Raw genomic sequence first — 115343 nt, 5'->3', positions numbered from 1 at the left:
GTCGTGTTCATCCGGTGGCGTTGTTCGGGCGTGCCGCCGCCGCCGTGGAGCGCCGCCTGTACGGGCAGGCGCGGGCCAGAGGCGTGGTCCACGTAGGACTGTGTGTCGGCTCCGCTGCGGCCTTCGGTATCGCGGCCGAGCGGCTGACCCGGCGGAGCCCGTCGGCGCGTGTGGTCGTCACCGCGGTGGCGACCTGGGCGGTGCTCGGTGGTACGACGCTGGGGCGTGAGGGCGCGTTCATGGCGAACGCTCTGGAATCAGGTGATGTCGCCGCCGCTCGTGCGCGGTTGCCGCACCTGTGCGGACGTGACCCGTCCGCGCTTTCCGAGGGTGAGCTTGCCAGGGCGACCGTGGAGTCGATCGCGGAGAACACGTCGGATGCCGTGGTGGCCCCGCTGGTCTGGGGCGCGGTGGCGGGTGTGCCGGGCCTGCTGGCCTACCGGGCGGTTAACACGCTGGACGCGATGGTCGGCCACCGTTCGGAGCGGTATGAAGTGTTCGGCTGGGCCGCCGCGCGGCTGGACGATGTGGCGAACTACCTCCCGGCCCGGCTCACCGGGGTGCTGGCCTGCGCGCTCGCCCCGCTGGTCGGTGGCTCGTCCCGCAATGCGGCGGCCGTACTCCGCAGGGACGGGCATCGGCACCCGAGCCCCAACTCCGGTCGGTGCGAGGCGGCGTTCGCGGGGGCGCTGGGGGTGCGGCTCGGGGGCCGCAATGACTACGGCGGGCGGGTGGAACACCGTCCCGAACTCGGTGACGGCCCTCGGCCAAGGGGGGGCGACATTTCCAGATCTGTACGGCTGGCGCGAGCGGTGAACCTGTCCGCAGCGGCCCTGGCAGCCGCCTCGGCCTGGGCCCTGGGCTTACCCCTGGGCTTACCGCGCCACCGCAAGGACCGACTGAGAGTCCCCTAGAGCATTTCGACAACCGACCCCGAGCCACCCGCCGTACAGCGGCGCCGACACCGCCGTACCACCTCTCGCCGTTTCGGCGCCGGTCAAGATGGCCAAGGTGGCGGGGAGGAGTGGCGTGAGCGATGGGAGGGCGCGTATCGGGCTTGGCCGGGGTTGGGTGGAGAACCAGGCTGGTGGGGGAGATGGTGGTGCGAGCGGAGCGCAACGTTAACGATGGGAGGGCGCGTATCGGGCTTGGCCGGGGTTGGGTGGAGAACCAGGCTGGTGGGGGAGATGGTGGTGCGAGCGGAGCGCAACGTTGGCTGAGAGCCCGTCGTAATTGCCGGATCAAGTCGGTGTTCATCGGCGGCGCCCTGGATGCCTCCACCACCTGGATGCCTCCACCACCTGGATGCCTCCACCACCTGGCTGACCGACGCGATCGACGCCTACCCCGTCACTCTGCCCGGACTCGCCTCCTCTCACCTCCTCGACGGTTGCGGCCACTGGATCCAGCAAGAACGCGCCCATGAGGTCGACCAGCTCCTGACCGGCCGGCTCGCATCCCTGCCGACCTGAGTCACACCGCTACCTTTGTCAAAGGCTACTTTCCTGATCGATAGTGCCTCTACAGCAGCCTCGTCCAGCACCGGCTGTTCCAATCACAGCCGCGACGGATCAGGGGCCGGCCGGGAGCTCAGGGGTCGGTGATCATTGGGGGCGACGACACTCATCTGCGTCGGTTTGAGTCGGTTTCGCCGGACTATGTCTAGGGTGTCCTTGTGCCTGCCACGCTGAATGCTACGAAGACGCGCTCCGCGCTGCGCACGTCGGCGCGCATCTCCCTGGAGATGCTGCTCGTTGTGCTGATGACCGCGGTGACCGTTTGGATCCTGGGCCGGATGTGGTCCGTCATCTGGCCGCTCGTGATCGCCCTGCTCCTCACCACGCTGACCTGGCCCGTGACCCGCTTCCTGCGCCGGTACGGCTGGCATCCCGCCCTGGCCGCCTCGGCCGTGACCGTCCTGTTCCTGCTGGTCGCGGCCGGCACCGTGGTGCTGATCGCCGTCCCGGTGGCTTCCCAGTCCGGCGAGCTGTCCACCGGCGTGGGCAACGGCATCAAGCAGTTGCGCGACTGGGCTGCCGGGCCACCGCTGAACTTCGGCGAGGACCAGGTCAGCAGTGCGCTCGACAGCGCGGTCACCCGCATCCAGGCCAGCGTCGGCAGCATCGTCACCGCCACCCTCACCGGGGTGGGCACCGTGGTCAACGGCCTGGTCACCACTGTCCTGGCGCTCTTCCTCATGTTCTTCTTCCTCAAGGACGGCCCACGGTTCCTGCCCTGGCTGACCCGCCAGCTACCCGGCCGCCTCGCCACCGACGTGCCGACCGTGGCCGCACGCAGCTGGGACACCCTCGGCTCATTCGTACGCTCCCAGGCCTTCGTGGGCCTGCTCGACGCCGTCTTCATCGGTATCGGGCTGTGGATCGTTGGCGTACCGCTGGTTCTTCCCCTGGCGGTCCTGACCTTCGTCTCGGCGTTCATCCCCATCATCGGAGCGCTGTTCGCCGGTTTTGTCGCGGTCCTCATCGCGCTGGTGTCCAACGGGTGGACGGACGCGCTGATCGTGCTCGCCATCATCGTCGCCGTGCAGCAGCTCGAGGGAAACGTGTTCCAGCCCATGGTGCAGAGCCGTGGTCTCGGCCTGCACGCGGCGGTGATCCTGCTGGCGGTGACGCTGGGCGGGAGCCTGGCGGGCATCGTGGGCAGCCTGCTGGCCGTACCGGTCGCCGCTCTGATCGCCGTGGTGTGGAACTACCTCCGCGAACAGCTCAGCGACCCGCCCGGAGATCCGGATACGGACAAGGACCCGCCCCAAAAGCCGGAAACCGACAGGGACCCGCCCCACGAGCCGGAGACCGACACGCTCGAAACCGGCAAGCCGGAATCCGGTGTGGCCGTCCCCGCGCACAAGCCCACCTGACTCACTGGCCGAACGACGGCGAACGGGCGCCGCGGAGAAGGAGTGGGGCGTATATCGGGGGGTTCGGGGGTCTGGCATCTTGGGGGGGTGGTTAAGGGGACGCTTTTGGTGGCGGGTACTACTTCGGATGCGGGGAAGAGCGTGGTCACGGCAGGTATCTGCCGCTGGCTCGCTCGCCGGGGGGTGCGCGTGGCGCCGTTCAAGGCGCAGAACATGTCGCTCAATTCGTTCGTGACCGCCGACGGAGCCGAGATCGGACGGGCACAGGCCGCGCAGGCGCAGGCAGCGGGCCTGGAGCCGACGGCCGACATGAACCCGATCCTGCTCAAGCCGGGCAGTGACCGGCGTAGCCAGGTCGTCGTGCTCGGCAGGCCGCTCGCCGACGTGGACGCGATGGAGTACGGCGCTTACAAGGACCAGTTGAGAAGGGTCGCCCTGGAGTCGCTGAATCGGCTCCGGTCCTCCTACGACGTGGTCGTCTGCGAAGGGGCCGGCAGTCCTACGGAGATCAATCTCCGTAAGGGGGACATCGCCAACATGGGGCTGGCCCGTGCCGCCGGTATCCCGGTGATCGTCGTAGGGGATATCGACCGGGGCGGGGTGTTCGCCTCCCTGTACGGCACGCTGGCCCTGCTCGACGCAGAGGATCAGGCGCTCATCAGCGGGTTTCTGATCAACAAGTTCCGTGGCGCGCCTGAGTTGCTAGAGCCCGGCCTCGACATGCTGAGGAAGCTCACCGGCCGATCCGTGTACGGCGTACTGCCTTGGCTCGACGGCCTGTGGATGGATCTGGAGGACTCGCTCGCCTTGGACAACAGGCGCGGCACGGGCCCCTCCGACGAGCCGGTGGTGAGTGGCGGGTCTGTGGTGAGTGGCGGGTCTGCGGTGAGTGGTGGGTCTGTGGTGAGTGGTGGCCCGGCCAGGTTGAGTGGTGGGTCTGTGGTGAGTGGTGGCCCGGCCGGGTTGAGTGGTGGGCGGTCTGTGGTGAGTGGTGGTGTGGGTGCTGCGGCGGAGGGGGGGTTGCGGGTTGTGGTGGTGCGGTATCCGAGGATTTCCAACTTCACCGATGTGGACGCTCTCGTGGCCGAGCCCGGTGTCGTGGTGCGGTTCGTCAGCTCGCCCGGCGAGGTCGCGGAGATCCATGAGGCCGACCTGGTGGTCCTTCCCGGGTCCCGTGCCACGGTCACCGACCTCGAATGGCTCCGCCGCACCGGACTGGCCGATGCGCTGCTCGAACGCCGGGGTCCCATCCTCGGGATCTGCGGCGGCTACCAGATGCTCGCGCGCTCGATCAGGGACGACGTGGAGTCCGGCGCCGGGTTGGTGCACGGACTCGGGCTGCTGCCGGCGAGTGTCGAGTTCGCTCCGGAGAAGACCCTCGCGCGGCCGGTCGGCGAGGCGTACGGCTGCCGCGTCGCCGCGTACGAGATCCATCATGGGATCGTGACCGTCACCGGCGGAGACGGCGAGGCGGGGCCGTTCCTCGACGGCTGCCGGGCGGGCGCGGTGTGGGGCACCACGTGGCACGGGGCGCTGGAGAACGACGACTTCCGCCGCGCCTTCCTCTCCGACGTCGCCGCGACGGCGGGCAGGCGATTCGTCCCCGCGTCCGGCGTGTCGTTCGCGGCGCTGAGGGAACGGCACCTGGACGCGCTCGGCGACCTGATCGAGCAGTATGTGGATACTGACGCGCTGCTCTCGCTCATCGAGAAGGGCGCGCCGGCGGGCCTGCCCGTGGCCCCTCCTGGAGGAATACGATGAGTCTCACCCTGGTGTACGACGGCGACTGCGGCTTCTGCCGGCGATGTGTCGACTTCGGGCATGACCATCTTCCCGTGATGCCGAAGGTGAGCCGCTGGCAGGATCTGGACCTCGAAGCGCATGGCCTGACCCTCGACGAGGTGACCACGTCGATCCAGCTCATGGGCCCGAACGGCCTTCGCGCCTCGGGTGCCCGTGCGGTAGCGGTGATGCTCGCCGTGCAACCTGGACTCTGGTGGCGTACGGCCGGCCGGGTCATGCTCGTGCCGCCGGTGAGCTCGGCGGCCGAGGCGGTCTACCGCCTCATCGCCCGCAACCGTCACCGCCTCCCCGGCGGCACCGGCACCTGCTCCGTCAACGGTTAGAGAGCGTCTGCCACCCGCACGCGCGCCCCGGCAGCACCGGCACCTGCCCCGTCAACGGCCAAAAGCGTCTGCACGCCCCCGCCTTGGTGCCCCAAGGTGATCGCTTCCGTGTCTAAGAGCGGGGTGCAAGGCGGCGCCGGTCGGAAGCGGGGTTGACGGTGAGGATGGCGGTGCCGAGGGGGGTGAGGGTGTGTATCACCGAGTTGCCCAGGCGGGCCGTGGTGATCAGGCCCGCTTCGCGCAGTGCGGTGGCGTGCTGGCTGGCCGTAGGTGGGGAGACGCCGATGCGCCGGGCGAGTTCTCCTGTCGTGCAGCCGTGCTCGATCGCGCGCAGGCAGGCCGCCCGGCTGCTGCCGAGGAGGTTGGCCAGTGTTCTCGATCCGTTCGCGGTGGCGCAGTCGCCCCACCAGTCCGGTGTGCGGGCCACCGGAAAGACCAGGACAGGAGGCAGTCGCGGGTCGATCAAGGTGATCGGGTAACGCCAGCAGAACGCCGAGGGCACCATCAGCAGACCTCGCCCGTTCAGATGGATCTCGTGCCGGAGGGGATAGTCGATCTCGAGCACCGGCGAGTTCCACCTCATGGCCGGACCCAGGTTGGACAGCAGTTTCTCACTTCCGTGATCGAGGAGAGGGCGCGTGTGCACGGCCCGCTCGGCGTCGACGAGGGCCTGCATCCGCGGCCAGTAGGGCGCGATCACGGCGTGATGGTAGTTGCGCAGGGCCTCGCCGAGTTCGGTCATGATCTCGGGCTGTCCGTCCGCCAGCGCACGTCCCCATGACGGCCTGCCCGGCAGCATGGCCACCTCCTGGCGCAGACGATGGCGCGGTGTGGCCAGGACCGCGTCGATGCCCGCCTCGAAGCCCTGGGATGCCTGCGGCGGCGTCAGGAAGTCGGGGAAGTCCCCCCGCGGCGGCGCCAGGTAGCGCAGCAACCGCAACTGCCCAGAAGGCAGCCTGGTCAACTCCGATCTCGCCCGCGCGCGCCACGGGCCGAACACGACCCGGCCCACCTCGCCGCCCAGCAGCGTGAGGCTCAGCACTATCTCCCATAAAGGGTCGGGCCTGCTTGCGAACCTAATCCGGGAAAGGTCGTCACTGGTGAAGTGAAGTAGCAGCATAACGCGCCCCCGTCGGTCTGCTGCCACCTGTTTCTACCGTGAGTCATGCCTTCTGTCCAGCCTTTTTAGGCGACGAACGAAAGATCTCGCGACGCATCGACATGTTCCGCGATCCTGTAAGCACGACCGGGGGATGGACGTGATCGTATATACACGTCCGACGGGGAGGGGAAACGGCAAGGTCCGTACTCGGGTGGAGCGCGTCCGGCGTCGATGAAATAGCCCGGACCGCTGCGCCCCGATAATCCATGGATTATCGGGGACCTGTGCGGCGCAGTAGCCATCATTGGCACTTTGAGCTGCGCGGAAGCCGATTTCAGCTCCGTTTTCGTTCTGGCTCGTATCGCGAGAAAGCGCCGCCGCGCTCTGTATCCGTCCGTGCGGGACGGTAACCGCTTCGTTCTCTGCCTTAGAAGGGAAAGTCAATGAAGAACAAGCTCCGGTCTCTCAGACGAGCGACTCTGGCGGCGGCCGCAGCTGCGACTCTCGTCGCGATCGCCGCATCCCCCGCAAGCGCTTACACCTCAGACGATCTCTACTTGTTCAGGACGGCGGACGACTGCTTATGGGGGCAGTCCATGGTCGACCACGGGTCCAAGGGCGTCAATTCCAAGGTGTACAACCTGTCCTTGACTTGGTCGTGGTTACCGCCGATGTACTGTTCCTGGCTCTACGACCGCCCGGCCGGATGGCTGGCGACGGACATACAACACTTCAGGTGGAACGGGAGCAGCTGGGCTCTCTGCAGGGACAGCGGTTGGTTGTACAACAGATCCCAGTCGGCCTCCAATTCCTGGAGCTGGGAGCTCGGCCTCGCCTGCGGCAACGGGTGGCACGGGACGAACGGCGGCGTGTACGTGAAGAAGGACGGTCAGTGGAAGGGCGGCTGGGTCTGGTCGGGCGCGGAGTACGTGATCTACAACACCATCGCCGGAACCCGGTCCAGCGCCACCGAGCCGGCGCCGCCTCCTCCTGCCTGGATCAATGCCGACGGAACCACCGACGCCACGAAGCTTCCTGAAAAGGTGGACGTGGTGGGAACGGACGGTATGCCCACCGGCGTCACCGTGAACCTCAAGGAACTGGTGACCGCGCCGGCGTTGGACTCTGGCAACACCCCGACGGACCCTGCGGGAGTGGTGCGCAAGTACAGCACGACGACCGACGAGAACGGACAGACGCACGGGGTGGAGGACGTGACGCTGACCGACGCCTATCGGGGGCGCATCGATCCACGTCCGTGACTCCGCTGATCTCGGTGCCGGTTACAACCACCGCGTAGCCGGCGGAAGCGTCGCCCTCGGACCCATGGAAACGCCGTGGGTTCGAGGGCGTGCGTCGCCGGAACGTTGCCGGATCCTGGAAACGAAGATGCGCGTAACTGTCGAGGTGCGCTCCTATCGTGGACGCCCGCCCTCACACCAAGATGCGATGCATGACAGCAGTGGTGGAGACCGAGGGACTGACCAAGTTCTACGGTAAGCGCCGGGGGCTCGAGGATCTGACCTTCGAGATCCAGCCCGGTGAGGTGTTCGGGTATCTCGGCCCGAACGGTTCCGGCAAGACGACCACGATCCGGCTCCTGCTGGACGTGCTGCGCCCGACGCGCGGCACCGCCCGCGTGCTGGGTACCGACCCCCGCGACGCGGCCGTGCGCGGCCGGATCGGCTACCTGCCCGGCGAGCTCGCCCTCGAAGGCCGGGAGAAGGCGAGCGAGTACCTGCAGTTCCTGGCCGACGTCCGGGGCGGTGTGGCCAAAGGCAGGATCGAGGTGCTGGCGGACCGGCTGGAGGCCGACCTGTCCGTCCGGATGGGCCAGCTCTCCAAGGGCAACAAGCAGAAGGTCGGCCTGATCCAGGCGTTCATGCACGAGCCCGAGTTCCTGATCCTGGACGAGCCGACCAGCGGGCTGGACCCGCTCGTGCAGCAGGAGTTCCTGGCGATGGTGCGCGAGGTCCGTACGGCGGGACGCACCGTGCTGATGTCGTCCCACGTCCTCGCGGAGGTCGAGCACGTCTCCGACCGGGTGGGCATCGTCCGGAGCGGACGGCTGGTCGCCGTGGAGGACGTCTCGGCGCTCCGCGAGAAGGCCGTGCGCCGGGTGGAGTTCCACTTCGACGCTCCCGTCCCCGAGGACGCGTTCCGTGACCTGCCGGGGGTGCGCGACCTGAAGGTGGAGGGCGCCAGCGTGGCCTGTACGATCGACGGCCGTCCCGACGCGCTCGTCAAGGCGGCGGCGCGGTTCACGGTGGTCCACATGGTCAGCGCGGAGCCCGACCTCGAGGAGATCTTCCTTACCTACTACAGCGAGGAGGTGCACCATGCCCACGTTGGTGCGTAAGACCCTGCGCGACTACCGTCGCGTGCTCATCGGCTGGACGATCGGCATCTGCGCCTTCGCCGGGCTGTACACCTCCTTCTTCTCCCAGATGCGTGCGAACCCGGACTTGTACAGCCAGGCGGCCATGAACAAGTACCCGGACAGCGTCAGGCGCCTGCTGGGCGGCCTGGAACACATCACCAGCGGCGCCGGGTTCCTCCAGGCGATCATCTACCAGGTCTTCGTGCCGCTGCTCTTCATCATGTGCGCGGTGATCCTGGGCAACAAGGCCATCGCGGCTCCCGAGGAGTCGGGCACGCTGGAGCTGACCCTCACGCTGCCGGTGGAGCGCAAGCGGCTGGTGCTGGAGAGGTTCGCGGCGCTCGCGCTGGGGCTGCTCGGTGTCGCGGTGGTGTCGCTCATCGTGATCGTCGGCATAGGGTCGGCGGTTGATCTCGGGGTGCCGTTCGACAAGGTCCTCGCGGCGCACACGGGGCTGTATCTGCTGGTCCTGATCTTCGGGACGCTCTCGCTGGCCGTGGGGGCGGCGACCGGCCGCAAGGGCCTCGCCATGTCGGTCGCCGGGACGTACGCGGTGGCCGGGTACGTGGTCAACGCGCTGGCCGCCGACGTGGAGGTCATGCGCTGGCTCAGCTGGCTCTCGCCGTTCCACTACTACAGCGAGGGAAGCCCGTTGTTCAACGGGTTCCCGGTCGGCGACCACCTTGTGCTGCTCGGGGCGTCGGCCGTGCTGCTCCTGACCGCCATGCTCTCCTTCGACCGGCGTGATGTAGGAGTGTGATGGACGTTCTCGCTCACGTGAGCGAGGTCACCGGGGTGCCCGCCGACCTGCTCGGCGGGTATCTCTCGGTACTCACCGCCGCCTCCTCCACGGGCCGGTTACCGGACCGGGACGCGATCGAGTCCCTGCGCGTCCTCGGGACGGGTGCCGCCGAGCGGGGTGTGCCGATGCGCTCGCTCACCGACGCGTGCCTTCTCGCCTGCGAGCTGACCGCCCGGACCGCCGACGCTCCGGTCCTCGGCGCGGTACGGCGGGCGGTCGCGGCCTACTACGAGGGGTACGAGCAGGCCCAGTTACGGGCGATCCGGGAGGAGGACGACGCCCGGCGGGAGTTCATCGACGATCTCCTGCAAGGACGGGCGGAGCGGCTGGCCGAGCGTGCCGAGCATTTCGGGCTGCGGCTGGCCGAGGCGTACGTGGTGGCCGTGGCCAGGGACGTCAAGCCGATCGGAGATGGGGACCCGCTCATCCGCCGGATCGAACAGGCCCTGATCGCCCGGTTCGGCTCGCACAACATCCTCATCGCGGCGCGCGACGGCCTGCTGGTGTGCGTCGCGCCCGGCAGCCTGACCGCGGCGACCGGAGAGTTCACCCATCATGTGCGCGGCGGCCTCGACGCCGGCTGGCGGGTGGGCATCGGACGCCCTCATCGGGGTCCGGGCGGCGTGGTGACCTCCTTTCGCGAGGCGAGCGACGCGATCGGCCTCGGCGACAGGCTCGGCCTGCGGCCGCAGGTACTCAAGGCCGCCGACCTGCTGGTGTTCCCGGTCCTGCTGCGCGACCGCGAGGCCATCGAGGATCTCGTGCAGACCGTGCTCGACCCGCTGCTGAACGCGCGCGGCGGCCCCCAGCCGCTGATGGAGACCCTGGACGCCGTGTTCGGCGCCCAGGGCAACCAGACCGCGGCCGCCCGCACGCTCGGCATCAGCACCCGGGCGGTCACCTACCGCTTGGAGCGGATCCGCCGGCTCACCGGATTCTCGCCCGACGACCCGACCCAGCGCTTCACGCTGGAGACGGCCGTGCTCGGGGCCCGGCTGCTCGGCTGGCCGGTCGACAGGGACGGTTGACGCCCTGCTCATCCGGAGGCGGGGCCATTCGAACGGCAAGCCAGGTTTACCCGATTGATAAGTCCTGTCCTGAAAAGGGAAGTGTGGCCTACCATACGGAGCGTGATCACACCCCTTCGACTTGTCCTCAGGTCAATCGGGACCGTTCTGGGATTAGGTGGTGTGGCCTGCTGCCTGACCATGCTGTTCCTGGGGTCCCGCCTGGTCATGAGCATCGGCGGGAGCTGCGGCTCCGGAGGCCCGTACGTGGCGGCCACGCCGTGTCCGGATGGTCTTGGGTGGATCATGCCGGTCTCGATCATCGGTGGCATGATCGCCGTCGGCGTCTACGCCGTCAGCCTGCTCCCGGTGGGGCCTCGGCTGATCCTGCTGGCGTGGCCCGCGCTGTTCCTCAGCCTCGGATGGGACTTCCTGGAAGCCGCGCTCGACGGCTCCGGCGTCGAGTGGGCCTTCATGGTCTGCGCCGTGATCTTCGCGCTCATGGGCGGCGCGCCGCTGCTCTTCCTGTTCAACCGTGCCACGTTGCGGGCGGTCTTCTGGGGTCCGGCGCCGAAGGTCGTACCGCCGCCGGTCACGCCCAGGGGGAGCGTGCGGTGGACCACCTCGATCGTCCTGCCGGGCGACGACGACCCGCCGCAGGACGCGACCGGCGGCCAGGCGCGCCAGGCGGTGCCGCTGCCGCGGTTCGTCGACCTCGGGCCGGGCGGCGTCCCGGCCGACGCCGGGACCGGTGACCTGGTCGGCCAGCTCGAACGGCTCTCCGCGCTCCACCGGACCGGCAGGCTCGACGACGCCGAGTACGCCGCGGCCAAGGCCCGCCTGCTGAACGGGTCACGCTGACCCTCTGGACCAGGCCCGATGAAGGGAGCACGATGAAGAACGAGACGGCGTTGCGTGCCTGGGCGATCGCGCTACACGTGATCGCGATCGCCGGAGGCATCTATCTGGGAATCCTGATCTTCGATCTCGCGACGACGTCAGGCTGATCAGGGCGACCTGGCCGGCCAGGCGGCCTAGGGGATCAGCAGGAGCTTGCCCGTCGTACGGCGGCCTTCGAGGTCGTCATGTGCCTTCCTGGCGTCGGCCAGCGGATAGCGGTTGGAGATGTGCACCTTGAGGGCGCCGGACGCGACCCAGCCGAGGACGTCGTTCGCCCGGGCGAGCAACTCCTCACGCGTGACGATGTAGTCGCCGAGCTTGGGCCGCGTCAGGCTCAGCGAACCGCCCTGGTTCAGCCGCTGCGGGTCGAACGGCGCCACCGGCCCGCTCGCCGCCCCGTACAGGGCCAGGTGGCCGCGCAGCCGCAGCGAATCGAGGCTCCCGTCGAAGGTGGCCGCGCCCACGCCGTCGTAGACGACGTGCACGCCCTGACCCCCGGTGCGCTCGCGTACCGCCTCGGCGAAGCCCTCGTAGCGGAGCACGTCGTCCGCCCCGGCCTCCCGCGCCAGCTTCTCCTTCTCCTCCGTCGAGACCGTGCCGATGACCCGGCCCCCGAGGCGCTTGACGATCTGGGTGAGGAGCAGCCCCATGCCGCCCGCCGCCGCGTGCACGAGCACGTCGTCCCCGGCCTTGACGGCGTAGGTGGAGTGGGTGAGGTAGTGGGCGGTGAGGCCCTGGAGCAGCACGGCCGCCGCCAGATCGAAGGACAGGTCGTCCGGGAGCGGGATGGCCCTGGCCGCGGGGATGATCGCCTTCTCGGCGTATCCGCCGAGCACCCCGACCCAGCCCACCCGGTCGCCCACGGCGAGGTCCGTCACGCCGGAGCCCACGGCGGAGACGGTGCCCGCGCCTTCCGATCCCACGACGAACGGGGTCTTGAGCGGGTAACGGCCCTCGCGGTGGTAGACGTCGGTGTAGTTCACCCCGGCCGCCGCGACGTCCACCAGCACCTCATCGGGCCCGGGCACCGGATCGGGCACCTCGGTGTACTCGAGTGCGGAAGATCCACCGGGGCTGGAGACGACGATGGCATGCATGACGTTGGGCTCCTTCACGATCAGACGGTCCCTTGCTGGTGCCAACCCTTGGCCGCTCACTCCTTGTTCCCTCAGACGCGGGATGCCTCGATGATTGAGTCATCCAGGTTGATCGTGAGAGATGGGAGCTGGCTAGGGATGACTGCGACGACCATCGCCACTCGGGGGCGGACGCTGGCCTTTCCCGATGGATTCATCTGGGGGGCCGCGACGGCCGCCTACCAGATCGAGGGCGCGGCGTCGGAGGACGGCCGTGGTCCGTCGATCTGGGACACCTTCTCCCGGACACCCGGCACGACCGTGGGCGGCCACACGGGTGAGACGGCCTGTGACCACTACCACCGGTACCCGGCCGACGTCAGCCTGATGGAAGAGCTCGGCCTGGAGGCCTACCGGTTCTCGGTGGCGTGGCCACGGGTCCAGCCGAGCGGCTCGGGCGCCGTCAACGCCGCCGGCCTGGACTTCTACGAGCGGCTGGTCGACGAGCTGCTGGAGGCCGGCATCTCGCCGTACGTGACGCTCTACCACTGGGACCTTCCCCAGGCCCTGGAGGACGCCGGCGGCTGGACCAACCGGGACACGGCTTACCGGTTCGCCGACTTCTCGCGGATCGTGTACGACCGGCTGGGCGATCGTGTCGCGACGTGGATGACCGTCAACGAACCCTGGGTGTCGGCCTTCCTCGGTTACGGCATGGGCGTGCACGCGCCGGGCCGTACCTCCTCGGCCGAGGCCTTCCGCGCCGCCCACCACCTGCTCCTCGCCCATGGGCTGAGCGTGCGGTCCCTGCGCGACGCGGGCGCCCGCGAGATCGCCCTCACGCTGAACCTCGTCCCCGTTCTGACGCCCGGTCAGCTCAACGACCCCTCCCTCGTGCTCTCCGCGCAGGACGCCGAGGCGGTCGACCGGGTCGACTGCCTGGTCAACCGGCAGTTCCTCGACCCCGCCCTGCGTGGCACCTATCCCGACCAGGTGCTGAACATCGTGGAGCGCATCGCCGGTCTCGGCCACATCCACGACGGCGACCTGAAGGCGATCAACCAGCCGATCGAGCTGCTCGGGATCAACTACTACACGCCCTGTGTCGTACGATCCGGGCCCGGCGAGCCGGCCAACCCCGCCTACCCCGGCACCGAGGACATCGAGTTCACCGGCGCCTACGCTCCGACGACCGCCACGGGCTGGCCGATCGTCCCGACGGGGCTCTCGGAGCTTCTCGTACGGCTCGCGCGGGACTATCCCGAGGTCGGCCTGCTGGTCACCGAGAACGGCGCCGCGTTCGACGACGTGGTGTCGGACGACCGCGTGCACGACGCCGACCGCACCGCCTTCCTGGAGGGCCATCTGCGCGCCGCGCACGCCGCCATCGAGGCCGGAGCCGATCTCCGCGGCTACCTGGTCTGGTCGCTGCTGGACAACTTCGAGTGGGCGGAGGGGTACACCAAGCGCTTCGGCATCGTGCACGTCGACTTCGACACCCAGCGGCGGCTGCTCAAGGACAGCGCGCGCTGGTACCGCGAGGTGATCCAGCGCAACGGGTTGTGGCGGGAACGGACCAGGCGTCCCACTCTGGAGGAGGTCGCGGCCCGGGCCGGCGTGTCGAGGTCCACCGTCTCCCGCGTGATCAACGGCCAGGCGACCGTCAGCGACGAGTTCCGGGCGACGGTCCTGCATGCCGTCGACGAGCTCGGCTACGTGCCCAACTCGGCGGCCCGCAGCCTGGTGACCCAGCGCACGGACAGTATCGGGCTGGTCGTCCTCGGCGGCCCCGCCGCGACGGCCCGCGTCGCGGCTTCGGCCGGATCCCAGTCCGGACCGGCGAGCGCCCTCCAGGCTGGACCGGCGAGCGATCTCCACGCTGGAGCGGTGAGTGCTCTCCACGTCGGAGCGGGGAGCGACGACCCGCTGTTCTCGGCCGTCGTACGGTCGGCCGTCCACGCGCTGGAGGAGGACGGCAAGCAGGTCACGCTGATGCTCGCGGGATCCCCGCGCAGCCGTCGCCGGGTCGAGCAGTATGTCGCGGCCGGGCACGTGGACGGGGTCATGGTCGTCTCGACGCGTGGCGCCGACCCCCTGCTGAGCGCGCTGGCTCGCACGGGAATCCCCATCGTGTCGCTGGGCCGGCCGGCGGCTTCCATGGCCCTGCCGTACGTCGACAGCGACAACGTCGGCGGGGCGGTGGCGGCGATGACCCATCTGATCGAGCGCGGACGGCGGAGGATCGCCATGATCTGCGGGCCACTCGACAGCGTCGCCGCGCAGGACCGGCTCGGGGGATACCGGGACACCATCCGCGAGAGCGGGCACCGGTCGATCCTCACGGTCGGCGAGTTCACCCGCTCGTCGGGCGCGGAGGCGATGCGCCAGCTGCTCCTGGACGACCCGGCGCTGGACGCGGTCTTCGCGGCCGACGACCTGATGGCGATCGGCGCGCTCAGCGTGCTGCACGAGAGCGGGCGCCGCGTCCCCGACGACGTCGCGGTCGTCGGCTTCGACGACATCGAAGCCGCCTCCTACACCATCCCCCCGCTCACCACGGTCCGCGGCCTCAGAGAGGACCAGGCGCTGGCGGCGGTACGCCTCCTCCTCCGCCAGATCGACGGCGGCCCGATGTCCTCGACGATCCTCCCCACGGAGCTGATCATCCGCGAATCCACCTAGCCATGGTCCTCGCCTTCGGCGGGGCTGTTGTTTCATAGGGAGCGTGCCCGGGCCGCGCTATCCAGGCGGCGTGCCCGGGCATGGTCCTCGCCTTCGGCTCGGGCTGTGTTTCCCAGGGGGCCTGGCCGGCCCCCTTCGACCCCCAGGCGCTTCGCCCATCCCTCAGGCGTTCGCCCTTGGAATCATTTCTCTCGGGTGCCCACCTGGAACGATTACGTCAGACGTATTCACCCGGAGCCATGGTGGCCGGTCGTCCGTGCTCCATGTCTACATACGCACCTCGTACGGGGAGAGGGTTTGGGCGGGCATCAAACGGGTGCCCCGCTCAAATGGGTGCCGGGTGGGTAGAAGGACAGGCCCGCAGCTTGATCAGGCTTAAGGCAGGCGGTCGCTGGCTCCTAGAGTGATCTGGCGATGTCCCGCTCGAACCAGAAGACTTTGCCGGGGCAACGTGGCTCGATGCCCCATCTAGTGCTCATCGCGTCGATCAGGAACAGGCCTCGGCCATGTTCTTCGAGTAGGCGCTCTGGTAGCTGCTTGCCGACTAGTACTACTTCGACGGGTATGGCGAGCACCGGTGGACGCCTGTCGCAGTCCGTCACTTCGATACGGAGAAACGTCTCGGTTCTTGACACGCGTACGGCTAACGTCGCGCCATGCACGGCATGGGTGAGGGCATTGGTCAACGCCTCGCTGAGGCAGAGGATCAGATCGTCGATGACGTCGTCGGGACCCCACTTGTCCATCAGCTCACGAACGGCGTCACGTGCCTCGCCCACGGCTTCCGGGTGTGCCGGGATATCGAGGCGGACGCTCTGCTGCTCAGCCATGATCGCCGTATCGGTGGCTTGATACGGCCTGCTGAGCTGGGTGGTGAGGAGAACTCGCTCTCACCCATGCCTTGTGAGATGCCGTACTTGGCAACGCATCCACAGTCGCTCCTCCGCGTTCCCGATCAGGCTGTGATCGAAATCGATGACATTAAGTGTGTGACTGACAACACTGGGTGTTGCTGGCATGTCATTCTGCAATGCCAAAAGGGGGTGGCAAGACAGATTGCTGGGTTGGCACTCCAGGCGTTGTGGTGCGATGCGGTATGGGGCTGACTCTTCGTTCTGGAGGATGTCCCAAGGTGAAGGGAGATGCTGTGAGGGAGAATCCGACAATCCTGCGGATAAGACTTGGCGCTGAACTGCGGGAGTTGCGCGACCGTCTGGGCTTGAGTCTCGATGCGGCGAGCAAGGCGCTTACGGCGGGTGATCACGACATCTCAGTTTCGAAGCTGAGCAGGTTGGAGAACGGGAAGGGCGCTATCCGGCTCCATGACATCCGTTGCCTGCTCGACCTGTACAAGGTCGGGAGTGACGCACAGCGGGACCTGCTCCTGCGGATGGCCCGTGAGGCCAAAGCCGCCGCTCCTGCGGCTTGGTGGACGGACTATGAGTCGGTCCTGCCGTCTGGCCTGTCTACCTATGTCGGTCTGGAAGCCGGCGCCGGACGCCTGCTGACCTTCACTTTGACGCTCATCGAAGGGCTGCTTCAGACAGAGGACTATGCCCGTGCCCTCATTCAGGCGTGGTTGCCCACAGATCCGCCGGAGACCATCGAGCGACTGGTTCAGCTACGCATGCAGCGCCAAAACGTGTTGATCACGGATCCCAAGCTTGAACTCATCACCGTCATGGATGAGGCGGCACTGCGACGGCCGATCGGTGGCGGTACGACCATGCGATCACAGCTTCATCATGTGCTGGATGTGTGCGAGAAACTGCCCAACGTGTCGGTACAGGTCATTCCCCTCAGTAAGGGGGCGTACGGCCCGCAACATGGCATGTTCACCTTGATCGAGCCGCGAGACCCGGCGGACAAATCCGTAGCGTATGTGGACTCTATGGGCGGAAACTTGTACATGCAGCGACCGGATCAGATCTCGCGATTCAGGACGATGTTCGGCCGTCTGCAAGCCATGGCACTCGACCCCCACGAGTCCCTAAACGTCATTCGGACCGCCGCCGAGGAGACGCGACCATGAGTGCTCCGAAACCCGCTGAGCTTCAATGGTTCAAGGCCCGAGCCAGCACGTCGGGAAATGGGTGTGTGGAGATCGCGCATCTGGCCGATGGCGGCGTCGCCGTGCGGCATAGCCGCAAGCCCGATGCAGAAGTCATCCGATACACCGCCTTCGAGTGGGACTGCTTTCTCGATGGGGTGAGGAACGGGGAGTTCGATCGCCCCGGTACTTCGAGAGTCTGACGTGCGCCTTCGCGGCGAGACGGGCTGGGTGGGCATCAAACGGGTGCCCCGCTCAAATGGGTGCCGGGTGGGTAGAAATCAGGCTATTGCCGGACGGTTATGTATGCGCGTGTCCGTCGTCCACGAGTACGTCAGTGGGCTTCGACGGCTCTGCTGCACCGTCCCCCGCCCACCACGGTCTGCGGCCTCAGAGAGGACCAGGCACGGGCTTGGCCGGGCCCCCATAGGTAAGGGGGTCGGCTGGCATGCTGGACGGGTGGGGTGTGGGGAGTTGGGCTTGCGGGTCGAGGCCGGGTTGTGGTTGTTTCTGGCGGCGCGACATCGGCGCGATGAAGTGTGGCTTTCGTACGACGGGACCTCGTCGCTGGGGCATGTGGTGGAGTCGGCCGGTGTGCCGCTGACGGAGGTGGGGTCGCTGGTGGTCAGCGGTCCGGAGGCGGGGTCGCTGGTGGTCGGCGGTTCGGAGGCGGGGTCGCTGGTCGTCGGCGGTCGGGAGGTGACGCCGTCGTACCGGCCGCAGGCGGGGGAGGTCGTGCGCGTCCTCGGGGTGCGGCGTCCGCAGCCGGTGCCGGTCCAGCGATTCCTCCTGGACGTGCACCTGGGGACGCTCGCTCGGCGGCTACGGCTCGTCGGGGTCGACACCGCCTACGAGAACGATCTGGACGACGACACTCTGATCGTCCGTGCGAACGACCAGCGGCGCGTGCTGCTCACCAAGGACCGCGGGCTGCTCCGCCGCAGGAGCCTGTGGCTGGGGGCCCATGTACGGGGGCTGCGGCCCGAGGAGCAGTTCGGCGACGTGCTGGAGCGTTTCGCGCCGTCGCTCGCGCCGTGGACGAGGTGCGTGGCGTGTAACGGCGTCCTGGCTCCGGTCTCCAAGGAGGATGTCGAGTCCGCGCTACGGCCGGGCACGCGGCGCAGTTATGACGCCTTCGCCCGGTGTCCCGCCTGTGGCCGGGTCTACTGGCATGGCGCGCACGGAGCCCGCCTGGATGCGGTCGTGCAGGAGGCGCGGCGTATCGTCTCCGCCGCCACGCCTCGGAAATAGGGGCCTAAGTCGGCCGGGAGCCTCACGACCGCTACCGCGACGCCGTACCGGCACGCCGCAAGACGTCGCCGCCGTGTCCTTCCTCGCCTCCGCCGACGCCAGAGGCAGATGATCGGAGAGAGCGACAGGACTTGTCGTTGGCATTAAAACCGACAAAAAGGATTAGGGGCTTAAAAGTTCACTGTATCGCCGCATTGCCCTGCCAGCCCCCTAGTAACCCTAAACAAGGCACCTAAGCCTCCTTGATCTGCAATCATGACTATTTGTAGCTTTGTCATGTCGAAAGGGATAAAAATGCGGCGTGACGCTCTGTAGGGCTATGTTCGTCTGGCAGGCGTGACGCGGACTCCCACGCGGAAAGCACGCCACTTGCGACCTCGGGCATATAAGGATTGAGCGCCGGTGAGCGAGAAGTTGGGACGGACCGGGGGCGGGTCCGCGGAGGATGCGTCGAAGGGCGAGCCTGCGGAGCCGGTCACGGAGGACACCCCTAAGGACGACCGTCCGGCGACGTTCCGCGAGGTGTTCGGCGTCGCGGAGTACCGCGCGCTGTTCAGCGCGGCCGTCCTGTCGTGGGTCGGTGACTACTTCGCCAAGGTCGCGGTGACCTTCCTGGTCTTCCGCGACACCGGCTCGGTGCTGCTGTCGGCCCTCGGCTTCGCCATCAGCTACCTGCCCTGGGTGGCCGGCGGTCCGGTGCTCGCCGCGCTGGCCGAGCGGTACCCGTACCGGCGAGTGATGATCCTCTGTGATCTGGCCCGGATGGTCCTGATCGGGTTGATGGCCCTTCCCGCGATGCCGCTGCCGGTCCTGCTCCTGCTGCTGCTCGGCGCGTCGCTGCTCACGCCCCCGTTCCAGGCGGCTCGGTCGGCGATGGTCGCCCAGCTCCTGACGGGGGACCGGTACGTCGTCGGTCTGTCGTTCCAGAACATGGCGGGCCAGGCCGCGCAGGTGGCCGGGTACGCCTTGGGCGGTGTGATCACCGCCATCGACCCGCGTACGGCCCTGCTCATCAACGCCGCCGCCTTCGGTGCGTCGGCCCTGCTGCTCTGGCGGGGCGTACGGCCGCGGCCGCTTCCGGTGGGCGAGGTCCAGCGGCGGTCGCTGCTCCGGGAGACCGCCGACGGGCTGACGTTCGTGTTCGGGCACCGGGTGATGCGGCCCACCGCCATCGTCGTGTTCAGCGTGGTGGCGATCGTGATCGTCCCCGAGGGGCTGGCCGCCGCCTGGGCGCCCGAGTTCGGCGGCGGGTCACAGATCACCGGTCTGCTGATGGCGGCACTCCCGATCGGCAGCGTCATCGGCGCCATCGTGACGCGGTTGACCGGTCCGGAACGTCGGCTGAAGCTGGTGAAACCGCTCCTGCTCGCCGGTCCGTTGTGCCTGGTGCCGGCCCTGTTCGCGCCGCCGTTCGCGGTGGTGTTCGTCCTGGTGCTGCTCGCGGCGGGGGCCGTCAACACGGTGCTCGTCCCGCTGAACGGCCTGTTCGTCCAGATGCTCCCCAACGCCTTCCGCGCCAGGGCCTTCGGCATCATGCAAGGGGGGATACAGCTCACGCACGCGGGAGCGGTGCTGGCCGCGGGCGCGTTCGCCGAGAGGTTCCCCGTGCCCATCGTGGTCGGCACGTGGGCGCTGTGCGGCCTGGGCATCATGGCGGTCGCCGTGACGAGGTGGCCGGGACGCGAGGTCGTCAGGGAGGAGATCGCGCGCGCGACCGAGCTCAACCGCGCCGGCTCCACGGTCCCGGCGACGCCCTAGCCATGGCGCTCGACCGTGCTTCCTGCGGCGTCGTAGCCGTGGCGCTCGACCACGGTTCCGCGGCGTCGTACGCCGTGGCGCTCAGCGGGTGGCGGACGGAGGGCCCTGGACGGAGAAGTCGTCGAAGGACGTCTTGAGCGAGGCCCCGGACTTCTCGGGCACGCGCGCGAGGAAGCCCACGTCGCCGTTGGGCAGGCTGGACGGGGTGCCGGAGTTGTCGAGGTACGTCTGCACCTGCTCACCGTTCACCCACATGGTGAGCTGCACGCCCTCGGAGCTCTCGCCGCACTCCGCCTGCAGCTTGACCGGCTTGGTCTTCTCCAGGCCCTTGACCGGCGCGGGAGCGGTGAGGTTGCCCCCGGCGCCCTTGGTGACGCGCCGGATGCGCGCCGCGCCGTCGGCCGTGAGCAGGAACTCGTACCGGCTCTCCCTGGACTCCTGGTCGGCCCGGCAGAACAGCCCATACTCACCCGAGCCCTTGGACTCCCTGACGGCCACGTCCACGGTGAGAAGCAGGCGCTTGGGCGTCGTCGGGGTCGGGGTCGCGGACGGGTCAGGGGTGGCCGGCTGCTGCGCGACGAAGGGGATGGGGGCCTTCTCGATCCGCTCGGATCCGTCGTCGTTCACGTCTATGCCGTAGAACCCACTGGGCGCGTACCCGTACGTGCCGTACTGCTGGCCGGTGTACTCGCTACCGCCCCAGCCGGTGCCGCTCTCGTTGAAGTCGTCGCGGTAGAGGTAGTTCAGGTCCGTCGGCGGCCCGGAAGGCGCCAGCAGGGCACGGGCGCCGAGCACCGCCGCCACGATCACTCCGGCGACGCCGAGCCCGATGAGGCGCTTGCGCCGGGCCACCAGGTTCGCCGGTCCACCCCCGCGCTGGTCGGGCACGGGGCCGTGCTGGTGCTGCGCCCCGGCCTGAGCGGGCATGGTCGGCGGCACGCCCTGGTAGGCCGGAGCCTGCCCCGTGACGGTCGGTGGCGCGCCCTGGTGGGTCGGTGCCTGCCCGGGAACGGTGGGTGGCGCGCCGTGGCCGGTGGGTGCCTGGCCGGGAACGGTAGGGGCCGGGCCATGGGCGGTCGGAGCCGGACCCTGGAGGGTCGGGGCCTGTCCCTGGTAGGTCGGCACCTGGCCGGGAACGGTCGGTGTCAGGCCCTGGAAGGCCGGAGACCGCTGCCAGGCCTGGACGACGGAGTGCTCGGCCCGTTCGGGAGTGGTGCGGCCGACCATCTCGTCGAGGATCTGCTGGGCCGAGGGCCTGCGGCCCGGGTCCTTCTCCAGCGTCCTGGTCACCAGCCCGCGGAGCGAGGGTTCCATGCCCTCCAGCGAGGGTTCGGTGTTGAGCACCTGGTAGACGATCGAGGGAAGCGCCTCACCGCCGAAGGGGGCGCGCCCGCTGGCCGCGAAGGCGACCAGGCAACCCCAAGAGAACACGTCACAGGCCGGTGAGACGGGGGCGCCGCGCAGCACCTCGGGCGCCATGTACCGGGGCGTGCCCATGAGCTCGCCGGTGCCGGTGATCCCGCTGAGCGTGTCCAGCGCCCGGGCGATCCCGAAGTCGATGACGCGGGGGCCGACCGAGGAGAGCAGCACGTTGGACGGTTTGAGGTCGCGGTGGACGATGCCCGCGCTGTGGATCGCGGTGAGCGCGGTGGCGACGCCGACGGCGAGCGCGTCCAGGCTGGAGCCGCGCAGCGGCCCGGTGGCCTGGACGGCCTCGTACAGGTTGGGGCCCTCGACGAACTCGGTGACCACGTACAGCAGGTCACCGTCGAGGTCGGCGTCCAGGACCGCCGCCGTGCAGAAGCGGCGGACCCGGCGAGCGGACTCGGCCTCGCGGCGGAAGCGGACCCGGAACTGCTCGTGCTGGCTGTACTCCGCGTTGATCACCTTGACGGCGACCCGCTGCCCGGTGTCGTCCTGACCGAGATAGACCGTGCCCATCCCGCCACGGCCCAGCCGGCCCAGCAACCGGTAACGACCGATCTGAGATGGTTCGCTCGGACTTAGGTTGTTCACCACGCTGCCTTACCGCTATGCATCTGTTCGCGAGTGTCACCTTATCCAGATCGGCCAGGGCGGAGCCGCGATCGCCGCCATGGCCGGTGACATCGTTCAGTCGCCCGCCAGAACGACCTCCGCGGGAGCCGCCGCCCGTGCGGCCACCAGAACCGGCCGCTCGACCAGCCGCACGCCGGCCCGGTCGCCCGGTGCGAGCCGTACGGCGTCGTGTCCGGGCAGGTCGGCGAGGACTTCCGTGCCGTCGCCGAGGCGCAGCCGCAGCCGTACGGACGCTCCGCGGAACGACGAGGTGATGACGACCGCCTCCCCGTCCTCGGCCGGAGTGACCAGCACGGTCTCGGGACGGACCAGCACGTCGACGTCGGCGGAGCCGGGCTTCGGGCCGTGCACGGGCAGCCGCTGGCCGACGACCTCGACCTCGTCCCCGCTGAGCACGCCGGGCAGGTGGTTCATCGTCCCGACGAACTCGGCCACGAACGGCGTCGCCGGCCTGTCGTAGACCTCGGCGGGGGCCCCGGACTGCTCCAGCCGCCCGTCCTTCAGCACCGCGACATGGTCGGCGATCGACAGCGCCTCCTCCTGGTCGTGGGTCACGAAGATCGTGGTGATGCCCAGCGACAGCTGCAGCCGCCGGATCTCCTCACGCAGCGCGACCCGGACCTTGGCGTCGAGCGCGGACAGCGGCTCGTCGAGCAGCAGGACCCGTGGCTCCAGTGCCAGCGCGCGGGCCAGCGCGACCCGCTGCTGCTGCCCGCCGGAGAGTTGGTGCGGGTAGCGGTCGCCCTGGGACGGCAGGCCGACCAGGTCCAGCAACTCGGCGGCACGGGCGTGCCGCTTGGCGGCGGGAACCTTGCGCACCCGCATCCCGAACGCCACGTTGTCGCGGGCGTTGAGGTTGGGGAAGAGGCTGTAGGACTGGAAGACCATCCCTGCGTCGCGGCGGTTGGCCGGAACGCGGGTGATGTCCTCCTCGTCGACCAGCACCGCTCCCGCGTCCGGGCTCTCGAAGCCCGCCACGCAGCGCAGCGCGGTCGTCTTGCCGCAGCCCGACGGGCCGAGCAGGGCGATGAGCTCGCCCGGCTCGACGGTCAGGTCCAGGCCGTCGAGGGCGACGGTGGTGCCGAAGGTACGGCGAAGCCCCCGGAACTCCACCCGAGCCCCGTTCACGAACCACTCCTTTGCCTGGTGCCGGCGGTGGAAAGGACAAGCAGCAACAGCCAGGTGAGCAGCAGGCTGAAGATCGATACGGCGACCGACAGGGCGGCGTTCGCACCGGAGATCGTGACGATCCACACGGAGAACGGCTGGAAGCCGAGCAGTCGCGCGACGGTGTACTCCCCGAGCACGAGCGCCAGGGTGAGGAAGGACGCGCTCGCCAGGCCGGACTTCAGGTTGGGGATGACGACCCGGAACATCACGTGCGGCCACGAGGCCCCGCAGTTCCTCGCGGCCTCCACCAGCGTGCGGACGTCCATCGCGCCCAGCCCGGAGTCCAGCGCCCGGTAGACGAACGGCAGGGCCAGCACGACGTCCGCGATGACCAGCACCACGGGAAACGCCGGGTTCTGGATGGCGATGATCGTCTGGTAGAACGGCGTGGTGGCGAGGTAGTCGGGCCCCCAGCGCAGCACCGTGCTGATCCCGGCCACGAAGGTGATGGGCGGGACCACCAGCGGCAGCGTGCACACCACCTCCATCACCGGTCGAAGCCGCGGCGCGCTGAGCCGTACGGCCAGCATCGCCGGGAGCGTGAGGGCCAGCACCACGACGATCGTCGCGACGGCCAGCCCCAGCGAGAGCAGCAGGCTCTGGACGAAGCCCTCGGCGGAGAAGATCTCGCCGTAGGCGTCGAGCGTGAAGCCCTCGGCCGGATCGTTGACGGTGAACACGAACGACGCCAGCAACGGCGTGATGAAGTACAGCGCGGCCACGACCAGCACCACGCCGCGCCAGACCCGTACCCGTCTTGGACGGCCGGCGGGTGCGGCGGGCGCGCTGACATCGGGGAGCACCGTGGGCGTCAGCGCGGCCATGACACGCTCCTCCGTGAGTTCACCGCGGGGGTCAGCGCAACCATCGGGCACTCCTGCGCTGGAGGGGAAGGTAGACCGCCATGACCAGGCCGGCCACCACGACCATGTCGAAGCTGAGCGCCAGCGCCACGTTCTCGTGGCCGATCAGCACGTTGCCGGTGAGGGCGTCGGCGATCTGGAGGGTGACCAGCGGGACCACCGTGCCGACCATGGCGGCCGCGGTCGCGTAGGCCGCGAAGGCGCCGCCGAACAGCAGCACCACCCCGCCGAGCAGGCTGGGAGTGAGCACCGGGATTCCGACGTACCGCCAGAACTGCCAGGCGCTCGCGCCGTTGTTCTGCGCCGCCTCGCGCCACTGCGGCCGCAGGCCGTCGAGGGCGGGGACGACGACCAGGACCATCAGCGGGACCGAGAAGTAGAGGTACACCAGGGCGAGGCCCCAGAAGCTGTAGAGGCTCCAGCCGTGGTCACCGAGGCCGAGACGGGTGGTCAGCACGCCGGAGTTGCCGAGCGTGGCGATCCAGGCGAAGGCGAGCGGGACGCCGCCGAAGTTGGCGAGCACGCCCGAGGCGGTCAGCACGGCCTCGCGCAGCGCGCGGAACCTGGACGTGACGACGGCCTGGGCGAGGAAGGTGCCGATGACGGCTCCCACCACCGCGACGAACGCGGACAGCTTCACGCTGCCGAGCAGGGCGGTGAGGTAGGCCCCCTGGAGGGATTCGGTGAGGTTCGCGGTGCTCGGCGAGCCGTTCGAGGTGAACGCCCCGCCGAGCAGCGCGACCGCCGGGATTCCGAAGGCGAGGCCCACGAACAGCAGCAGCGGGAGCGCCGCGGTCCAGCCTTTCGAGCGGGTGCGGCCCCCGCCTCCCCGCACCTGGTTCTTCAGGGGGAGGCCGGCGGGAGCCGTGGAGTGGGTTTCGGCCATGTCGGGTGTCGGTCAGCCGGAGACCGCGGCGCCCCAGCCGGTGGCCAGGACTTCCTTGGCCTTGGTGACCTGGGCGTCGGTGGGGAACTCGGGAGTCCCCTCGACCTTGGGCAGCTTCTCGACCAGGGCCGCGTCGGCCGTGCCGTCGGTCTGCATGGCGGGCAGCAGGACCGCGCGGGCGTACCCCTTCAGGTAGAGGTTCTGGCCCTCGGGGCTGTAGAGGAACTCCTGCCACAGCCGCGCGGCGGCCGGGTGCGGGGCGTCCTTGTTGATCGCCTGGGCGTAGTACTGCGCGTACTTGCCGTCCGAGGGGACGGTGACCTTCCAGTCGACGCCCTTGGCGGCGAACTGCTCGGTGTACCCGGCGTTGAGGTAGTCCCAGTCGATGCTGATCGGCGTCTCGCCGTTCTGCACGGTCGCGGGGGTGGACTCGACCGGGTTGAAGTTGCCGGCGGCCTTGAGCTTCTTGAAGAACTCCAGGCCGGGCTGGATGTCGTCGAAGGAGCCGCCGTTGGCCAGCGAGGCGGCGTACACGCCGGCGAACGCGGAGCCCGCCTTGGTGGGGTTGCCGTTCAGCGCGACCTTGCCCTTGTACTCGGGCTTCAGCAGGTCGGCGAAGGTCTGCGGGCACTCCTTGATGCGCTTGGCGTCACAGCCGATGGAGACGTAGCCGCCGTAGTCGTTGTACCAGGCGCCGTTCGCGTCCTTCTGACCCTCGGGGATCTTGTCCCAGGTCTGGACCTTGTACGGGGCGAACAGGCCCTCCTGCGCGCCGCTGAGCGCGAAGGCGGTGCCGAGGTCGAGCACGTCGGGAGCGCGGTCCTGGCCCTTGCGGGTCTTGACGGCGTTGATCTCGTCGGCGCTGGATCCGTCGGGGTTCTCGCTGTTGACCTTGATGCCGTACTTGGCGGTGAAGGCCGCGATGATCTCGCCGTAGTTCGCCCAGTCCGGGGGCAGGGCGATGACGTTGAGCCGGCCTTCCTTCTTGGCCGCCTCGACGAGCTTGTCGAGGCCGCCGAGGTCGGCGGCCGAGGCCGCGGTCTTGGCGGCGCTTGCGGTGGAGGAACCGCCCTGGGAGGTGGTCGTGGGTGCGGCACCACACGCCGCGCCCAGGGAAGTAGCAACGGTAAGGGCGGCGGCGAAGCCGACGATACGCGTTCGGGGTGAATGCACGCTTTGCTCCCACTTTCGGAGGTGTGAGATGAAGCTATGCCAAGTCGGACAACAACTCGCATCTACTCCGCTGCGTTCCGGTGTAGTTATGTGAACAAACGGTGATCGAAGGTGGTCCTTCCCGGAAGTACCCCTGGTGAGCGGCCGTTCCTCCGGCTCGCGGGTGGCGGCACGCGCAGGCTGTGGGGATTTGCCCTTCGGGCTCTGAGAACATATGTTCGAGGTAGCACCACCCGTCTTCCCCCGGGTGCTCACAAGTTCCAGAGGCCCAGGGAGAAGAAGCGCCTTGAGCAGAATCTATGGCGATCCCATCGAGGTGTGGACGCGAGATGGCGAGCCCGCCCGTTTCGTCTGGCGTGACCGGCTCTATGTCGTCCACCGGGTCCTCGATCACTGGGTGACCTCCCGCGAGTGGTGGAAGATCTCGGAGAACGACCCGGGCGAACGCCGGTTCTGGCGGGTCGAGGCGAGTCCCGCCAAGGAGATCGGCACCTACGAGCTGCGGTTCGACACCGCCAGCGGCGGCTGGCTGATGCTCAGGGCGTGGGACTGATGTTCCCTCACCTGCACGTCGCCTCCGCCTACTCCCTGCGGTACGGCTCGGCCTTCCCCGGGGAGCTGGTGCAGCGCGCGGCCGAGCACGAGATGGACATCCTCGCGCTGACCGACCGCGACGGTATGTACGGCGCGGTGAAGCACGTCCAGGCGTGCGCCGACGCCGGCATCCGGCCCGTCGTCGGCGTCGACCTGGCGCTTCGGGGCTCCGGTGACGATCCGGCGCTCCAGGGTGCCGGCCGGACGGCCCGGGGTTCCCGCGCCGGCCGGGCGGCCCGCGGCGCCGGCCACGCGGTCCAGGGTTCCGGCGAGGACGACGATCGCGTCACCGTGCTGGCCCGGACCGGCGGATGGGCGCACCTGTGCCGGCTCACCACCGCCGCCCACTACGCGGGGGAGCGTGGCGAGCCCCGCGTGACCCGTGACCTGGTCGCCGAGCACGCGGACGAGTTGCTGGTCGTGCTCGGCCCCCGATCCGACGTCGGCCGCGCGGTGGCCGCTCGCCGTGACGAGTACGCCCGCGGGCTGCTCGCCGCGTGGCGGGCGGCGGTCACCGACCTGGTCGTCGAGGTCGTCGACCAGTACGGCTACCGGGAGTCGAGCACCGCCCTGCGCATGCTCACCCTGGCCGAGTCGATGGGCGTGCCCGTCGTGCTGACCAACGCCGTGCGCCATCTCGACCCGGGGGACTACCGCGTCGGCAACGTCCTCGACGCCGCGCGCAAGCTCGTACCTCTCCACCCCCGGCACCTGGAGCACTCCGCCTCGCACGCCTATCTCAAGAGCGGCAAGGACATGTGGCAGGTGGCCTCGCGGATCTGCGCGGGCGACGGTGACCGGGCGCGCAGGCTGTTCGCCCGCACCAGGGAGGTCGCCGAGCGGTGCGTGCTCGAACCGCTGGAGATCCTCGCGCTGCGCGGTCAACCGGAGCGGCTCCACCTGCCCGAGGTGGACGCCGATCCGGTTCCCCTGCTGCGCCGCAAGTGCGACGAGGGGCTGAGTGATCGAGGGCTGGAACGATCCAGGCAGGCCAGGGATCGGCTGGCCGCTGAGCTGCAGATCATCGAGCGGAAACAGCTATCCGGATATTTCATAGTCGTCTCCGGCATAACCGACATGATCCGCGAGATGGGCGTGCGCTGCGCGATCAGGGGCTCGGGAGCGGGCAGCCTGGTCAACTACCTCATCCGCATCGGCGAGGTGAACCCCCTCGACCACGGCCTGCTCATGGAACGCTTCCTGTCCGAAGGACGGAAGGGCCTTCCTGACATCGACGTGGACGTGGAGTCGGCGCGCCGGCTCGACTGCTACCGGGCGATCCTCGAACGGTACGGCGAGAGCCGCGTGGCCTGCGTGTCCATGATGGAGACCTACCGGGCGCGCAGCGCCATCCGCGACGTCGGGGCGGCCATGGGGCTGCCGCCGCACGAGATCGACGTCATCGCCAAGGCGTTCCCGCACATCAGGGCGCGGCAGATCCGCACCGCCCTGTCCGACCTGCCGGAGCTGCGCGACAGCGGCCTCAACGACCGTGCCCTGGAGACGATGTTCCGGCTCGCGGAGAAGCTCGACGGGCTGCCCCGCCACATCGCCCTGCACCCCTGCGGCGTGCTCGTCGGCAACTCCGGGCTGCGCGACCGCACTCCCGTCGAGCGCAGCCTGCTGGAGTTCCCGATGAGCCAGTTCGACAAGGAGGACGTCGAGGAGGCCGGGCTGCTCAAGCTCGACGTGCTCGGCGTGCGGATGCAGTCGGCGTTGGCGTACGCGCTGAGCGAGATCAAGCGGGTCGACGGGCAGGACATCGACCTCGACCGGGGCGTTCCCCAGGACGACCGGGCGACGTACGACATGATCTGCACCGGCCGCACGCTCGGCTGCTTCCAGATCGAGTCGCCCGGCCAGCGCGAGCTGGTGGCGAAGCTGGAGCCCCGCACGATGCACGACCTGATCGTCGACATCTCGCTGTTCCGGCCGGGCCCGGTCAACTCCGACATGGTCACCCCCTACCTCGAGGCCCGGCACGGCTGGCGTGAGGCGCGCTATCCCCACCCGAAGCTCAGGGCGCCGCTGGCGGAGACCCACGGCGTCGTCGTCTTCCACGAGCAGGTGCTGAGGGTCGTCGACATCATGACCGGCTGCGGGCTGTCGAAGGCCGAGGAGATCCGTCGCGATCTCAGCGCCCACGAGGGCCGTGGCCGGGTCCTTGTGTGGTGGGAGGGCGAGGTGCTGCCCGAGTTCGACAGGGAGACGACCGACCGGACATGGAAGGTCCTCGACGCGTTCGGCTCGTTCGGGTTCTGCAAGGCCCACGCGGCGGCGTTCGCGCTGCCCACCTACCAGTCGGCCTGGCTGAAACGGCACCACGCCGCCGCCTTCTTCGCCGGAGTCCTCACGCATGAGCCCGGCATGTATCCCAACCGGGTGATCCTCGACGAGGCCCGCCAGTGCGGGGTCGAGGTCCTGCCGCTGGACGTCAACCACTCCGGCAGGAACTGGCTGGTCGAACCGTGCCCGCCCGGGCCCTCGGAAGACTCCGGTGACGAGGGTCCCTCCCCGCGGCGGATCGGCGCGGGGTACGGCCTGCGGGTGCCGTTCTCGTCGGTCAAGGGGATCAGCGAGGCCGAGGTCGAACGCATGGTCGCGGGCGCGCCGTACACCTCGCTGGCCGACTTCTGGGAGCGTGCCCGGCCGTCCCGGCCGGTCGCCGAGCGCATCGTGCAGGTCGGCGGCGTCGACGCGCTGTACGGGCTGCACACCGGCGGCCCGCGCTGGCGTCCGGGGGAGCTGACCAGGCGCGACCTGCTCGCCCAGGTCGGCGCCCTGGACCGGGCGTCCTCCACCGGCGTGACGGCGGGGAGGACGGCCCGCACCGGTTCCCGGTACGGCCGGTCGCGCCCCGGCTCGGGCCGATCCGGCCCGCCGGCCGTCGAGTCCCAGATCCCGATGGGGTTCACCGAGCACATCGCGCCCGGCGAGCTGCCGGAGATGACCGAGGCCGAGGCCGTGGAGGCCGAGCTGGAGATCCTCGGCATGGACGTCAGCCGCCACGTGATCGGCTTCCACGACGAGTTGCTCGACGCGATCGGCATCGTCAGGTCCAAGGAACTGCTCACCATGCGGAACGGCGCGGAGATCCTCGTCGCGGGGGTGAAGGTCGCCACGCAGACCCCGGCGGTGCGCTCGGGGCAGCGGGTCATCTTCACCACCCTGGACGACTCGACCGGCCCCATCGACCTGACCTTCTTCGAGTCGGTGCAGGGGCACTGCGCCGCGACCGTCTTCGGGTCGTGGCTGATGGTCGCCAAGGGGGTCGTCCGGCGGGTCGGCGCGCGGGCCGTGTCGCTGCGTGCCCTGGACTGCTGGAACCTCGTCGACCTCGACGAGGCCTGGCGCACCGAGGGCATCGGCAAGGTGCTCGACATGCTGGGCATCGTCCGCGAGCGGATGGAAGGCGTCGGCGGGCGTCCCATCGAGTACGGCAACGGCTTCCGGCTCTCGCCCTATGCCGACAACGGCGCCCCGCCCGGCTCGAGGATCCCCCCGCGCAAGCTCTGGCACGCCAGTCCGGGCAGCTCGGGCCCGATGGCGTTCACACCCCGCAGGGAGACGATGGACGTCACCCCCGCGAAGGAAGCGAGGGAGGTCAGTCCCTGGCGGGGTACGAGTGCCGGGGAAGCGACCGCAGCGCCGGCAGCAGCTTCAGACGAGGCGCGATCCCCGAAGGCCGCGCGCTCATCCGAGCCTCGGTGACCTCCCGGACGGTCGCCGCGCACAGCAGGGCGGCGATCACCGCGACCGCCAGTTCGGACGGCCCGAGCCCGGTCAGGTCCCTGCCCTGGGGCGAGTGCGTCACCGGCAGGCGTATCAGGATCAGGAACACCATGGCCAGCCAGCACGCCCACCAGGCGGCGATCATCGCGAGCCAGGTCCGGCGGCGGCTCTCGCGCAGGCCCGCCTCCTGCCGGAGGGCGTGGAGGAGCAGCGCGGGCGCGGCCAGGTTCAGCACGGGCACGAACCACGCGATGGCGATCATGCGGGGGGTGGCCCCGGCCTGGCGGAGCCACGCGAAGTAGGAGCAGCCCGCAGCGATCGTGGCGGAGACGACCAGGAGGATGAGCACGGCGAACCACGTCACCGCGCCGACCACGGCCTCGGCGCCCGGCGCGTCGGGGTTGTCGCCCAGCATCGCGACCTGCTGCGCGAGCAGCTTGCCCCGGGCTTCCTCGAAGACGACCAGGCAGGTCAGGGTGGCGATCTGGGCGGCGAGCGCCAAGTAGACGCCGATCGCCGACCTGCCCACTGCGGATCGGGCAAAGCGCATGATGTCTCCCCCCGGCATGCGCTGATAAGTCGTGTTTCGTCTGCGACGTAGCGCGACGCCTGACTCAGTCCTATCCAGTGGGCCTCTCCGCTAATCGGCGAGGCGACGGAGAAGATCCTGGATATACACGAGATGATCCAGGGTTTACGCGCGCTCAGACGGTGCGCGTGAAAAGGGCCGCCAAGCTTGATCAATGCGTCGGTCTGGAGGCCGTGTCCGGAAACCCAGGGGAAGGCGTCCGGACAGTGTGTCGATCAGGGCCGGCCGTCAGCGGACGATGCCCGACTCCCACGCCCACGCCGCTATCTCGACACGGTTGCGGACGCCCAGTTTGGCCTGGATGCTGCCGAGATGGGTCTTCACCGTGGAGAGGGAGACGAACAGCTCCGCGGCCACTTCCTGGTTCGTACGGCCCCGCGCGACCAGGCGTACGACGTCCATCTCGCGCCCGGTCAGCGGATCCCGCGGCGGTCGCGCCTGGACGGCGACGGGCTTGGCGAGATGCCTCAGCAGCCGCACCGTCACCGACGGTGAGACCAGCGCGTCCCCGTTCGCGGCGGCGCGCACGGCCTCGACCAGCAGCGTGGGCCCGCTGTCCTTGAGCAGGAACCCGCAGGCGCCCGCGCGCAGCGCCCCGTAGACGTACTCGTCCAGGTCGAAGGTCGTGACGATCACCACCCGCATGGGGTCGGGCACGCCGGGGCCGCACAGGATCCTGGTGACCTCCAGGCCGTCGAGCCGGGGCATTCGGATGTCGAGCAGGCACACGTCGGGACGGAGCAGGCGCGCCTGCTCGACGGCCTGGGCCCCGTCGGCCACGGCCGCGACCACCTCGATGTCCGGCTGAGCGTCGAGGATCATCCGGAATCCGGTCCGCACGAGCTCCTGGTCATCCGCGACGAGTACTTTCACCCGCCCGATTCTGCCAGTTAACGGACGTCCGCCTCCGGGTCCGCTCGATCCCGTTTTGAGTAGGGGGCTACTCATGTCGAATCGCCCCGTACGGAGCAGGATCGAAGGTGTCCGGGGGGTCGTATTCGCAGGCGAGGGTGACCGTGTCAGCGGCTGCCAGGACGGGGCATGTGGTGGGTGTCGTCATCGTGATCGCTGGTCTGACCATCCTTCTCTTGTTGGTCACCAAATGGTTGCTCAACAAGCGGGTCCACAAGCCGCTGGTCGTGGAGAGCGAGACCCCGACGTTCCGCATCGTGGCGCTCGGGCTGCAGGGATCGGGCAAGACCCTGCTGCTGGCGAGCATGTACCACCGGCTCAAGGCGCCCACGGACCAGTGCTACTTCCTCACCGCGCCGTACGACGACGTGCTCCTGCTCAACCAGTGGTACGTGCAGATGGCCAGCACGGCGTCGTCCGGCGCCTGGCCCCGCGGCACGGCCAAAGGGGAGACGCGGCACTTCAACTTCACCGTGAAGACCTCCACCGGCGGGACGGCGCTGCCGATCCTCAAGCTGAACTACCTGGAATACGCGGGAGAGTTGCTCACCGAGATCCAGGAAGCCGGCACCAGGCAGAAGGAGCTCTTCGAGCACATCGGTTCGGCGGACGCGCTGATCGGGGTCATCGACGGCTTCCGGGTGAAGCGGCACCTGGACGGCCATCCCGACGGGCACGTCCACCTGGAGCGCACCCTCAACGCGCTGCTGCCGGTCATGATCGAGGCATCGGCGCCGATCAGCTTCATCATCACCAAATGGGACCTGCTCGCCGATCTGCACCCCGACGAGAGCACGCGGCTGAGCATCGTGCACAACCTGCTGATGTCCAACGGCCACTTCCGGTCGCTGGTGAACCTGCACAGCGCCGACCGGGTGGTCCGCCTGATCCCGGTGAGCGCGGTCGGCCCCGGCTTCGCCAAGATCGGATCCACCGGGGAGATCGTCAAGGTGGGCCAGGGCGCGGTCCACCCCACCAACGTGGACGTCCCGCTGTCCGCCGTGGTCCCCGACATGTTCGAGCAGATCGAGAGCCGGCTCAACAGCGAGGCCCTCGCGGCCCTCGGTGCCGAGATCCGCAAACGGAAGCAGCAGGGCGCGCTGGAGGCGCTCGCCTCTCTGGGGACCTTCGCCGGCCAGGTGGCCGGACGCGCGCTCATGGCCGCGTTCGGCCCGTCGGCCGCGATCGCGGGAGAGGTGATGCTCGGCATGTTCCTGGACTCCCGCATGGGCGGGCCCGGCGCGGAGCAGATGCGCCTCCACCAGGAGCTGAGCGAGGCCGAGCGCCGCATCGAGATGTTCCGCAGGGCACGCCGGCGGGTGCTGTACGACATGCGCCGCAAGGTGGACATGCTGGAAGGCCGGCTGCCGCACTCCCGCCTGTCGGGTGGGCGCTGACATGAGCGATCATCCCTCCTCCGCACGAGCCTGGCCGTTCCTCGTCGCCCGTGGCCGCCGCCGCGGGTACCGCACGCTCCTCGCCCCCGACTTCCTGCTCCGCGACCGCGACTACGGCGTGCTGGACGACGAGGTGGCGCCGAGCGTCCACGAGGACCGGCCCAGCGTCATCGAGGTCGTCACCGAGGCCGGACGCCCACTGACCGTCGTGCACGCCACTCACCTGGTCACCCCGGCGGACATCGCCGAGCCGGGAACCGAGCCGGCCGCCGAGGCGCCACGAGACGAGCACAGCCGCCCCCTCCAGCTCATGTACGGATTCGTGTGCTCGGGCGGGGCGGTCCACGAGCCTGACGAGGGGGATCTGAGAGCGTGCCGCGAGAGCGCGCTGGCCACCTACCGGCGGTTCCTCGGCGACGAGGACGGGTTCGCCGTGGAACCCGGCCGGGAGTTCCCGCTGCGTTCGGCCGCCGCCCACCGTCCGGCCCCGGCCCGGCGACCCGTGCAGGCGTTCTCGATGACCACCCCCGGCGCCACGCCCGGCCGCGACGACAGGTCCGGGTACCACCTCCTCGTCCGGCAGGTGACCAAGCGCAGGTATGTCGTCTCCGCGGTCGTCGGCCTGCTCGTCATCGTGATCGTGACGATGATGTGGCCCGGCCGTCCCAAGGAGCCGGTGAAGTGCGACCCCGTCGCCCGTACGAGTGTGTCCCAGCTCCAGCGGCCGCCCGGCTCGCCGACTCCTACTCCTACTCCTACTCCGACCGCGAAGTGTCCGACTGCCGGGAAGGGAGCAGGAGGTCGCAAAGAGCCTCGGTGATGGGCATCCCGGTGATCTGCCGCGTCCCTGGCGGCCTGGTCCTGCGCCGGGCTGGTGCCGTGCGGGGTTCCGTACGCGGGCCAGGACCGTGATCACCGAGGCGAGTGCCGCGAGGTCGCCCTCTTCGCGTCGGGGTGAGGGCTCATGCGCTCTCTCCTTTCAGCAGGATCAGCAGGTGCTCGACGGCCGCGGCGACCGCGTCGCGGCCCGCGCCGAGATAGCCGCGCGGGTCGACCTTCTCGGGGCCGGCCGCCAGGCGGTCACGGACGGCGCGGGTGAACGCCTGGTTGAGATGCGTGGCAATGTTGATCTTCGTCATGCCGTGCCGCACGGCCTCGGCCAGCCCATGGTCGGGCACGCCGGAGGAGCCGTGCAGGACGAGCGGGACCGGTACGCCGGCGCGCAGCCGGGCGATCAGGTCCAGGTCGAGCATGGCGTCGCGGGTCAGCATGGCGTGGGAGGTCCCCACGGCGACCGCGAGGGCGTCCACGCCGGTGGCGGCCACGTAGGCGGCGGCCTCCACGGGGTCGGTGCGGGCCCCCGGCGCGTGCACGCCGTCCTTGCCGCCGACCTCGCCGAGCTCGGCCTCGATGTGGATCCCGCGGGCATGGACCCGCGCGGCCACCCGAGCGGTGGCCGCCACGTTCTCGTCGTACGGGAGGGCCGAGGCGTCGAACATGACCGAACCGAAGCCCAGCTCGACGGCCTCGGTCACCAGCTCCGGCCTGGTGGCGTGGTCCAGGTGGAGCGCGACGGGTACGGCCGCGGCCTCGGCGATGGCCCGGCACGCGGCGGCGATCGGGGCCAGGGCGCCGTGGTAGGCGGCGGTGTTCTCGCTCACCTGAAGGATCACCGGCAGCCCGGCGGCCGTGGCCCCGGCGGTGATCCCTTCGGCGTGCTCGATCTGGATCACGTTGAACGCCCCGACGCCGTGCCCGGCCCTGCGGGCCTCGGCGAGGATGTCGGCGGCGGGTGTCAGCGGCATGGTGGTTCCTCACTCGTCTGGTCGGTACCCACCGAGCCTCGGACGGTACCGGCGCCGGGCGAGTGCTCAGTACGAGACCCGCCCCCACGCCGGGCGGGTGGGTGCGTGGTGCGGGGGCCTTCCACCCCGTCCCCGGGGGGATATTCGGGGGAACCGGGGGAGACGTCCACCGGGACGGCGCGTGTCCGGTCGATCGCGGCGAGGTAGACCCCGGTGTCCACCTGCCCGGCCAGCGGTGCGCGGACGGCGGCGGCGGACAGCGCGGTGGCATGCACCAGCATGCGCGGCCAGTCCCAGCCGGCCGCCAGCCCGGCCGCGAGTGCCGCGACGGCCGCGTCTCCGGCGCCGGTCGGGTTCCCGGTGTGGACCTGGTGCGGTACGACCTGCCAGCGCCCCTCGCCGGTGTCGGCGTACAGCCCGCGCGGCCCGTCGGAGGCGACCACGGCTCTCGCGCCCGCTCGACGCAGCGCGGCGGCCTGCCCTTCCAGACCACCGGGGTTCCGGCTCTCGCCGGCGTCCGGGTGGGCGGCGCCCGTCAGGGTCTCCAGGGCGGTGATGGCGCCGGCGAGCTCGGCGGTGTTGGGCTTGACGAGCTCGGGACGCGCGGCGACGGCCGGAGCGAGCGCGCTCGCGTGGGTGTCGACGATGACAGGGACGCCGTGCCGGTCGGCCTGCCGGACCAGCTCGGCATAGGCGAGGGACGGCACGCCGGGGGGCAGGCTGCCCGACAGCACCAGCACGGAGGCGGCGGGCAGCAGCGCCTCCACACGCGCACGCAGACCGGCCCACTCGGCGGGGGTGACCTCCGGGCCGGGCTCGTTGAGCATCGTGACGGCCCCGGTCACGGTGTCGACCACGGCGACGGTCCTGCGGGTCGGCGCGGCGACCGGCGCGAAGTCGTACGCGACACCGGCGGCGTCCAGGTCGGCGAGCAGCGTCGTCCCTTCGACGCCTCCCCGCAGCCCGACCGCCACGACCGGGGGAACCCACGGAACGTGACCGGCCAGCTGGCCGAGCACGCGGGCGACGTTGACGCCCTTGCCGCCCGCGCGGACGGACACCTCGCTCACCCGGTTGGTGGCGTCGATCGTCAGTCCCGCCAGGCGGTAGGTCACGTCGAGAGCGGGGTTCGCGGTAACGGTGACGATCATGGCAGGGCGCCCTGCCCGGTGGCCGGTTCGGCCGGCAGTTCCGGCGGGACCGGACGGGCTGTGGTGAGCTGCGGGAATGGCATGGGGTCAGTCGACCACGACCGAGCGGGACAGGTGCTCGGGGGTGTCGCAGTCGAGGCCACGGTGGCGGGCGTAGGCGAGCGCGAGGGCGCATCAGCCGAGGACGAGTACCCTCACCCGACCGATTCTGCCAGCAAGCGGGCGCTCGTCCCGCCCGGAAGATCAGACTTTCGGCCGATGGGTCCGGCGTACGGATCGGGCGGTCGGCCGATCCGCCGCACCTGGGCGCAGCGCGAGGCTTCTCACCATGTCGCAAATCGTTCTCCAAGGACGGGACCTGAAGAAGAGCTTCGGGCCGGCCGTCGCCCTCGCCGGCGTGGACTTCGTGGTCCACCGCGGCGAGGCCGTAGCCATCATGGGCCCGAGCGGCTCCGGCAAGTCGACCTTGCTGCACTGCCTGGCAGGGATCATGAGACCGGACTCCGGCGAGGTCCACCTGCTCGAGCAGCGGATCGACACGCTCGGGGAGCGCAAGCGCAGCGCGCTGCGGCGCACCCGCTTCGGGTTCGTCTTCCAGTTCGGCCAGCTCCTGCCCGAGTTGCCCGCCGACGAGAACGTCGCGCTGCCGCTCATGCTCGGCGACGTCCCGCGCGCCCAGGCCGTACAGCAGGCCAGGTCCTGGTTCGGGCCGCTCGGGCTCGCGGGCATGGAGGGAAGGCGGCCGGGCGAGCTATCGGGGGGACAGGCGCAGCGGGTCGCGATCGCCCGGGCGCTCGCGACCCGGCCTGCGGTGGTGTTCGCCGACGAGCCCACCGGTGCCCTGGACCAAGCCACCGGGCACGACACGATGCGCCTGCTGGTCGATGCGACCAGGCAGAACGATGCCTCCCTGGTCGTCGTGACCCATGATCCCGAGGTGGCACGCTGGTGCGACCGTGTGGTCGAGGTCCGCGACGGCCGCATCCTGACCGGTCCGCCGCACACCGGCTACGTGACCACCCCGGCCGGCTTGCCCAACGCCGGGCACGCGACCATGGTCGCCCCGTCCTACACCGGGCACGTGCCGGTGCCGCACGGACCTCAGGAGTCCCCGCGGGGATGGCGGCCCGAGGCGGGCGAAGCCGCTGCTCGTTTTCGGGGGCGCGGCGGCACGGCTCACGGTCGCCCGGCGCGACCGGCGTCTGGCTTCGCTGCGCCTCGTCGGCGCGACCCCCGGCCAGGTGGTCGCGATGACCGTCGCGGAGGCGGTGATCACCGCGTTCGCCGGAGCGGTGCTCGGGCTGGCGCTGTACGCGGTGGCGATCCCGCCGCTCACCCAGGTCGAGATCACCGGAGGCACGTGGTTCACCTCCGACATGTGGCCGGGGGTGCTTCCCGTAGCCGCCGTGCTGCTCGCGGTGCCGTTGCTCGTCGGCCTTTCGGCGGTGGTCGGCCTGCGCCGGGTCGTGGTCAGTCCCCTGGGCGTGGCCAGGCGCGAGACGCCTCCCGGGATGCGCTTCATCCGGGTGGTCGTCCTCTTGGCGATCCTCGCCGTGGTGCCGGCCATGGGCATGGGGGTGAGCGTGGGAGTGGTCGCGGTGGTGCTCGGGTCGGCGTTCCTGGCCCTGAACCTCGTCGGACCCTGGGTGGTCGGCGTGATCGGCCGCGTCACCGCCCGTACCGCGCGGGGGCCCGCCCGCCTGCTGGCCGGACGGCGTCTCGTCGACGACCCGAGGTCCGCCTGGCGCACGGTCAGCGGGGTGGCGCTCACCGGGTTCGTCGCGGGATTCATCGGCCTGCTCACCCCGCCCACAGACCTCGACGTCGGCAGCGACAGGGCGACGGCCTTGCTCGTGCAGGACATCCGGACCGGCACGGTCGTCGTGCTGGCGGTCTCCTTCCTGGTCGCCATCGTCAGCTCGGGCATCACCGCCGCCTCCTCGGTCCTGGACCGGCGGCAGACCTACGCGCTGCTCCGGCTGGCGGGCACCGACCTTGAGGTGCTGGACAAGGCCAGGCGCCTGGAGACGCTCATCCCACTGATCGTCATGGGCGGTGGGTCGATCGCGACCGGCATGTTCTGCGCGGCCCCGTTCGCCAGGCTCGGCGTGAGCGCGGCCGGAGCGCTCACGCTCCTGATCTGCGTCGCCGCCGGCTTCGCTGGAGTGATCGCCGCCGGCGCCCTCAGCCGCCCCCTCCTCCGCTCCGTCACCACCGACCCGGCCCCCCGCCCCGACTAGCCTTCCGGCCGAGAATCAGCCCAGCACCAGGTCGCGGATGGTGCGGAGGCTGGGTTCGTCGCGGGGGCCCATGACGAGGAGGTTGGTCACGGGGCTGTTCCGCCACAGTTCGAGGCGCTCGCGGATGCGGCCGGCCGGGCCGACCAAGGAGATGCCGTCCGCCAGTTCGTCGGGGATCGCGTGGAAGGCCTCGTCCTTGCGCCCCGCCAGGTACAGCTCCTGGATCTTGTGCGCGGCGTCGGCGAAGCCCATGCGGCCGACGATGTCGGAGTGGAAGTTCCGGCTCTTGGCGCCCATGCCGCCGATGTACAGCGTGAGCATCATCTTCACGCCGTCCAGCGCCGCCTGGACGTCATCGGTGATCATGACCAGGACCATCGCCGCGATGTCGAAACCAGGTTCGGCCCCGGCCAGCGCCTCGCCGTACATGGTCTGGATCTTCTCGGGGAAGACGAACAGCGGCAGCCAGCCATCGGTGATCTCGGCGGCCAGGGCGACGTTCTTCGGTCCCTCGGCGCCGAGGTAGATCGGGATCTCCGGCCGCAGCGGGTGTGTGATCAGCTTGAGCGGCTTGCCGAGCTCGGTGCCGCCGGGATAGGGCAGCGGGTAGTGCGGGCCGTCGTTGGTGACCGGTTCCTCGCGGCGCCACACCTTGCGCATGATGTCGACGTACTCGCGGGTGCGGGCGAGCGGCTTGGGGAACGGCCGGCCGTACCAGCCCTCGACGACCTGCGGCCCGGACGCTCCGATGCCGAGCAGCAGCCGTCCGCCGGTGAGATGGTCGAGCGTCATCGCCGTCATGGCGGTGGTGACCGGGGCGCGCGCCGAGATCTGCGCGACGCTGGTGCCCAGTTTGATCCTGCTGGTCCGTGCGCCGTACCAGGCCAGTGGGGTGAAGGCGTCCGACCCGTACGCCTCGGCCGTCCACACCGAGTCGTAGCCGAGGCGCTCGGCCGTCTGCACCACCTCGGTGGCGTCGTCGGCGTTCCGCTGCCAGTAACCGACGTTCAGTCCGAGCTTCAGCTCACCGCTCACGTCCAGCCTCCACTAAAGTACGGCCACGCCCGGGCAATTAGAACACGTTCTACCTTCGTCGGTCGAGCGCTTCCGGCGTCAGGGAGTCCCTCTGGAGAAGAGTTCGGGATAGGCGTGGGCGAGGTGGGTCGTCACGGCGTCCATCGCGCCGGCCGCGTCGCCGGAGATGATCGCGTCGTGGATCCTCCGGTGGTCCTCCCGCAGGACGCCGGTGTCACCGAGGCGCTCGACCGCCTCGATGGCGTACCGGCGCATGGCGTCACGCAGGGCGCGCATCACGGCCGCGACGAGCCTGTTGCCGGAGGCCTCGGCGATGGCCACGTGGAAGGCGATGTCGTGCTCCACGAACTCCTCGGCGGACACCGACGCCTCCATGGCCCGCATCGCCTCGGCCATGGCGGCAGGCTCGGGCTCCGGCATGCGGGCGGCGTGCTGGGCGGACCACTGTTCGATCATCAGCCGGGTGTCGATGACCTCGCGCAGGGACAGGCTGGACAGGCCGAGGCTGAGGCGGAGCAGGTCGCTCAGCGCGCTGTCGGGGCGTGAGGTGAGGATCGCGCCCGCGTCGGGACCCCGGCCCACCTGCGAGGAGACCACGCCCAGCGTTTCGAGGACGCGAAGCGCCTCCCGCACCGACGCACGGCTCACCTGAAGCTGCTCGGCGAGTTGCCGCTCGCCCGGGAGGCGGTCTCCCACCCTCAACCCGTCGTCGGCGATGCGCCGCTCGACCTGGAGGAGCACCTGCTCGAACGCGCGTGTCCGCCGCGGCTTGTCCGCCACGTGACGCCCCTTCCCGTCTGGAGTATGGTCTGACCATACTTGGCCGTCTGGCTGATGTAACTCGACAACCTCCAGGAAGGGGGTGCGATGCGGGTCGCCCTGTTCATCACGTGTGTCAACGACACGCTGTTTCCCGGCACGGGGAAGGCGGTCGTGACGCTGCTGCGCCGCCTCGGCTGCGAGGTGGAGTTCCCGTCGGCCCAGACCTGCTGTGGCCAGATGCACGTCAACACCGGATACCGGGACGAGGGGGTGCGGCTGGCGCGGCACTTCCTCGACGTCTTCCAGGGGTACGACGCCGTGGTGGCCCCGTCGGGCTCGTGTGCCGCGATGGTCCGCGAGCAGTATCCCAAGCTGGCGGCGGGGATGGGCGCGACGCGGGCGGGGGCCTTCGCGAGCGTTCACGGCGGGCACTCGCCGTTCGCCGAGGCGGTCGCGGAGGTGACGCCGAAGGTGTACGACCTGTCGGAGTTCCTGGTCGATGTCCTAGGCGTCACCGACGTAGGCGCATATTTCCCACACCGGGTGACATATCACCCGACGTGTCACTCGCTCCGCGGGCTGCGCGTCGGAGACAAGCCCACCCGCCTCCTCCAGGGCGTACGAGGCCTGGAGCTCACGCCCCTGCCCGGAGCGGAGGAGTGCTGCGGGTTCGGTGGCACCTTCGCCGTGAAGAACGCCGCCGTCTCGGCCGCGATGTGTGCCGACAAAGTCGGAAATATCATCTCAACCGGGGCTGAGGTGCTCTGCGCCGCCGACAACTCCTGCCTGATGCACATCGGCGGCACGCTCAACCGCATGCGCACCGGTGTCCGGATCATGCATCTGGCGGAGATCCTCGCCGCCACGGAGGCCGACCTGTGACGCCCGCACCGGTCACCGGCGGCCGAGCGCCGGCACCCTGCGAAGGAGAGGCACGATGAGCGGGCCCGGCGCCTTCCTGGGGATGCCCTCCTTCCCGAAGAACGCCGAGAAGGAGCTGCAGGACTCCCAGCTCAGGTACAACCTCAGGAAAGCCACCCACACGATCCGCGGCAAGCGCGCGGCCGTCGTGGGGGAGCTGCCCGACTGGCAGGAGCTGCGCGCGGCGGCCAAGGCCATCAAGGACGAGACGCTGCGCAACCTCGACCGCTACCTGATCCAGGTCGAGGAGGCCGTCACCAAGGCGGGCGGCCACGTCCACTGGGCGTCGGACGCCGCCGAGGCCAACCAGATCGTCACCGAGCTGGTCAAGGCCACGGGCCAGGCCGAGGTCGTGAAGGTCAAGTCGATGGCCACCCAGGAGATCGGCCTCAACGAGGCACTGGCCGGCGCGGGCATCACCGCCTACGAGACCGACCTGGCCGAGCTCATCGTGCAGCTCGGCGACGACTGGCCGTCGCACATCCTGGTGCCGGCCATCCACCGCAACCGCTCGGAGATCCGGGAGATCTTCCGCGAGCACATGGCCGAGTGGGGCCGTCCCGCCCCCGAGAACCTGAGCGACGATCCGAGGATGCTGGCCGAGGCCGCGCGCCTGCACCTGCGCGAGCGCTTCCTGGCCACCAAGGTCGGCATCTCCGGCGCCAACTTCGTGGTCGCCGAGTCCGGCACCCTGGTGGTGCTGGAGTCCGAGGGCAACGGCCGCATGTGCCTGACCCTGCCGGAGACGCTGATCAGCGTGGTCGGCATCGAGAAGGTGCTGCCCACCTGGCGCGACCTGGAGGTGTTCCTGCAACTGCTGCCGAGGAGCTCCACCGGCGAGCGCATGAACCCCTACACCTCCATGTGGACCGGCGCCGTCGAGGGCCAGGAGTTCCACCTGGTGCTGCTGGACAACGGCCGTACCAAGGTGATGGCCGACGAGATCGGGCGTCAGGCGCTGCGCTGCATCCGCTGCTCGGCCTGCCTCAACGTCTGCCCCGTGTACGAACGCGCCGGCGGCCACGCGTACGGGTCTGTCTACCCGGGGCCGATCGGGGCCATCCTCACCCCGCAGCTACGCGGGATGGACTCCCCGCTGGACGCGTCGCTGCCGTACGCCTCCAGCCTCTGCGGCGCGTGTTACGACGTGTGCCCGGTCGCCATCGACATCCCGGAGGTGCTGGTCCACCTGCGGTCCAAGGCTCCGCACGGCCCGGTGGAACGGCTCGGGCTGAAGGCCGCCGGCTGGGTGCTCGACAAGCCGGTACGGCTGGAGCGTGCCCAGCGCCTGGCCACCAGGTTCCGCGGGCTGGTGCCGAAGAGGCGCCTGCCCGGCCCCGGCGCGGCCTGGACCGACACAAGGGATGTCCCGGCGGTGCCGGAGGAGTCGTTCCGCGACTGGTGGGACCGCACCGAGGGAGGCAGCCGATGAGCCGGTCGTTCCGGGCCAGAGGAGGTGCCCGATGAGCTCACGAGACCGGATCCTGTCGCGGATCCGCTCCGCCGTGGCGGGCGCGCCCGAGGTGGAGATCCCCCGCGGGTACCGCACATCGGGCCCACAGGCAGGACGGGTGGAGTTGTTCGCCGAGCGGGTCCGTGACTACCGTGCGATCGTCCATGTCGTGCCCGAGTCGGAGGTGGCCGCCACCGTCGCCATGGCGCTGTCCGGCCGGGGCGCGCGCCGGGTGGTCGTACCCGACGGGCTGCCGGAGGAGTGGCTGGCCGCGTCCGATCTGGACCGGCTGCGGGACGACCCGCCGCTGGGCCCCGCCGACCTGGACGCCGCCGACGGCGTGATCACCGGCTGCGCCGTGGGGATCGCCGAGACCGGGACCATCGTGCTGGACGCCGGGCCCGGCCAGGGGCGCAGAGGGCTGACCCTTCTCCCCGACTACCACCTGTGCGTGGTGGGGGCCGGGCAAGTGGCGTCGAGCGTGCCCGAGGCCGTGGCCCGTCTCGATCCGGCACGTCCCCTGACATGGATCAGCGGGCCTTCGGCGACCAGCGACATCGAGTTGAACCGCGTCGAAGGCGTGCACGGCCCCCGCACGCTCGAAGTGGTCATCGCGGAACCCGCTTCCTGACGCGTCCCGGCACCCCGGCATGGCTCTGAGGGCTGTGCCGGGTTCGTCATGTCTGGAGGGATAGGAAAGTACTTGAACGGGAGTTGAGTACTTGCTACATTTGCGAGTGCATGAAGGGCAGGGAAGCGAATGAACGCCAGTGAGGAACTGAGCCCGGGTGACGCGCTCCAGGAGATCGACAGGATGCGCCGGCACGTCGGGCGGTCCACGAGGTGGACGGGATGGCTGTTCCTCATCTGGGGTTTCTCCGCGGTGACCTACTGGTCGGCGATGTTCTTCGTTCCCGCGTGGCGCGCGTTCGCGGGGGTCGCCTGGCTGATCATGACCATCCTGTCCACGGTGTACGTCTACCGGCAGGGCGTCTACGGCCATGGCTACACCCGCCTGCAGGGCACGGTCACCATCGCCTGGGTCATCACCATGGCCGGCGCGGCGCTCACCGGCATGTACGTCCTGCCCGGGGACCCATCCGGCTGGTGGATCGCCCTCGGCGTGACCGTCGCCGTGGTGGCCGCGCTGCCCGTCCTGTACGCCGGATGGCGGTTGCGCCCCTGGGAAGGCGCGCGGTGAGCGGAAACGGAGCCCACCCTCGTCACGGTCTCGACCAGGTCATCCACACCCCGGTCCGGCTGTCGATCATGGCGGCGCTGGCCGCCGCCGAGAAGGTCGAGTTCCGGTTCCTGCGCGACACGATCGAGGTCAGCGACTCCCTGCTGTCCAAGCACATGCTCGTCCTGGAGGAGGCCGGTTACGTGAAGGTCGAGAAGGCCTTCGTCAGCAAGAAACCCGGCACCTGGCTCTCGCTCACCCCCAAAGGCCGAGGCGCGTTCCAGGCGTACGTCTCAGTGCTCGAGAAGATCACGAAGGGAACCCCCCATGCTTGAGGCCGACGGGCTCAGGAAACGGTACGGCGACACGGTGGCCCTCGATGGGGTGAGCCTGAAGGTGGGTCCCGGCGAGATGTTCGGCTTCGTCGGTGCCAACGGCGCCGGCAAGACGACGACGATGCGCATCATCATGGGCGTGCTCAGCGCCGACGGCGGCGAGGTCCGGTGGAACGGCAAGCAGGCCGGCCACGAGATCCGGCGCCGCTTCGGCTACATGCCGGAGGAGCGAGGGCTGTACGCCAAGATGCGCGTCGCCGAGCAGATCGAGTACTTCGGCACCCTCGCCGGCATGAGTGCTCAGGCGGCGCACCGGTCCTCCGACGCCCTCATCGAGCGGCTCGGGCTCACCGAGCGGCGCGACGACCACGTCGACACCCTGTCGCTGGGCAACCAGCAGCGCGTGCAGCTCGCCGTGGCCCTCATCCACGAACCCGAGGTGCTGGTGCTGGACGAGCCCTTCTCCGGCCTCGACCCCATCGCGGTCGACGCGCTGGCCGGTGTGCTCGCCGAGCGTGTGTCCGCGGGAGTGCCGGTCGTGTTCTCCAGCCACCAGCTCGACCTGGTGGAGCAGTTGTGCGACTCGGTGGGCATCATCAAGGGCGGCCGCATGATCGCCGGAGGAACCGTCGCGGAACTGCGCGCTCGGGAGTCGCGCAAGCGCCTGCGCATGGTGGTGACCGGCGCCGCACCGGGCTGGATCGACCGGCTGCCCGGAGAGATCATCGCCAAGACCGACCGGCCCCCACAGGGGGATCCGGCCGTCGAAGACCACGACAGCTACGACGAGGTGATCCTGGCGCCTTCCGATGACCAGGAGGCGCTGCGCGTTGCGGCCCAGGCGGGCCGGGTCCGGCACTTCGCATGGCAGGAACCCTCGCTCGCCGAGATCTTCCGTGAGGTGGTCGCATGAACGCCGTAGCCCTGGTGGCCCGTCGCGAGATCAACGTACGGAGCCGCACCAAGGGTTACCGGTACGGTCTCCTGGTCACGGCCGTGCTCGTGGCCGTGCTGGCGGCCCTGCCCAAGCTGCTCGGCGGTGGCTCCGACTACACCGTGGGCCTGGTGGGCCAGCATGCCGATCGGCTCCAGGCGGCGCTGACCGCGCAGGCCGCGCACGAGACCGACCTCAACCTGGAGATCAAGCGCTACCCCGACGAGGCGGCGGCGCGCAAGGCCGTCGCGGACGGCGACGTCGAGGCGGTGATCGCGGAGAACGCGACGGTGATCTCGAAGACCGTCGTGGGCTCAGGGCTCTCGGTGTTCCTCGACACCGCCCACCGCATGGTGGCCACCGAGGTCAACCTCGCCTCCGCCGGCCTCGATCCGGCCAAGGTCGGGCAGGCGCAGCAGGTCCCGCCCATGAAAGAGGTGACGCTCAACGGCAGCGGCGAGGACGCGACGATCCGCAGCGCGATCGCGATGACCATCGTCGTCATCCTGTTCATGCTGCTCATCCAGGTCTGCACCTGGGTCGCGATGGGAGTGGTGGAGGAGAAGGGCAGCAGGATCGTGGAGATCCTCCTGACCGCCGTACGTCCGTGGCAGCTCCTCGCCGGCAAGACGATCGGCCTCGGCCTGCTCGGGCTGTCGCAGATCGTGGTGATCGCCGTGGTCGGCCTGGCGGCGGCGCAGATCACCGGCGCGGTGCCTCGTCTCCCCGACGGCACGTACGGCGTCGTGGCGAGCGCGATCGTGTGGTTCCTGCTCGGCTACGCCTTCTACTCGGCGATGTTCGCGGCGATCGCCTCGCTGGTGACCCGGCAGGAGGAGCTCAGCGGGGTGCTCACCCCCGCCACGATGCTGCTCATGGCGAGCTACCTGATCGGGTTCGTCGCGGTCCAGAGCCCGGACAGCACGCTGACCCACGTGTTGTCGATCGTCCCGCCGTTCTCGGCGATGGTCATGCCGGTGCGCTCGGCCGTCATCGATGTCCCCCTCTGGGAGACCGGGCTGGCGATGGGCCTGATGCTCCTCGCCGCGGTGGTCGTCCTGCTCATCGGCGGCCGGATCTACGAGCGGGCGGTGCTGCGTACGGGCGCCCGGGTGCGGTTGCGTGAGGCGCTGAAGACGGCCTGACGGAGAGCTGCGGCACCAGCGTGACCAGACGACTCCCGGGAACGGTGTGACCAGAGAAGAACGGGCCCTTGACGGCCGGGTTCACTTGCCCGGCCGTCAAGGGCCCGTCAAGTTGCGGACGACCCCCAATGTGCGGTGAGCTGATATGTCCGCACAGGGGAGATGGCATTGACCGGTTTCGATCAGCACCTGACGATCACGACGAGGCGACTGGTCCTTCGACCCTTCGGCCCCCGCGACGCCGACCGGGTCCGCGCGATCGTCGAGTCCGGTGCGCGGTTCCTCCCGCCCGGCGTGCCCGGCCACGTGTCGGGCGTGGCCCAGTGGCTGTCGTACGGCGCGCACGAGCTGTGGCGATCCGGCCAGGGCATCCACCTCGCGATGGTCACCGAAGGCACGATCGTCGGAGCCATCAGCCTCTTCAGGACCGTCTGGGGCGCCGCCACCGCCGAGATCGGGTACGGCGTCCACCCCGCGCACCGAGGCCGCGGCTACGCCCCGGAAGCGGTCAGCGCGCTGACCGAATGGGTGCTCACCAAGGGCGGCCTGCGCCGCGTCGAGCTCCGCGCCAACCTCGACAACACCGCCTCGCTCAGGGTCGCCGAGAAGGCCGGCTACACCCGGGAGGGCGTGCTGCGCGGCGCGGGGTACGAGGACGACGGCCCGCACGACCTGGTCATCTTCGGGATGCTCTCGCGCGACATCGTCATGGGCCCGCCCACGATGAACGGCCGCGGCTTCGGCAGCGGCATACGGCTCGAGAGCGAACGCCTCATCCTCCGCCCCTTCACCGGCACCGACGCCAGAGACGTCCACGCCGCCGTCGAGCGCGACCCGGAGATCCACCGCTGGATGCCCTGGGCCGAGGGGTACGACCTCCAGCGCGCCTACGACTGGTGCACCAGGTTCGCGCACGCCGACTCCGTCAACGGCGTGCAGTTCGCCATCGAGCCCAAGGCCGGAGGCCGCCTCGCCGGATCGGCCGGCGTCCAGCGGGCCGACTGGGAACGCGGCGACGTTGAGATCGGCTACTGGATCTCGCCCTGGGCCCGGCGCCAGGGTTACGCCTGCGAGGCGACGCGGGCGGTGACCACGTTCCTCATGATGCGGGGATTCCACCGCGTCACCCTGCTCGCCGCCGTCGGCAACGTCGCCAGCCAGGGCGTCGCGCGGAAGGCCGGCTTCGTCGAGGAGGGGATCCTCCGGCGGGCACTGCCCGTGACGGGCGGCATCTCGGACGCCGTGCTCTTCAGTTTGCTCAAGGGTGAGATGGACTGAGGTAAGGCCCGTGCCGGGAGGTTCGCGCCAGGCGTCCCGTCAGCCAGATCACGATGAACGGTCGGTCTTGCTTTTACCAAATGCGGCGCAAAGCGATGTCCATGGATTGACAGATTCGTATATCCTCGCGACCCGACCAACATATCCGCAGGTCAAAGTATCGGAGATCCACATGAAGCCGCCGCTCCTGCTCATAGGGCACGGCGCCCACGACGACACCGGTGCGGCAGAGTTCGGCCGTTTCGTCCACCGGTTGCGGTGCCGACTCGACCAGTTGGTGGCGGATGTGTCAGGTGGGTTCGTCGCCAAGGGACGACCGTCACTGGGCGAATCGGTCGCCTCGCTGGTCGCCCGAGGCCACCATCGCCTGGTGGCCGTACCCCTCGCGCTCGGCGACCGCGGCGACATCCCCGACGCGATCGCCCGGGCACAGGCGGTCCATCCGACGCTCACCTGCGACTTCGGCAGGGCGCTCGACGCGTCCCCCCAGGTGCTGGCGCTGATGGCCGAGCGGCTCGCCGACGCGCTCGCCGAGATGCCCCGCCTCGCCGCGGTCTCCCTGGCCGACGAGCACGGCGACGCGTCCTGGGAGCCGGTGTCGCCCGCGGAGACCGCCGTGGTCCTGGTGGGCCACGGATCCGCCGAGACAGCGGCCAACGCCGAGGTGCACCGGGTCTCGCGGCTGTTCTGGGAGACGCACGCGCCCGAGTTGCTGACCGTCGAGACGGCCTACGTCGCGGACGCCCCGCCGTCGGTCGCCCAGGGCATCGAGCGCTGCCGCCGCCTGGGCGCGAAGCGGGTCGTCGTCCTTCCCTACCTGCTGTTCGCCGGAGGCGTGCTCGAACGCATCTGGGCCGAGGCCCTGGCGTACGCCGCCGGGCACATCGATCTCGACGTGCGCTGCGCGGAGGTGATCGGCGACTGCGAGGGACTCGCCGACCTGATCATCGACCGCTACGAAGAGACCCTCACCACCGCCGACCCCCCCACCCCGCCATTGAATGGTGCCGAGCCTTTGGCCGGTGCCGAGCCTTTGGTCGATGTCGAATCTTTGGGCGGTACCGGGTCACTGGACGGCACCGCGCTCCTGACAGGCGTCCAGTCTTTGGAAAGCGCCGAGACCTTGAATGATGTCGAGATCTTGAGTGGTGTCCAAGCCCTGGAAGAGGACGGGCAGGAGGGCACGCGTGTAGGTCAGCCGCCTGTGCGGAGGCTGCCCAGTGACGAGGCCGCCATGGCAGACGGGCTCGTCTGACCCATGAGTGCCGACGGGCTCGTCTGACCCATGAGTATGGAAATCATCGAGCAGACCCTGGCGGCGATCCGGCCCGCCGACCAGCAGGCCATGGCGGAAGCGCGCGCGCATCAGGATCGCCTGACCAAGCCCCGGGGCGCACTCGGCGTGCTGGAGGACGTCGCCGTGCGGCTCGCCGGGGTCGCGAGAGCCTGCCCGCCCCCGCTTCCCACGCCCGCCGCCCTCGCCATTTTCGCCGCCGACCACGGCGTGCACGCCCAAGGGGTGACCCCCTGGCCGCAGGAGGTCACCACCCAGATGGTGATGAACTTCCTCACGGGTGGCGCCGTGGCCAACGCCTTCGCCGCCCAGGTCGGCACGTCCGTGACCGTGGTGGACGTCGGCGTCGCCTCCGATCTGCCCGACGTCCCCGGGCTGCTCTCCCGCAAGGTCGCGTACGGCACCGCCGACATGACGAACGGCCCTGCCATGACCCTCACCCAGGCCGTGGCCGCGGTCGAGACAGGGATCTCGGTAGCCCGTGAGCTGATCGACGCAGGAGCGGCCTGTCTGATCACCGGCGACATGGGCATCGCCAACACCACCGCATCGGCCGCTCTCATCTGCGCCTTCACGGGAAGGGACGCTGCGGAGACCACCGGCAGAGGCACCGGCATCGACCCGGCCACCCTCGACCACAAGGTCGACATAGTCCGCCGCAGCCTCCGAACCAACGGCCTCCCCACCCCCACCAACACCCCCCACGCCCCGCAACCGGGATCAACCGACGGTCCCCTTTCTCAGACCACGACCGGACCGGCCTCCACCGGCCCGATCAACGGTCCTTCGTCCCAGACGGTTACCACCGGCCCGATCGACGGTCCTTGGTCCCAGACGGTTACCGCCGGCCCGATCGACGGTCCTTCGTCCCAGACGGTTACCGCGTCGACAGATACCGGTCCGGTCGATGCTTTCCCGTCTCAGACCGCGACCGAGCCATCGGGTGCCGGTCCGATCGGCGGTTCCTCGTCCGAGGCGGTGGCCATTGCGGTGCGGACACTCGCTGCGGTCGGGGGTCTAGAGCATGCCGCCATCGCCGGGTTCGTACTCGGGGCCGCCGCTGCGGGTGTGCCGGTGATCCTCGATGGAGTCATCGCCGGATCGGCTGCGCTGGCCGCCGCCGCGCTCGCACCCGATGCCATCGACTACTGCGTGGCAGGACACCGCTCGGCCGAGCCAGGACATGCCATCGCGCTCGACCATCTCGGCCTCCGCGCCTTGGTCGATCTGGAGCTCCGGCTCGGCGAGGGCACGGGAGCCCTCCTCTCGTACCCCCTGGTGAGCGCCGCCGTACGCGTCATGCACGACGTCGCCACCTTCGACTCCGCCGGCGTAACCGACAAGAACCCCGAACCCGCCCTCGACCAGAACTCCTGAGCGCCAGGGTCGTTACCCTCCGGTGCCATGGTGCTTCGATTCAGGCGCATGGAATGTTCCTCGGCGGACGTTTCCCGGCAATGCGGTTAAATGGTGACATTCTGCTATAGAGCCTGATTGGACCCATATGCGCTACGGCCCGATGTTCGGACCCGACATCACCTTCCTCGGCGTGGAGCGCTGCGATCTGAGCGATCCGGAGAGCTTCGCCGGCGCGGACGTCGTGATCGTCGGTGCCCCGTTCGACGGGGGCACCAGCAACCGCCCCGGTGCGCGCTTCGGCCCGATGGCCCTGCGGCAGGCCTGCTACCTCCCCCATGACGGGTCCCGTCCCAGCCTCGCCCTGCGCGTCGACCCGCTTCAGGATCTCAAGGTCCTCGACGCCGGAGACGTGGAGTGCTACTCGGGCGACATCGAGAGCTCGATCCGGGACATCGAGAACGCCGTTCACACGATCTCCGCGTCCGGCGCCATTCCGCTCGTCCTCGGGGGCGACCACACGATCGCCCTGCCCGACGCGCGCGGTGTCGCCCGCCACCACGGGTTCGGACGAGTGTCCATGATCCACTTTGACGCCCACGCGGACACCGGCGACATCGAGTTCGGGCACCTCTACGGGCACGGCCAGCCGATGCGGCGGCTCATCGAGTCCGAGGCGATCCGCGGGGACAGGTTCCTGCAGATCGGCCTGCGCGGCTACTGGCCGGGTCCGGAGACCTTGAGCTGGATGGCCCAGCAGAACATGCGCTCGTACGAAATGACCGAGATCGTGGAGCGTGGACTCACCGAATGCCTTACCGAGGCGTTCGTCATCGCGACCGACGACTGCGACGGCGTGTTCCTGTCGGTGGACGTCGACGTGTGCGACCCCGCACACGCGCCCGGCACCGGGACTCCCGAGCCCGGCGGACTGTCCGCGCGGCAACTTCTCGACTCCGTCCGGCGCATCTGTTACGAGCTGCCCGTGGTCGGCATCGAAGTGGTCGAAGTGGCCCCGCCGTACGACCACGCGGAGATCACCGCGTACCTCGGGAACCGAGTGATCCTCGAGGCGTTGTCCGCCATCGCACGTAAGCGCGAGGTGGAATCGGGCGGCGAAGCCTGGGATCCTCGCAAGCCCCTTCTGGAGGGAAGGCAAGCTGTGCCTCCCACCACACAGGGCCTGTAGGTTTACCTCACGTACAACGGGTTTTGCCTCTTTCCGGGAAAGGGATCACCGTCCCATGTCGTCGCCCTACCTGCTGGGTCTGCGCCTCAACGGCAGGCGTGTGCTCGTCGTCGGCGGCGGGCGCGTGGCCCAACGCAGGGTGCCCACCCTGCTCGAAGCAGGTGCGTCGGTCACCCTCGTGTCCCCGAGCGTGACACCGGCTCTCGACGACCTCATCGCCGACGGCCTGATCACCTGGGAGCGCCGGTCCTACCAGGTCGGTGACTGCGACGGATCATGGCTGGTCCAGGCGTGCACCGACAACCGATCCGTCAACGCCGCCATCGCGGCCGAGGCCGAGGCCAAGCGCATCTGGTGCGTACGTGCGGACGACCGCGACGCCTCCGCCGCCTGGACCCCCGCCAGCGGGCGCGTCGACGAGATCAGCGTGGCCGTCACCGCTGGAGGCGACCCGCGCCGGGCGGCGGGCATCCGTGACGCCGTGGTGGACGCCCTGCGCGACGGCACGGTGGACGCCCGGCGCAACCGCACCAAGCCCGTCGGCGTCGCGCTGGTCGGCGGTGGCCCAGGTGACCCTGGCCTGATCACCGTCCGTGGACGCCGGCTCCTGGCCCAGGCGGACGTGGTCGTCGCCGACCGCCTCGCGCCACGTGCACTTCTGGACGAGCTGGCGCCCGACGTCGAGCTCATCGACGCGGCCAAGATCCCGTACGGCCGCTACCTCGCCCAAGAGAAGATCAACGAGCTGCTGATCGACCACGCGCGCCAGGGCAAGTTCGTCGTACGGCTGAAGGGCGGTGACCCTTTCGTCTTCGGCCGAGGCGGCGAGGAGATGCTGGCCTGCGCGCGCGCCGGGATCCCCGTCGTGGTGGTGCCGGGGGTCACGAGCGCCGTCGCCGTGCCCGCCGCCGCCGGGGTGCCTGTCACCCACCGGGGAGTGAGCCAGGAGTTTCACGTGATCTCGGTTCACGTGGCGCCAGACGATCCGAAATCAACTGTTGACTGGGCGGGACTGGCGAGATCACCGGGAACCCTGGTACTTCTGATGGCTGTTGAACGAATAGCCATGATCGCTGACACACTTATACGAGATGGACGTTCGCCGGAAACCCCCGTGATGGTGGTACAGGACGGTACTCTTCCGACCCAGCGAGCTCTTTATGCCAGCCTTTCCACGGTGGCGGAGCGCGTGATCGCCGCTGGGACGCGGCCGCCGGCGATCGTGATCGTCGGTGACGTCGTCAGGGTCGGCCAGGAGATCGAGATGGTTCGAGCGGAGCGGGTTCCGTGAAGTCGGCTGCCAAGAAGACGGAGCGCGCCGATGAGCACACCGAGCAGTCGGGTGACGCGGTGATCGAGGGGAAGGACAACGTCCCGGAGACTCCGGGAGAGCGGACGGTAACGTTCCAGGCGATACAGCCTGGCGACGCAGACCCACGCCTCCCTCAGCCTGCCGGGACATCGGACACGGCTGCCCCGGACCAGGAGATATCGGGGAAAGACGACACGTCTGCTCCTGAGCAGGAGCCAACCGGGAAAGACGACACGGCCGCCCCTGGCCAGGAGCCCACCGGGAAAGACGACACGGCCGCCTCCGATCGAGAGCCCGTCCCCAACCCGTTCCTCCGTACCGGTGACGCCGAGACCGGCGACGTGGAAGCCGCTGGCACCGGAGCCGCTGCCGCCGCAGCCACTGGCACGTCCTCCACCGGCGCGACCCCGACCGACGAGGCGGCGACGAACGCCACGACCAGCGACGCCGACACCGGTCACGCCGACACCGGTCACGCTGAGTCCGGTGACGTATCTACCGATCACGTTGAGACCGGTGACGCCGAGATCCGCGACGCGGACACGGCCGGCACCGAAACCAGCGCTGCTGTTACGGGCAAGCCCGACTCCGGCCAGGCCGAGACCGGCGCCCCTGAGGACGATTCACCCGCAGCCGATGACTTTTCTTCTGACCAATCCGATTCGACGCCTGTGCAGGCGGAAGTTTCCGCTGGAACGCGGGACATCTGGCCCGTAAAGGAGGACCTCCCGTCCCACAGAGAGGACGTCTTTCCGGACCGTAAGGACGTCTCATCCGTGGCGGAGGACGTCTCGGCCAGGGCGCAGGACATTTGGTCGGTAAAGGAAGACGTCCCATCCGACGGCGAGGACCTTTCTTCCGACCGTCAGGACGCCTCTCCCACGCCGGGCGACGTCCCCGCTGGAGTCCAGGACATCTGGTCGGTGAAGGAGGATGTCCCTTCTGATGGTGAGGACGTTTCTCCGGACCGTCAGGACGTCTCCTCCGTAGCAGGGGACGTCTCCGCTCCGGTCCAGGACATCTGGTCCGTGAGGGAGGACGTCCCTGCGGGCCCGCGGGACGTCTCCTCCGTGCCGGGGGACGTCTCCGCCGGCGTGCAGGACATCTGGTCGGTGAAGGAGAACGTCCCGGCCGGTGGTCAGGACGTCTCGGCGGGTGGTCAGGACGTCTCGGATGGCTCTGATGACGGGCCCGGTGAGTTGCCGGACGTTTCGCCCGCGCCCGCCGGCGTCCCTCTTGACCTCTTCCAGGAAACGAAGCGGCCCAGGGACATCGAAGCGCGCAGCGTGTGGGAGCCGGCCGGTCCGGTTCACCAGACGGGTGACGCCGTACCTCCCAATGACGCTGTCCCTGCCAAGGACTCCGCCGCGTCGGACGACTCCGGGACTCCCGACGACGCCGACAGCGGCTCGTCCCATGCGCCCGAGCGCGTTCGCGAGGTGCCGCTGCCCAAACCGGTCTCACGCGTGCTGACGGCCGCGCTCTCCGGGCTGAGGGACAGCGTCACCGGGCTCCGGCTCGGTCTCGACGTTCCCGGGGTCGACGAGGCGCGCAAGGCGCAGGCCGAGATCCTCGCCCAGATCGAGGACTACGTCATCCCGCGCGTCCACATGAGCACCGCGCCCGCGCTCATCGTCGTCGTCGGCTCCACGGGCGCCGGCAAGTCGACCCTGGTCAACACCCTCGCCGCCGCGAAGGTCAGTGCCACGGGAGTGCGCCGTCCCACCACCGGCACCCCCGTGCTGGCCTGCCACCCCGACGACCGCGAGTGGTTCGCCAAGGGGGACGTGCTCGGCGGCATGACGCGGGTCGACAGGGCCGGCTCCGACGGGGGCCTCGACCGCCTCGTCCTCGCCTCCACCGAACGGCTTCCCCAAGGCGTGGCGCTGCTCGACACCCCCGACATCGACTCGGTGGTGGAGAGCCATCACGAGGTCGCCCACCGCATGCTCGACGCGGCCGACCTGTGGGTCTTCGTCACGACCGCGACCCGTTACGCCGACGCGCCCGCGTGGAACCTGTTACGCCTCGCCAAGGAGCGCGGTGCCCGCCTCGCCATCGTGCTCTCGCGAGTGCCGGTGAAGTCTCGCGAGGTGATCGACAAGCACTTCGCCCGGATGCTCCAGGAGTACGGCCTCGGCGACATCGAGCGGTTCGTCATCAACGAGTCCAAGGTCACCGCGGGACGCCTGCCGGACGAGGACGTCGCCGAGTTACGCATGTGGCTGACCGAGCTGTCCGTGGACGAGCAGCGCCGCACGCAGGCCGTCCAGGCGACCCTCGACGGCGTCCTCGACAGCTTCCGCAGCCGTATCCCCGCGCTGGCACGGCACCTGGAGGCGCAGGTCGCCTTCAGGGCGGAGCTGCGTACCGACGTGGACGCCTCTTACATGAGCGCGCTCGCGGAGATCGACGAGGCGACGACCGACGGCTCGCTGCTTCGCGGCGAGGTCCTCGCCCGCTGGCAGGATTTCGCCGGCTCCGGCGACCTGATGAAGACCCTGCACCTGCGCCGTCCTGGCCGTGTGGCCACCAAGACGAGCCAGCAGGCTCCCGTACGGCTGCGCGCCTTCAAGGCGGCGCTCCGTTCCGGGCTCGAATCCGTGATCGTCTCGGCGGGGCAGCGTGCCGCCGAGGAGGTCGTCGCCAGATGGCGGCAGCGTGACGGGGTGGGCGACCGCCTCACCTCCGGTCAGGGCCTCGGGCGCCCTTCCGACGAGTTCGTGCGCCGGGTCAGCCGTACGATCGGCGCCTGGCAGGAGCATGTCGTGGCGCTGATCCGCTCAGGCGGCGTGACCAAGCGATCGGTGGCCAAGCTGCTCGCCTTCGACGAGGAGTCGCTGGCTCTGGTGTTCATGGTGGGCCTGCTCGGATATGGCAGCTCCGACGTCGCGACGTCCTCCGGCACCGGCACCCTGCCCGAGCGCCTGCTGCGCGGGCTGCTCGGCGCCGAGTCACTGCGTAGCATCGGGATGAAGGCGCGCAGTGACCTGCGTGCCCGTATCAGCGTGCTCTTCGACGAGGAGACGCTGAGGTACGTCCAGGTGCTCGATGAGGCGGGGATCCCCGACGAGGCCGCGGCCAAGCGGCTCTACCAGGCAACGTACAACCTAGAGGTCGCCCGATGAGTGTCAGCGGCGCACGTGCCGGGAGCATGGAAACTCGGCATGACGTGGGCTATCGGCTCTCGGCTCTGGCAAGGGTCGTCGAGCTCGGTCCGGGCCGGGTCGATCCCGCGTTGATCGCAGAAGCCGGCAAGCTTCTGCTCCGCGCCGGTGACCGTCTCAAGCTCTCCGGCGACCACACCGTGGTGGCCCTCGCCGGCGGTACGGGGAGCGGCAAGTCCTCGCTGTTCAACCGCATCTCCGGGCTGGAGCTGTCCCCGACGGGCGTACGCCGGCCGACCACCGCGCGCACCCACGCCTGCGTGTGGGGCCTGGACGGCGCCGGGCCGTTGCTCGACTGGCTGCAGATCCAGTGGCGGCACCGTTTCGCCCGTGCGAGCGCCCTCGACCGGGGGGAGAGCCAGCTCCACGGCCTGATCCTGCTCGACCTGCCCGACCACGACTCGATCCGGGCCCTCACAGACCACGAGGCCGACCGCCTGATCCAGGTGGTCGACGTGATCGTCTGGGTGCTCGACCCCCAGAAGTACGCCGACGCCGCCACGCACACCAAGTACGTCGCCGAACTGGCGGGGCACGAGGCGGTCACCGTGTTCGCGCTCAACCAGGCCGACCGGCTGGCCCCCGAGGAACTGGCCGAGTGCGTCGTCGACCTGTCCGACCTGCTGAAGCGGGAGGGTGTGCAGCACCCGCGCATCGTGCCGACGTCGGCGACCACGGGCAGGGGAGTGAACAGCCTCAAGAGCGTGCTCGCCGAGTCCGTCGCCAACCGGCGGGCCGCGATCCAGCGCCTGGAGGCCGACGTCGACCGCATCATGGACCGGCTGACCAAGGTCATGCCCGCGCCCGAGGCCATGGCCGTGCAGCCCACCGTCGACCTCGCCAGGCAGGAAGGGCTGACCGACGCGCTCTGCGATGCGGTCGGCGTTCCGGCCGTGGGGGAGGCGATGGAGAACGTCTACGGTGTGCGCTCCATCGACTGGGTCGGCTGGCCGTACGCCCGGTGGGCCGCGCGTCTGCGGCCCGACCCGCTGAACAGCCTTCGCCTCGGCAACCTGCGCGAGGAGATCAAGTCCGTGACCGCCGCCTCGGTCAGCGCACAGCCCGCCGAGGTGGAGAACGCCGTACAGGCTCTTGCCGACGGCCTGAGCTCCGGGATGCCCGAGGCCTGGCAGAACGGGGTCAGGGACGCCGCGCGTTCGCAGCTCAACAGGCTGCCGCAGGCCCTCTCCGAGGAGCTGACCGAGATCGCTCCGCGCCTCGACAGGGTGCCGGGATGGTGGTGGCTGTTGAAGATCTGGCAGTACTTCCTGGTCGTGCTGTTCGTCGCCGGTGTCGGCTGGGCGGGCGCGATCATGTTGTACGGGGTCTTCGATATCGGCCGGGCGCCTGCCGAGCTGCTCGGCGATGTATCGGCACTGCCATGGCTGGTACTGATGATCGTGAGTGTGCTGGGGCTGGGCCTGTTGTCCGCCATCGCCAGCCGCAACTTCGTGGTGCTGGGGGCGGGCAAGGAGCGCGACCAGCTCGAACGGGAGATGCGTCGGCGGATCGGCACGGTGGCCAAGGACATGGTCATCAAGCCTGTGGAGCAGGAGCTCCGCCGCTACAACGAATTCTTCGCCTCCCTGACCTCCGCCCGCCACTGACCGCCCACCTCGGCCTCCCTGTTTCCACAGGTCGGGCGTGCGGTGTGCCTGCTTCTACAGGCGGCCGTGCGGTGTGCTGTTTTCCCCAGGCCGGCGTGGTGCCTGTTTCCACAGGAGGGCGTACGGCGTGGCGGACTGTCCACAGAACGTGGTTCGGCGATCATTGTGAGTGACGGGCCGGGACAAGCTGGCTCCCATGTCGGCGGAGACCGTCCGCCGGCCCGCCATGGGAGGCACGATGAACGACATCTACATCACGCTGCACGGCAACGTCGCCGCCGACCCCCGGCAGTACCACTTCGACGACGGCTCCCTCGTCACGTCGCTGCGGCTCGCCTCGACACGACGTGTGTTCGACAAGGCGTCCCAGTCATGGCACGACGGTGAGACCACCTTCTATGCCGTCCGGTGCTATCGGGCCCTGGCCGACAACGTCGTACAGTCGATCAAGGTTGGGCACCCGATCGTCGTCCACGGCAAGCTGCGCATCCGGTCGTACGAGCGCGACGGCCAGCGTCGTTTCCTCGCCGAGGTCGAGGCCCTTTCGGTCGGTCACGACCTGAGGCGTGGCGTGAGCACCTTCGAGAGGTCGCAGCGGGGCGTGTCCACGCCCGCGTTCGATGAGTTCGCGCGCCAAGGGCTGGCCCTCAGCACCCAAGACTGGGAGCTCAGCGGCCCGGTCCGAGCCGTCGCGGGGCCGGGTGAGGCCGGCCTGGCCTTCGGCGGGTCAGCCGGGGATGGCGATGGCGGGCCGGCCACCCGCGTGGAATCGAGGGCCGATCCGGCCTTCAACGGGTCCGGGAACGCCGATTCCAGCGCTGACGGGGTGGAGCCTGGGGTCGGCCCGGGCGTTGACCGATCAGCCGGAGACGATGATTCCGGGCTCGCCCGCGTGGAGCCCGGGGCCGACACGGTGGAAGACCCGGCCGGCTCGTGGCCGGAGGGAGAGGCCGTCGACCGCCTCGCCGCCTGAGGTCTGCCCTGGCAGGGATGTGTCGGCTGTGCCCCACCCGAAGCACGGCCGACGCACCCCACCTTGGCAGCCTCTCGCGAGGATCCATCTCCGTACCGATCGCCACACGGCCACCGTGGATCCACCGGGTGGGGACCTGTCACCGGCAATGGGACGCGCGAAGGTCTGTCGCCGGTGGTGGTGCGAGGGGAGCTGTCTCGGTGGTGGGGCGTGCGATGGGCTGTCCTTGGCGGTGGGACGCGCGGAAGCCTGTCTCCTAGTGGTGCGAGGGAGGTCTCTTCCGGTAGTGGGGTGCGCTGAGGTCTGTCCTCGGTGGTGGTGCGTGCGGGGGTGTTGGAGTACGTGATCAGGTCCAGATGACGCCTCGCGCCATGGCTGCTCCTTTCCCGCGGGGGCCGCTCGAAGCCGAGCAAGCAAGGCGAGACCAACGGACGGAGATGGCCTCAGTGCTCAACGTAGCGGTTCCCATCGCGGGTCGCACACTCCGCGACTATTGTGTTACACATCGTGAGACGTAGAGTCGAGAGAACGAACCGGTCCGGATGGATGTGAGCGTTGGGGGATGTGATGACGGCGTCCGGTCAAATCTCGGTCGAGTCACGTGGCGGCATGCTTTCGCTGGCCCACCGCTGGCCGTTGCTGGCACAGCCCGCCGCTCTTGTCGCCTATCTGTGCGCGACAGTGGGGCTCGCCGCAGGCGCGGTGTGGTTCCTCGCCGCATCCACCGAGTTCCGGTGGTCGCACCTTGTGACCTTCGTGGCGTTGATGGCCTGTGGAGCGGTCTGCATCGAGGCGACCCGCCGCCTCGGCATGCCGGCAGGTGTCTCCCGCGACCTGCTCTCCGCGTGGTGGCTTCCGGTCGCGCTGCTGCTCCCGCCGGTGTACGCCCTGTTGGCGCCTCTGCCTTTGCAGTTCCTGCTGCAGATCCGGGTCCGGGCCACCGTGCTCTACCGGCGCGTGTTCAGCGCGGCGGCGATCGGCCTCGCGGCCTGTGTGGCCTCCGTGGTCTTCCACTCCGTGGTCCCCGATCCGACGAGCAGGTCACTGGGGTCGGGTGGTCCGATGGCACTGGCCGTGGGGTGCGCGGCGCTCTTCACGGTGCTGAACACCGCGTTGATCGCCATCGCGCTCCACATGGCCGATCCCGACACCCGCTGGCGCGACGTCCTGTGGGACCGTGAGCGCGTTCTGCTCGATGTCGTCGAGTTGTGCCTTGGCGTGCTGGTCGCGATCGCGTGCGGTCTGAGCCCGGTCCTGCTGGTGCTGACGCTGCCTCCGGTGGTGCTCCTGCAACGCAGCCTGCTTCACGCGCAGCTGAAAGCGGCCGCCCGCACCGACGCCAAGACCGGGTTGCTCAACGCGACGGCCTGGCAGCGGGAGGCCGACACCGAGATCGTCCGAGCCCGACGCACGGGTGAGACGCTCGCGCTCCTGATCGTCGACATCGACCACTTCAAACGCGTCAACGACACCTATGGTCACCTGGTGGGCGACCAGGTCCTCGCGGGCGTCGCCACCGCCCTGCGCAGCCAGCTTCGTGACTACGACGTCGTCGGCAGGTTCGGCGGCGAGGAGTTCGTGGTCCTGCTGCCCCGCGCTGATGTCACGGAGGCGCGCAGGGTCGCCGAGCGCCTGCGGTCCCGGGTCGGCCGTATGGCCATTCCCGTCGACGACGCGATGATCACGGTCACGGTCTCCGCCGGTGTCGCGATCATGACCGTTCACGGTGACGATCTGATCGAGCTGCTGGCCGCTGCCGACCTCGCTCTCTACCGCGCCAAGGAGCTCGGGCGCGACCGTATCTGCCTTCCGGTGGCCCCCGCGCCTCCCCCTCGCGCGCGAGCGGACAACTCCGACGGTGGAATCCCCTAGTCTTAGGAGCATGCCCGAGTACATCTATGCGATGCAGCGCGTGCGCAAGGCGCATGGCGACAAAGTCGTCCTCGACAACGTCACGCTGCATTTCCTGCCCGGAGCCAAGATCGGTGTGCTGGGCCCCAATGGCACTGGTAAGTCCACTCTTCTCAAAATGATGGCCGGCCTGGAGCAGCCGTCCAACGGTGACGCCCGGCTGATGCCCGGCTTCACCGTCGGCATGCTGCAGCAGGAGCCGCCGCTCAACGAGTCCAAGACCGTGCTGGGAAACGTCCAGGAAGGCGTCGCCGAGACCCTCGCCATGCGTGCCCGGTACGAGGAGATCGCCGAGCTGATGGCGACCGACTACAGCGACGAGCTGCTCGCCGAGATGGGCAAGCTGCAGGACGCTCTCGAGCACCGCAACGGGTGGGATGTCGACAGCCAGCTCGAGCAGGCGATGGACGCCCTCCGCTGCCCCCCGCCGGACGCCGACGTGACCAAGCTCTCGGGTGGTGAGCGTCGCCGCGTCGCGCTGTGCAAGCTGCTGCTCGAGCAGCCCGACCTACTCCTCCTCGACGAGCCCACCAACCACCTCGACGCCGAGAGCGTCCAGTGGCTGGAGCAGCACCTGGAGAAGTATCCCGGCACCGTCCTGGCCGTCACGCACGACCGGTACTTCCTCGACCGGGTGGCGACCTGGATCCTCGAGCTCGACCGGGGCCGCTGCTATCCCTACGAGGGCAACTACTCCACCTACCTCGAGCAGAAGGCGGCCCGCCTCAAGGTCGAGGGCCAAAAGGACGCCAAGCGCAAGAAGCGCCTGGAAGACGAGCTCGAGTGGGTGCGCTCCAACGCCAGGGCGCGCCAGACCAAGAGCCGGGCACGTCTCCAGCGTTACGAGGAGATGGCCGCCGAAGCCGATAAATACCGCAAGCTCGACTTCGAGGAGATCCAGATCCCGCCGGGTCCCCGTCTCGGCACCACGGTCATCCGGTCCACCGGTCTGACCAAGGGGTTCGGCGACCGGCTGCTCATGGAAGATCTGTCCTTCGACCTTCCCCGTAACGGCATCGTCGGCATCATCGGCCCGAACGGCGTCGGCAAGACCACGATGTTCCGCATGATCATGTCGGACGAGTCGCCCGACTCGGGTGACATCACCATCGGCGACACCGTCAAGATCTCCTATGTCGACCAGGGCCGGGGCAACATCGACCCGGCGAAGAACGTGTGGGAGGTCGTCTCCGACGGGCTCGACCACATCAAGGTCGGCCACGTCGAGATGCCGTCCCGCGCCTACATCGCGGCGTTCGGGTTCAAGGGCCCCGACCAGCAGAAGCCCGCGGGCATCCTGTCGGGAGGGGAGCGCAACCGCCTCAACCTGGCGCTCACGCTCAAGCAGGGCGGCAACGTCCTCCTGCTCGACGAGCCCACCAACGACCTCGACACCGAGACGCTGTCGAGCCTGGAGAACGCCCTGCTCGACTTCCCGGGCTGCGCGGTGATCACGTCCCACGACCGCTGGTTCCTCGACCGCATCGCGACGCACATTCTCGCATGGGAGGGCGGCTCGAACTGGTTCTGGTACGAGGGCAACTTCGCCGACTACGAGAAGAACAAGATCGAGCGACTGGGCGCCGACGCGGCGCGTCCGCATCGGGTCACCTACCGCAAGCTCACCCGCGACTGATCAAGCACGACGGCGGGGCGGGTGCGCAGTCGCGCCCGCCCCGCCGTTGGTGGTGGAGTCCGACCCCCGGGCGCCGCCGTACGGCCCGGGCGCGGTCCTGAGCATGCGGGGCCGTGATCTAGGCGGATGCCCTGGTGCGGTCATTAGCCGGCAGGGCTGTGGTCTAAGTGGACGCCCTGGTGTAGTCCTGAGCGTGCGGGGCCGTGGCTTAGATGGCGGTTTTGAGCCAGGTGGTGGTGTCGGGGGGGAGGGTGGTCTCGTTCGGCTCGCCGCTGGAGATGAGGACGCCCTTGTGGGGCGGCAGCGCCACGGGCTCCTCGCCACAGTTGATCGCGCAGGTCAGATCGCCGCGTGAGAAGACGAGCGCGTCGCCGGGGCAGTCGAGCCAGGCGATCGAGTCCGGCAGGGAGTCCCGCAGCGAGCGCCGCAGCGCCAGCGCCTGGCGGTAGAACGCCAGCGTCGAGCCGGGGTCGCCGGCCTGGCGCTCGGCGGTCAGCGACGCCCACTCGGGCGGCTGCGGCAGCCAGGGGCGCGCGCCGTCCGGGGAGAATCCGTACGGCTCCGCGGTGCCCGACCAGGGGATCGGCACCCGGCACCCGTCCCGCCCGGGAAGCTCGCCGTTCGAGCGCTTGAAGATGGGATCCTGCCGTGCCTCCGGGGGAAGATTCTTCACCTCCGGGAGACCCAGTTCCTCCCCTTGGTACAGATAGGCCGACCCCGGCAGGGCGAGCATGGCCAGCAGAGCGGCCCGCCCGCGCGCGAGCCCGGCCCGCGGCTCGAGGGAGCCCTCACCGTAACGGGTGATGTGGCGGATCACGTCGTGGTTGGACAGCACCCAGGTCGGCGCCGTGACGGCGGCGAGCGTGTCCTCGATGATCTTACGGAAGGCCGTCGCCGACCACGGAGCCTCCAGCCAGGCGAAGTTGAAGCTCTGATGCAGCTCATCCGGGCGGACGTAAAGCGCCAGGTCCTCGGCGGTGTCGGTCCACACCTCTCCGACGGCGGCGCGGTCGCCGGGGTAGGAGTCGAGGACCTTCCGCCACTCGCGGTAGACCTCGTGCACCTCAGGCTGGCTCCAGATCGGCGACCGGGACTGGAAGCCCTCCCGGGAGGGCGGCACGTCCGCCAGGTCGGCGTCCTTGTAGAGGCCCATCGCGACGTCGATGCGGAAGCCGTCCACACCCCGGTCGAGCCAGAACCGCAGGACGTCGAGGAACTCCTCGTGGACGGCGGGGTTGCGCCAGTTGAAGTCCGGCTGCTCCGGGGCGAACAGGTGGAGGTACCACTGCCCGTCGGGCAGGCGGCTCCACGCCGGTCCGCTGAACACCGACGTCCAGTTGTTGGGCGGCGCATCGCCGTCCCGGAAGATATAGCGGTCACGCTCGGGGCTGCCGGGCGGCGAGGCCAGGGCCGCCTTGAACCACGCGTGGTCCGACGAACTGTGGTTCGGCACGATGTCGACGATCAGCCGCAGGCCGTGGGCATGGGCGTCGGCGACCAGCGCGTCGAAGTCGGCGAGCGTGCCGAACAGCGGGTCCACGCCTCGGTAGTCGGCCACGTCGTACCCGCCGTCGGCCATGGGGGAGGGCTGGAAAGGGGTCAGCCAGACCGCGTCCACGCCCAGCTCCGCGAGGTAGGGCAGGCGGGAACGGATCCCCTGAAGGTCGCCGACGCCGTCTCCCGAGGCGTCGGCGAAGCTGCGAACGTAGATCTCGTAAACGACGGCGTCACGCCACCAAGGGGAGTTATTCACAAATCCTTGGCTGCCCCCTGATCCGGGCACTTATGCGTTCACGAGGCTCTGGGCCGCGTACAGCAGGTAGTTCCAGAGCTTGGTCTCCAGCTCCTCGGGCAGCTCCAGCGACTCCACGGCGTCACGCATGTGCTTCAGCCATGCGTCGCGCTCGGGCTCGCCGATCACGAACGGCGCGTGCCGCATGCGCAGCCGGGGATGCCCGCGCTGCTGGCCGTAGGTGTTCGGGCCACCCCAGTACTGGATGAGGAACATGCGCAGCCGTTCCTCGGCCCCGTGGAGGTCCTCCTCGGGGTAGAGCGGGCGCAGCAGTGGATCCTCGGCGACGCCCTGGTAGAAGCGGTGCACGAGGCGCTGGAAGGCCTCTGAGCCGCCCACGGCGTCGTAGAGGGACATGGATTCCGGAGGAGTAGCGGACACGCTCACCAGCCTACTCAGACACCGGCGAGCATGACGCCGACGCGGTCCAGTGCCGACTTGACCCGCATGCGCAGCTCCCGGGCGACGTCGGCCTGGTGCGCGGGGACGGTCTTCACCGAGATCCTGAAGATCATCGCCTTGTCGGAGATCTGCTCCAGTCCGTACACCTGGGGCTCCTCGACGATGGCGACGTCCCGGAAATCGGCATCCTCCCAGATGCTGTCGGCGACCTTCTTGAGCAGGTCGCGAATGGCCGAGATGTCGGCGTCGTAGGCCACCGGGACGTCGACCAGGGCCCTGGACCAGCCCTGCGACTCGTTGCCGATGCGCGTGATGGTGCCATTGCGGACGTACCAGACCTTGCCGTCGGCGTCGCGCAGGCGGGTGATGCGGAGCGTGACGGCCTCGACGGTGCCGACGGCCGCGCCGGTGTCGATCAGGTCGCCAACGCCGTACTGGTCCTCCATGAGCATGAACATGCCCGCGATGAAGTCCTTGACCAGCTCCTGGGCGCCGAAGCCCACGGCCACGCCGAGGATGCCGACGCTCGTCAGGACGGGCGCGATGTCCATGCCCATCCGCCCGAAGATCATGAGCGCGGCGGTGCCGAAGATCACCACGGAGGTGAGGCTGCTCAGCACGGAGCCGAGCGTCTCGGCACGCTGGCGCCGGCGCTCGCTGAGCACGGCGGTGGTGCCGTCGAAGATCGTGACCGTCCTGACCCGGAGGCGCTCGGGCATGACGCCCTCGGCCGCCCGCCGGATCACCCGTTTGATCAACCGGTGCAGGATGGTCCGCACGATGAGCGCGGCGACCACGATGAGGACCAGGCTGATGACCCAGGCCAGCGGTGACGCCCAGGTCGGCGCCAGCACGTTCGACAGCAGTGTGCAGATGACGTCGTCGCTGCCGCCGCTGCCCCCGCACGTGTTCATCACGGTGTCGGCGGCCTGCACGGCGATGTCACCGATGCCGGTGGGGGTGGGGGTGGGTGACGGATCTAGAACGGACAACAACACGCGGTTGATCCCCTTCGGATCGGGTCGGTCGGCGGAGACGATCACGGTACTTGACCTAGATGGAACGGTACTTGACCGAATTGAATCCGCCGACCGGCCCGGCCGCCGTCACGTGACGCCGGGGAAGACGGGAGTGCCCGGGCCCGGGGCCGCGGAGGGCGGAACCGGACACCCCGGTGACAAGCGGCCCGGAGCGGGACACGCACCCGGAAGCGTGTCCCACACCGTTCCCGATCGGGGAGATCCCCGATCACCACCGGACCTGGATGGAGGTCCTGACCCGGTGGCTGTTCGATGCGGAGCCGGCGGGGTGCCCAGCGCCCAGGCGCCTGTGTCGCCACAGGCCTGAGCGCTCCGCACCGGGCATCCCGCCGACTCCGGAGAGCCGCGGTGGACACGATGGACACGGTGACTGCGCTGCACCGGGTCCCTCTCGTGTCTTACTCGCTCACCGCGGCCAGTACGCGGGCGACCTTGGTCGCCGCTCCCGCCGGATCGTCGACCTGGTGCATGCGCTCGCCCCACGACCACCAGTAGTAGGCGGGGGTGGCCTGCGGCCGGCAGGTGACGTTCTCGGCGAGGCTGGTGGCGTTCGGGTTGATCACGCGGACGAACGTCCGGCCAGACTGTGTCCGCACCACCCGTGCGAGCAGCCCTCGAGCGTCAAGCTCGTCGACCAGTCGTTCCAGATGTTGGAAGCTGTCGTCCACTTCGAGCCTTCCTCTAGTCCGATCTTTCGGCGATGGCGCCGGTGAATCGGGGCTGGTTGGCCAAATCTGACTCACCTGTGGCCGATGGGTCAACGAAGGTTCGTTGGCTGCTGGGTGCGGGGATATTTCAAGTGGGTTGAAAGAACGCCCCCGGCGGGGGACGATCCTATGTCAGTAGCTTCTGCAGGCCATTCACCCCTGGTCATAACTGGTCCATCATTCTCAATAGACATCGCGCGGCCCTGGTGCTTGCGGTGTCAGCGCAGGTGGGACCGGTCGGACAGCCGACCAGGACGAGCGGCTGGCCACGAGAGAGGGGCCGGTATGTCCGGCAGACAGCACAAGGAAACGGAGTTAGCGCGGCGAACTCGGGCGCGCGGCCTGGCGGTCGGGCGCAGTACTGCCCGAATCGCCGAAGAGATTCATGAAGAGTGTGCTCCGCAATTCGGGACAACACGAATCAAATCTCATCGTCTCGCCCATGGCATCGCTCTTGCCGACGTCGTCGAACAGGTGCGCGCCTTGTTCGAGCGGGACGGCAAACCGGTGCCCGGCATCGGGGAAACGCTTCTCAGCGCCTACGAGAGCGGTCTTAAGCGACCCGGGCCCGAGTACCTCCATTACCTCTGTTCTGTCTACCGGGTCGAGCCGGTCGCCCTTGGATACGACGGCCCGTGCATCTGTGGCCACGGCCACCGCATGCCGGGTGTCGTACGGGGCGGCCTCCAGGAGGGCCAGGCCGACAGTCCCCCCGATTCGCGCGAGCTGTGGATCAAGCCGCTCAGCGACCCCTCTGTGGACGGGGGTGAGGAGGACGAGAACGTGTTACGAAGGACGCTGCTGCAACTCATAGCGGGCTCCACCGTGCCGATGAACGAGTCGGTGCTCGGCGCGGCCGACAACATCCGCCGGCGCATGGACGACACCCTTGTGTCGACCACCGTTTCACCGGCCATGCTCGATCACTGGGAAGAAGCGGCGGCTTCTTTCGGCCGGCAGTACATGAACACCCCGCCGATGCGGCAACTGTGCGACGTGCTGCTGGAGTTCAGCACGGTTCGCCAGGCGATGGAACGCCATCAGCCGATGGATCTGCAGGAACGTCTCTGCGCCCTCGCCGCGAGACTCTCCGGCCTGGCCGGCATCATCATGATCGACCTTGGGGACCAGCGGCTGGCCCGGTCGTTCTTCCGTACCTCGCGCACGGCCGCCGACGAGACCGGCGACCGCGCGCTGCGCGCCTGGGTGACGGCCCGGGAAGCGCTCGTCCCGCTGTTCTACGGCGATCCCCGTGAGGCGCTCAACCTCGCCAAGAAGAGCCGCGACATGGCCGGGCAGACGCCGTGCGCGGCCAAGGCCATGGCCCCGGTCGTGGAGGCCCGGGCGCTGTCGATGCTCGCGAACTCGGGCGGCAAGAAGGACGTCGTCGACCAGGCCAAGCGGGCGCTGTCGCGCGCACGGGCCGCGTTCGCCCAGATGACCCCCGCCCAGCAGGAGGACACGGTCTTCGGCTACACCGAGCGCCAGCTGTACTTTCACCAGGGCGACGCTCTGACCCGGCTGGGCCAGACCATCGAGGCCGACCTGATCCTCGAGCAGGCGCTGGAGAAGTACGACGGCGACCTGCTCGACCAGACGCTCATCCGGTTCGACCAGGCCCAGTGCCGGCTGCTGGAGGGTGACGGCGAAGAGGCGCTGAGGCTGGGCGTGGACGCGGTCAGGCGGGTCGGCGAAGGCTTCCGCACGGACATCGTCCTGCGCCGTGCCACCGATCTCGCGAAGGCGATCCAGGCGAAGTGCGGTGACCTTCCCGGGCTGCAGACGTTCAACGACATCTTGCTCTCGCCGGCTCCCTCAGCGGCGGAGGCCGATGCATGACGCTCCTGCTCAGGCGGTATCGCTGGTCGGATCGGGAAGCCGTCTGGGAGCTGCACCGCACATGCCTCGCGCAGGTCGGCATCACCGATGGAGACGGGGTCTACTACGAGGACGACATGCCTCGTATCACCCAGATCTATCTCGCTGATCGGGGCGAGTTCCTCGTCGGAGAGATAGAGGGTCACGGGGTCGTGGCGATGGGCGGCCTGCGGCGCATCGACGATGAGACCGCCGAGATGTGCCGGTTGCGGGTGCATCCGGACTTTCAGCGGCGAGGGTTCGGCGCCCGGCTCATCGAGGCCCTGGAGGAGTCCGCGAGGAAACTCGGGTATCGGCTGCTCCGCGGGGACACGACCATGCGGCAGGGCGCGGCTCTTGAGCTCTACCGTAAGTACGGCTGGCGGGAAGTCCGCAGGGAGGAGAGAGGAGGGCTTGTCGTCGTTTACGGTGAGAAGTCGTTGATCGCGCAACCCGTCGCCGTGACTCACCCGGTAGAGACAATATAACAACAGCAAATGGGGCAATCTACTCTGAATGCTTGCGGTTTATAGATTTGTCCGAATAATTAGGTCCTTGTAGCTGAAGACCTGAGGAGGACAAGCGATGAAGAAGATCATCGTCCGCAAGCCTGGCATGGTGCACCTCACCGGTACGGCGAGCGCCATTCACAAGGGGTGACAGCTCCCCCCGGCCACCTCTGGGTCTACGGAGAACGTTCGAAGGACCGCCTGGACATGCTCTCCGGGCTGCGCCTACCCTCGTGGCCGGCCCCGGTCTTCGACGCTCATCGTCGCCTGCGGGGACCGTACACCTTTGGCGGATCCCTCCTGCGCGTCCTGGTCCCGGTGGCGTTGGAGCGATCTCCCGACGTGGTCGCAGAGCATGACATCGAGATCAGAGCGGCGGCACCCGATCTTCACGATCGGGTGCCCGCCCGCCGCCAACTTCTCGACACGCGGCTTTCCGAGGAAGAGCGCATCCTCGTGCCGGCGCCTCGTCGCACCCTGCGGATCGCCAATGGAATCACCGAATTCATCCGCGACTGCGGGGTGATCTCCGCGACCATCGTGGTCGACAACGTTCATGAGGCCGACGAGACAGATCGCGAACTTCTGGCCACGCTTGTGCGCCGTTTCGACCCCCGGCGATTGACAATTGTGGCGTGTTCTAGTAAAGCGCCAGATGATTTATTTCATGGTCGTCGAATTGTGTCCGAATTATCAACTTTGGGGGAACCGGAAAACCTTGCCGCCCGTTATGTCGTTTCCGACGGCACCCTCGACGACCCCCGGGCGATGGCCGCGTACCGTGCGGTTCCTCCGGCCGAGCGCGCCCGCATGCACGACCGGCGGGCCGACGAGCTGGCGGCCACCGGCGAGCCGTCCTGGTCCCTCGGGGCCATTCCGTACCACCGCGAGCACGGGAGCGACCCCTCGGGCGCGGGGGTGGAAGCGCTCTGGACCGCGCTCGACCACTGCATGCGTGAGGGGTTCCTGGAGGCGGCGGCCGATCTCGGGCTGCGCGGCCTGCGGCTGGCCCATCCGGGCGCACGCCGATGGTGGAACCTCATCCAGGGGACGGCGACCGCCCTGGCGGGGCTCGGCCGCAGGGACGAGGCACGCGAGCTCTACGAGCGGGCCCGCCGGTCCAGCCTGGACGCGGAGGTGCACTCCGCCTCGGCCTACGGAACCGCGATGCTCGACGCGCGCCACCCCGATCCCGCCCGGCGGGACCTCGGCCGGGCCCAGGGCTGGATCAACGAGGCCATCGCCATCTCCGGCCTGCTGCCCGATCGTCCCGTTCGCGCCTTCAAGCTGGGGTTCGACCTCAACGGCAAGGCCCTCATCGAGATGCGCGGCGGCCACGCCGATCGGGCGCTCACGCTGGTCGAGGCGGCGATCAAACTCGCGGAGACCGACCTTCCCCCCGAGCGGCACCTGATCCATCGCATGGTCCTTCGGGCCAACCGCGCGCAGCTCCTCGGGATGCTGGGCGATCCCGCAGAGGCGCTGGCCGATCTGGACACCGCCATCGAGATCGATCCCGCCTATCCGGACTACTACCTCGACCGGGGCAACCTGCTCTTCCAGATGGGACGGCCGGACGCGGCGCTCGCCGACTACGAGAGGGCGATCCGGCTCAGCCCGCCGCTCCCCGAGGGCTACTACAACCGCGCCCAGCTCCTGCTCGCGACGGGCGACCTCGACGGGGCCAGGGCCGACCTCGACCACGTCCTGGAACTCGACCCGGAATACCTGGACGCCTACATCAACCGGGCGGGCCTGCTCGTCCAGCTCGGCCTGGATGAGCAGGCCCGTGCGGACGTGGTGGCCGGGCTGGCCCTTGCGCCCGGCAACCCGCACCTCTCGTGCGTGCTCGGCCAGGTCGAGGCGGCGGCGGGACACCTGCCGGAGGCGCGAGCGGCGTTCGACGTGGCCCTGACCGGCGCGCCCACCCTCGTGCCGGCCTGGGCGAACCGCGCGATGCTGCGTTACGAGGCCGGCGACCTCCAGGGGGCCGTCTCGGACCTGACGCAGGCGATCGAACTCCAGGAGGACGCCGCGCTGTACTTCAACCGGGCGATCGCGCTCAGGGATCTCGGCAGGACGGCGGAGACCGTACGCGACCTGCGCCGCGCCCATGAGCTCGACCCGGAGGACCCGGACATCGACACGGCGCTGCGCGAAGCCACCTGATCACACCTGGCCGAGAAGGGCGATCACCTCGGTCAGGGTGGGCGGCTCAACAGGCTCGGTCAGGGCCCCCAGCTCGGCGGGGGTGAACCAGCCGTGACCGAGATAGGTGTCCTGCTCCTCACCGGTCAGCGTGACGGGCCGGACATCGGGGATCCCCGCGAAGCGGGCGAGGTAGAACGGCTCCACCTTCACGTAGTGGACGCCCAGCCAGTGGTAGTCGCGCTCCACCGGCACCCATGTGTCGGCCACCGCGTCGCCCGGCAGGCCCGTCTCTTCGTACAGTTCCCGGCGCGCGGCCTCCAGCGGGGTCTCCCCGCCGTCGATGCCACCGCCCGGCGGCTCCCAGAACACGACGCCGCTGACGGGATCTCGCCAGTGCAGCAGCAGGACGCGGCCCTCACCGTCCATGCAGACGACCCGGGCCGCCGGCCGGTTACTGATCATCATCACCGATATTCTCGTATGCCCCGCGAACGCTACGGCGCGGCCGGCTACGCCTCGGGCTTCCTCGGCTCCTCGGGGGGCTCCCGGTGCCCGGAGGCGTCCGGGGCCGGGGAGCCTTCCTGGCCGGGACCCAGGTCCTGTGGCTTCTCGGCGGGGCCGGGTTCCTCGAAGTCCTCGGGCCAGGTGTTGGCGTTGACGATCTTCCAGAACTCGTCGGGGTCGCGGGAGCTCTGGTGCATGGTCTCACTCTGCAACTCGGCGGCGATGGCCCGCTGCTCCTCGTAGGCGCCCTTCATCGCGTCGAGCCACTGCACCGGATCGATGCCGGCCTCCTCCGCCGACCGGAGCGCCATGTCGGCGTACTGCTCCGGTGTGGCGTTGAGCGTCCAGCCGGTACGCGCCATCAACTGCTCGTCGGTGAGCTCACCCCGCTGCCAGGCGATCGCCTCGGCCAGGTGCTCCGCCACGAAGACGGCGTTGACGTAGCCAGGGAGCATCGCCGCCAGCGCGACCGCCGCCCGCTTCTCTCCCGGTGACAATGTGTCCCATTTCAGCACCCGTCGGCTCCTCTCCGCTCATCCGGGCGCCACTGTACTTCCCGTCCCGGCGCTCAGGGTACGAGCACCGCCGCGACGACGGTGATCAGTCGGTCACTTCGAGATCGGTCAGGTCCAGATGCCGGGACAGCTCGGTGACATCCGTGTAGTAGGCCACGTACTGGTGGCCCCTTCGCACGCGTAGGCATGGTCGGTTGCCGAGCACGAGAGCCTCAACCTCAAATCCCTTGCTGTCCACCCATTTCACGTCATAGAGGCTACGAACTCCCAGGTCAAACGGGGGCAACCAGGGCAGCCCGGTCGGGTCTTGGTACGGTCGGCCGACCGTAATGAAGCTCGACGTCCCTTACGCGAACACCACATGTCCCGCCATCACGGACCTGAGCCCGATGGGCGGGAAATCGTCGGATCGACCTGGGCCGGCAAGGAGGCGCGGGCCCCGCGTGGAGCGGTAATCTGCCTCAACGCGAGCGAAGAGGTGAGTAGCCGGTGGGCTCCGAATACGTGCTGACCTTGTCCTGCCCGGACAGGCCCGGAGTGGTCGCGGCCGTCTCGGGTCTGCTGGCCGCGCGAGGGTGCAACATCACCGAGAGCCAGCAGTTCGGCGACCCGGTCGCGAGGCGCTTCTTCATGCGCGTGCAGTTCACCGCGGAGATCGGCGAGGACGAGCTTCGGGGGGCCTTCAGCGCGCTGGCCCCGGAGTTCGCCATGGACCTCCGGCTCCACGACCTCGCGGTGAGGCCCAGGGTGCTGGTGATGGTCAGCAGGCTGGGTCACTGCCTCAACGACCTGCTTTACCGGGTGCGCTCCGGCCTGCTCGACATCGAGATCGTGGCCGTCGTGTCCAACCACCCCGACCTGCGGCCCCTCACCCAGTCGTACGGCATCGACTACCACCACCTGCCGGTGACCCCGGAGACCAAGCCGCGCCAGGAGGCGGAGGTCCTGACGCTGGTGGAGCACTATCGCGTCGAGCTGGTCGTGCTGGCCCGCTACATGCAGGTGCTCTCGGAGGACCTGTGCTCCAAGCTGTCCGGCAAGGTGATCAACATCCACCACTCGTTCCTGCCGTCCTTCAAAGGGGCCAAGCCGTACCACCAGGCGTACTCACGCGGCGTGAAGCTGATCGGCGCCACCGCGCACTACGTGACGGCCGACCTCGACGAGGGCCCGATCATCGAGCAGGAGGTCGCCCGGGTCGACCACACCCACTCACCCGAGGACCTGGCCGCGATGGGACGCGACGTGGAGCGGCTGGCACTGTCGCGAGCCGTGCGATGGCACGCCGAGCAGCGTGTGCTGCTCGACGGCCACAAGACCATCGTCTTCCCCCGCTGAAGCGGGCTTCAGCGGGCGAGACCCGTGTGTTCGGCGAGGAACGCGAGCTGGTCGGCCATCAGATCGATCGAACGGCTCACCGCGCGCGCCCCGTGGCCGACCGCGCTCTCGTTGCGCAGGAGGATCGGCCGGTCCTCCGCCGCCTGGGCGTGCTGGAGGGCGGCGCACATCTTCCAGGCGTGCATCGGATGCACCCGGGTGTCGGAGCCGAAGACCATGAACAGCGTCGCGGGGTAGCGGACTCCCTCACGGACGTGGTGGTACGGGGAGTAACCCCACAGCCAGGCGAACTCCTCGGGGTCGGCCGCCGAGCCGTATTCGACGTTCCAGGTGGCACCGAGGCCGAACTTCTCGTAGCGGATCATGTCGAGGAGCGGAGCCATGCAGGCCACGGCGGCGTACAGATCGGGCCGCTGGGTGAGCGCGGCGCCGACCAGCAGGCCGCCGTTGGAGCCGCCCGAGATCGCGAGCTGCTCCGGCGTGGTGACCCCCGTGGCGATCAGGTGCTCGGCGGCGGCGTGCAGGTCGTCGAAGACGTTCTGCTTGCTGCCGAGCATGCCCGCGCGGTGCCACTCTTCGCCCTGCTCACCGCCGCCGCGTAGCTGCGCGACGGCGTAGACCCCGCCGGCCTCCACCCACGACAGGATGGTGGCGGAGAACCCCGGGGTCATGGACACGCCGAAGCCGCCGTAGCCGTACAGGATGGTGGGCCGGGGGCCGTCGCCGGGCCGGGAGACCACGAGCATGTGGACCTCGGTGCCGTCGGCGGAGCGGTAGACCACCTGCTCGGTGTTCACCTCGGGCACCTCCACGGCGCCGGGCGAGGCCGCCCAGAGCGTGGTCTGCCCGGTGCGGGCGTCGTAACGCTGGATGCTCGACGGGGTGGTGTTGTCGGTGTAGCCGAACCAGGCTTCGTGGCCGCCCTCGGGACGCTCGGTGATGCCGCCGATCGTGCCGAGCCCGGGGGTCGGCACCTCACCGATCTTCTCACCGCCGGCCAGGTCGTGGACGGAGATCTCGCTGATGGCGTGCCGTGTCCAGCCGACGAGCATCACCGGACGCTCCAGGTCGTCGAGGATCGCGAAGTCGGACAGCACCGCCTCGGGGTCCTCCGGGATGAGGTCGCGCCAGTTCTCGTACTGCGGGCGATCCGGCGAGGTCACGCAGACGCGGCAGCGCGGAGCGTCACGGTCGGTGAAGACGTACAGGCGCCCGTCACGGCCGAACAGGAGCATGGTCTGGGCGTCCACGCCCTCCTGGACGGTGACGAGCTCGGGGGCGTCCAGGGACGAGGCGGACAGGTCGGCCACCCACAGGTCGTTGCGCGGAGCGGTGCCGCGGGAGGCGGAGATCGAGAGCCACCGGCCGTCTCTGGAGACCGAGACGCCGTAGTAGTTGGTCTTCTCCAGCCCTTCGCCGAAGATCATGACGTCCTGCTCGGTGGGCGTGCCGAGGCGGTGGAGGTAGACGCGGCGGTGATACTGGTCCTCGCCGTCGGGCACCTCGGAGGGCGGGAGCCTGCGCACGTAGTAGAACGCCTCGCCGCCGGGGAGCCAGCCGATGGGGGAGTAGCGGCACCGGTCGATCGGCCCGTCGACCCGCTCGCCGCTGACGACGTCGATGACGTGGAGCTGCGACTCCTCGTCGCCGCCGACCGAGATCTGGTAGGCGAGCCGCCGGCCTTCCTTGTCGGGCTGCCAGGAGTCGATGGTCGTCAGGCCCGAGGGGTCCATCGCCATGGGATCGAGCAGGACATGCTCGGTCTCGTCGGCGTCGGTGGTGTAGAGCACGGCGTGCTCCTGGTCGGGGGTGCGGCGCATATGGAATCGCCGGTCTCCCCGCCATGCCGGAGCGCCGACCGTGCCCGATCGCACCAGATCGGTGATGCGGTCGCGGAAGCCCTCTCGCATGGATGACGCGGCCATGGCCTTGGTGAACAGGTCGCCCTGAGCGTCGAGCCACTCGTCGACGGCGGGCTGCTCGGTCTCCTCAAGCCAGCGGTACGGATCGGGCACCGGCGTGCCGTGGTAGTCGTCCACCACGTCGTCACGGCGTGTGTTCGGGTACGGCTCTCGCGTCATGTATGCGAGCTTATGGCACCCCCGTTACCAGCCGCGAGACATCGTTTTGGCCGGGCCTTCGCTTGTGGCGTACGAGGCAGATCATCACGGCTTAGTAGTGATCTTTCCCCAATAGGTTTGCTTAGCGGGGTGAACCGGACATAAAACGGAAGGCGGGGTCTGGAAGACACGACCGTTAATTGGGGTGGCGGGAGAGTCGACCGAGAGGCCACACTTGCTGAAGGGCGGTGCCGTGGAACCCATCCGCTGGGCCGTCCGGCGGAGGTCCACGTGACGGAAGCATCTGGAGCCCAAGACGACGGGCCGCAAGCCGGGGTGCGCCACGGCGCATCCCCTGTGACGGCGCCCATGGCGGGGAAGGCCCGCTGATGCGCCAGGTCCTGCTGCTGAACGCCACATTCGAACCGCTCACCACTCTCAACCTGCATCGTGCCGTCGTGCTCGTGATCAGAGAGAAGGCGGATGTCGTTCACCGCGACGGCCGGGGTGCGGTGCTGCGGTCGGCCTCGTGCACGGTCGACGTGCCGTCGGTCATCCGGCTGCGGCGTTATGTACGTATCCCCTACCGCTCCCGGATCCCGTTGACCCGGGCCGCGCTCATGCGTCGGGACGACTACCGCTGCGCCTACTGCGGGCAGCGCGCCGAGACCATCGACCACGTGCTGCCGCGTTCCCGCGGCGGGCAGCACACCTGGGAGAACTGCGTCGCCTCCTGCATGCCCTGCAACCATCGCAAGGCGGACCGGCTGCTGGACGAGCTGGGATGGACGCTGCGCGTCGCCCCGGTGGTGCCACGAGGCGTCCACTGGCGACTCATCGGCGCCCAGTTCGACGGCGACCCCCAATGGGCCCCCTACCTCGCCGAAACAGCCGCCTGACCCCCACCTCCCGGCACCCACCCGACCCAGTGACCCCACGGCCCCGTACCGACCATGACCCGAGGTTTCCGTACGCGGTCACCTGCTGCGCGGTTCCGCGGTTACTACATGGCCGTGTGATCTGTGCGTACACGGCCGTGTGACCGGTGTGTACACGGTCGCGTGACCCGTGGTTCTGCGGTCTCGTACGCCGTTTCCCGGCCTGTCACGTCGTACCCTGATGGCATGCCCCGTTATGACTACCGCTGCCGCGCCTGCGGATCCACTTTCGAGCTGTCCCGGCCCATGGCCGCCTCCGGCGAGGCCGCCGTCTGCCCGGAGGGTCACGACGACACGGTCAAGCTGCTGTCCACGGTCGCCGTCACGGGCGGCGCGACGGCACCGCGCCCCACCGGCGGAGGCGGCGGTGGCTGCTGCGGAGGCGGCTGCTGCGGCTGACGCCCGGCCTCATCGGCGGAGGCGGCCGGCTACGGACGGCACGCGGCATCGCCGGTGGAGCCGGTGGAGCCGGTGCCCGCTGCGGCGGTTGACGCCGATGGTGGAGGCGGTGGCCGGCCACCGCCTCCATGTCGGGCAAGGCTGGGAGGCTAGGCCGTTCTGCGGTCTGCTACGTGGCCAGGTGTGTGGGCGCTGTGCAGGTCGGGGGCCTTCCTTCGCTGGAAGGGGAGGTAGCGCTCGGCGCGGTGGGGCCGGGCGGGCACCAGCGTCGGCTCGACCGCGACGATGCGATCGAACCGGAACGCGCGAATGCCGACCTTGGTGCGGCACCACCCCACGAGATACCAATGGTCACGGTGGACGAGGCAGGTGACGGGCTCGACGTCACGGGAGGTGACCCGCCCGCCGGCGTCGCGGTAGTGAAGGCGCACCACCTGGCGGCCGGTCACCGCACCCGCGATCGTGCGCGCGCGACGGGCCACCTCGGGCGGCAGCGGCGTCGTGAGGGTGTCGAGGGTCTCGGCGACGACGTCGTCACCGGGATCGAGGGTGTCGAACACGGTTCGCAGGCCGCGGCGGGCGGTCACTGCTTGGGGACCCTCGCCCAGGTGGGCGAGAGACAGGGCGAGCGCGGCGATTTCGGCGGTCGTCAGGAGCGGCGTGGTGACGTTTGCCATACGTCAACACTACCGCCGAGCACCGACATTTTTCGAACACCAGATCCTAGAACGGCCTACTCCGAGGCGACTGTTCTTTACCTTGGAGTGACGACGTACTGTCCTCAGCGCCGGCGGCCGGGGTGCCGGATCAGTGGGAGAGCTGGGACAGGTCGCGTGAGGCGCCCGTGGAGGCGGAGGTCGTCAGGGCGGCGTAGGCCTGCAGGGCCGCGCTTACCGGACGGTCGCGGTCGCGCGGGCGGTAGCGGCCGAGTTCGGCCAGCAGGCGCTCGCGGCGCTCGGCCAGGTCGGCCTCGGAGACCTTGAGCTCGATGCTCCGGCCAGGGATGTCGATCTCGACGAGGTCGCCGTTCTCGACCAGGGCGATGATGCCGCCCTCGGCCGCCTCGGGGGAGGCGTGCCCGATGGACAGACCGGAGGTGCCGCCGGAGAACCGGCCATCGGTGACCAGCGCGCAGGCCTTGCCCAGCCCTCTGCCCTTGAGGAAGCTCGTGGGGTAGAGCATCTCCTGCATGCCCGGCCCGCCCTTGGGGCCTTCGTAGCGGATGACCACGACGTCGCCGGCCGAGATCTTGCCGCCGAGGATGCCCTCGACCGCGTCGTCCTGCGATTCGAACACGACGGCCGGCCCGCTGAACTTCCACACCGACTCGTCGACGCCCGCCGTCTTGACGATGCAGCCCTCGGGCGCGATGTTGCCGTAGAGCACGGCCAGGCCGCCGTCACGGGTGTAGGCGTGCTCCAGGTCGCGGATGCAGCCATCGGCGCGGTCGAGGTCGAGGGACTCCCACCGGGCGTCCTGCGAGTAGGCCTTCACCGTGCGGACGTTGCCCGGTGCGGCGTGCCAGAGCTCCATCGCCTCCTCGGTCACATCGGGAGACTTCGGGTCCCACGCGCTGATGAACTCGGTGAGGGACGCCGCGTGCACGCTGTGGGTGTCGCGGTTGAGCAGCCCGGCCCGGTCGAGCTCACCGAGGATGGCCGGGATGCCGCCCGCGCGGTGGACGTCCTCCACGTGGTACTTCGCCGTGGCCGGCGCCACCTTGCACAGGCACGGCACGCGCAGGGAGACCTCGTTGATCTCCTTCAGGCCGAAGTCGACACCGGCCTCGCGGGCGGCCGCCAGCAGGTGGAGGATCGTGTTCGTCGAGCCGCCCATGGACACGTCGAGGGCCATGGCGTTCTCGAAGGCGTCGCGGGTGGCGATGTTGCGCGGCAGCACGGACTCGTCGTCCTGCTCGTAGTAGCGCTTGGTGATCTCGACGATCTGCCGTCCGGCCTTCTCGAACAGGCCCTTGCGCGCCTTGTGGGTGGCCAGCGTGGTGCCGTTGCCAGGCAGCCCGAGACCGATCGCCTCGACGAGGCAGTTCATCGAGTTGGCGGTGAACATGCCGCTGCACGACCCGCAGGTGGGACAGGCGTTCTCCTCCATCTCGAGCAGCTCGGCGTCGGAGACGCTCTCGTCCGCGGCGGCGATCATGGGGTCGATCAGGTCGAGCTTGCGTCCCTGGGGCGACTTGCCCGCCTCCATGGGCCCGCCCGAGACGAACAGGGTCGGGATGTTGAGCCGGAAGGCGGCCAGCAACATGCCCGGTGTGATCTTGTCGCAGTTGGAGATGCAGATCAGCGCGTCGGCGCAGTGGGCATTGACCATGTATTCGACCGCGTCGGCGATCAGCTCGCGCGAGGGCAGCGAGTAGAGCATGCCGCCGTGGCCCATGGCGATGCCGTCGTCGACGGCGATGGTGTTGAACTCGCGAGGAATGGCCCCCGCCTCGCGGACGCCGCTCGCCACCACCTCGGCCACCTCGCGCAGGTGGACATGGCCCGGGACGAACTGGGTGAAGCTGTTTGCCACCGCGATGATCGGCTTGCCGAAGTCGCCGCCGGCTACGCCCGTGGCGCGGAGGAGGGCGCGGGCCCCGACCATGTTCCTGCCATGAGTGACCGTACGAGACCTGAGGGCCGGCATGACCGTTCTCCCATCCGACGACGCTGAGTCTTCAAATGGTACGGCCACCGCTCGCCTGGCGAGACATGCGGTCCACAGCCTGGACACGCCGATGGGCCGCCGCGAAGGCGAGGAGACCCGGCGGATGCCGCGGCGTCAGGGCGATCCGGCGGTGCCGGGAAAAGGAAAGATCCTTCGGGATTCCCGGGGGCAGTGGTGACAATGACGGGAACCCCGAAGGACCTCCTCGACGGTCAGTTCTCGGGGTAGCGCGGGGGGAGGACCTGCTCCGCGGCGGTGTAGATCTCGTCGACTTCCTCGCTGGTCAGGGAGCGTTCCCGGTTGGTGATCCACTTGCGCACGCGGCCTCCGTCGAAGACGTCGACCTCGCGGATGTTGAGGATCTTCCAGGGGATCGCCGGGCCGTAGATCGCGAGGGACGGCACGACGGTGACCTCGCGGTCGAGCGCCCTGGTGATCAGCTCGCTCGCCTGGGACGCCTCCCAGCGCGCCTCGTCGAGGCGTGGCTTCTGGTTGAACGGCCCGTGGAAGAGCTTGCGGTGGGACTGGACGCGGACCGGAAGCCGTTTGTCCCACTTCTCCGAGTCGACGGCGTACACCCCGGTCGGCCCGACGACCAGGTGGTCGATCTGGGCGTCACTGTCAGGGATGGCCCGCGCGTGCAGCGTAAGGTAGCCGTTTCGCTCCAGCTTCCTCAATTGTGCTTCGGTGCGACGCTCGGCGGCCGACGCGCGGCGCCAGGGAGCGACGGAGGAGGCGGTGCGGGCACGGTACACGGTGTCGGCGATGGCGGCGATGATCGCCGCGACCAGGCCGAGCCGCCAGCTCCACAGGGGGATGCCCACGATCAGCCCGGACCCCACGGCGATCAGCGCGCGGAGCCGCAGATGCCGGTATTTGGGCTGCTGAAGCAGGCCGAGCAGGGAGGCACGCCCTACGGGCGCGTAGGTCGCCTCGGGAGCTGCGGGCCGAGATTTCGGCGCCGAGGGGCGGTCACTCACCCATATGGGTGACGTATTGTGACCGTCATCAGGTTCTAGACCGGAATCCACGTAACTCACGGTAGTTGACGCCCAAGGGTGTGCCTAGTGTTGGCTAGTTCACATTTTTGTGGCCGTCTGTTCCCGCATCGTAGGACGAAAAGCCGGGTATCTAACCCTTTTCTCTCTAGATAACTAGCGGTCGTAAGCCCTACTGTGCGGAAGCGTGGCGCACATACATGATCTTACAGCCCTGGAGCAGGCCGCCGCCGTGCGATCCAGGCAACTGTCGCCGGTAGAGATCACCAAGCACTATCTCGAACGCATCGAAAGGCTCGACCCCGAAGTCGGGGCCTTCGTGACGCTGACGGCCGACCGTGCCCTCGACGAGGCGCGGAAGGCGGAGGCCCTCGCCCTGGAGGGCACGGAGCTTCCCCCGCTCCTCGGGGTGCCGATCCCGATCAAGGATCTCAACCTCGTCAAGGACGTTCCGATCCTGTTCGGTTCCGCGAGCTACGAGGGCTTCGTCGCTCCCGTCGACGACAGCATGGTCGAGCGGCTGCGGGACGCCGGCACGATCATGCTCGGCAAGACCGCGACTCCCGAGTTCGGCCTGCCCTGCTACACCGAGACCTACGTGTCGCCCCCCTCGCGTACGCCCTGGGACCTGACACGGTCGGCGGGCGGATCGAGCGGAGGAGCGGCGGCCGCGGTGGCGGCCGGCCTCGCCCCGGCCGCCCAGGGAAGCGACGGAGCCGGCTCCATCCGGATCCCCGCCTCGCTCTGCGGCCTGTACGGCATCAAGCCCACCCGGGGACGCATCTCGTTCGCCCCGATCATCCCCGACCTGGCCGGCCTGTCGACCAACGGCCCCATCACCCGCACCGTGGCCGACGCGGCGGCGCTGCTGGAGGCGATGGCGCACAACCAGCCCGGCGACCTGTACCACGCGCCGCCGTCCCCGGTGAGCTTCACCGAGGCCGTGACACGCGAGCCGGGCCGCCTGAGGATCGGCAGGAACGCCACGCCCGTCGTGCCGGGCGCCGAGGTGCATCCCGACGTCCTGGCGGCGTACGAGGAGGCGTCGGCGCTGCTGGAGTCGCTCGGTCACGAGGTCGTCGACATGTCGCCGCCGTTCGACCCCGCCATCGTGCGCGAGTTCGAGAAGCTGTGGTTCTGCTTCGCGTGCATGCATCCGGTCGATCCGTCGCTGGAGCCGAAGCTGCGCCCCCTCACCAGGTGGCTGCGCGAGCGGGGCTTCGCGACCACGGCGCCGGCCTTCCTGCAGGCCCAGGCCACGCTGCAGACGGCGACCCGCTTCGGGTACCTGGTGATGAACGAGTACGACGCGATCCTGAGCCCCACCGTCACCCAGCCGCCCGTCCCCGTGGGCTGGTTCGAGGACGTGGAGGATCCGGAGGAGACCTTCCGGCGGATGGAGCGGTTCGCGCCGTTCGCCGCGATCTACAACGTCAGCGGCCAGCCCGCCGTCAACCTTCCCCTGCACTGGACCGATGAGGGCCTGCCCATCGGAGTGATGCTCGCCGGACGGTTCGGCGACGAGGCCACGCTCATCTCGGTCTCCGCGCAGATCGAGGCGGCAGTCGGCGGATTCTGGGGTGACCGCCGCCCCGCCCTGTGGTGAGCCGTGCCGCCCTCCAGTGAGCCGCCGACGCTCCGGTGAGCCGCCCGCCCACTGGTGAGTCACCCGCCACCGGTCAGACGCCGGCGCCGCGCATCGCCGCCTTGCCGATCAACGCGACCAGGTGGGCGGCGACGTCGGCAAGGAGCGTCGCGGGGCTGATCGGCGAGCCCGCGATCGCCGAGAACAGGCTCGGCAGGCCCGGCAGGGGGAACCCGTCGTCGCGGCAGGATTGGCGCCCCACGTCGTTCTTGTCGAGATGCGACCGGCTTCGCGTCCACGCGTCGAGCACCTCCTCGGGCGAGGGCACGCCGAAACCGTGACCTACGGGCGCGGCGTGCCGGAGCCGTACCAGCGGGGTGTCGGCGAACGTCAGCGCGACCTTGCAGCGCAGGGCCAGGTCGTCACGGGCGTCGGCGGCGATCCAGTCCATGGCCGTGCAGGGCCTGCGGCACTTGGCGACGCAGGTGGCCATCGCCCCGGAGAGCTGGCTGTGCTGGCGGTCGAAGTAGGCCCGCCAGCCCTCCGGCGGCTCCAGGGCGACCCGCAGGGTGCGCTCCGCGGCCGACTTCTCGGGCTTGGTGTGGTCGCATTCCCGGTCGCCGATGACGCCGAAGCGGCTGCCCTCGGCGCGCAACCCCTCCGGCCAGCGCGCCGGGTCGCCCGCGTGCCCGAGCACCGGCTCGAAGGCGAGCAGCGGCAGGTATTCGGCGGCGATGTGCACGGCCGCCATCATCGAGCTGAGCTCGCGCCGCTCCCAGCGGATCTGGATCACTTCGAGCAGCAGCCCGTACGCGGGCCTGAGCGAGGTGAGGGCGCCGCGTGGCTGCTCGCGGGCCGTCTGCGGCATGTGGCAGTCACGCGCGCGGCGTCTGAGGGCGCTCGGGACGGTCTTCGCGTCCACCTCGGTGGCGAAGTCCTCCGCGTCCAGCGTGAGCAACCGCTGGCCGAACTCGCACAGCGCCGGGATCAGAACCGCCTCCGGAACGACCATGGGAGCAAGGGCCCCCAAATCGGCGAAGGCGTACCGCCGGGCGAGCTCGGTGAGAAGATCGAGGGGCGATTCCACCTGGACACCCTCTCACGCCACCGGCGACCTTCCTTCCATACGTTCGGCGGCCGTATGGGCCAGGGCGATGAGCGCGTCCGGAGGCGGCGGTCCGGCGGGTGAGTGCACATGGATCGCGAAGGTGCCCTCGCTGGTCCGTGCGGAGATCACGCCGGGGTACAGCATGGCGCCGCCGCCCACCCCGGAGACCTCGCGTCCCTCCACTCGGGTCAGCAGATGCCCGAGGACCATCAGATAGCCGCCCCGCGCTCCGGACGCGGCGTGCACGTCGACGGTCACCGGGGTGCCGGCGGTCGTCTCGTAGCGGCAGGAGCTCACGGCCAGCCACGCGGGCGTGGGCAGCGCGCCGGGGCACGGCCCGGCGTGGCCGACCTCGATGCCGAGCGTGCGCCGCAGGTCTGCGGGCGTCACCAGAGCGGCCGGACGGCCGTCGGCGCCCTGACCGCCCGTGCCGCCGCCATCCATGCCGCCGCCATCCATGCCGCCGCCATCCATGCCGCGGCCATCCGTGCCGCGGCCATCCGTGCCGCGGCCATCCGTGCCGCGGCCATCCGTGCCGCGGCCATCCGTGCCGCGGCCATCCGTGCCGCGGCCATCCGTTCCGCCGCCGGGGACACCGCCGTCGCCGGCCGGACCCCGGCGGGGGCCGAGGACCGGTACCTCGCCGAGGTTCTCCGGTAGGTCCAGGAGATGCTCGCCGGTGTCGTCGTACAACGACGCCCCCCGGTGCCGGGAGTGGCTCAGCACCTCGATCTCCTGGATCCAGCCGACCCTGCGCCCGATGCGGGCCCTGACCCGATCTCCCTCGACCAGGGGCCGCCACTTGTCCTCGTCGATGCCGAGGGCCTTGACCTCTCGCAGGCGACCGTCGTCGAGCGCGACCCAGTAGGCGTACTTGGGCCGGTTGTTGCCGTTCGAGCCGACCTGGAAGGCGCGCAGCCGTACGATCTGGCCCTCGACCTCGGTCTTCGTGGTGAGGTCGGCGATGGCGAACGCGATGGGCACGGCCGCCGCGACGGCGGCGCCGAGGTAGGCCACCGGCATGACAAGTGAGTCGGGCCAGTCGATCAAGGCGCTTGCGACGATGCCGAACATCCAGAGCCAGAATCCGGTCGCGAGCCCGGCGACCAGGCCGCGCAGGATCATCTGCAAGGGCGGGCGGCCCCACAGGATGCGCCGGGGATAGCGGACGTCGACGACGTGCCACATGCCGCCGTAGTCCGACCAGGCCCGCTTGTCGTCGGCGGGGGTGCTGATCGGCAGGCTGGTCACCGCACGCCTGGCCAGGCCGAGAGCGGCGGCGTAGGCGAGGTGCCGTCCCCAGATCGTCACGGCCGCGGCGGGCTGCTCGGCGAACCCCTGGTTGGCGGCCAGGTGCGCTCGCACGCCCATCCAGTAGCCGGCGACCTTGGCGCCCTCGGCCGTGCCGCGCTCGCCGTTCAGCTTGCCCAGCAGCCCGATCAGCAGCGCGAACCCGACGAAGGCCGCGCCGATGCCTCCATCCTTGTCGTCGCCGTCCGCCGTCGCGGCCACCGCGATGCCGGCCGCGATGGCGGGCACGGCGGCGGCGGCCGTGAGCAGAGCCGCCTGGGCCCGGCTCCAGCGGGCGCGCGACAGGCCCTTCTCGCGGGCCTCCACGATGACCTTCCTGCGAAAGCTCTTCCACCAGCGGCCGAGGTTCCTGGCACCTTCGGCGAGGGCACCGGTTGCGACGACCCCGTCGGTGGCGAGGGACCGCACGTGGTCGTGGACCAGCTTCTCGTACGCCGAGAGCGGGGTCCGGGGCTCGCGGAGCCGTACGAGGGACAGCTCGGGACCGATCTCCTCGATCTGGACGGCGCCCTTGGCGGCCAGGTCGAGGAGCGTGGCCGAGGCGGCCTCGTCGCAGAGGCGCCAGTTGCCGGTGATCAGGTCGACGAGCGCGGGGGACTCGTCGCGCAGCTCGCTGGTGGGCGGTCCCGGATCGATGTCGGGGTTGCGCGTGGCGAAGGCCAGCGCGGCCAGGAGGAGCAGCCACAGGCCAAGGGCGGCCACCGCGATGAGTACGAAGATCATCGCAGCGGCGGGTCAGAACCGGACCTGGACGGGACCACGCTCCTCGCCGGGCGCCTGGAAGTACTCGCGCTGCTGGAAGCCGGTCATCCCCGCCACGATGTTCGACGGGACGGTCTGGATGCCGTTGTTGTAGGCGAGCACGGCGTCGTTGTAGTACTGCCGGGAGTAGGCGATGCGGTTCTCGCTGCTCGCGAGCTCGTCCTGGAGCGCGGCGAAGTTCTGGTTGGCCTTCAGGTCGGGGTAGGCCTCAGAGAGGGCGAACAGGTTCTTCAGCGCGCCCGAGAGGATGTTCTCCGCGGCGGCCTGGTCCTGCGGGCCCTGCGCCGAGACGGCCTGCTGCCGGGCGGCGATCACGGCCTCCAGGGTCTGGCGCTCATGCGAGGCGTATCCCTTGACGGTCTCGACCAGGTTGGGGATCAGGTCGTGGCGGCGCTTGAGCTGCACATCGATCTGGGCCCAGGCGTTGTCCACCGCCCCGCGCTTGCGGACGAGCCCGTTGTAAGTCGTGACGGCGACGAAGATGAGGACGAGGGCGAGGATGCCGACGACGACGAGGGTGATCAAGGAGGGCCTCCCGGACGTACGGTGACAGCGCGCACAGTAGACCAGCTGTGGCACGCTGTAAACGGATGCGCTGCCCAATATCAGCGTGAGGCGCTTGCAACCCGCTTTCAGCGCGCTGGGAGACCGGCCCGTGAAAGCCGACCGGCCCGCCTGACGTTCAACCGGACTTGAACGTCAGGCGGGCCGGGCCTGAAGGAGGGCGTATCTCGGGGCCGGTGGACCGGGAGGAAGGGCCCGGCCGTGCCGTGGGCCTCAGGCGGCCGAGGCGTCCTTGGCCCTTGCACGCAGCGCCCGGCTGATGCCGTCCGCGCCCTCCAGCAGCATGCGGCGCAGCGCGGGCGACGGCGCGGAGGAGGAGATGTAGTCCTGCGTCCTCGCCACCGTGGCCGAGTCGATCAGCAGCGCAGGGAAGCACCCCATCGCGAAGCGCTGGGCGCTGTCGGAGGTCCAGCTCTTGTAGATGCGGCCGACCTCCTCGAAGAACCGCTCGCCGTAGGGCTGGAGCAGGTCGACGTGGTGGGGGTCCATGAACCCGACCACGGTCGAGCGCAGGACGGCGCCGCTCAGCTCGCCGCCGACGATCGCCGACCACGCATGGGCCTTGCCCTCGGCGGTGGGGATCGACGCCTTGCACAGGGCCGCGGACCGCTCGCCGGTGGCGGTCGGGTCGCGCTGGAGCTCCGCCGCGATGTCGTCGGCCGAGAAGACGCCGCCCGACACCAGCGCGTGGATCAGCGTCCAGCGCAGGTCCGCGTCCACCGTCAGGCCCTCGGGAACCGTCGTGCCGTCGAGGATGGCCTTGACGAAGGCCAGGTCGTCGGCCGAGGTGGCGCCCGCGGTGAAGGCGTTGACGTAGGCGAGCTGGTGGTCGGAGCCGGGCTCCGCGGAGGCGATCAGTCCGCGCAGGGCGGCCGACAGCTCGGCGAGACCGGTGTCGCGCCAGGCCGGGTCGGCGTACTGCTGGGCGGAGACGCGCGCCTGACGAAGCACGGTCTGCAGGACCGTCATGTCCTTGACGGAGTGGACCCCGGAGATGACCAGCCGGACGTAGTCGCGTGTCGCCATCTCGGCGTCGCGCGTCATGTCCCAGGCGGCCGCCCAGCACAGGGCCCGCGGCAGCGACTCGGTGAAGCGGGCGATGCCACCGTCCACCAGCGTGCGCAGCGAGCGCTCGTCGAGCCTGATCTTGGAGTACGTCAGGTCGTCGTCGTTGATCAGGATCAGGTCGGGCTGGGTCTCGCCGATCAGCTCCTGCACCGCCGTGCGGGCGCCGACGATGTCGAGCTCGGCCCGCTTCACACGGACCAGGGCGCCGTCCACGTAGGAGTAGAGGCCGATGGCGACGCGGTGGGACCGCAGCGTCGGGTAGTCGGCGGGAGCCTCCTGCAGGACCTCGAAGTTCAGGAAGCGGCCTTCGGGGTCCACCGTGAACGAGGGGCGCAGCGTGTTGACCCAGGCGGTCTCCAGCCACTCCTTCGACCAGGACGACAGGTCGCGGCCTGAGGTGCGCTCCAGGGCCGTCAGCAGGTCCTTCAGCTCGGTGTTGCCCCAGGCGTGCTCGCCGAAGTAGTCACGGACGCCCGCGAGGAAGTTGTCGAGGCCGACGTAGGCCACGAGCTGCTTGAGTACCGCGGCGCCCTTGGCGTAGGTGATGCCGTCGAAGTTGACCTCGACGGCCTGCATGTCGGCGATGTCCGCGGCGATCGGGTGGGTGGAGGGAAGCTGGTCCTGCCGGTAGGCCCAGGACTTCTCCACGTTGGCGAACGTGGTCCACGACGCCTGGCCCCAGCGGGTGGCCTCGGCCTGGCACAGGATCGACATGTAGGTGGCGAACGACTCGTTCAGCCACAGGTCGTCCCACCAGCGCATGGTGACCAGGTCACCGAACCACATGTGGGCCATCTCGTGCAGGATCGTCTCGGCACGGCGCTCCACCATGGCGTCGGTGACGCGGGAGCGGAAGATGTAGTCCTCCAGGAACGTCACCGCGCCGGCGTTCTCCATCGCGCCCGCGTTGAACTCCGGGACGAACAGCTGGTCGTACTTCCCGAACGGGTAGCGGATGCCGAAGACCTGGTGGAAGAAGTCGAAGCCCTGCCTGGTGACCTCGAAGACGTTGTCGGCGTCCAGGTGCTCCGCGAGGGAGGCGCGGCAGTAGACCCCCAGAGGGATGCCGTCGTGCTCGTCGCGCACCACGGCGTACGGCCCGGCGATGAGGGCCGTGATGTAGGTGGACATCACCGGCGTGGGCGGGAAGTGCCAGCGCTTGGCGGTCTGCAGCGTGCCGTGGCGCCCGTGGTGCTCCTCGAGCTCCTCGACGGCGTCCGGGGCCGCGTTGGAGACGACCTCCCAGTCGGAGGGCACGAGCACGGTGAGCTCGAAGGACGCCTTGAGGTCGGGCTGGTCGAAGCAGGCGTACATGCGGTGCGCGTCGGCCGTCTCGAACTGCGAGTGCAGGTAGACCTTCTGGTCCACGGGGTCGACGAACCGGTGGAGCCCCTCGCCGGAGCGCATGTAGCTGCAGTCGGCGTCGATCTGCAGCTTGTTGCTCGCCGCCAGGCCCGTAAGCGGAAGACGGCCCGCTTCGAGGTCATAGTCGTTCAGGTCGATCTCCGCGCCGTTCAGGACGGCCTTGCGAACCTTGGCCTCCGCCAGTTCGATGAACGTGGTCGCGCCGGGCTCGGTGCAGGAGAACCGGACCGTAGTGATGCTTTCGAACCGCTCGTCACCCTCGGTGAGATCAAGCTCAACTGCGTAGGAATCCACATTCAGCAGTCGAGCCCGTTCCCGGGCTTCATCACGGGTCAGGTTGCCTGCCACATCCGCTCCTCGTCACAACGCTTCCCCCGCCCCGTCGCAGAGGGATGCATGAATCCTGCCACGTCGGGCGCCCTGATGCCGCACTGGTAGGGAGGCACGCCCGGCCACGAAGGGGTTGCGATCCGGGGAGGGGATGACAGAGGTGGTACCCAGACGAGCCCCCGGCTCTCATTGTTCCTATCGGGACAGAGAGGAATAAATCATCACGGACCCGGTTGTGGCTGCGTGGAGGAAAGCAATCGGAACCGCTACCTAGAAAGCTGGCGCCATGACTGAGCGAACCCCCGTGGACTTCTGGTTCGATCCGTTCTGCCCGTGGGCGTGGATGACGTCCCGCTGGCTGCTGGAAGTGCAGGCCATACGCCCCGTCGAACCGCGCTGGCACATCATGAGCCTCGCCGTCCTCAACGAGGACAAGGACATCGCCGCCGAATACCGCGAGATGCTCAAGAACGCGATCGGGCCGGTCCGCGTGCTCCAGGCCGCCGCCGAGAAGTACGGCGAGGACATCCTGGGCGGTCTTTACACCGAGATGGGGGTCAGGATCCACAACCAGGGCCGCCTCAAGCCGGGGGACTCCGAGCAGGAGTTCGACCAGGCGGCGGCGATCCGCGAAGTGATCGCGGACGCTCTGGAGGCGGCCGGGCTCGACCGCGCGCTGGTCGCCGCCGCCGACTCCACCGAGTTCGACGAGGCCGTACGCCGATCGCACAACAAGGGCATCGAGCTCGTCGGCCAGGAGGTCGGCACGCCGGTCATCGCTGTCGAGGGCGTGGCGTTCTTCGGCCCGGTCGTCTCCCCGACCCCCAAGGGCGAGGACGCCGGAAAGCTCTGGGACGGTGTGCTCCTGGTCGCCGGTACCGACGGGTTCTTCGAACTGAAGCGCTCGCGCACCCGCGACCCGATCTTCGACTGATCGGCTGAGCTGCGCCTCGTCACCGGAGGAGCGCCCGCCGAAGGTTGCGACTTGTTGTCAAACCGTGGTCAACTCAAGCCGTTCCCCTAGCTTGACCGTACTGTCAATCGGGAAGGCGACAGGATGTTGGCGACCGCGCGGGACCACATCCGCTGGACGCGCTCCCGCCGGGCGGTGGACGGACACCGCCCGGCGGCGCGACTCCTCGCAGAACGGCACTCCGCGCGCAAGGATTGAGGGCATGCGTCACCTTTACGTGCAAGGAGCCTGGGTCCCGTCCTCCTCAGGTGAGGGCATCGACGTCGTCAACCCCGCGACCGAGGAGGTCGTCGACCGGGTGCCGGCCGGCCCGGCCGAGGACGTCGACAGGGCCGTCTCCGCTGCGCGTGCGGCCTTCCCCGCATGGGCGGCCACCGCGCCCGCCGAGCGGAGCAAGATCCTCAAATTGGCCGCCGACCTGCTCAAGGACCGTGCCGAGCAGGTCGCGCGCACCATCGCCGTCGACATGGGCGCCCCGTACGCGCTGGCGCTGAAGGTGCAGACCCTGATGCCCGCCGGGGTGCTCGCCGACTACGCGCGGCTGGCCGAGGAGCAGGGCGAGCCCGAGAGACGCATCGGCAACTCCCTGATCGTGCGCGAGCCGGTCGGCGTCGTCGGGGCGATCACCCCATGGAACTACCCGCTGCACCAGGTCGTGTGCAAGGTGGCCCCGGCGCTGGCCGCCGGCTGCACCATCGTTCTCAAGCCGAGCGAGGTCGCGCCTCTCGCGGCCTACGCGCTCGCCGAGATCTTCCACGAGGTGGGCCTTCCCGCCGGCGTCTTCAACATGGTGAGCGGTCACGGTCCGGTGGTGGGGGAGGCGATCGCGGCGCATCCCGACGTCGACATGGTCTCCTTCACCGGGTCCACCAGGGCGGGCCGGCGCGTGTCGGCGCTGGCGTCCCACACGGTGAAGCGCGTCGCGCTGGAGCTGGGGGGCAAGTCGGCGAACCTCATCCTGCCCGACGCCGACCTCGGCACGGCGGTGAAGGTGGGGGTGGCCAACGCCTTCATCAACTCCGGCCAGACCTGCTCCGCCTGGACCCGCATGCTCGTCCACCGAGACCAGTACGACGACGCCGTCAAGCGCTCGGTGGCCGCCGCGTCCACGTACACACTCGGCGACCCCTTCGACGAGGCCACGCGTCTCGGCCCGCTGGTGTCGGCCGCCCAGCGCGACCGGGTCGTCCACTACATCAACCGGGGCCAGGAGGAAGGCGCGCGCCTGGTGGCGGGCGGCGGTGACCGGCCGCTCGACCGTGGTTACTACGTCGAGCCGACCGTCTTCGCCGGGGTGGCGCCCGGCATGGTGATCGAGCAGGAGGAGATCTTCGGTCCCGTGCTCGCGCTCATTCCCTACACCTCGGTCGACGAGGCGGTGGAGATCGCCAACGGCACCCCGTACGGCCTGGCCGGCGCGGTGTGGGCGGCCACCGAGGAGGCCGCCGTGGCGGTGGCCCGCAGGCTGCGCACCGGCCAGGTGGCGGTCAACGGCGGGCGGTTCAACCCCTCGGCCCCGTTCGGCGGCTACAAGCAGTCCGGCAACGGCCGCGAGCTCGGGGAGTTCGGGCTGGAGGAGTACCTCGAGGTCAAGTCCTTGCAGCTATAGCCCGGAGGGCGGTCCTGATGAAGCCGTCGGGCGGTCAGGCCCGCCGCCGGATCGGCGCGTTCGACATCGCGCTGGCACTGGCCGGCGTTCTGCTCATCGTGCTCGCCGCGCAGAACGCCCGTCCCGTCGTCGCGGTCCTTCGCGGAGACGGGGTCCGGGGCACCTTCACCGCCCAGCGGGCCGAATGCGTCCAGCATCCCGGCCACGAACAGTGCTCGTGGATCGGGACGTTCCGGTCAGGTGACGGCAAGGTCGTCCGGGAGGGCATCGCCTTCTACGGCAGTGAGCGCGGGACGTTCACCCCCGGAGCCACGTCCCCCGCCTTCGACGTCGGCCGGCGCGGCTATGTCTACGGCCCCGGCGGCTCCAACGAGTGGGTGGTCGTCGCGGGGCTGATGCTCGCGGGCCTCGGCCTGGCGGCGCGGCCGCTGCTGCGGCTACGCCGGCGGCCCGGGGAGGCCGTGCCGGCGGCTCCTTCGACGGATTGAGGCGGGTCTCTCCGGGGCTGGAGCAGGCCTTGGGCGGCCTGGGAAGGGTCCTGAAGCTCGGCCGGTCGTGAGCGGGGCTCAGGGGGCCTGCAGCAGGATCTTCCGTGCCGCGTCCTTGGCCAGGCGGTCGACGTAGAGCAGGCCCTGAAGGTGGTCGTACTCGTGCTGGAAGCAGCGGGCCAGCAGCCCTCGCGCCTTCATCTTGACCGGCCGCCCGAGCCGGTCGAAGCCGGTGACGGTCACACCCGCGGCGCGGGGGGTCTTCGCGTACAGCGGCTTGCCGGTGTCGCGGCCCGGCACCGACAGGCACCCTTCCTCGTCCACGACCTCCTCGGCGTCGTCGACGACGAGCCGAGGGTTGACGACGTGGCCCTTGCGCCCGCTCGCGTCGTACACGAACAGCGTCTTCGGCACGCCGATCTGGGGCCCTGCCAGGCCGACGCCGTCGGCGGCGTACATCACGTCCATCATCTCGTCGATCAGCCGCCGCAGTTCCCTGTCGAAGTCCGTGACCGGCTCGCTGGGGGTGCGCAGGACGGGGTCACCGATCACGCGGATCTCACGCATGGAACTCTCCTGTAAGGGGCCGTCTGGCTAACCGCCTATTACTGTAACGGAATCCCCGCCGGTGGGGCCCCTGACTCAGGAGATGATCCTTCTCGCGGCGCGGCCCGATGGACCGGTGACGGACGAGGCTGCGACAATGGGTCGCGTGCGCGTCCACATCGCCGCCGACCACGCCGGCTACGAACTCAAGAACCATCTGGTCTCCTGGCTGAAAGATCACGGCCACGAGGTCGTCGACGACGGCCCCTTCGTCTATGACGCCGAGGACGACTATCCGGCCTTCATCCTCCGCGCCGCCGAGGGGGTCTCCCGCGAAGCGGGCAGCTTCGGCGTCGTCATCGGCGGCTCGGGCAACGGCGAGCAGATCGCGGCCAACAAGGTGCGCGGCATCCGCGCGGCGCTTGCCTGGAGCGAGGAGACCGCCTCGCTCGCCCGTAAGCACAACGACGCCAACGTCATCAGCCTCGGCGCGCGCATGCACTCGCTGGAGGACGCCACACGCTTCGTCGAGGTGTTCCTCGGCACGGCGTTCTCCGGGGACGAAAGGCACCGGCGGCGGATCGAGCAGATCCTCGCGTACGAGACCACCGGCGGGATACCGCCCCTGCCGTAGCGGCCGGGCGCTAGCCGTCCTTACGGCGGCGGGGCTCAGGCTTCCGCTGGGCCTCGATCTTCCGCTGCGGCTCGGCCTTTCGTGACGGCTCGGCCCTGCGAGGGGTCTCGTCGCGCAGGGGCCGCCTGTCGGCGGCGTCCTGCTGCTCGGCGGTCGGGCGGGAGACATCGCGCGCCCTCATCGCCGTGATCGAGGTGATCTGCAAGCTCTGCAGTGCCATGCCCAGATCCTAGAACGCGGCCCGCCGATCGCACGAGACCCGTCGCACCCTTCTCAGAAGATGAGACCGCCCCACGGCTTGGTGTCCCACGACATCGCGGCCGACAGGGCTCGCACCGCACCCGGCCGTGCCTCCCGGATGACGCCGGCGGCCTCGTAGGCCCCGAGTGTCCGCCCACCGAGGTAGGCCGCCCCGAGCACGCTGACGGGAAGCTCCAGGTCGGCGGCCTCGGTCGTACGCTCGAAGGTGGCCCCCGAGGTGTCCGCGGACAGCCGCCAGCGTCCCGCGTTCCAGGGGCAGACCGTGTCCTCGAGGTCGATGACCACGTCGACGGGAGCGGCGTAGGCACGGTCCGGCAGCGCCCTGCCGGCGTCCACGACGCGCACCCACATCTCGTCGAGCCAGCCCGCGTTCAGCAGGCGGGGCTCGGCGAGCAGGTGCATGATCGGGTCGTCGGAAGGCCGGTTCCAGGCGTACACCCGCGAGCACAGGTCCCGGTCGAGCACGTGCCGCCACAGGAGGGCGTAGGCCGCGGGGTCCAGGCCGAACAGTTCGCTGAGCAGTAGTTCACCGTCGGGCACGTCGTGGTCGGTGAACGACGGCCTGATCCGGAAGAGGGCGTATCCCCGCGGTCCCGTCTCGTCCTCGGCGATCACGCAGCGCTGGGACGTGGCCCCGCGCCTGGCGATCTCGTCGTCGGCCAGCACCAGGTTCCACCGGGCCTCGCTCCGGGCGTACAGGCCTGGGCGGGTCGTGAGCACGGCGTCGAAGACCTTCTCGATGTCGCCCCTGGCGGCGGAGGGCCGGACGACGCGCAACCTGAGCGAGGGGTCCTCCGGGGCGTGCCGTGCGAACTCCGAGCCCCGCTTGGGAATGCGGAAGAACAGGTTGTCGACGGCCCTGCCGTACCCGAACCGGCCGTAGATGCCCGCCTCGGAGGCGTACAGCACCGCGATGGCCTCGCCGTTCTCGTGCAGGTCGGCGAGTTGCCTGCGCATGAGCCCGGACATGATGCCCTGACGCCGGTGGGAGGGCGCCACCGCGACGACCGTGACGCCGCACACCCGGCGGGGACCACCTGGGACGGTCATGGTGAAGCTCAGCCCGCCGGTGCTGCCGACAAGCCGGTCACCCTCGAAGGCGCCGAGAAATCGGTCGAACTCGACCGTCGCCTTGAATCGATCGGCACGGGGGCCCGAGGAGTCCTCCACGAACGCCTCTTCGTCCATCTCAACCCATTGGGGCCACTCGGATTCCTTGATGGGGCGGATCACCGGGCTCAGCGGCCTGCCTGGTTCCTTGTTCATCCGATTAACGTTATGGCCGGGCAAACCGGATCGGCCACCTAATATCCCCGTTTAATGATCAAGGTCTTGGTCAAGTCGGCTGCCCAAAGTGCAGACGGGCAGATAGAGTCAGGTGCATCATGACTTCCCGTCCGGCGCCGCTGATCCCCCCACGGCTCCGCGCGATCTTGATTCGCATCCCGTTCCTGGTGCCGATCGTGCGCTTCCTGCGTAGGGGACCGCTGGCGCGCGACCGGAATCTCCTCATCACCCTGAGCGTCCTCACCCTGCTTCTCGGCGGGCTGGCCGCGAGGGTCTCCACCGAGTGGTTCTCGCCGAGCCTGTTCATCCTGGTCACCCTGGTGGGGGGCCTCCAGCTCCGCCTGCGCAGCCTGGTCGTCCTGGTGGGCGTGGTCGGCGTCGCCCTCGCGTACGTCGCCGCCGTCCTCGGGGCCCGCTCCGTGGGCGCGGGCCTGCTCGTGACCATCGGTTTCACCACGGTCCTGGCGTTCCTGATGGCCCGCACGCGCGGCAAGCTCGGCGTGCAGGGGCTGCGCGGCGACGCCATGCTGCTGGAACTGCGCGACCGGCTCAAGAGGCAGGGAGAGCTGCCCCAGCTCCCCGCCAAAGACTGGGGCTCCCGCGTCGTGCTCAAGCAGGCCGGCGGCTCGTCGTTCGGCGGCGACTTCCTCGTCTCCATGCGCCACGGCTCCATCCTGGAGATCGCGCTGGTCGACGTGTCCGGCAAGGGCGTCGACGCCGGCACCCGCGCGCTCATGCTCTCGGGCACCTTCGGAGGGCTGCTCGGCTCGGTCGACTCCTTCCTGCCCGCGTGCAACGCCTACCTCCACCGCCAGCCGGAAGGGGAGGGGTTCGTCACCGCCGTCCACCTGCGGCTCGACCTGTCCACCGGGGCGTACGAGATCACCTCGGCGGGTCACCCGCCCGTGGTCAAGTTCGACGCGGGCACCGGCACCTGGCAGGTGTCGGCCGCCAAGGGCGTGGTGCTGGGCGTGGTGCCCGACCTGCATTGCGAGCCCGACAGCGGCGTGCTGCACAAGGGCGACGCGCTCATGCTGTACACCGACGGTCTCATCGAGCAGCCGGGGCGCGACATCGACTCGGGGCTCGACCGCCTCCTCGGCGAGGCCGAGCGGCTCGTGCCCTCCGGTTTCCGCGACGGCGCGCGGCCACTGGTGAACTCCATGTCCGCCGGGCACAACGACGACTGCGCGCTCATCCTCATCTGGCGTCCGTGAACCGTACCGCCGCCAGACCCTTCTGCTAGAGCCACCCGGCCTCGGCCGCGATGCGCACGGCCTCGGTCCGATTGGTCGCTCCGGTCTTGCAGATGATCCGCGACATGTGGTTTCGGACCGTTCCCACGGATAGATAAAGCTTGGCTGCGATCTCCTTGGAGGGCGCACCGTGCGCCGCGATGCGGAGCACGTCGAGCTCCCGAGGGGTCAGCGGATTGTCCGCAGAGGTGAGCGCCGCGATGGCGAGGTCGGAGTCGACGGCCTTGCGCCCGGCGGCCACCCGCCGGATGCCGTCCGCCAGGTGCTCCGGCGCCACGTCGATGCTGAGGAAGCCGAGGGCGTGGGCGGCGAAGGCCCGGCGCACCTGACCCGGATTGGGCTGCCCGGACAGCAGGAGCACCTTGCAGCGAGGCGCCTTCTCGTGCAGGCGGGCGGCGGCGGTGAGCCCGTCGACATCGGGAAGGTCCACGTCGATCACCGCGGCGTCCGGGTCGAGCTCCAGGGCTGCCGGAACGATGTATGCACCAGAGGCGACGTCGGCGACCACCATGAGATCCTTCTCCCCGTTCAGCGATGCCACCAGCCCACGTCGTACCAGCGGGAGATGCTCGGCGACCAGGATGCGTATCAAGGTGCTCCCTTGCATAGCCTAGGAACAGACCCGGCAAATATCTCTTCGCCAGCTCATATCCCACGGTGTCTACATGATTGCTTACCGTCAATGCAGTCTCCCGATTCGGTCCACGCCGCGCAAGTCACTCCTACGGTTGGTCGTTGGTGAGGATTTCGCGGTCGGGCCGGAGTTGTCGCCGAGTTCGGTTACGCTCAGACGGGGCAATGTAAACAGAAGGCATCTTCACCGCAGGTAGGGGTCGCACCTATGAGCTGGCTCATCGTGGCCGGGTTTCTCATCTTCTTCTTCGGGATGATGCTGTCCATCGGCTTGCATGAGATCGGGCATCTCGTACCGGCGAAGATCTTCGGTGTCAAGGTCACGCAGTACATGGTCGGTTTCGGGCCCACCATGTGGTCGCGACGGCGTGGCGAAACCGAATACGGCGTGAAGTGGATTCCGCTGGGCGGCTACATTCGCATGGTCGGCCCGCTGCCGCCCAGGCCGACCGACGATCCGAACAAGCTCCGCACGCTGTCCACCGGCCCATGGCAGGGGCTCATCGAGAGCGCCAGGCAGGCGTCGCTGGAGGAGGTCCGGCCGGGCGAGGAAGACCGCGTCCTGTACCGCAAGAAGTGGTGGCAGAAGGTCATCATCATGTCCGGCGGTCCGGCGATGAACTTCCTGCTCGCCTTCATCCTGTTCGCGATCGTGCTGATGGGGTTCGGCATCCAGGTCGCCCAGCCCGTCGTGGCCGAGGTCTCCAAGTGCGTCATCACCCAGGCCGAGAGGGACAAGGGGCAGGGCTGCACCCCCTCCCACCCCCAGACCCCCGCGGCGCTGGCCGGGCTCCAGGCGAACGACAAGATCGTCTCTCTCGCCGGCACCCCGATCTCCACCTGGGAAGACGCGACGAAGGTCATCCGGACACACGGTGCCGGGCCGGTCGCCATCGTCATCCAGCGTGACGGCAAGCCCATGACGCTGCACACGAACCTGATCGCGCAGGACCGCCCCTCGCTCGACGACCCGACCAAGATCGATAAGGGGGTCGGCTTCCTCGGTGTCACCCCCACCTTCGTGCTTGAGAAGCAGGGCCCCGGTCACGTCGTCGCCGTCATGTGGGACCTGACCAAGCGCACCGCCCAAGCACTCGGAAGGTTCCCCGAGAAGCTCGTCGGGGTCTGGCAGGCGGCGTTCGGCGGGGCCGATCGTGAGCTCGACAGCCCGATGAGCATCGTGGGCGCGGGCAGGATCGGCGGAGAGATCGCCGCGTCCAGCGCCCCGGTGGAGAACAAGATCGTCGGACTGATCCAGCTGCTCGCCGGGGTCAACCTCGCGATGGGCATGTTCAACCTGATCCCCCTGCTGCCCCTCGACGGAGGCCAGATCGCGGGCGCGCTGTGGGAGGGCCTCAAGCGCGGCTACGCCCGGGTCCGCCGCCGCCCGATGCCCGGCCACGTCGACGTCGCCAAGGCGCTTCCCCTGGCGTACGCGATGGCCGCGATACTCCTGGTGATGGGCACCCTGCTCATCTACGCCGACATCGTCAACCCGATCCGCCTCTCGGGCTGATCACCTGAGCGATGCCCTAGGGTGACCCCTGTGGAGAAGCGGGAACCGTCGCAGGCCCTCGAGGAAGTGCGGCGCCTGTGTCTGGCACTGCCCGAGACGAGCGAGCGGCTCAGCCATGGCGAGCCCACCTGGTTCGTCCGCGGCAAGAAGACCTTCGTGATGTTCGCCGACCACCATCATGACGACCGCCTGGCCTTCTGGTGCGCGGCGCCGCCCGGCGTCCAGGAGGCCCTGGTCGCCGAGTCTCCCGACCGGTTCTTCCGCCCTCCGTATGTGGGCCATCGTGGCTGGCTGGGGGTCTACCTCGACGTACCGGCCGACTGGGACGAGATCAGCGAGATCGTCACCGAGGCCTACCGGCTGATCGCCCCCAAGGCCCTCGCCGCCCGGCTCGACTGACCGGTCTCCGGCGTGGCCGGGCCGGTTAGGAAGCTGATCGCCCCCAAGGCCCTCGCCGCCTGGCTCGACTGACTGGTCTCCCGCGTGGCCGGGGGCCGGTCAGGAAGCCCGGCCGCCGAAGGCTCCGCTTGGACGCCCGGCGGCCACGCCGATCCGGCGACTCCGGTCGCGGTAGATTTCCCCCGCAGTGGAGAAATCCCGCCCGTGGTCGAGAAAACCTGCGCCGGCTTGGCGCTGTGAACACGGCCAAATAGTCTGGGTCTTCGATGAGCGACCGGAAACGGATCGGTGTGCATTCACCGCCCTTTCCCGCCGTGGCGAAGCAGGCTTGAGGCCTTCCACGACTCCGCCCGCCGATCGAGGACCGGATCCGCCGTTCGGCGGGCGGGGTCCCGGAATTCAAGCGAGTATTCGGCGGGCCCGAAAACGACGCATCCCTCGCCAGACGCGCGCCCGTCCATCCCGGCCCCACGGGGAGATCTCTTGTCGGATCGAGGGGGCGAGAATGAAACGTTCACATGGCGTCAAGGTGATCATGTTCATGGCGGCGTTCGCGGTGGTCGCCACGCCGGTGGAGGCGTCGTCGACGGCCGGCGCCCACGCGGCCACGACGGCACGAGCGAGGCCGCGGCGTGGAAGACGATCCCGTCCTGGTACTGCATCAGCACCACCGACCGGATCATCGCCCCGTCGTCGGAGCTGTCGATGGCCCGCCGGGCACGCTCGAAGATCACCCGGTTCGAGGGCGGGTCCCACCTGACCTTGATATCGCACCCGGACGCGGTGACGTCGGTGATCGCCTCGGCGATCTGCTCCGTGCGCCAGCTCGCCCGGTGCCTGGATGTGTCCTGAGCCGCTCGTACGGTTCTTGATCCGCTGGCTCTAGTACATCGAGATGTGGACGTGGTCGAAGTGGTTCGCCGTGGTCCCGCCGCGGTTGCTCATGGGACGCCAGCCGGGGAAGCCCAGGTTGTAGATCCGCTGCTTGTAGATCACGTACTTCACGCCCAGCTTGCGGCCGTTCTTGATGGCCCAGGCGGAGATCTGGTCGCCCAGCGCGGCCTGGCCGGCCGAGGGCAGCGCGCCGCCGGAGCTCAGCATGAAGTCGCACGCACGGCCCACCGGATGTTCGCCGCTGTTCTCGGGGCGGTAGCAACCGACCGGGAAGTTCAGCGCGAAGTGGCTTTTGACCTGTGCCCGCATCAGGCGGGTCCTGGGGGTGATGTTCTCGCTCCCCGAAGGCAGTTCGGGGGCCCATGCCCCGTTGGCCCGCTTGCCCGGCGCGGTCGGGATGAGCTGGTCCAGCTTGTTCTTGATCTGGCCGATGAGCTTCTCGGCGTCCTTGCGCTGGCCGGTCACCTCGACGACGTCCTGCCGCAGCTGTTCGGTCAGCTTGGTCGCGTCGTCGGCGGCCTTCTTGCGGGTGTCTCGCGCCGACGTGTACCCGGCGATCTTGGCGGTCTGCTCGGCTTGGAGCTGCTGCAGCATGGCGGCGTCGCCGTATCCGGGGGACATGAGCTCGCCCACCATGCCGAGGCCGCCCGCCTGGTAACGGAGCTGGGCGATGTCACCGACCTGACCCTGCGCGGCCGTGAGCTCCTTCTCGGCGGATCCGAGGCGTTCTCGTGCCGATTTCTCGGCCGACTTGGCCTTGGCCACGGCGACGCGCTTGGCGTTGTACTCGGTGATCAGCTTGTCGACCTTCTTGCCGAGCGAGGCCAACTGCGACTTGAGTTGTTTCTCTGTGGGTTTGGGTGCCGCGTTCACCGCGGGCACGGGGCCGAGCAGGAGGCCGGCCATGGTCAGAACGCCGACGGCCACGGAGGCCTGGCGGCGGGAAGTCGGGGGCAGAGCCCGCTCCTCTCCATCTGCCGACCGGGTTAGCTGACGGGTTCGGGCCGGAGTCGCCCTACCACGATGTGGATTCACCCCAAGAACCAATGGGTCCCCGGTTCCCAGGCGGGGCACCCGGGATTAGGCACACCGGCTGCTACAGCCGGTGTGGGATGGATAGTAGTGGTAAAGGCATGTTTATGGCGACTTGGGGCGCTGTTGACTACCGGATCTGCTGCGCCCTGAGCAGGCGAGCCGCCTCCTCGGGGAGAACGTCGTTCACGAAGGCGCCCATGGCGGACTCCGACCCGGCCAGATACTTCAGCTTCTGCGGCGCCCGCCGGATGCTGAAGAGCTCGAGATGCAGGTAGGAGAGGTCGCGGCCGGTGCGGACCGGGGCCTGGTGCCAGGCCGCGACGTACGGCATGGGCACGCCGAACAGGCCGTCGAGCCGCCGCAGCACATCGGTGTAGAGAGGGCCGAAGGCGGCCCGCTCCTCGTCGTCCAGCGCGTTCAGGTCGGGAACCTGGCGGTTGAGGTAGACATGGACCTCGAACGGCCACCGGGCCGCCGCGGGCACGAACGCCGTCCAGTGGTCGTTCGACGCCACTACGCGGGTCTCGGCCTTCCGCTCGGCCGCCAGCACGTCGGCGAACAGGTTGCTTCCCGTCCGCTCCTGGTACCTCTCGGCCGAGGCCAGCATCTGCCGGGTCCGCGGGGTCACGTAGGGATAGGCGTAGATCTGGCCGTGGGGGTGGGACAACGTGATCCCGATCTCGGCGCCGCGGTTCTCGAAGCAGAACACCTGCTCCACACCGGGAAGCGCCGCGAGCTCCGCCGTGCGGTCGGCCCAAGCCTGAAGGACCAGGTCGACCTGCTCGGGCGAGAGCGCGGAGAAGGACGATCCGTGCTCGGAGGTGAAGCACACCACCTCGCACCGGCCAAGGCCGGGCCGTACCTCGCTCAGACCGCCGACCTGCTCGTAGTCACCGGTGTGGAAGCTGAACGAGGGGAAGCGGTTCTCGAAGACGGCGACGTCGTACTCGGGGGAGGGGATCTCGGTCGCCCGGCCCGGCGCCGAGGGACACAGGGGGCACTCGTTGGCGGGCGGCAGGAACGTACGGCTCTGCCGGTGACCGGCGACGGCGACCCACTCGTCCAACAGCGGGTCGTAGCGGAGCTCGGAGGCCGGCGGGCGCGGGGGCAGCTCGCGGGTGTCGACCGCGCTGCGGTCCGCGTCGTCGCGGCGGTCGAAGTAGATCAGCTCGCGGCCGTCGGCGAGGTGGGTCACCGTGCGCTTCACTGGGCCACCGCCTGTGCGGTCGTGGCGGGGTCGACGAGGAGCAGGGTGCCGACCTGGTCGGACAGCGCCGTTGTCGCCTCTTCGGGCAGACCCGTGTCACTGATCACCACATGGGCCTCCTCGAGTTTGGCGATCGTGCTGATGCCAACGGTGCCCCACTTGGTGTGGTCCGCTAGCACGACGAGCTGCTGCGCCGCCGCGACAAGCTCGCGGTCGGTCTCGGCCTCCAGCAGGTTCGGCGTGGTGAACCCCGCTCTGAGGTTCATGCCGTGCACGCCCAGCATGAGCGTGTCGACGTTGAGCTCGCGGATGGCGGCCACGGCGACGGGGCCGACCAGCGCGTCCGACGGCGTGCGTACGCCTCCGGTGAGCACCACGGTCTGGTCGGGACGCCCGGCCCGGTGGAAGACGTCGGCGACCTGGACGGAGTTGGTGATGACGGTCAGGCCGGGGACGTCCACGAGCTGGTGGGCCAGCGTCCAGGTCGTCGTGCCGGCCGACAGCGCGACGGAGGTGCCGGGGCGCACGAGCTCGGCGGCACGGCGGGCGATGGCCTCCTTCTCGGGCTGCTGGCGCACGGACTTGGCGGCGAAGCCGGGCTCCTCCGTCGAACCGGTGCCCGTGGCCGTGGCGCCACCGTGCACCTTCTCGATCAGCCCACGCTCGGCCAGGACCTCCAGGTCGCGGCGGATCGTCATATCGGACACCCCGAGCTCGCGCACGAGGTCGGAGACCCGTGCGGCGCCGTTCCTGCGAACACGCTCGAGGATCGCCTGCTGCCGTTGCTGGGCCAGCATCGCCTCTCCTCTTCAACAGATTCAAACAAATTATTGCACGTTACTACCACAGCAATGTTTGAACATGATGGCGGCAGCGGGCGAACCGGCGACACCGGGGTAACGACAGGGCCACCGCAGGGCCCGCCCGGGTCTCAGGTTGGGCCTTGTACGCGACCGGCCGCCCGGGCAATGTGGGTGCACGAACCGTACGCGAAGGGACTGCGAGATGGCCAGACGCGCGCGCAAGAGCCGGGCACGCAAGAAGAGGAAGGCCAACCACGGCAAGCGGCCGGCGTCGCGCTGACCGTGCCTGAGAGCGTCAGGGCCGGCCGAGCTGCCCGAGCGTGTCCTCGACCGCCCGGTGGAACGTCGGGTAGGCGTAGATCATCCTCTTGAGCTCCTCGATCGGCACCCGCGAGTGCACGGCGAGCGTCAGCAGGCCCAGCACCTCGCCGGCGTACGGCCCCGCGCACGTCGCCCCGACCAGGACGCGCTCGTCCGCGACCAGCTTGATCAGTCCGTCGGCGCCGTGGATCCAGCCGCGGGCGGACGAGGAGACCTCGGTGGTCGCGACGCGGACGGCGATGCCCTTCTCGCTCGCCTGACGCGCGGTCATCCCCACCGAGCCCACTTCGGGATCGGTGAAGGTCACCCGCGGCACGGCGTGGTAGGCCGCAGCGGGCCCCTGCTCGCCAAGGACGTCGGCCAGCGCGATCCTCGCCTGGTACATGGCCATGTGGGTGAAGGCACCCTTGCCGGTCACGTCGCCGAGCGCCCACACGCCGTCGGCGGCGCGCATGTGCTCGTCCACATCGATCGCTTTGGCGGACTCGTCCAGGCCGATGACGCCCACGCCGAGGGCGGCCAGATCGGTCTGGCGCCCGGTGGCGACCAGGAGCCTCTCGGCCCGGTGGCTGCCCTCCTCGGTCATCACCGTGAAGGCGGCTCCATGGTGGTCCACCCGCGTGACCTTGGCGCCCGTATGGACGCTCATCCCCTCGCGGGTGAAGACCTTCGCGATCAGCTCGCCCGCCTCGGGCTCCTCCTGGGGGAGCATCCGCTCGGCGCCTTCTATGACGGTGACCTCGGCGCCGAAGCGGCGGAACACCTGGGCCAGTTCGGCCCCGACCGCGCCCGCGCCGAGCACGATGAGCGACTCCGGCACCTGCTCGGCCTCGATCGCCGCGTGGTTGGTCCAGTACGGCGTGCCCGCGAGGCCGGGGATCGGCGGCACGGAAGCGTGGGTCCCGGTCGAGATCACGACGCCGCGCCGGGCGCGCAGCACGCGCGTGCCGTCGACGGTGACCTCTCTCGGCCCGGTGAGCCTGCCGCGGCCGCGTACGAGCGTCCCGCCCTTGTCGGTGAACCGGTCCGCGGCCACCTTGTCGTTCCAGTGGTCGGTGGCCTCTTCGCGGATGCGCCGTGCCACGGGAGCCCAGTCGGAGACGACGGCCGCCTGACCTGCCATGCCGGGGATCCGCCTGCCCTCGGCGAGCAGATCGGCGGCGCGGATCATCATCTTCGACGGGACGCAACCCCAGTAGGGGCACTCACCGCCCACCAGATCGGCCTCCACCCCCGCGACGGCCAGCCCCGCCTCCGCGAGGCGCCCGGCGACCTCCTCCCCACCCGGTCCCAGGCCCACGACGATGACGTCGAACTCTTCCGCGTACACAGCCATGGCCCTTCTCTGCCCAAGGGAAAACGGGTCAACACGGAACCACGAAGAACGGAACTATGCCGGACCGAGCCTCCGCACGTAGTGAACCCCCGACATGTCCTTGATCGACTCACCCATATGGCTCGCCGGCGGGCAGCCGGGATCCGGCTCGCCGCAGAGTCCCACAGCGAAACCGCGCTGCTCGGGCCATGGGCCATCGGGGGGAGGAGAAAGCGGCCTGCGGGACAGGTCGCGAAGGTACCAGGCACCGCCGCCTGACCCGCCTAGCAGCACGAGCACCGCCAGGCTCGCGAACAGCAGCCGGCGATGAGCGAAGACCCACGAGCGTAACCACGAATACCGGGGAGAGTCGCTTCCGAACGATAACTCCTCGGCCTCTGGGGATCCGGTCGGCGTATTCACGCCCCCACTCTTCCGATCTCCCTCATCGCCGGTCAACTGCCCTGGATCCCATGCGTGCTGGTCCGCCACACCAAAAAGCAGGCCGTTGAAGAAGTAAGGCCCAGGTCGAGGATCATGTCCTCTACCTGGGCCTTTGTCGTGAGAGCGGACGACGGGAATCGAACCCGCGTAGCCAGTTTGGAAGACTGGGGCTCTACCATTGAGCTACGTCCGCGCGAGCCGGTCGCCGTCTGGTCTAGACTGCATCCGGTCGTCAGGACGTAAGAGTACCGGAGATTCTGAGTACGCGAGTGGCCTGACGTACGGGGTGTAGCGCAGCTTGGTAGCGCGCCTGCTTTGGGTGCAGGAGATCATCGGTTCAAATCCGGTCACCCCGACACACCGATATCCGGCTCCGCCGCCGAGCGGAGCCGGCGGCCTTTCCGGTCTCTCCCGCAGTCGATATCGGCGCCCGCTGCACGGTCGTCGGCACGTTCGTCGCGCCGGTGCGGCTGTCAGCGGTCGCCGCGGAAGAGCGCCCAGACGGCCTTGCCGCCGTCGTCGAGCGCGTCCCAGCCCCAGCACTTGCTGTAGGTCTCGACGATGTACAGGCCACGCCCGTGCTCGGACACGAAATCCGGCTCCTTGGGCCTTGGGATCTCGTCGCTGGGATCCGACACCGCGAGCAGGACGTGGGGCGACAGGAGAAGGAGCATCAGCGTGATGGGATGCTCTTCAAGGTGCCGTGCGGAGTAGCTCGCGTAGCGCACGGCGTTGGTCACCAGTTCGGACACCACGAGCGAAACGTCGTCGCCCAGTTCCGGAAGTCCCCATTGCCGCAGGGTGGTGCGGGTGACGTCGCGGGCCGTTTTCACCGAATCGGCCTGAGGGCGCAGGGGACAGGTAGTGGAGTCCTCGCCACCGCTTGACCGTAATAGTCGTCCAAATCCGACTTCACGGGTTACTTCGAGGCAGTGGGCCGCGGATACGGGCTCCAGCATCCTGCTGATACCTCCCGCTGTCATTGTGAGTCTCCGCAGCCAGTCGTCTCATTTGTGAGTTAGTGCACGTTTAGCCCAATATGCACTAGGCCATCATGGGTCAGTATTGCCGCTCCGTGCAAGACCCAAATGCACGTGCAGGTGCGTCGTGCAGACGCATGAACCCGCACAGACGTGACATGCGGGACGCGCCGCCGCGACGCGTGAAAGGGGCGCGCGGATCAGACCTTGTCACGAGGGCCGGAAGTGGTGACACTGTGTTGGCTGGCCCGAGTAGATAAGGAGGCCGCATGACTCCGTTCCAGCCTGGAGCCGGTCCCACGGCCCTCCGTATCCTCTTGGGCTCGCAGTTGCGCCGTCTCCGCGAGCAGAAAGGCATTTCGCGCGAGGAGGCCGGTCATCTGATCCGCGGTTCCGAATCCAAGATCAGCCGGATGGAACTGGGACGGGTCGGATTCAAGGAACGCGATGTGGCGGACCTGCTCTCTCTATACGGCGTTGGGGAGGGGGAGGCGCGGTCGGCCGTGATGAACCTCCTCGAAAGAGCGAACGAGCCAGGCTGGTGGCACCGGTTCAACGACCTCCTGCCCTCATGGTTCCAGGCGTACGTGGGCCTCGAGGAGGCCGCGTCACGAATCCGCACCTACGAGGTGCAGTTCATCCCCGGCCTGCTGCAGACCAAGGAGTACGCCCGCGCGGTCATCACCGCGGGTGCCGCGGGCGTCGGGGCGGCCGAGATCTCCCGCCGGGTCGACCTGCGGGTGGAGCGCCAGCGTGTCCTCGATCGCCCCGACGGGCCGGTGTTCTGGGCGGTCATCGACGAGGCCGCCCTGCGGAGGCCCATCGGTGGCACCGAGGTGATGCGCGGGCAGTTGGAGCACCTGCTCGAGCTCCTGCGGCAACCGAACATCACGATTCAGGTGATGCCGTTCAGCTTCGGCGGGCACAGTGCGGAGGGCGGCGCGTTCAGCATCCTGCGCTTCCATGACAACGAGCTTCCCGACGTGGTGTACGTCGAGCAGCTGGCGAGCGCTCTCTACCTGGACAAACGCGAGGAAGTGGACCGTTACAGCGAAGTGATGGAACGGTTGTGCGCCGTGAGCACGACGCCGGACGAAACGGTCGATATCCTGCAGAAGATCATTTCTGAAAGATTCTGACGCCTGTCGATGACGCCGAAGGTGTCGGCCTGCTCTAGACTGGCATGCGGCGCTGGACACCCGCCACATTTGAGCACGCCCAGATTGTTGTGCCCGTTGGCCTGTGCACTGAGCCGCCCATGTGGGCGCGGCGCGCGAGCATGTCGCGGAAGCCGTACGGCATGACGCGCCCGCGATCACCGAAGCTTGATCAAGGAGACCACCCCGTGAAGACCGCTGTCGAGGAGCTCAGCCCGACCCGGGTCAAGCTCACCGTCGAGGTGCCGTTCGAGGAGCTCGAGACGAGCATGCAGGCGGCGTACAAGAAGGTCGCGCAGCAGGTGCGCGTGCCCGGCTTCCGCCCCGGCAAGGTTCCGGCCCGCATCATCGAGCAGCGCTTCGGCCGCGCGGTGGTTCTGGAAGAGACCCTCAACGACGCACTGCCCAAGCTGTACGGCCAGGCCGTGGACGAGAGCGACGTCTTCCCGGTGAGCCAGCCCGAGATCGAGGTCACGAAGATCGACGACGGCAAGGAGGTGGAGTTCACCGCTGAGGTGGACGTCCGCCCGGCCTTCGACGTTCCGGCCTACGAAGGCATCGAGGTGACCGTTCCCTCGGCCGAGGTCTCCGACGAGGACATCGACACGCAGATCGACGCTCTGCGCCAGCGGTTCGCGACGCTGACCGGCGTCGATCGCCCCGCCGCCAACGGCGACTACGTCGTGATGGACCTCTCCGCCACGATCGACGGCAAGAACATCGAGGAGCAGCAGGCCTCCGACGTCTCCTACGAGGTGGGCGCCGGATCGGTCCTCGAGGGTCTCGACGACGCGCTGGTCGGCATGGCCGCGGGCGACGAGAAGACCTTCACCACGACGCTCGTCGGCGGCGAGAACGCCGGCGAGGAGGCCGAGGTCTCCATCAACGTCAAGAGCGTCAAGGAGAAGGTGCTTCCCGAGCTCGACGACGAGTTCGCCGGGCTCGCCAGCGAGTTCGACACCCTCGAGGAGCTGCGTACCAGCATCCGCGAGCAGGCCCGCCGCAACAAGCTCGTCGACCAGGTCGTACAGGCGCGTGAGAACGCCCTGGAGGCCCTGCTCGACAAGATCGACATCCCGCTGCCCGACAGCGCGCTCAAGGCCGAGCTGGACGCTCGCAAGCACAACCTCGAGCACCAGATCGGCGAGAGCGGCCTGAGCCGCGAGGCGTTCTTCCGGCTCTACCAGACCACCGAGGAAGAGCGGTTCGCCGAGTTCGACGAGAACTCCCGCAAGGCGCTCAAGAGCGGCTTCGTGCTCGACAAGATCGTCAAGCAGGAGGACCTCGGGGTCAACGAGCAGGAGCTGACCAACTTCGTGGTGCGCCGCGCCATGCAGATGGGCGTCGCCCCCAACACGCTCGCCCAGCACCTCGCCGACAACGACCAGCTCACGCTGGCGATGGTCGAGATCGTCCGTGACAAGGCCAAGACGGTCATCGGTGACGCCGCCAAGGTGACCGACGACGCGGGCAACGAGGTCGACCTCAAGGCGATCTACACCGAGCTCAACGAGGCCGAGGCCGACTCCGACGAGGCGGCCCAGCCCGCCGAGTGACCTCCGATCGCTGACGGTGCCGCTCGACGGTGCCGTCCGTGACGTCGACGATGCCCCTGCCGTGTCCTCACGGCAGGGGCATCGTCGTTCTCCTCCTGAGCAGGGCTTGTAGGGCGCATACAGACTTCCTTAGCCTCGCTTTGAGGTGAATATTGCTGGATGCCGGGCAACTCTCGACTGTGAAGGCCGGCACGCAGGAAATCCGATGATCGAGGAGTACCTCGTCATCGGAGTGGCCATCGCGTTGATCATGCTCGCCGGACGGGGGCTCGCGCGGTGGGCGGGCATTCCGCAGGCCATCCCGCTGGTACTGCTGGGAGTGGCCGCCAGCCTGGTGCCGGGCATGTCGAAGGCCGTGGTGGCGCCCGAGGTGGTCCTGAACGTCTACCTGCCGCTGCTGGTCTACCGCGCCGCCTTCCTGACCGCGCCTCGCGAGGCGAAGGAGGACGCGGTGCCGATCTCGGTCATGGCCTTCGGCCTGACCTGCGTGACCGCCCTCGCCGTCATGCTGGCGGTGCACCTGGCCGTGCCGCGGCTCGGCTGGCCGGCGGCGCTCGCGCTCGGCGCGGCCGTCTCTCCCACGGACCCTGTGGCGGCGACGTCCATCATGCAGCGGCTCGGCGCCCCGCGCCGCCTGGTGACGATCCTGGAGGGCGAGAGCCTCGTCAACGACGCCGTGGCCCTCACCCTGTTCGGTCTGGCACTCACCGCGCTCTCCAAGCCCGTCACGGCCGCCGACGGGGCGGTGCTACTGCTCCGCATGGTCGCGGGCGGTGTGTTGTACGGCTTGGCGGTCGGCTGGGTCATGGCACGGCTACGCCTCCAGATCAAGGACAGCGGTGCCCAGATCGTGATCTCCCTGATCACACCGTTCATCGCCTACCTCCCGGCGGAGCATTTCGGGCTCTCGGGAGTGCTCGCCACCATCACCACCGGCTTCTACCTCGGCACGCGCGCGCAGGGGCTGCTGCCGCCGGCATCCCGGCTCACCGGTACCGCGTTCTGGGACATTTTGGTCTTTCTCCTGGAGTCCAGCCTGTTCGTCCTGCTCGGACTGAAGATCCGCCAGGTGATGACCGATGTGTCGGACTACTCGGTCGTTTCGCTGATCTGGACGGCCCTGGTCGTCGTCGCCGTCATCACGCTGCTCAGGCTGCTGTGGACGATGGCGGTGTTCCCCCTGGCCAAGTGGCTTCCGGGCAGGCACCTGTCGTTCGACCGGATCGCCCGTGCCGAACGCCTGGTGATGGGGTGGGCGGGAATGCGCGGCGCGATCACGCTCGCGGTCGCGCTCTCGTTGCCGCTGACCGTGCCCAACCGGCCCCTGCTCATCTTCCTCGCCGCGGTGGTGGTCCTGACGACCTTGCTGGGGCAGGGCACCACGCTCGCGCCGCTCCTGCGCCGTCTCGGCCTCGGTGAGTCGGAGAAGTCGGTCGTCGAGGAGGCCACCGCTCGGAAGGCGACCATGGAGGCGGCCCTGGCCCGGCTCGACCAGCTCAATGCGGATGGAAAGGTCGACGACCACAAGGCCGACGTCTTCCGCCAGGTGCTCGAACTTCGTCTCAACACGGTACGCCAGCTCCTCGGCGACGAGGACGGGAGTGAGACCCCGGGCGACACCGGAACCCGGGGGCTGCGCAAGCAGCTCATCCGCGCCCAGCGTGAGAAACTGGACGAGCTTTACTCCAGCGGCGAGATCGGCGCCGAGACCCAGCGCCGCCTTCTCCACGAGCTTGACCTGGAGGATCGCCGCCGCGCGTCGGGGCCCCATTGAACCCCTAGGCACCTGCGCCGTCAGCGAACAGTGTCGAGACGGGGTCTGACCGGTCGGTGCCGCGCGTTAAGGTCACAAGCACAGCCCATTGATTACGACGCATCGGAAGGTGACGCTGTGACCAGCCCGCCGACCTCTTTCCAGCCCACCAGCTTCGGGCCGGAGTCGCGTGGCCGTGAGAACGGCTCGTTCCGGCTAGAGGACCAGCTATACAACCGTCTGCTGCGTGAGCGCATCGTGGTGCTCGGCACCCAGGTGGACGACGAGGTCGCCAACCGCATCTGCGCCGAGCTCCTGCTCCTGGCCGCCGACGATGCCGACCGGGACATCTGGCTCTACATCAACTCTCCTGGCGGCTCGGTGACGGCCGGCATGGCGATTTACGACATGATGGAGTATGTGCCGAACGATGTCTGCACGGTCGCCATGGGTCTCGCCGCCTCGATGGGGCAGTTCCTGCTGTGCGCCGGGGCGACGGGCAAGCGTTACGCGCTGCCGCACGCTCGCATCATGATGCACCAGCCTTCTGGCGGCATCGGCGGCACCGCCGCCGACATCGCGATCCAGGCCGAGCAGATGCTGTACGTCAAGAAGACCTTGGCCGAGCGCATCGCCCACCACACCAACCAGCCGCTCGAGCAGATCGAGAAGGACTCCGATCGGGACCGCTGGTTCACGGCCGAGGAGGCCAAGGACTACGGCTTCATCGACCATGTCGTGCGCAGCGCGCGGCAGGTGCCCTCTGAGGGCGCCGTCTCCTGAAGGGGCAATTCGTGAGTGATCTGATCCGGCCGGGAGACATCAACGGCCGCTACATCATCCCTTCGTTCGTCGAACGCACCACGTACGGCGTCAAGGAGATGAACCCTTACAACAAGCTCTTCGAGGACCGCATCATCTTCCTCGGGGTGCAGATCGACGACGCGTCGGCGAACGATGTGATGGCCCAGCTCCTGACGTTGGAGTCACTCGATCCCGACCGCGACATCAGCATCTACATCAACTCGCCCGGTGGCTCGTTCACCGCGATGACGGCGATCTACGACACGATGCAGTTCGTCCGCCCGGAGATCCAGACGGTCTGCCTCGGCCAGGCGGCGTCCGCCGCGGCCGTGCTGCTGTCGGGTGGCACGGCGGGCAAGCGCTTCGCGCTGCCGAACGCTCGTGTCCTGATCCACCAGCCCTCCACCGAGGGCGGCGGCCAGGGCAGCGACATCGAGATCCAGGCGCGCGAGATCCTTCGGATGCGTTCGCTCCTGGAGGAGATCGTGGCCCGGCACTCGGGCAAGGCACCCGATGAGGTCCGCCGCGACATCGAGCGCGACAAGATTCTCAACGCCGCTGAGGCCAAGGAATACGGCCTGATCGACGACATCATCCCCTCACGGAAGAAACGCGCCCAAGCCGTGGCTTCCTGAGGGCGCTGATCGCACCGGAACGGTGCCCAATTGGGCACGTTCCGGTGCGACTCACCGCTAGGGGGCGCACTGAGGGCCCGGAAGACGGTAACGTCGAAACCTGAGCGGGATGACTTTTCGGACCGAGTCCGCAAGATTCGGATCGCGGAGCAGGCGGTCCCACGCAAAGGAGTATCTGGGGTGGCACGCATCGGCGACGGCGGAGACCTGCTGAAGTGCTCGTTCTGCGGGAAGAGCCAGAAGCAAGTCAAGAAGCTCATCGCCGGACCAGGCGTCTACATCTGCGATGAGTGCATCGATCTCTGCAACGAGATCATCGAGGAGGAGCTTTCCGAGTCCTCCGAGCTCAAGTGGGACAGTCTTCCCAAACCGAGAGAGATCTACGAGTTCCTCGACGCCTACGTCATCGGTCAGGACCAGGCGAAGAAGGCGCTCTCGGTGGCGGTCTACAACCACTACAAGCGGGTGCAGTCCGGCGAACGCGGCCGAGACGATGGTCTGGAGCTGGCGAAGTCCAACATCCTCTTGCTCGGCCCGACGGGCTCGGGCAAGACCCTGCTCGCGCAGACACTCGCGAAGATGCTGAACGTGCCGTTCGCCATCGCGGACGCCACGGCGCTCACCGAGGCCGGATATGTCGGCGAAGACGTCGAGAACATCCTCCTCAAGCTGATCCAGGCCGCTGACTACGATGTCAAGAAGGCCGAGACCGGCATCATCTACATCGACGAGGTCGACAAGATAGCCCGCAAGAGCGAGAACCCGTCGATCACCCGCGACGTCTCGGGCGAGGGCGTGCAGCAGGCACTGCTGAAGATCCTCGAAGGCACGACGGCCTCGGTCCCGCCGCAGGGCGGACGCAAGCACCCCCACCAGGAGTTCATCCAGATCGACACCACCAACGTGCTGTTCATCTGCGGTGGCGCCTTCGCGGGCCTCGAGAAGATCATCGAGTCCCGCATCGGCAAGAAGGGCATCGGGTTCAACGCGATCATCCACTCGAAGGATGACATCGACGCGTCCGACATCTTCGCCGACGTCATGCCCGAGGACCTGCTGAAGTTCGGCATGATCCCCGAGTTCGTCGGCCGCCTCCCGGTCATCACCAGCGTGCACAATCTCGACCGTGAGGCGCTCATCCAGATCCTCACCGAGCCGAAGAACGCCCTGGTCAAGCAGTACCGCCGGCTGTTCGAGCTCGACAACGTCGAGCTTGAGTTCACCGACGACGCGCTCGAGGCCATCGCCGACCAGGCCATCCTGCGTGGCACCGGAGCCCGAGGGCTGCGCGCCATCATGGAGGAGGTTCTCCTCTCGGTGATGTACGAAGTGCCTTCCCGGCAGGATGTGGCCCGCGTGGTCATCACCAGGGAGTCGGTGCTGGAGCACGTCAACCCGACCCTGGTGCCTCGCGACCAGCTGAACGCCAAGCAGCAGCGCACTCCGAGGGAGAAGTCGGCCTGATCGGCCTCCATTCCTTCCACGACGTCATGTGATCGCGAGCGGCCCGGCCGCTCGCGATCACGGCTTTCAGGCCCGCCGCGAGACGGTCATCGGTCACTTAGCGTGATAATGCTGCACTTATAGTCATGCCTAATGTGCTTTTTGGTTAACGGGCGCGTGTATCAGGGATCAAGGCGGAAGCGCGGTCACGACACGGGCAAGGGGTCGGCCTCCCTACAATTGATGACTGTGACAACGCCTGAGCTGCCAACCCAGTACGCACCCGCTGACGTCGAGACCCAGAGCTACGAGCGCTGGGTGGCGGAGGGCTACTTCACCCCTGATGTAGGCAGCGGGCGAGAGGCGTACACCATCGTGCTGCCGCCCCCCAACGTCACGGGGGTCCTGCACATCGGCCACGCCCTCGACCACTCCATCCAGGACGCCCTCACCAGGCGAGCCCGCATGCGCGGCTTCGAGACGCTCTGGCTTCCCGGCATGGACCACGCCGGCATCGCCACGCAGAACGTCGTCGAGCGAGAGCTGGCCAAGGAAGGGCTCTCGCGCCACGACCTCGGCCGCGAGGCGTTCGTCGAGCGGGTCTGGCAGTGGAAGGAAGAGTCGGGCGGTCGCATCCTCGGGCAGATGGCCAAGATCGGCGATGGCGTCGACTGGTCCCGCCAGCGGTTCACCATGGACGAGGGACTTTCCCGGGCGGTCCAGACCATCTTCAAGCGCCTGTTCGACGACGGCCTGATCTACCGGGCCGAGCGCATCATCAACTGGTGCCCGCGCTGCCTGACCGCGCTCTCCGACATCGAGGTCGACCACTCGGAAGACGAGGGTGAGCTGGTCTCCATCCGGTACGGAGAGGGGGAGGCGTCCATCGTGGTCGCCACCACCCGGGCCGAGACCATGCTGGGGGACACGGCCGTGGCCGTGCACCCCGCCGACGAGCGTTACGCGCACCTGATCGGCACGTCCGTGGAGGTGCCCCTCACCGGGCGGCTCATCCCGGTCGTGGCCGACGACCACGTCGACCCGGCGTTCGGCACCGGCGCGGTGAAGGTCACACCGGCGCACGACCCGAACGACTTCGAGATCGGGCGGCGCCACGGGCTGCCATCGCTCACGATCATGGATGAGCGTGGCGTCATCACGGCCCACGGCCCCTTCCAGGGGCTCGACCGCTTCGAAGCCAGGCCGGCCGTGGTGGCGGCTCTGCGCGCCGACGGGCGCATCGTCGCCGAGAAGCGCCCGTACCTCCACTCCGTCGGCCACTGCTCCCGCTGCAAGACCGTCGTCGAGCCGCGCCTGTCCCTGCAGTGGTTCGTCAACGTCCAGCCGCTGGCGAAGGCCGCAGGCGACGCCGTGCGCGACGGACGCACGCGCATCCATCCGCCGGAGCTGGCCAAGCGCTACTTCGACTGGGTCGACGACATGCACGACTGGTGCATCTCCCGCCAGCTGTGGTGGGGCCATCGGATCCCGGTCTGGTACGGCCCGGAGGGCGAGGTGCTGTGCGTGGGCCCCGATGAGGAGCCTCCGCCTGGTTACGTGCAGGACCCCGACGTGCTCGACACCTGGTTCTCCTCGGGCCTGTGGCCGTTCTCCACTCTCGGATGGCCGGAGCGGACCGCCGAGCTCGAGCGTTTCTACCCCACCACGGTCCTGGTGACGGGGTACGACATCCTGTTCTTCTGGGTCGCCCGCATGATGATGTTCGGGCTCTACGCCATGGACGGCACGCCGCCGTTCGAGACCGTGGCCCTGCACGGCGTGGTGCGCGACCAGACCGGTAAGAAGATGTCGAAGTCCAGCGGAAACGTCGTCGACCCGCTCGACTGGATCTCGCGGTACGGGGCGGACGCGACCCGCTTCACGCTCCTGCGCAGTGCCGGTCCCGGGTCCGACGTCGCGATCAGCGAAGACTGGGCCGCGGGCTCCCGCAACTTCTGCAACAAGATCTGGAACGCCACCCGGTTCGCACTGATGAACGGGGCCACGGTGGCCGCCGCCCTGCCCGGTCCAGGTGACCTGACCGTCGCGGACCGGTGGATCCTGTCCCGGCTGCAGGCGGTCGTCGGCGCGGTGGACGCCGCGTACGACGACTTCGAGTTCGCCAAGATCTCCGACCAGCTCTACCACTTCGCGTGGGACGAGGTCTGTGACTGGTACGTCGAGCTGGCCAAGATCCAGATAGCGTCGGGCGGCGAGGTGGCCGACCGCACGCGGGTCGTGCTGGGCCACGTCTTCGACGCGCTGCTCCGGCTGCTTCACCCGCTGGTGCCCTTCGTCACCGAGGAACTCTGGAGGGCGTTGACGGGTGGTCCTTCCGTCACGGTGGCCCCGTGGCCGGTGGTCGAGGGCGAGTACGCCGACCGGGGCGCCGAGGAGGAGATCCTAAGCCTTCAGGAGCTCATCACGGAGGTCCGCCGCTTCAGGTCCGACCAAGGGCTGAAGCCGGGACAGCGGGTCGCCGCCAGGCTCACACTCGGCACCACGGCTCTCGCCGCACACGAGACGGCGATTCGGGCACTGCTCCGGTTGGACGACCCCGCGGAGTCGTTCGCCGCCACGGCGCGGTTCGCCGTCGGCTCCTCCGTTGTCGAGATCGACACCGCGGGGGCCATCGACGTCGCGGCCGAGCGAAGGCGCATGGACAAGGATCTCGCGGCGGCGCGCAAGGATGCCGCCCAGTCGGCCGCCAAGCTGGCGAACGAGCAGTTCATGTCCAAGGCGCCTGACGACGTCGTGGTGAAGGTGCGTGCCAGGGCGGCTCAGGCCGACGCCGACATCGCCCGGCTGGAGGCACAGCTCGCCGCCCTGCCGGCAGGCTGAGCCAGGCGCTCCAGGAGCCCGTGACCGGCTACGGTCGCGGGCTCTCGCGTTGCCCAGGGAGATCCGACACCCCGAATGTTTGGAGGTCCTAGACCCGGGAATAACCACCGGCTGACCCATTTCGTTCATGGCACGGGCGTGCCGGTGCTAGAGTTCTATCTCGCAGGGGAAACCGCGCTCCGCTCGATCGGAACGGAGACTCCGGAGCTGATTCGGCTCCTGGAGGCGTGAGGCGCCGCTGCACTCCTGAAGATCTACCCTGACTTGGGCTGTCGTGTCAGATTTTGACACTGGGCCCGGTGTCAGGTAAGTTCGTGGAGTTGCCCTGGAGACGGGGTGGCCTGAATGCTAGCTGGTTTCGCGGGTCGGATGTCAAGTGTCTGCAAAGGCGCGGTTTTGCTCCGGTCAAGTGAGCTTGGTAGGCTGAGGGCATACGAGATGGAAGCCCCGGAGTTCGGGCCTTGTGGCCTGGGTGATGGTGTACGCGTCCGTTTCTTGAGAACTCAACAG

Annotated in this window: 97 protein-coding genes, 2 tRNA genes, 1 pseudogene and 1 riboswitch (1 of these 101 running past the window's edge); of the genes and pseudogenes, 62 read left to right on the top strand and 38 right to left on the bottom strand. The window is 69.1% G+C overall.

The features are described from left to right. The 5 genes from ABD810_RS26040 to ABD810_RS26020 all read left to right on the top strand — a co-directional run. On the top strand, positions 1 to 914 hold the 3' portion of the coding sequence (locus ABD810_RS26040; protein ID WP_344945730.1) for a cobalamin biosynthesis protein. 76 nt of this gene lie to the left of the window's left edge; 914 of the gene's 990 nt are visible here — the last part of the coding sequence; its start codon lies off the left edge, out of view; it ends in the stop codon at positions 912 to 914. A gap of 357 nt (positions 915 to 1271) precedes the next feature. Next, positions 1272 to 1472, top strand: a complete 201-nt coding sequence (locus ABD810_RS26035) for a hypothetical protein (protein WP_344945727.1) — start codon at positions 1272 to 1274, stop codon at positions 1470 to 1472. Between the two features lie 203 nt (positions 1473 to 1675). Beyond that, a complete protein-coding gene (locus tag ABD810_RS26030; RefSeq protein ID WP_344945724.1) occupies positions 1676 to 2878 on the top strand; it encodes an AI-2E family transporter in 1203 nt (400 codons plus the stop codon). 87 nt (positions 2879 to 2965) lie between these two features. Continuing rightward, on the top strand, positions 2966 to 4639 hold the full coding sequence (locus ABD810_RS26025; RefSeq protein ID WP_344945722.1) for a cobyric acid synthase: 1674 nt from the start codon (positions 2966 to 2968) through the stop codon (positions 4637 to 4639). Further along, the gene (locus tag ABD810_RS26020; protein ID WP_344945720.1) at positions 4636 to 5004 is read left to right on the top strand and encodes a thiol-disulfide oxidoreductase DCC family protein; all 369 of its coding nucleotides are present in this window, start codon (positions 4636 to 4638) and stop codon (positions 5002 to 5004) included. Before ABD810_RS26025 ends, ABD810_RS26020 begins: the two co-directional genes overlap by 4 nt. A gap of 112 nt (positions 5005 to 5116) precedes the next feature. On the opposite strand, the gene ABD810_RS26015 is transcribed toward ABD810_RS26020, so the two are convergent. Further along, complete coding sequence (locus ABD810_RS26015) at positions 5117 to 6046, bottom strand: ArsR/SmtB family transcription factor (RefSeq protein WP_344945718.1); 930 nt, start codon at positions 6044 to 6046, stop codon at positions 5117 to 5119. A gap of 839 nt (positions 6047 to 6885) precedes the next feature. On the opposite strand from ABD810_RS26015, the gene ABD810_RS26010 reads away from it, so the two are divergent. The 5 genes from ABD810_RS26010 (at position 6886) to ABD810_RS25990 (ending at position 11156) form a co-directional block, all read left to right on the top strand. Then, complete coding sequence (locus ABD810_RS26010; RefSeq protein ID WP_344945716.1) at positions 6886 to 7368, top strand: hypothetical protein; 483 nt, start codon at positions 6886 to 6888, stop codon at positions 7366 to 7368. Between the two features lie 191 nt (positions 7369 to 7559). Further along, positions 7560 to 8465 (top strand): ABC transporter ATP-binding protein, encoded by a 906-nt coding sequence (locus tag ABD810_RS26005; RefSeq protein WP_344945714.1) that lies wholly within the window; start codon positions 7560 to 7562, stop codon positions 8463 to 8465. Beyond that, positions 8446 to 9246: an ABC transporter permease subunit gene (locus ABD810_RS26000; RefSeq protein WP_344945712.1), complete on the top strand. Its 801-nt coding sequence runs from the start codon at positions 8446 to 8448 to the stop codon at positions 9244 to 9246. Before ABD810_RS26005 ends, ABD810_RS26000 begins: the two co-directional genes overlap by 20 nt. Beyond that, the gene (locus tag ABD810_RS25995) at positions 9246 to 10316 is read left to right on the top strand and encodes a PucR family transcriptional regulator (RefSeq protein WP_344945710.1); all 1071 of its coding nucleotides are present in this window, start codon (positions 9246 to 9248) and stop codon (positions 10314 to 10316) included. The genes ABD810_RS26000 and ABD810_RS25995 overlap by 1 nt, the downstream gene beginning before the upstream one ends. 162 nt (positions 10317 to 10478) lie before the next feature. Next, positions 10479 to 11156 carry an SHOCT domain-containing protein gene (locus tag ABD810_RS25990; protein WP_344945707.1) on the top strand — a complete coding sequence of 226 codons (678 nt, stop codon included), beginning with the start codon at positions 10479 to 10481 and terminating at the stop codon, positions 11154 to 11156. 173 nt (positions 11157 to 11329) lie between these two features. On the opposite strand, the gene ABD810_RS25985 is transcribed toward ABD810_RS25990, so the two are convergent. Then, positions 11330 to 12292, bottom strand: a complete 963-nt coding sequence (locus ABD810_RS25985; protein WP_344945705.1) for a quinone oxidoreductase family protein — start codon at positions 12290 to 12292, stop codon at positions 11330 to 11332. Between the two features lie 138 nt (positions 12293 to 12430). Here ABD810_RS25985 and ABD810_RS25980 point away from each other — a divergent pair, with 138 nt between their 5' ends. Next, on the top strand, positions 12431 to 14953 hold the full coding sequence (locus ABD810_RS25980) for a GH1 family beta-glucosidase (RefSeq protein ID WP_344945702.1): 2523 nt from the start codon (positions 12431 to 12433) through the stop codon (positions 14951 to 14953). A 398-nt stretch (positions 14954 to 15351) separates the two neighbouring features. Here the strand turns inward: ABD810_RS25980 and ABD810_RS25975 are convergent, their stop codons facing one another. Then, a complete protein-coding gene (locus tag ABD810_RS25975) occupies positions 15352 to 15783 on the bottom strand; it encodes an ATP-binding protein (RefSeq protein ID WP_344945699.1) in 432 nt (143 codons plus the stop codon). A 317-nt stretch (positions 15784 to 16100) separates the two neighbouring features. Between ABD810_RS25975 and ABD810_RS25970 the strand changes: the two genes are divergently transcribed. The 4 genes from ABD810_RS25970 to ABD810_RS25955 all read left to right on the top strand — a co-directional run bounded on the left by ABD810_RS25970 (position 16101) and on the right by ABD810_RS25955 (position 20012). Beyond that, entirely contained in the window at positions 16101 to 16985 is an 885-nt protein-coding gene (locus ABD810_RS25970; RefSeq protein ID WP_344945696.1) for a helix-turn-helix domain-containing protein, read from the top strand. Further along, positions 16982 to 17206 (top strand): DUF397 domain-containing protein, encoded by a 225-nt coding sequence (locus ABD810_RS25965; protein WP_344945693.1) that lies wholly within the window; start codon positions 16982 to 16984, stop codon positions 17204 to 17206. Before ABD810_RS25970 ends, ABD810_RS25965 begins: the two co-directional genes overlap by 4 nt. A 271-nt stretch (positions 17207 to 17477) precedes the next feature. Further along, complete coding sequence (locus ABD810_RS25960) at positions 17478 to 18254, top strand: Mut7-C RNAse domain-containing protein (protein ID WP_344945690.1); 777 nt, start codon at positions 17478 to 17480, stop codon at positions 18252 to 18254. A gap of 402 nt (positions 18255 to 18656) precedes the next feature. Next, positions 18657 to 20012 carry an MFS transporter gene (locus tag ABD810_RS25955; RefSeq protein WP_344945687.1) on the top strand — a complete coding sequence of 452 codons (1356 nt, stop codon included), beginning with the start codon at positions 18657 to 18659 and terminating at the stop codon, positions 20010 to 20012. A gap of 81 nt (positions 20013 to 20093) precedes the next feature. On the opposite strand, the gene ABD810_RS25950 is transcribed toward ABD810_RS25955, so the two are convergent. The 5 genes from ABD810_RS25950 to ABD810_RS25930 form a co-directional block, all read right to left on the bottom strand. Beyond that, the gene (locus ABD810_RS25950) at positions 20094 to 22028 is read right to left on the bottom strand and encodes a serine/threonine protein kinase (protein WP_344945683.1); all 1935 of its coding nucleotides are present in this window, start codon (positions 22026 to 22028) and stop codon (positions 20094 to 20096) included. A gap of 96 nt (positions 22029 to 22124) precedes the next feature. Continuing rightward, entirely contained in the window at positions 22125 to 23198 is a 1074-nt protein-coding gene (locus ABD810_RS25945) for an ABC transporter ATP-binding protein (RefSeq protein WP_344945681.1), read from the bottom strand. Beyond that, positions 23195 to 24064, bottom strand: a complete 870-nt coding sequence (locus ABD810_RS25940) for an ABC transporter permease (RefSeq protein WP_344945678.1) — start codon at positions 24062 to 24064, stop codon at positions 23195 to 23197. The genes ABD810_RS25945 and ABD810_RS25940 overlap by 4 nt, the downstream gene beginning before the upstream one ends. 31 nt (positions 24065 to 24095) lie before the next feature. Continuing rightward, entirely contained in the window at positions 24096 to 24989 is an 894-nt protein-coding gene (locus ABD810_RS25935) for an ABC transporter permease (protein WP_344945676.1), read from the bottom strand. Between the two features lie 12 nt (positions 24990 to 25001). Further along, positions 25002 to 26162 (bottom strand): ABC transporter substrate-binding protein, encoded by a 1161-nt coding sequence (locus ABD810_RS25930; protein WP_344945673.1) that lies wholly within the window; start codon positions 26160 to 26162, stop codon positions 25002 to 25004. Positions 26163 to 26448: 286 nt separating this feature from the next. Here ABD810_RS25930 and ABD810_RS25925 point away from each other — a divergent pair, with 286 nt between their 5' ends. Both ABD810_RS25925 and ABD810_RS25920 read left to right on the top strand, forming a co-directional pair. Next, positions 26449 to 26715, top strand: a complete 267-nt coding sequence (locus ABD810_RS25925) for a DUF6504 family protein (protein WP_344945670.1) — start codon at positions 26449 to 26451, stop codon at positions 26713 to 26715. After that, a complete protein-coding gene (locus ABD810_RS25920; RefSeq protein WP_344945667.1) occupies positions 26715 to 30467 on the top strand; it encodes a DNA polymerase III subunit alpha in 3753 nt (1250 codons plus the stop codon). Before ABD810_RS25925 ends, ABD810_RS25920 begins: the two co-directional genes overlap by 1 nt. On the opposite strand, the gene ABD810_RS25915 is transcribed toward ABD810_RS25920, so the two are convergent. Both ABD810_RS25915 and ABD810_RS25910 read right to left on the bottom strand, forming a co-directional pair. After that, positions 30361 to 31038 carry a DUF4328 domain-containing protein gene (locus ABD810_RS25915; RefSeq protein WP_344945664.1) on the bottom strand — a complete coding sequence of 226 codons (678 nt, stop codon included), beginning with the start codon at positions 31036 to 31038 and terminating at the stop codon, positions 30361 to 30363. The two genes, ABD810_RS25920 and ABD810_RS25915, sit on opposite strands and share 107 nt — an antisense overlap. A gap of 267 nt (positions 31039 to 31305) precedes the next feature. Further along, complete coding sequence (locus ABD810_RS25910; RefSeq protein ID WP_344945661.1) at positions 31306 to 31950, bottom strand: response regulator; 645 nt, start codon at positions 31948 to 31950, stop codon at positions 31306 to 31308. A 173-nt stretch (positions 31951 to 32123) separates the two neighbouring features. Here ABD810_RS25910 and ABD810_RS25905 point away from each other — a divergent pair, with 173 nt between their 5' ends. Next, positions 32124 to 33386: a hypothetical protein gene (locus ABD810_RS25905; RefSeq protein ID WP_344945658.1), complete on the top strand. Its 1263-nt coding sequence runs from the start codon at positions 32124 to 32126 to the stop codon at positions 33384 to 33386. Position 33387: 1 nt separating this feature from the next. After that, positions 33388 to 34206 (top strand): hypothetical protein, encoded by an 819-nt coding sequence (locus tag ABD810_RS25900; protein ID WP_344945655.1) that lies wholly within the window; start codon positions 33388 to 33390, stop codon positions 34204 to 34206. A gap of 142 nt (positions 34207 to 34348) precedes the next feature. Here ABD810_RS25900 and ABD810_RS25895 read toward each other — a convergent pair whose 3' ends face one another. Both ABD810_RS25895 and ABD810_RS25890 read right to left on the bottom strand, forming a co-directional pair. Continuing rightward, a complete protein-coding gene (locus ABD810_RS25895) occupies positions 34349 to 35191 on the bottom strand; it encodes a class II fructose-bisphosphate aldolase (RefSeq protein ID WP_344945652.1) in 843 nt (280 codons plus the stop codon). Further along, the gene (locus ABD810_RS25890) at positions 35182 to 36342 is read right to left on the bottom strand and encodes a 1-phosphofructokinase family hexose kinase (RefSeq protein ID WP_344945649.1); all 1161 of its coding nucleotides are present in this window, start codon (positions 36340 to 36342) and stop codon (positions 35182 to 35184) included. The genes ABD810_RS25895 and ABD810_RS25890 overlap by 10 nt, the downstream gene beginning before the upstream one ends. Before the next feature lie 328 nt (positions 36343 to 36670). Here ABD810_RS25890 and ABD810_RS25885 point away from each other — a divergent pair. Then, positions 36671 to 37165, top strand: a pseudogene (locus ABD810_RS25885) (ABC transporter ATP-binding protein); the annotation flags it as partial. 322 nt (positions 37166 to 37487) lie between these two features. Continuing rightward, a complete protein-coding gene (locus ABD810_RS25880) occupies positions 37488 to 38582 on the top strand; it encodes an FtsX-like permease family protein (protein ID WP_344946399.1) in 1095 nt (364 codons plus the stop codon). A gap of 15 nt (positions 38583 to 38597) precedes the next feature. Here ABD810_RS25880 and ABD810_RS25875 read toward each other — a convergent pair whose 3' ends face one another. Both ABD810_RS25875 and ABD810_RS25870 read right to left on the bottom strand, forming a co-directional pair. Next, positions 38598 to 39617, bottom strand: coding sequence for an LLM class F420-dependent oxidoreductase (locus ABD810_RS25875; RefSeq protein WP_344945646.1), 1020 nt, complete (start codon positions 39615 to 39617; stop codon positions 38598 to 38600). A gap of 78 nt (positions 39618 to 39695) precedes the next feature. Next, entirely contained in the window at positions 39696 to 40397 is a 702-nt protein-coding gene (locus ABD810_RS25870; protein ID WP_344945643.1) for a FadR/GntR family transcriptional regulator, read from the bottom strand. Positions 40398 to 40484: 87 nt separating this feature from the next. Between ABD810_RS25870 and ABD810_RS25865 the strand changes: the two genes are divergently transcribed. The 17 genes from ABD810_RS25865 (at position 40485) to ettA (ending at position 62070) form a co-directional block, all read left to right on the top strand. Continuing rightward, the gene (locus ABD810_RS25865) at positions 40485 to 41261 is read left to right on the top strand and encodes a (Fe-S)-binding protein (RefSeq protein WP_344945640.1); all 777 of its coding nucleotides are present in this window, start codon (positions 40485 to 40487) and stop codon (positions 41259 to 41261) included. 55 nt (positions 41262 to 41316) lie between these two features. Further along, the gene (locus ABD810_RS25860) at positions 41317 to 42732 is read left to right on the top strand and encodes a lactate utilization protein B (RefSeq protein WP_344945637.1); all 1416 of its coding nucleotides are present in this window, start codon (positions 41317 to 41319) and stop codon (positions 42730 to 42732) included. Positions 42733 to 42763: 31 nt separating this feature from the next. Further along, positions 42764 to 43384, top strand: coding sequence for a LutC/YkgG family protein (locus ABD810_RS25855; protein ID WP_344945634.1), 621 nt, complete (start codon positions 42764 to 42766; stop codon positions 43382 to 43384). A 129-nt stretch (positions 43385 to 43513) separates the two neighbouring features. Continuing rightward, entirely contained in the window at positions 43514 to 43954 is a 441-nt protein-coding gene (locus tag ABD810_RS25850; RefSeq protein WP_344945631.1) for a hypothetical protein, read from the top strand. After that, entirely contained in the window at positions 43951 to 44268 is a 318-nt protein-coding gene (locus ABD810_RS25845; RefSeq protein ID WP_344945628.1) for a winged helix-turn-helix domain-containing protein, read from the top strand. The genes ABD810_RS25850 and ABD810_RS25845 overlap by 4 nt, the downstream gene beginning before the upstream one ends. After that, positions 44261 to 45181: an ABC transporter ATP-binding protein gene (locus tag ABD810_RS25840; RefSeq protein ID WP_344945625.1), complete on the top strand. Its 921-nt coding sequence runs from the start codon at positions 44261 to 44263 to the stop codon at positions 45179 to 45181. The genes ABD810_RS25845 and ABD810_RS25840 overlap by 8 nt, the downstream gene beginning before the upstream one ends. Next, entirely contained in the window at positions 45178 to 46347 is a 1170-nt protein-coding gene (locus ABD810_RS25835; RefSeq protein ID WP_344945622.1) for an ABC transporter permease, read from the top strand. The genes ABD810_RS25840 and ABD810_RS25835 overlap by 4 nt, the downstream gene beginning before the upstream one ends. Positions 46348 to 46515: 168 nt before the next feature. Then, the gene (locus ABD810_RS25830) at positions 46516 to 47625 is read left to right on the top strand and encodes a GNAT family N-acetyltransferase (RefSeq protein ID WP_344945619.1); all 1110 of its coding nucleotides are present in this window, start codon (positions 46516 to 46518) and stop codon (positions 47623 to 47625) included. Positions 47626 to 47797: 172 nt separating this feature from the next. Next, positions 47798 to 48880 (top strand): sirohydrochlorin chelatase, encoded by a 1083-nt coding sequence (locus tag ABD810_RS25825; protein WP_344945616.1) that lies wholly within the window; start codon positions 47798 to 47800, stop codon positions 48878 to 48880. Positions 48881 to 48916: 36 nt separating this feature from the next. Then, a complete protein-coding gene (locus ABD810_RS25820; protein ID WP_344946396.1) occupies positions 48917 to 50296 on the top strand; it encodes a nicotinate-nucleotide--dimethylbenzimidazole phosphoribosyltransferase in 1380 nt (459 codons plus the stop codon). 127 nt (positions 50297 to 50423) lie between these two features. Further along, entirely contained in the window at positions 50424 to 51464 is a 1041-nt protein-coding gene (speB, locus tag ABD810_RS25815) for an agmatinase (protein ID WP_344945613.1), read from the top strand. Positions 51465 to 51519: 55 nt separating this feature from the next. Further along, a complete protein-coding gene (gene cobA, locus ABD810_RS25810; RefSeq protein ID WP_344945610.1) occupies positions 51520 to 52755 on the top strand; it encodes a uroporphyrinogen-III C-methyltransferase in 1236 nt (411 codons plus the stop codon). Positions 52756 to 53552: 797 nt separating this feature from the next. Continuing rightward, on the top strand, positions 53553 to 55904 hold the full coding sequence (locus ABD810_RS25805) for a dynamin family protein (protein WP_344945606.1): 2352 nt from the start codon (positions 53553 to 53555) through the stop codon (positions 55902 to 55904). Positions 55905 to 55930: 26 nt separating this feature from the next. Next, entirely contained in the window at positions 55931 to 57550 is a 1620-nt protein-coding gene (locus ABD810_RS25800) for a GTP-binding protein (protein ID WP_344945603.1), read from the top strand. A gap of 196 nt (positions 57551 to 57746) precedes the next feature. Then, a complete protein-coding gene (locus tag ABD810_RS25795) occupies positions 57747 to 58523 on the top strand; it encodes a single-stranded DNA-binding protein (RefSeq protein WP_344945600.1) in 777 nt (258 codons plus the stop codon). Positions 58524 to 59132: 609 nt separating this feature from the next. Further along, a complete protein-coding gene (locus ABD810_RS25790) occupies positions 59133 to 60395 on the top strand; it encodes a GGDEF domain-containing protein (RefSeq protein WP_344945598.1) in 1263 nt (420 codons plus the stop codon). 10 nt (positions 60396 to 60405) lie between these two features. Continuing rightward, complete coding sequence (ettA, locus tag ABD810_RS25785; protein WP_344945595.1) at positions 60406 to 62070, top strand: energy-dependent translational throttle protein EttA; 1665 nt, start codon at positions 60406 to 60408, stop codon at positions 62068 to 62070. A gap of 208 nt (positions 62071 to 62278) precedes the next feature. On the opposite strand, the gene ABD810_RS25780 is transcribed toward ettA, so the two are convergent. The 4 genes from ABD810_RS25780 to ABD810_RS25765 form a co-directional block, all read right to left on the bottom strand. After that, complete coding sequence (locus ABD810_RS25780; protein ID WP_344945592.1) at positions 62279 to 63823, bottom strand: glycoside hydrolase family 13 protein; 1545 nt, start codon at positions 63821 to 63823, stop codon at positions 62279 to 62281. A gap of 30 nt (positions 63824 to 63853) precedes the next feature. Beyond that, complete coding sequence (locus ABD810_RS25775) at positions 63854 to 64243, bottom strand: globin (RefSeq protein WP_344945590.1); 390 nt, start codon at positions 64241 to 64243, stop codon at positions 63854 to 63856. Positions 64244 to 64257: 14 nt separating this feature from the next. Continuing rightward, complete coding sequence (locus ABD810_RS25770) at positions 64258 to 65262, bottom strand: mechanosensitive ion channel family protein (protein ID WP_344945587.1); 1005 nt, start codon at positions 65260 to 65262, stop codon at positions 64258 to 64260. Between the two features lie 440 nt (positions 65263 to 65702). After that, positions 65703 to 65972 carry a hypothetical protein gene (locus ABD810_RS25765; protein ID WP_344945584.1) on the bottom strand — a complete coding sequence of 90 codons (270 nt, stop codon included), beginning with the start codon at positions 65970 to 65972 and terminating at the stop codon, positions 65703 to 65705. 324 nt (positions 65973 to 66296) lie between these two features. On the opposite strand from ABD810_RS25765, the gene ABD810_RS25760 reads away from it, so the two are divergent. From ABD810_RS25760 to ABD810_RS25750, 3 genes are all read left to right on the top strand, one after another. Continuing rightward, positions 66297 to 67850 carry a helix-turn-helix domain-containing protein gene (locus tag ABD810_RS25760; RefSeq protein WP_486387626.1) on the top strand — a complete coding sequence of 518 codons (1554 nt, stop codon included), beginning with the start codon at positions 66297 to 66299 and terminating at the stop codon, positions 67848 to 67850. Continuing rightward, a complete protein-coding gene (locus ABD810_RS25755; protein WP_344945579.1) occupies positions 67847 to 68356 on the top strand; it encodes a GNAT family N-acetyltransferase in 510 nt (169 codons plus the stop codon). Before ABD810_RS25760 ends, ABD810_RS25755 begins: the two co-directional genes overlap by 4 nt. A gap of 720 nt (positions 68357 to 69076) precedes the next feature. Then, positions 69077 to 70546: a tetratricopeptide repeat protein gene (locus ABD810_RS25750; RefSeq protein ID WP_344945576.1), complete on the top strand. Its 1470-nt coding sequence runs from the start codon at positions 69077 to 69079 to the stop codon at positions 70544 to 70546. Here the strand turns inward: ABD810_RS25750 and ABD810_RS25745 are convergent, their stop codons facing one another. After that, entirely contained in the window at positions 70547 to 70993 is a 447-nt protein-coding gene (locus ABD810_RS25745; RefSeq protein ID WP_344945573.1) for an NUDIX hydrolase, read from the bottom strand. It abuts the gene before it with no gap. Positions 70994 to 71037: 44 nt separating this feature from the next. Next, on the bottom strand, positions 71038 to 71547 hold the full coding sequence (locus ABD810_RS25740; RefSeq protein WP_344945569.1) for a hypothetical protein: 510 nt from the start codon (positions 71545 to 71547) through the stop codon (positions 71038 to 71040). A gap of 489 nt (positions 71548 to 72036) precedes the next feature. Between ABD810_RS25740 and purU the strand changes: the two genes are divergently transcribed. Further along, on the top strand, positions 72037 to 72885 hold the full coding sequence (purU, locus tag ABD810_RS25735; protein WP_344945566.1) for a formyltetrahydrofolate deformylase: 849 nt from the start codon (positions 72037 to 72039) through the stop codon (positions 72883 to 72885). A gap of 8 nt (positions 72886 to 72893) precedes the next feature. Here the strand turns inward: purU and ABD810_RS25730 are convergent, their stop codons facing one another. After that, positions 72894 to 74966 carry a prolyl oligopeptidase family serine peptidase gene (locus ABD810_RS25730; RefSeq protein WP_344945563.1) on the bottom strand — a complete coding sequence of 691 codons (2073 nt, stop codon included), beginning with the start codon at positions 74964 to 74966 and terminating at the stop codon, positions 72894 to 72896. A 368-nt stretch (positions 74967 to 75334) separates the two neighbouring features. Between ABD810_RS25730 and ABD810_RS25725 the strand changes: the two genes are divergently transcribed. Further along, positions 75335 to 75844, top strand: coding sequence for an HNH endonuclease (locus ABD810_RS25725; protein ID WP_344945560.1), 510 nt, complete (start codon positions 75335 to 75337; stop codon positions 75842 to 75844). A 225-nt stretch (positions 75845 to 76069) separates the two neighbouring features. Further along, complete coding sequence (locus ABD810_RS25720; protein WP_344945557.1) at positions 76070 to 76282, top strand: FmdB family zinc ribbon protein; 213 nt, start codon at positions 76070 to 76072, stop codon at positions 76280 to 76282. Positions 76283 to 76431: 149 nt separating this feature from the next. On the opposite strand, the gene ABD810_RS25715 is transcribed toward ABD810_RS25720, so the two are convergent. From ABD810_RS25715 to ABD810_RS25705, 3 genes are all read right to left on the bottom strand, one after another. Beyond that, on the bottom strand, positions 76432 to 76959 hold the full coding sequence (locus ABD810_RS25715; protein WP_344945554.1) for a helix-turn-helix transcriptional regulator: 528 nt from the start codon (positions 76957 to 76959) through the stop codon (positions 76432 to 76434). A gap of 130 nt (positions 76960 to 77089) precedes the next feature. Further along, positions 77090 to 78931, bottom strand: coding sequence for a dihydroxy-acid dehydratase (gene ilvD / locus ABD810_RS25710; protein ID WP_344945551.1), 1842 nt, complete (start codon positions 78929 to 78931; stop codon positions 77090 to 77092). Positions 78932 to 79164: 233 nt separating this feature from the next. After that, positions 79165 to 79932 carry a nuclease-related domain-containing protein gene (locus tag ABD810_RS25705; protein ID WP_344945548.1) on the bottom strand — a complete coding sequence of 256 codons (768 nt, stop codon included), beginning with the start codon at positions 79930 to 79932 and terminating at the stop codon, positions 79165 to 79167. 205 nt (positions 79933 to 80137) lie between these two features. Between ABD810_RS25705 and ABD810_RS25700 the strand changes: the two genes are divergently transcribed. Next, positions 80138 to 81556, top strand: a complete 1419-nt coding sequence (locus ABD810_RS25700; protein ID WP_344945545.1) for an amidase — start codon at positions 80138 to 80140, stop codon at positions 81554 to 81556. Between the two features lie 73 nt (positions 81557 to 81629). On the opposite strand, the gene ABD810_RS25695 is transcribed toward ABD810_RS25700, so the two are convergent. The 4 genes from ABD810_RS25695 to pepN form a co-directional block, all read right to left on the bottom strand. Beyond that, complete coding sequence (locus ABD810_RS25695; RefSeq protein ID WP_344945543.1) at positions 81630 to 82622, bottom strand: hypothetical protein; 993 nt, start codon at positions 82620 to 82622, stop codon at positions 81630 to 81632. Positions 82623 to 82634: 12 nt separating this feature from the next. Beyond that, a complete protein-coding gene (locus ABD810_RS25690) occupies positions 82635 to 84677 on the bottom strand; it encodes a DUF2207 family protein (protein WP_344945540.1) in 2043 nt (680 codons plus the stop codon). Between the two features lie 12 nt (positions 84678 to 84689). Continuing rightward, entirely contained in the window at positions 84690 to 85241 is a 552-nt protein-coding gene (locus tag ABD810_RS25685; RefSeq protein WP_344945537.1) for a LemA family protein, read from the bottom strand. Between the two features lie 252 nt (positions 85242 to 85493). Then, complete coding sequence (pepN, locus tag ABD810_RS25680) at positions 85494 to 88061, bottom strand: aminopeptidase N (RefSeq protein ID WP_344945534.1); 2568 nt, start codon at positions 88059 to 88061, stop codon at positions 85494 to 85496. 268 nt (positions 88062 to 88329) lie between these two features. Between pepN and ABD810_RS25675 the strand changes: the two genes are divergently transcribed. The 3 genes from ABD810_RS25675 (at position 88330) to ABD810_RS25665 (ending at position 91113) form a co-directional block, all read left to right on the top strand. Beyond that, positions 88330 to 88977 carry a mycothiol-dependent nitroreductase Rv2466c family protein gene (locus tag ABD810_RS25675; protein WP_344945530.1) on the top strand — a complete coding sequence of 216 codons (648 nt, stop codon included), beginning with the start codon at positions 88330 to 88332 and terminating at the stop codon, positions 88975 to 88977. Positions 88978 to 89218: 241 nt separating this feature from the next. Next, complete coding sequence (locus tag ABD810_RS25670) at positions 89219 to 90625, top strand: aldehyde dehydrogenase family protein (protein ID WP_344945527.1); 1407 nt, start codon at positions 89219 to 89221, stop codon at positions 90623 to 90625. A gap of 17 nt (positions 90626 to 90642) precedes the next feature. Next, the gene (locus ABD810_RS25665; RefSeq protein WP_344945525.1) at positions 90643 to 91113 is read left to right on the top strand and encodes a hypothetical protein; all 471 of its coding nucleotides are present in this window, start codon (positions 90643 to 90645) and stop codon (positions 91111 to 91113) included. A gap of 78 nt (positions 91114 to 91191) precedes the next feature. Here the strand turns inward: ABD810_RS25665 and def are convergent, their stop codons facing one another. Then, the gene (def, locus tag ABD810_RS25660; protein WP_344945522.1) at positions 91192 to 91680 is read right to left on the bottom strand and encodes a peptide deformylase; all 489 of its coding nucleotides are present in this window, start codon (positions 91678 to 91680) and stop codon (positions 91192 to 91194) included. Positions 91681 to 91816: 136 nt separating this feature from the next. Here def and ABD810_RS25655 point away from each other — a divergent pair, with 136 nt between their 5' ends. Then, on the top strand, positions 91817 to 92293 hold the full coding sequence (locus ABD810_RS25655) for a ribose-5-phosphate isomerase (RefSeq protein ID WP_425566956.1): 477 nt from the start codon (positions 91817 to 91819) through the stop codon (positions 92291 to 92293). A gap of 10 nt (positions 92294 to 92303) precedes the next feature. Here ABD810_RS25655 and ABD810_RS25650 read toward each other — a convergent pair whose 3' ends face one another. Together ABD810_RS25650 and ABD810_RS25645 are read right to left on the bottom strand one after the other, a co-directional pair. Next, positions 92304 to 92513 (bottom strand): hypothetical protein, encoded by a 210-nt coding sequence (locus ABD810_RS25650; RefSeq protein WP_344945519.1) that lies wholly within the window; start codon positions 92511 to 92513, stop codon positions 92304 to 92306. A 53-nt stretch (positions 92514 to 92566) separates the two neighbouring features. Further along, positions 92567 to 93820: a GNAT family N-acetyltransferase gene (locus ABD810_RS25645; protein WP_344945516.1), complete on the bottom strand. Its 1254-nt coding sequence runs from the start codon at positions 93818 to 93820 to the stop codon at positions 92567 to 92569. A 119-nt stretch (positions 93821 to 93939) separates the two neighbouring features. Between ABD810_RS25645 and ABD810_RS25640 the strand changes: the two genes are divergently transcribed. Continuing rightward, a complete protein-coding gene (locus tag ABD810_RS25640) occupies positions 93940 to 95058 on the top strand; it encodes a SpoIIE family protein phosphatase (protein WP_344945513.1) in 1119 nt (372 codons plus the stop codon). Between the two features lie 25 nt (positions 95059 to 95083). On the opposite strand, the gene ABD810_RS25635 is transcribed toward ABD810_RS25640, so the two are convergent. Further along, positions 95084 to 95689 carry a LuxR C-terminal-related transcriptional regulator gene (locus ABD810_RS25635; protein ID WP_344945510.1) on the bottom strand — a complete coding sequence of 202 codons (606 nt, stop codon included), beginning with the start codon at positions 95687 to 95689 and terminating at the stop codon, positions 95084 to 95086. A 249-nt stretch (positions 95690 to 95938) separates the two neighbouring features. On the opposite strand from ABD810_RS25635, the gene ABD810_RS25630 reads away from it, so the two are divergent. The 3 genes from ABD810_RS25630 to ABD810_RS25620 all read left to right on the top strand — a co-directional run bounded on the left by ABD810_RS25630 (position 95939) and on the right by ABD810_RS25620 (position 98497). Beyond that, positions 95939 to 97246: a M50 family metallopeptidase gene (locus ABD810_RS25630; RefSeq protein ID WP_344945507.1), complete on the top strand. Its 1308-nt coding sequence runs from the start codon at positions 95939 to 95941 to the stop codon at positions 97244 to 97246. Positions 97247 to 97276: 30 nt separating this feature from the next. Further along, on the top strand, positions 97277 to 97645 hold the full coding sequence (locus tag ABD810_RS25625; protein WP_344945504.1) for an MmcQ/YjbR family DNA-binding protein: 369 nt from the start codon (positions 97277 to 97279) through the stop codon (positions 97643 to 97645). Between the two features lie 288 nt (positions 97646 to 97933). Then, positions 97934 to 98497, top strand: a complete 564-nt coding sequence (locus tag ABD810_RS25620) for an alpha/beta hydrolase (RefSeq protein ID WP_425566955.1) — start codon at positions 97934 to 97936, stop codon at positions 98495 to 98497. A gap of 30 nt (positions 98498 to 98527) precedes the next feature. On the opposite strand, the gene ABD810_RS25615 is transcribed toward ABD810_RS25620, so the two are convergent. From ABD810_RS25615 to ABD810_RS25605, 3 genes are all read right to left on the bottom strand, one after another. Next, complete coding sequence (locus ABD810_RS25615) at positions 98528 to 99466, bottom strand: coiled-coil domain-containing protein (RefSeq protein ID WP_344945498.1); 939 nt, start codon at positions 99464 to 99466, stop codon at positions 98528 to 98530. A gap of 34 nt (positions 99467 to 99500) precedes the next feature. Further along, positions 99501 to 99636, bottom strand: a riboswitch (cyclic di-AMP (ydaO/yuaA leader). A gap of 65 nt (positions 99637 to 99701) precedes the next feature. Then, complete coding sequence (galT, locus tag ABD810_RS25610; RefSeq protein WP_344945495.1) at positions 99702 to 100781, bottom strand: galactose-1-phosphate uridylyltransferase; 1080 nt, start codon at positions 100779 to 100781, stop codon at positions 99702 to 99704. Further along, a complete protein-coding gene (locus tag ABD810_RS25605) occupies positions 100778 to 101578 on the bottom strand; it encodes a DeoR/GlpR family DNA-binding transcription regulator (protein ID WP_344945492.1) in 801 nt (266 codons plus the stop codon). The genes galT and ABD810_RS25605 overlap by 4 nt, the downstream gene beginning before the upstream one ends. 208 nt (positions 101579 to 101786) lie before the next feature. Between ABD810_RS25605 and ABD810_RS41105 the strand changes: the two genes are divergently transcribed. Continuing rightward, entirely contained in the window at positions 101787 to 101864 is a 78-nt protein-coding gene (locus ABD810_RS41105; RefSeq protein WP_373869622.1) for a 50S ribosomal protein bL37, read from the top strand. A 15-nt stretch (positions 101865 to 101879) separates the two neighbouring features. Here ABD810_RS41105 and ABD810_RS25600 read toward each other — a convergent pair whose 3' ends face one another. Together ABD810_RS25600 and ABD810_RS25595 are read right to left on the bottom strand one after the other, a co-directional pair. Continuing rightward, positions 101880 to 103241 (bottom strand): dihydrolipoyl dehydrogenase family protein, encoded by a 1362-nt coding sequence (locus ABD810_RS25600; protein ID WP_344945489.1) that lies wholly within the window; start codon positions 103239 to 103241, stop codon positions 101880 to 101882. A 545-nt stretch (positions 103242 to 103786) separates the two neighbouring features. Next, positions 103787 to 103857: transfer RNA gene (locus tag ABD810_RS25595), tRNA-Gly, on the bottom strand. 89 nt (positions 103858 to 103946) lie between these two features. Here ABD810_RS25595 and ABD810_RS25590 point away from each other — a divergent pair. Beyond that, positions 103947 to 104020 (top strand) — tRNA-Pro (locus ABD810_RS25590). Positions 104021 to 104137: 117 nt separating this feature from the next. Here the strand turns inward: ABD810_RS25590 and ABD810_RS25585 are convergent. Continuing rightward, a complete protein-coding gene (locus ABD810_RS25585) occupies positions 104138 to 104518 on the bottom strand; it encodes an ATP-binding protein (protein ID WP_344946390.1) in 381 nt (126 codons plus the stop codon). A gap of 395 nt (positions 104519 to 104913) precedes the next feature. Here ABD810_RS25585 and ABD810_RS25580 point away from each other — a divergent pair, with 395 nt between their 5' ends. The 7 genes from ABD810_RS25580 (at position 104914) to ABD810_RS25550 (ending at position 114833) form a co-directional block, all read left to right on the top strand. Next, entirely contained in the window at positions 104914 to 105783 is an 870-nt protein-coding gene (locus tag ABD810_RS25580) for a helix-turn-helix domain-containing protein (protein WP_344945486.1), read from the top strand. Positions 105784 to 105989: 206 nt separating this feature from the next. Beyond that, positions 105990 to 107357, top strand: coding sequence for a trigger factor (gene tig, locus ABD810_RS25575; protein ID WP_344945483.1), 1368 nt, complete (start codon positions 105990 to 105992; stop codon positions 107355 to 107357). A gap of 205 nt (positions 107358 to 107562) precedes the next feature. Beyond that, positions 107563 to 109131 carry a Na+/H+ antiporter gene (locus ABD810_RS25570; RefSeq protein WP_344945480.1) on the top strand — a complete coding sequence of 523 codons (1569 nt, stop codon included), beginning with the start codon at positions 107563 to 107565 and terminating at the stop codon, positions 109129 to 109131. A gap of 117 nt (positions 109132 to 109248) precedes the next feature. Then, the gene (locus ABD810_RS25565) at positions 109249 to 109893 is read left to right on the top strand and encodes a ClpP family protease (RefSeq protein ID WP_344945477.1); all 645 of its coding nucleotides are present in this window, start codon (positions 109249 to 109251) and stop codon (positions 109891 to 109893) included. 11 nt (positions 109894 to 109904) lie between these two features. Further along, a complete protein-coding gene (locus tag ABD810_RS25560) occupies positions 109905 to 110549 on the top strand; it encodes an ATP-dependent Clp protease proteolytic subunit (protein WP_344945474.1) in 645 nt (214 codons plus the stop codon). A gap of 180 nt (positions 110550 to 110729) precedes the next feature. Continuing rightward, entirely contained in the window at positions 110730 to 112013 is a 1284-nt protein-coding gene (gene clpX / locus ABD810_RS25555; protein ID WP_344945471.1) for an ATP-dependent Clp protease ATP-binding subunit ClpX, read from the top strand. A gap of 222 nt (positions 112014 to 112235) precedes the next feature. Further along, entirely contained in the window at positions 112236 to 114833 is a 2598-nt protein-coding gene (locus ABD810_RS25550; protein ID WP_344945467.1) for a valine--tRNA ligase, read from the top strand. Positions 114834 to 115343 lie beyond the last annotated feature (510 nt).

The sequence above is a fragment of the Sphaerisporangium flaviroseum genome (assembly GCF_039537005.1).
Taxonomy (GTDB): domain Bacteria; phylum Actinomycetota; class Actinomycetes; order Streptosporangiales; family Streptosporangiaceae; genus Sphaerisporangium; species Sphaerisporangium flaviroseum.
Note: the sequence above shows the minus strand (reverse complement) of the source record. Positions and strands in the feature narration are given on the sequence as shown.

Excerpts from the sequence above, each read along its gene's own strand:
- ABD810_RS25630 (WP_344945507.1), top strand. The coding sequence starts at position 95,939 with ATGAGCTGGCTCATCGTGGCCGGGTTTCTCATCTTCTTCTTCGGGATG.
- ABD810_RS25645 (WP_344945516.1), bottom strand. The coding sequence starts at position 93,820 with ATGAACAAGGAACCAGGCAGGCCGCTGAGCCCGGTGATCCGCCCCATC.
- ABD810_RS25860 (WP_344945637.1), top strand. The coding sequence starts at position 41,317 with ATGAGCGGGCCCGGCGCCTTCCTGGGGATGCCCTCCTTCCCGAAGAAC.
- ABD810_RS25655 (WP_425566956.1), top strand. The coding sequence starts at position 91,817 with ATGGGTCGCGTGCGCGTCCACATCGCCGCCGACCACGCCGGCTACGAA.
- ettA (WP_344945595.1), top strand. The coding sequence starts at position 60,406 with ATGCCCGAGTACATCTATGCGATGCAGCGCGTGCGCAAGGCGCATGGC.
- ABD810_RS25745 (WP_344945573.1), bottom strand. The coding sequence starts at position 70,993 with ATGATGATCAGTAACCGGCCGGCGGCCCGGGTCGTCTGCATGGACGGT.
- ABD810_RS25995 (WP_344945710.1), top strand. The coding sequence starts at position 9,246 with ATGGACGTTCTCGCTCACGTGAGCGAGGTCACCGGGGTGCCCGCCGAC.
- ABD810_RS25790 (WP_344945598.1), top strand. The coding sequence starts at position 59,133 with ATGCTTTCGCTGGCCCACCGCTGGCCGTTGCTGGCACAGCCCGCCGCT.
- ABD810_RS25670 (WP_344945527.1), top strand. The coding sequence starts at position 89,219 with ATGCGTCACCTTTACGTGCAAGGAGCCTGGGTCCCGTCCTCCTCAGGT.
- ABD810_RS25865 (WP_344945640.1), top strand. The coding sequence starts at position 40,485 with ATGCGGGTCGCCCTGTTCATCACGTGTGTCAACGACACGCTGTTTCCC.
- ABD810_RS25890 (WP_344945649.1), bottom strand. The coding sequence starts at position 36,342 with ATGATCGTCACCGTTACCGCGAACCCCGCTCTCGACGTGACCTACCGC.
- ABD810_RS25650 (WP_344945519.1), bottom strand. The coding sequence starts at position 92,513 with ATGGCACTGCAGAGCTTGCAGATCACCTCGATCACGGCGATGAGGGCG.
- ABD810_RS25730 (WP_344945563.1), bottom strand. The coding sequence starts at position 74,966 with ATGACGCGAGAGCCGTACCCGAACACACGCCGTGACGACGTGGTGGAC.
- ABD810_RS25835 (WP_344945622.1), top strand. The coding sequence starts at position 45,178 with ATGAACGCCGTAGCCCTGGTGGCCCGTCGCGAGATCAACGTACGGAGC.
- ABD810_RS25600 (WP_344945489.1), bottom strand. The coding sequence starts at position 103,241 with ATGGCTGTGTACGCGGAAGAGTTCGACGTCATCGTCGTGGGCCTGGGA.
- ABD810_RS41105 (WP_373869622.1), top strand. The coding sequence starts at position 101,787 with ATGGCCAGACGCGCGCGCAAGAGCCGGGCACGCAAGAAGAGGAAGGCC.
- ABD810_RS25980 (WP_344945702.1), top strand. The coding sequence starts at position 12,431 with ATGACTGCGACGACCATCGCCACTCGGGGGCGGACGCTGGCCTTTCCC.
- ABD810_RS26035 (WP_344945727.1), top strand. The coding sequence starts at position 1,272 with ATGCCTCCACCACCTGGATGCCTCCACCACCTGGATGCCTCCACCACC.
- ABD810_RS25800 (WP_344945603.1), top strand. The coding sequence starts at position 55,931 with ATGGAAACTCGGCATGACGTGGGCTATCGGCTCTCGGCTCTGGCAAGG.
- ABD810_RS25570 (WP_344945480.1), top strand. The coding sequence starts at position 107,563 with ATGATCGAGGAGTACCTCGTCATCGGAGTGGCCATCGCGTTGATCATG.
- ABD810_RS25975 (WP_344945699.1), bottom strand. The coding sequence starts at position 15,783 with ATGGCTGAGCAGCAGAGCGTCCGCCTCGATATCCCGGCACACCCGGAA.
- ABD810_RS25725 (WP_344945560.1), top strand. The coding sequence starts at position 75,335 with ATGCGCCAGGTCCTGCTGCTGAACGCCACATTCGAACCGCTCACCACT.
- def (WP_344945522.1), bottom strand. The coding sequence starts at position 91,680 with ATGCGTGAGATCCGCGTGATCGGTGACCCCGTCCTGCGCACCCCCAGC.
- ABD810_RS26005 (WP_344945714.1), top strand. The coding sequence starts at position 7,560 with ATGACAGCAGTGGTGGAGACCGAGGGACTGACCAAGTTCTACGGTAAG.
- ABD810_RS25900 (WP_344945655.1), top strand. The coding sequence starts at position 33,388 with ATGAGCGATCATCCCTCCTCCGCACGAGCCTGGCCGTTCCTCGTCGCC.
- ABD810_RS25605 (WP_344945492.1), bottom strand. The coding sequence starts at position 101,578 with ATGCTGGCCCAGCAACGGCAGCAGGCGATCCTCGAGCGTGTTCGCAGG.
- cobA (WP_344945610.1), top strand. The coding sequence starts at position 51,520 with ATGTCGTCGCCCTACCTGCTGGGTCTGCGCCTCAACGGCAGGCGTGTG.
- ABD810_RS25690 (WP_344945540.1), bottom strand. The coding sequence starts at position 84,677 with ATGATCTTCGTACTCATCGCGGTGGCCGCCCTTGGCCTGTGGCTGCTC.
- ABD810_RS25915 (WP_344945664.1), bottom strand. The coding sequence starts at position 31,038 with ATGCGCTTTGCCCGATCCGCAGTGGGCAGGTCGGCGATCGGCGTCTAC.
- ABD810_RS25755 (WP_344945579.1), top strand. The coding sequence starts at position 67,847 with ATGACGCTCCTGCTCAGGCGGTATCGCTGGTCGGATCGGGAAGCCGTC.
- ABD810_RS25820 (WP_344946396.1), top strand. The coding sequence starts at position 48,917 with ATGGAAATCATCGAGCAGACCCTGGCGGCGATCCGGCCCGCCGACCAG.
- ABD810_RS25855 (WP_344945634.1), top strand. The coding sequence starts at position 42,764 with ATGAGCTCACGAGACCGGATCCTGTCGCGGATCCGCTCCGCCGTGGCG.
- ABD810_RS25580 (WP_344945486.1), top strand. The coding sequence starts at position 104,914 with ATGACTCCGTTCCAGCCTGGAGCCGGTCCCACGGCCCTCCGTATCCTC.
- ABD810_RS25715 (WP_344945554.1), bottom strand. The coding sequence starts at position 76,959 with ATGGCAAACGTCACCACGCCGCTCCTGACGACCGCCGAAATCGCCGCG.
- ABD810_RS25760 (WP_486387626.1), top strand. The coding sequence starts at position 66,297 with ATGTCCGGCAGACAGCACAAGGAAACGGAGTTAGCGCGGCGAACTCGG.
- speB (WP_344945613.1), top strand. The coding sequence starts at position 50,424 with ATGCGCTACGGCCCGATGTTCGGACCCGACATCACCTTCCTCGGCGTG.
- ABD810_RS26000 (WP_344945712.1), top strand. The coding sequence starts at position 8,446 with ATGCCCACGTTGGTGCGTAAGACCCTGCGCGACTACCGTCGCGTGCTC.
- ABD810_RS25850 (WP_344945631.1), top strand. The coding sequence starts at position 43,514 with ATGAACGCCAGTGAGGAACTGAGCCCGGGTGACGCGCTCCAGGAGATC.
- ABD810_RS25640 (WP_344945513.1), top strand. The coding sequence starts at position 93,940 with ATGACTTCCCGTCCGGCGCCGCTGATCCCCCCACGGCTCCGCGCGATC.
- ABD810_RS25895 (WP_344945652.1), bottom strand. The coding sequence starts at position 35,191 with ATGCCGCTGACACCCGCCGCCGACATCCTCGCCGAGGCCCGCAGGGCC.
- ABD810_RS25840 (WP_344945625.1), top strand. The coding sequence starts at position 44,261 with ATGCTTGAGGCCGACGGGCTCAGGAAACGGTACGGCGACACGGTGGCC.
- ABD810_RS25940 (WP_344945678.1), bottom strand. The coding sequence starts at position 24,064 with ATGGCCGCGCTGACGCCCACGGTGCTCCCCGATGTCAGCGCGCCCGCC.
- ilvD (WP_344945551.1), bottom strand. The coding sequence starts at position 78,931 with ATGCCGGCCCTCAGGTCTCGTACGGTCACTCATGGCAGGAACATGGTC.
- ABD810_RS25935 (WP_344945676.1), bottom strand. The coding sequence starts at position 24,989 with ATGGCCGAAACCCACTCCACGGCTCCCGCCGGCCTCCCCCTGAAGAAC.
- ABD810_RS25920 (WP_344945667.1), top strand. The coding sequence starts at position 26,715 with ATGTTCCCTCACCTGCACGTCGCCTCCGCCTACTCCCTGCGGTACGGC.
- ABD810_RS26020 (WP_344945720.1), top strand. The coding sequence starts at position 4,636 with ATGAGTCTCACCCTGGTGTACGACGGCGACTGCGGCTTCTGCCGGCGA.
- ABD810_RS25825 (WP_344945616.1), top strand. The coding sequence starts at position 47,798 with ATGAAGCCGCCGCTCCTGCTCATAGGGCACGGCGCCCACGACGACACC.
- ABD810_RS25720 (WP_344945557.1), top strand. The coding sequence starts at position 76,070 with ATGCCCCGTTATGACTACCGCTGCCGCGCCTGCGGATCCACTTTCGAG.
- ABD810_RS25550 (WP_344945467.1), top strand. The coding sequence starts at position 112,236 with ATGACTGTGACAACGCCTGAGCTGCCAACCCAGTACGCACCCGCTGAC.
- ABD810_RS25985 (WP_344945705.1), bottom strand. The coding sequence starts at position 12,292 with ATGCATGCCATCGTCGTCTCCAGCCCCGGTGGATCTTCCGCACTCGAG.
- ABD810_RS25795 (WP_344945600.1), top strand. The coding sequence starts at position 57,747 with ATGTCGGCGGAGACCGTCCGCCGGCCCGCCATGGGAGGCACGATGAAC.
- ABD810_RS25665 (WP_344945525.1), top strand. The coding sequence starts at position 90,643 with ATGAAGCCGTCGGGCGGTCAGGCCCGCCGCCGGATCGGCGCGTTCGAC.
- ABD810_RS25965 (WP_344945693.1), top strand. The coding sequence starts at position 16,982 with ATGAGTGCTCCGAAACCCGCTGAGCTTCAATGGTTCAAGGCCCGAGCC.
- ABD810_RS25675 (WP_344945530.1), top strand. The coding sequence starts at position 88,330 with ATGACTGAGCGAACCCCCGTGGACTTCTGGTTCGATCCGTTCTGCCCG.